The sequence below is a fragment of the Sporichthya brevicatena genome (genome assembly GCF_039525035.1).
GTDB classification, from domain to species: domain Bacteria; phylum Actinomycetota; class Actinomycetes; order Sporichthyales; family Sporichthyaceae; genus Sporichthya; species Sporichthya brevicatena.
The window spans coordinates 56,921-152,146 of the sequence record NZ_BAAAHE010000026.1 but is presented as its reverse complement, the minus strand read 5'-3'; the positions used below and the strand labels follow the sequence as shown (position 1 = coordinate 152,146).

The window sequence follows — 95,226 nt, the reverse complement described above, 5'->3', positions numbered from 1 at the left end:
CGCTCGGCGGCCTCGGTCTCGCTGAGGTCGACGGCGGCGCGGGGCCAGGTGAACACGAGCAGACGCCACGGATCGGTGCCGTGGCCGAGGTCCCAGGTGAAGGGCCGGTCGGTCTCGTACAGGGCGAAGTCCCCGGGGTGCAGCTCGCACTCCCGGCCGTCCTGGGTCAGGCGCGCGGCTCCCCCGGTGAGCAGGCCGATCTGGAACCAGCGCTCCGCGTCGGCCCGGGCGAGGGCGGCGGTGCGGTGCGCGGACTGCGGGATCGAGGCGACCTCGGCGACCCGCAGGTCGCCCAGTTCGACGGTCCGCACCTGCCCGCGGAAGCCGTCCGCCCGGGGCGCCTCGACGTCGAGCGAGACGAAGTGGTCCCGGATCAGGTCGCGCCACACCCCGAGGCGTCCCGTGCTGGCGGGCGCCAGGTCGACGGTTGGGGCCACCGGGGTCTCCTCGCGGGGGATCTCCATCGAGGTGGTGCGACGTGGCGCCGAGATTACGACGGATGTCGCTCCACGTCATGGTCTGACGATGACCCCGGAGTGACGATGCCCGCACGAGGTGGTGCACCGCCTGGCGCCACCGCGCCGCGTGGAGGTACGTCGATGACCGCTGTCCTGCCCGACGCCGGGCCCACTGCCGCCGCCCGGACCCGGACCGTGCGAGCCGCCTGTCCGCACGACTGCCCCGACACCTGCGCGATGCGCGTGACGGTGGTCGACGGCGTCGCCACCGAGGTCCGCGGCGACCCGGACCACCCGTTCACCCAGGGTGGTCTGTGCGTCAAGCTCAACAACTTCGTCGACACGGTGTACTCCCCCGGCCGCGTGCTCTACCCGATGCGTCGCACCGGCCCGAAGGGCAGCGGCCAGTTCGCCCGGATCAGCTGGGACGAGGCCCTCGACGAGATCGCGACGCGGTTCCGCGAGATCGCGGACACCTACGGGCCCGAGGCGATTCTGCCCGCGAGCTACCTCGGCACCCAGGGCATCCTCAACGGCCTCAACGTCGGCGACCCGTTCTTCAACAAGCTCGGGGCGACGATCACCGAGCGGACCTACTGCGACTCCGGGGCCTCGACCGCGTACGTCATGACGCTCGGGCCGGCCGCCGGGGTCGACCCCGAGAGCTTCGTCCACTCGAAGTTCATCCTGATCTGGGCCTGCAACCCGATCAGCACGAACCTGCACCTGTGGCCGTTCATCGCCGAGGCGCAGCGGCGCGGGGCGAAGGTCGTGGTCGTCGACCCGTTGCGCACGAGGACGGCCAAGCACGCGGACTGGCACATCCCGATCCGGCCTGGCACCGACACCGCGCTGGCGCTCGCGATGATGCATGTGATCATCGGCGAGGGCCTGCACGACGCCGACTACGTCGCGAACCACACCGTCGGGTTCGACGAGCTCGCCGAGCGCGTCCGGCAGTACACGCCGGAGTGGGCGGCGGAGCAGACCGGCGTCCCCGCCGACGACATCCGGACGCTCGCGCGCGAGTACGCGACCACCCAGCCGTCGATGATCCGCATCGGCGTCGCGATCGAGCGGCACGCGGGCGGCGGTCAGACGGTGCGCGCGCTGTCCTGCCTGCCGGGCCTGGTCGGCGCGTGGCGGCGGCCCGGCGGCGGAATCCTTGCCCTCCCGCTGTGGGCGTTCCCAGTGAACTGGCCGGCGCTGCTCGGGGCGGAACTGATCCGGCCCGGCACGCGCATCGTCAACCAGTTCCTGCTCGGTCGCGCGCTCACCGGTGAGCTCGAGCTCGACCCGCCGATCCAGGCCCTGATGGTCTACAACACCAACCCGCTCGTGGTCTGCCCGGAGCAGGACAAGCTGCTGGCCGGTTTGGCCCGGGAGGACCTGTTCACGGTCGTCTCCGAGCACTTCCAGACCGACACCGCCGACTACGCGGACATCGTTCTGCCGGCGACGACCCAGCTCGAGCAGGACGACGTCATGTTCAGCTGGGGGCACTTCTACATCACGCGGAACAACCGGGCGATCGAGCCGCTGGGCGAGGCCATCCCGAACACGGAGCTGTTCCGTCGGCTCGGGCAACGCATGGGCTTCACCGAGCCCTACTTCACCCGTACCGACGACGAGATGATCGCCGCCGCGTTCGACTGGTCCGCCCCGCAGATGGACGGCATCACGCCGGCGTCCCTCGCCGCCGACGGCTGGGCCCGGCTGCGGCTGCCCGACGCGGACTCCTACGCGCCCTACGCCGAGGGCGGTTTCCCGACCCCGTCGGGGAAGGTCGAGTTCTCCGCAGCCGCCGCGGCCATGGGCAACTTCGTTCTCGGGCTGTTCCGGCAGGGCTCGGAGGAGCACCAGCCGGGGCAGCCGGTCGACCCGCTGCCGCACTGGATCCCCCCGCGTGAGTCGGCGTTCGGCCCGGACGCCGGGAACCGGCTCAACCTCGTCTCGCCGAAGTCCCACGCGTACCTGAACTCGAGCTTCGCGGACCAGCCGCAGCAGCGGCGGATCCAGGGCGAGCCCGCCCTGCTGATGCACCCGGCCGACGCCGCGGCGCGCAACATCGCCGACGGAGACGCGGTGCGGGTCCACAACGAGCGGGGCTCGTTCGTCGTCGTCGCCAAGGTGACGGACGAGACCGCCCCCGGCGTCGTCGCCGCCCACATGGGTGGGTGGCGCAAGCACGCGAAGGAACTCGCGACCGTGGCCGCGGTGACCCCGTTCGAGTTCGCGGACCTCGGCAACGCCCCGACGTTCTCCGACACCTGGGTCGAGGTCGACCTCGCCTGACGGGGTCCCGCCGGTGGCCTGCTTGCCGGTGCCCTACTCGTCGGCCTTCTTCGCGGGCTCGCCGAGCAGGGTGCCGGCGTGGGCCTTCGCGGTCGGGTCCTGGCGGGTCTTGATCAGGCTCGCGACGGTCACGATCGTCAGCACGACGACGATGACGCCGAGGCTGACCGGGGTGCTGATCTGCGGGGCGTCGTGCCAGATGTCCTCGTGCAGCCAGTGCAGGACGAGCTTGACGCCGATGAACCCGAGGATGATCGCGAGCCCGGTGGAGAGGTAGACCAGCCGGTCGAGCAGACCCTTGACGAGGAAGAACAGCGCCCGCAGGCCCATCAGCGCGAAGGCGTTGGCCACGAAGACGATGTAGGCCTCCTCGGTCACGCCGAAGACCGCCGGGATCGAGTCCAACGCGAAGAGCAGGTCGATCGACCCGATCGCGATCAGGACGACGAGCAGCGGCGTGACCATCGTGCGCCCGTCGATCTTCGTGAGGAGCTTGCCGCCGACGTACTCGTTCGTCACCGGCAGCAGGCGGCGCGCGGCCTTGACCACACCGTTGTTCTCGATGTCCGGGTCCTCGTCACGGTGCCGGAAGAGCTGGAACGCCGTGAAGAGGAGCAACAGCCCGAACAGCAGGAACATGAACGAGAACGCCGCGAGCAGGGCGGCGCCGGCCATGATGAAGACCGCGCGCATCGCGAGGGCCAGGACGATGCCGAAGGTCAGCACCTTCTGCTGGTAGGCCTCGGGCACCGCGAACGTCGTCATGATGATGACGAAGACGAACAGGTTGTCGACGCTCAGGCTGTACTCGACGATGTAGCCGGCGAAGAACTCGGTCCCGTAGTCGCCGCCGTGCGCCATCGTGAACCAGACGCCGAAGGCCACCGCGACGCCGACGTAGAAGATCGTCCAGGCGATCGCCTCGCCGAACCCGACCTTGTGGGGTCGCAGGACCCCCAGGATCAGGTCGAACGCCAGCAGGCCGACCACCAGCGCGATCGTCAGCGTCCAGGTGAGTCCGCTGATCTCCAGGTCCATCCGCGCCCATTTCCCTCGGAGGGCGCGAGTCGCCCTGCCTAGGAACCTACGACCCGGACCGCCGCAAGGTTCCGCTTGCCGCGACGGAGCACGAGCCACTCGCCGTGAAGCAGGTCACTCGGGGCCGGGCTGGCCGCCTCCTCGGTGACCTTGACGTTGTTCACGTAGGCCCCGCCCTCGCCGATGGTGCGGCGGGCGCTGTTGTTGCTCTTCTCCAGTCCGGTGGCGACCAGGAGCTCCGCCACGCTCGGCAGCGGGCCGCTGACGGTCGTGCTGGGCAGCTCGCCGAGCGCGGCGGCCAGGGTGGGCGCGTCCAGGTCCCGGAGCTCACCGCGGCCGAACAGGGCCGAGCTGGCGTTCTGGATTGCGGCCGTCTGCTCGGCGCCGTGGACGAGGGTGGTCAGCTCCTGCGCGAGGGTGCGCTGCGCCTCGCGGGCCCCCGGCCGCTCGGCGGTCGCCTTCTCCAGCTCCTCGATCCGCTCCTGGGGCAGGAACGTCAGGCACTTGAGGTAGCCGATCACGTCGCGGTCGTCGGTGTTCACCCAGAACTGGAAGAACGCGTACGGGCTCGTCAGGGCCGGGTCGAGCCAGACGGTGCCGGACTCGGTCTTGCCGAACTTGGTGCCGTCGGCCTTGGTCAGCAGCTTGGTCGTCAGCGCGTGGGCCTTGCCGGCCTCGACCCGGCGGATCAGCTCGGCGCCGGCCGTGATGTTGCCCCACTGGTCCGAGCCGCCGATCTGCAGCGAGCACCCGTGCCGGCGGTAGAGCTCGAGGTAGTCCATCGACTGCAGCAGGACGTAGCTGAACTCGGTGTAGGAGATGCCCACCTCGGAGTTCAGGCGCTTGTCGACGGCGTCGCGCGCCAGCATCCGGTTGACCGGGAAGTGCTTGCCGATGTCGCGCAGGAAGTCGATCGTCGACAGCGGCGCGGTCCAGTCGAGGTTGTTGACCATGAGCGCGGGGTTGTCGCCCTCGAAGTCGAGGAACGGCTCGATCTGGGCGCGGATCCTCCCCACCCACTCCCCGACGACGTCCTTGGTGTTCAGGCTCCGTTCGGAGGTCTCCTTCGGGTCACCGATCAGACCCGTCGCGCCGCCGACGAGCGCGATCACCCGGTGGCCGGCCTGCTGGAACCGTCGGAGCGTCAGAACCTGTACCAGGTGGCCGACGTGGAGGCTCGGAGCCGTCGGGTCGAAGCCGCAGTACAGCGTGACCGGACCGGCCGCGAGCGCAGCCGCCAGAGCGTCGGGATCGGTGGTCTGCGCGACCAGGTCGCGCCAGCGGAGGTCGTCCAAGATGGTCACGGGGCGGAATTCTCTCATCGCGCGTTCCCCCGCTGCTTCCGAGTTCCGGCGCGGTAGGCGCTGACGGTCGGGTCGTCGGCGAGCCAGAAGCGCCAGGGGCGGGTCGCGCCGGCGCTGACGCCGACCCGGGGGCCGGTGCGGATCTCCGTCGTCGAGGGGTCTCCCCGCCGGACCCGGACCTCCGGCCCGGCGACGACGTCGGCCCCGTTGTGCTCCGGGCCGAGTCCCAGTGCGCGGACGAGGTTGGCCGGGCCGCGGGCGAGCGCGGCGTCCCGTGTCACCGCCGGGCGGTGGGAGCGGGCGACGTCGAGACCGGCGACGACCTCCCCGGCACGGAGCAGGACGGCGGCGGCCGTGCCGTCCGGGCCGCAGACCAGGTTGGCGCAGTGGTGCATGCCGTAGGTGAAGTAGACGTAGAGGTGCCCCGGGGGGCCGAACATCACCCGGGTGCGCGGGGTGAGGCCCCGATAGGCGTGGGAGGCGGGGTCGTTGGCCCCGTCGTAGGCCTCCACCTCGGTCAGTCGCACGGCGACCGGGCCGTGGACGACCACCGCCCCGAGCAGGTCGGCGGCGACCTGGAGGACCGGGCGGTCGAAGAACGACCGGCGCAGAGTGTCGGAAGGGGCCATCGGGGCACGTTATGGCAGTGCGGATACTCGTGACCGGGACGACCGGCTACATCGGCGGGCGCCTGGTCCCCCGCCTCCTCGACGCGGGCCACGAGGTCCGCGCGCTCGCCCGTGACCCCGAGAAGCTCCGGGGCGTGCCCTGGCGCGACCGGGTCGAGGTCGTCCGGGGCGACGTGACCGACGCCGAGGCGATGGCGAAGGCGTGCGACGACATCGATGTCCTCTACTACCTCGTGCACTCCCTCCAGCGGAGCAGCTTCGAGTCGGTGGACCGCAAGGGCGCGCTGATCACCGCCGACGCGGCCCGGGCGGCCGGGGTGGGCCGGATCGTCTACCTCGGGGGCCTGCGCCCCAGCGACGGGGAAGACCTCTCGCCGCACCTGGCGTCGCGGAGCGAGGTCGGCGAGATCTTCCTGCGCTCGGGCGTCCCCGCGGCCGTGTTCGGGGCCGCGGTGATCCTCGGCGCCGGGTCGGCGAGCTTCGAGATGCTCCGGTACCTGACCGAGCGGCTGCCGGTGATGGTGACCCCGCAGTGGGTGGATCGGCGCGTCCAGTCGATCGCGGTGCGGGACGTCCTGCACTACCTGGTCGGTGCCGCGGACCTGCCGTCCGAGCTGAACCGCACGTTCGACATCGGCGGCCCCGATGTCCTGACGTACCGCCAGATGATGCAGCGTTACGCCGCGGTGGCCGAGCTGCCCCATCGCCGGGTCCTGCCGGTCCCGTTCCTGACCCCGAAGCTGAGCTCGCACTGGGTCAATGTCGTCACCCCGGTCCCCCGCAAGCTCGCGGCGCCGCTGATCGAGTCGCTGGTGCACGAGATGGTCTGCACCGAGCACGACATCGCGCGCTACGTCCCGGACCCCGACGGTGGCCTGACGCCGTACGACCGGGCGGTGGAACTGGCGCTGGCCCGGGTCCGCGCCGGCGAGGTCGAGACCCGGTGGTCCGACGCGGCCGTCGGCGACACCCCCGCCGACCCGCTGCCCAGCGACCCGGACTGGTCCGGCGGCAGCGCGTTCGTCGACGAGCGTCGCGTGGAGGCCGCGGCCGACCCGGACCGGCTCTGGGCGGTCGTCACCGGGATCGGCGGCGACAACGGGTGGTACTCGTTCCCCCTGGCGTGGTCGGTGCGGGGCTGGCTCGACCGTCTCGTCGGCGGCGTGGGGCTGCGTCGCGGCCGGCGCAACCCGGCCCGACTCCAGGTCGGCGAGGCGCTCGACTGGTGGCGTGTCGAGGCCCTCGACGACACCGGTCCCGAGCGGCTGCTCCGGCTACGCGCGGAGATGCGCGTCCCCGGCCGTGCGTGGCTCGAACTCGGTGTGAGCGCGGGATCTGACGGAGGATCGGTCTACCGCCAGCGGGCCGTCTTCGTCCCCCACGGCCTCGCCGGCCAGCTCTACTGGTGGGCCGTCTGGCCGTTCCACGGCATCGTCTTCGGCGGCATGACCCGCAACATCGTCACCGCCGCCGAGCGCCCCGCGCCCTGACCGAAGTGCACTGGAGATGACATCTCTAGTGCATGCCGGACGTGCGCGGCCGCGCCCCTGCACTAAAGATGACATCTCCAGTGCAGGGCTTGCGTCCGAGGATGTGGTCGCAATAGCAGCCACATCGTCGGACGCTACGGCTGGTCGGCCTCGCCGAAGGTCTCGCGGAGGAGGGTCTCGGCGGCCCAGGCGCTGACCTTGCGAGCGGTGCGTTCGTCGACGCCGCAGACGTCGCGGAGGGTGATCATCGCCTCCGGGCCGGAGAGCAGGCACAGGGCGGTGATCAGGCGGTCCCACTCGGTCTTGGAGACCTGGTCGCGGAGCGGGCCGAGGGTCTGGGCGTACCAGCGGCGACGGCGCCCCTCGCGGATCGTCGGGGACGACTCCCCCGCGGCGACGGCGGCGAGCCACTGGTCCTGGTAGAGCCGCGCCGCCTGGCGGTACTGATTCTCGGACTCGAAGGTGTTCCGGAGGAACGCCTCCATCACGGCGAGGGTCCGTGCGCGGGCGTCGGACGCGTCCACCGGGCGCGCGACGAGTTCCTCGATCGACTCGACGCCGGCGGTCACGGTCAGCTCGGTGAGCAGTGACTCCTGGGTCGGGAAGTAGCGGTACGCCGTCGTACGCGAGACCAGCGCGGCTTCTGCGGCCTGCGCGACGGTCGGCGTCGTCCCGGCGTCGAAGAGCTCCTGCGCGGCCGCGACGATCGCCGCACGGGTACGAAGTTTCTGATTTACCCGCCCGCGACTGGGCGTCAGATCTTGACGTGGCACTGGCATTCCTTCATGGTACTCCAGTACCACGACGGCATCCTGATTCTGTGAGGTTTCCCATGATCCCCTCCGTCCTGCCGAAGACCCGTCTCACCCCCACCCGCATCGCCCCCGAGACGTTCCTCATTCACGACCACCAGGGCGAAGGGTCCGCGCCGGTGTGCGTTGCCCTGAACTCGATGGTCATCCGCGGTCGCGAGCCCGTCGTCGTCGACACGGGTGAGGCCGCCAACCGCGAGCGTTGGTTCGAGGACGTCTTCTCCCTCGTCGAGCCGGAAGACGTGCGCTGGCTCTTCATCAGTCACGACGACGCCGATCACACCGGCAACATGCACGAACTCATGGAGCGTTGTCCCAACGCCACGCTGGTCATCAACTGGTTCATGGTCGAGCGCATGGGCGGAGGACTCAGCACGATCCCGCCGTCCCGTTGGCGCTGGGTGTCGGACGGCGAGTCCCTGGATGTCGGCGACCGCGTGCTGCAGGCCGTCCGGCCGCCGGTGTTCGACGCGCCGACCACGCGCGGACTCTTCGACCCCACCACCGGCGTCTACTGGGGCTCGGACACCTTTCGCCACCCCCATGCTCGCGCCCGTACCGGTCGTCGACGAGTTCGACCAGGACTTCTGGTTCGAGGGCATTGCGACCTTCGGCCAGTACGTCAGCCCCTGGCTGCTGCTCGCCGACGAGCGTCGGTGGCAGGCGACCGTCGACCGCGTCGCCGCACTCGACCCGACTGTCGTCGTCGGCTGCCACACCCCGGCGGTCCTCGGCCGCGAGCGCGTCGCGCAGGCGATCGAGGCAACCCGGCGCGCGCCCGCGACGGTCGTCGCGGCCCAGCCGGACCAGGCCGTTCTCGACGAGATCAACCGCGTCCTCGGCGCCGCGGCCTAGTGGTATCTGGGTTGATACCATTCGTTCGTGGACATCGCATCGCAGTTGAAGCGGGCGAGGGCGAGGGCCGGCCTGAGTCTCCGTGAACTGGCGGAGCGGGCCGGCACCTCGCACTCGACGCTCGCCGCCTACGAACAGGGCCGGGTCACACCGAACGTGGAGACGGCGGATCGCATCCTGCGGGCCGCCGGGTTCGAGTTGGACTCCCGGCTCATCGTTCACATCGACGAAGCGAAGCGCGAACGCCAGATCCGCGACGTCCTGCTGTTGGCCGGCGCCTTCCCTGCCCGTCACTCCCCGACCCTGCAGGCCCCTCGCTTTCCGGGCCGCCGGTGAACATCCTCGAGCGGGTGCTCGCGCTGCACGACGCGCTCGACGAGGTCCCGCACGCTTTCGGTGGGGCGCTGGCGCTGGCCTGGTGCACGGCGGATCCGCGAGGTACCAGCGACATCGACCTCAACGTCTTCGTCCCCACCAACGAGGCCGGCCGCATCCTCGATGCCCTGCCCGCGGGAGTCCTGGTGTCGCGGAAGCACCGCACGCAACTCCGCCGCGACGGTCAGGTCCGGGTTCTGTGGGACGAGACGCCGGTGGACCTGTTCCTGAACACCACGGCCTTCCACGAACAGGCGGCGGCCCGGGTGGTCACGCGGCCGTTCGAGGGACGCCCCCTGCCGTTCCTCGCCTGCGCCGACCTCGCGGTCTTCAAGGCGTTCTTCAGCCGGTCCAAGGACTGGGTCGACCTGGAGGAGATGGCCGGCGCCGGGCGCCTCGACGTCGCCGATGTGGTGGCCGTGCTCAGCGAGTACCTCGGCGGCGACGACCCGCGGGTCGCCAGGGTGCTCGCTCTGCGCAACGTGCGTTGAAGTCAGGGGCGCGCCCAGGCGCGCTGCGCGGCGATCTCGCTCTGCAGCGCGGCAAGTTGCTCGTCGACCCGGGCCTGCGCGGTCCCACCCCGCGCGTCGCGCGACGCGATGGAGCCCTCGACGGTCAGCACCTCACGCACGGCCGGCGTGAGGTGCTCCGAGATCGCCGCGAGGTCGGCGTCGGAGAGGTCCGCGAGCTCGATGCCCTTGCCCTCGCAGACCCGCACGCACTCCCCCGCCACCTCGTGGGCGACGCGGAACGGCACGCCCTGCCGGACGAGCCACTCCGCGATGTCGGTCGCGAGCGAGAACCCGGCGGGCGCCAGCTCGGCGAGCCGGTCGGTGTGGAAGCGCAGGGTCGCCATCATCCCGGTGAACGCGGGCAGCAGGACCTCGAGCGTGTCGACGGAGTCGAAGACCGGCTCCTTGTCCTCCTGCAGGTCCCGGTTGTACGCGAGCGGCAGGCCCTTGAGCGTCGCCAGCAGCCCCGTCAGATTCCCGACGAGGCGGCCGGCCTTGCCGCGGGCCAGTTCGGCGATGTCGGGGTTCTTCTTCTGCGGCATGATCGACGACCCGGTCGAGAAGGCGTCGTCGAGCGTGACGAAGGAGAACTCCTTGGTCGCCCAGAGGATGACCTCCTCGGCGAGGCGGGAGAGGTCGACACCGATCATCGCGAGCACGAACGCCGCCTCGGCGGCGAAGTCCCGTGACGCGGTGCCGTCGATCGAGTTCGGCGCGGAGCTGTCGAACCCGAGTTCGGCCGCGACCTGCTCCGGGTCCAGCCCGAGGGACGACCCGGCGAGCGCGCCGGAGCCGTAGGGCGACACGGCCGCGCGCTTGTCCCAGTCCTGCAACCGCTCGACGTCCCGCGCGAACGCGTGGACGTGCGCGAGCAGGTGGTGGGCGAGCAGGACCGGCTGCGCGTGCTGCAGGTGCGTGCGCCCGGGCATCGCCGCGCCGGGGTGCGCGGCGGCCTGGGCGACGAGCACCTCCTGCAGGTCCGCGAGCAGCCGCGTGATGCGACGGACGGCATCACGCAGGTACATCCGGAACAGCGTCGCGACCTGGTCGTTGCGGGACCGGCCGGCGCGCAGGCGGCCACCCAGTTCCGGCCCGACCCGCTCGATCAGGCCGCGCTCGAGCGCGGTGTGCACGTCCTCGTCCGCGACCGTCGGTGTGAACGCCCCGGACTCGACGTCGGTCAGCAGCCGGTCGAGCCCGGCGAGCATGCCGGCGAGGTCGTCGTCGGAGAGCAGCCCCGCGCGGTGGAGCACCCGGGCGTGCGCCTTCGACCCCGCGATGTCGTACGGGGCGAGCCGCCAGTCGAAGTGGACCGACACCGACAGCGCCGCCAGTGCGTCCGCCGGCCCCGAGGCGAACCGTCCACCCCAGAGCCGCAGCGCGTCTGACTGCTGGTCCCCGCTCAATCGAACCCCTCAAATCCTGCGGGATGACGTCCCGTACGGCGGCCCTGTCAGCCCGTGGGCGGGCTGACAAGGGTGCCGCAGGGACGTCATCCCGGCGAAAAAACCGGACCTACTTGTTACGGGCGTCGCGGCCCATGGCGATGCGGGAGGACATGCCGAACAGCTCGATGAAGCCCTTGGCCATCGACTGGTCGAAGGTGTCCTCGGCGTCGTAGGTCGCGAGGTTGTAGTCGTAGAGCGACTGGTCCGAGCGGCGACCGGTGACGACGGCGCGGCCGGCGTGCAGGGTCATGCGGATGTCGCCGGAGACGGGGGCGTTGGCCTCCTCCAGGAACGCGTCGAGCGCGTTCTTCAGCGGGGAGAACCACAGGCCGTCGTAGACCAGCTCGGACCAGCGCTGCGACACACCGCGCTTGTACCGGGCGAGCTCACGCTCGACGGTGACGTTCTCGAGCTCCTGCTTGGCCGTGATCAGTGCGATCGCGCCGGGGGCCTCGTAGACCTCGCGGCTCTTGATGCCGACGAGGCGGTCCTCGACCATGTCCAGACGGCCGACGCCCTGGGCGCCCGCGCGCTTGTTCAGCTCGACGATCGCCTCGAGCATCGTCACGGGGCGGCCGTCGATCGCGACCGGGACGCCGGAGGCGAAGGTGATGACGACCTCGTCCGGGTCGCGCGGGGTGGCCGGGTTCTGGGTGTAGCTGTAGATGTCCTCGATCGGACCGTTCCAGACGTCCTCGAGGAAGCCGGTCTCGACGGCGCGGCCCCAGACGTTCTGGTCGATCGAGTACGGCGACTTCTTGTTGACGTCGATGGGGAGGTTGCGCTCCTCGGCGAAGGCGATCGCCTTGTCGCGGGTCATGCCCGAGTCGCGGACCGGGGCCAGCACCTTGAGGTCCGGCGCGAGCGCGCCGATGCCGACCTCGAAGCGGACCTGGTCGTTGCCCTTGCCGGTGCAGCCGTGGCCGACCATCGAGGCGCCGTGCTCGCGGGCGGCGTCGACGAGGGCCTTGACGATCGTCGGGCGCGAGAGCGCGGAGACCAGCGGGTACCGCTCCATGTAGAGCGCGTTGGCCTTCAGCGCCGGCAGGCAGTAGTTGTTCGCGAACTCGTCCTTGAGGTCGAGGACGATCGACTCGACCGCGCCGCAGTCGAGCGCGCGCTGACGGATGACGTCCATGTCCTCACCGCCCTGGCCGACGTCGGCCGCGACGGCGACGATCTCCGCCCCGGTCTGGGCCGCGATCCAGCCGATGCAGACGGAGGTGTCGAGACCTCCGGAGTACGCGAGAACGACGCGCTCGGTCATGTCTTTGCTCCTTGACGCTTTGAATCGGCTGGTGCTGTGGCGAGCGAGAGGAAATACGCGGCGACCGCGGCCCCTCCGTTGGGGTCACGGGTGATGACGAGGACGGTGTCGTCCCCGGCGATCGTGCCGAGCAGGTCCGGCAACGCGGCCTGGTCGACCGCGGAGGCGAAGAACTGCGCCGCGCCGGGGGGCGTGCGCAGGACGACGAGGTTGGCCGAGGCCTCGGCCGAGACGAGCAGTTCCTCGGCGATGCGGGCGAGCTTGGCCTGCGGGGCACCGGGCTCCGGTACCCGCGGGGTGCGATCGCCCCCCTCGCCGGGGACGGCGTAGACGAGCGAGCCGTCGGCGTCCCGGATGCGGACGGCACCGAGCTCCTCGAGGTCGCGCGAGAGCGTGGCCTGGGTGACGGCGAGCCCGTCGTCGCCGAGCAGCCGGGCGAGCTCGCTCTGCGACCGCACGGGGGCGCGGCCGAGCAGCTCGACGATCCGCCGGTGCCGGGCCGCCTTGGTGGCGGGGATGCTGACGGTCATGTCGATCGCCCGGTCGGCGGGGTCGACTTCGCCAGCAACCAGACCAGCAGCGCCTTCTGGGCGTGCATGCGGTTCTCGGCCTCGTCCCAGATCGCCGACTGCGGCCCGTCGAGCACCTCGGCGGTGACCTCCTTGCCGCGGTACGCCGGCAGGCAGTGCAGCACGATCGCGGTCGGGTCGGCGAGACCGAGCAGGGCGGAGTCGAGCTGGAAGGGCGCGAACGCCGCCTCCCGGGCCTCGGCGTCGGACTGCCCCATCGACACCCACGTGTCGGTCGCCAGGACGTGCGACCCGCGGCAGGCCTCCTTGGCGTCGTCGGTGACGGTGACCGATCCGCCGGTCGTCGCGGCGATCGCCTCGGCGCGCACGACGATCTCCGGGTCCGGCGAGAACCCGCCCGGGCAGGCGATGCGGACGTGCAGGCCCGCGGTCGCGCCGCCGACGAGGTACGAGTGCGCCATGTTGTTGGCGCCGTCGCCGAGGTAGGTCAGCGTCAGCCCGGCGAGCCGGCCGTGCCGCTCCCGGACCGTCTGCAGGTCGGCGAGGATCTGGCACGGGTGGAACTCGTCGGTGAGCGCGTTGACGACGGGCACGCGGCTGATCGACGCCATCTCGTCGAGGCGCTCCTGGCCGAACGTCCGCCACACGATCGCCGCACACTGGCGGTCGAAGACGCGGACGGTGTCGGCGATCGGCTCGCCCCGGCCCAGCTGGGACGAGGCGGCCTCGATGACCAGCGGGAAGCCCCCGAGCTCGGCGACTGCGACGCAGAACGAGACGCGGGTCCGGGTCGAGTGCTTGTCGAACATGACCGCGACCGTTCGCGGGCCGGCCAGCGCCTGCGACGCGAACCGGTCGGCCTTGAGCCGGTCGGCGAGGTCGAGGACCTCGAGCTGCTCGGCCGGGGTCAGGTCGTCGTCGCGCCGGAAGTGACGGATGGTCATGCGATGCCTCTCGACTGCGTGTTCGCGGCATCGAGGATCGCGGGCAGGGCCGAGACGAACTCCTGAACCTGCTCAGCGGTCAGGACGAGCGGCGGGGCGAGGCGGATCCGGCCCGGCTGCACGGCGTTGATGAGGAAGCCGGCCTCCCGGGCCGCGACCTCCACCTTCGCCGAGACGTCGGCGGTGAGGACGATGCCGAGCCACAGCCCACGGCCCTCGACCTTGGCGAGCAGCGGGTGGTCGATCGCCGCGATGCCGTCGGCGAGCTGGCCGCCGACCTTCACGACGTGGTCGAGCAACCCGTCCGTCTCGATGACCTGCAGCACCGTCAGCGCCGCCGCACAGGCGACGGGGTTTCCGCCGAACGTGGAGCCGTGGTCGCCGCGCTGGAAGGTGCCGCCGAACGATCCGAGACCCACGCAGGCCCCGATCGGCAGCCCACCGCCGAGGCCCTTCGCCAGGGTCAGGACGTCGGGCCGCACGCCCTCGTGCTGGTGGGCGAACCACGCGCCGGTGCGCCCGATCGCGGACTGGATCTCGTCGAGCACGAAGACGGCGCCGGTCGCGTCGCAGACCTCGCGCGCGACGGCGAGGTAACCGGCCGGCGGCGGAACGACACCGCCCTCGCCGAGGGTGGGCTCGAGGAACACGGCCGCGGTGTCGGAGTCGACGGCGGCGCGCAGAGCGTCCGCGTCGCCGTAGGGCACGAACACCGTGTGCCAGCCGTACGGCGCGAACGGCTCGCGGATCGACGCCTTGCCGGTGATGGAGAGCGCGCCGAGCGACCGGCCGTGGAACGAGTTCTCGGCGGCGACGATCTTGGTCCGTGTCGGGGCGTGCCGGCGCACCAGCTTCAGCGCCGCCTCGTTGGCCTCGGTGCCGCTGTTGCAGAGAAAGACGCGGGAGTCCGTGCCTGCGACCCCGAGCAGGTCGAGCAACCGCTCGGCCAGCGCGATCGCCGGCTCGTGCAGGTACAGGTTGGAGGTGTGGGCCAGGGCCGCCACCTGGCGGCTGACGGCCTTCACCAGCTCAGGGTGGCCGTGGCCGAGCGAGGTCACGGCGATGCCGCCGAGCAGGTCGAGGTAGCGCTTGTCGTCGACGTCCCAGACCTCGGCGCCGCGGCCGACCTTGAGGGCGACCGGCGGGGTGCCGTAGTTCGGCATCAGCGCGGCGTCCCACCGCGACTGCAGGGCGCTCGTGTGAGGACCCGTCATGACTCGCCTCCCGCCTTCGCCCCCGGCACGACCATCGTGCCGATGCCCTCGTCGGTGACGAGCTCGAGCAGCACCGAGTGCTCCACCCGCCCGTCGAGGACGTGCGCCGCGGGCACGCCCCCGCGCACGGCGTGCAGGCACGCCTCCATCTTCGGGATCATCCCCGAGCTCAGCGACGGCAGCATCGCGGCGAGCTCGTCGGCGGTCAGTGAGGAGATCACCTCGTCGTCGTCCGGCCAGGTCGCGTACAGGCCCTCGACGTCGGTGAGCATGACGAGCTTCTCGGCACCGAGCGCGACCGCGAGCGCGGCGGCCGCGGTGTCGGCGTTGACGTTGTAGAGCTCGCCGTCGTGCCCCCGGGCGACGCTGGAGACGACCGGGATCCGGCCGTCGGCCAGCAGGCCCTCGACGACGCCGGGGTCGACCTCGGTGACCTCGCCGACCTGACCCAGGTCGACCTCCTCGCCGTCGACCAGCGCACCGCGGCGGGTGGCGGTGAACAGCCGGGCGTCCTCGCCGGAGAGCCCGACGGCGTAGGAGCCGTGCGAGTTGAGCCGGCCCACGATGTCGCGCTGGACCTGGCCGACCAGCACCATCCGCACGACCTGCATCGCCTCGGGCGTGGTGACCCGGAGCCCACCGGCGAAGTGGGACTCGATGCCGAACCGGTCGAGCGCCGCGGAGATCTGCGGACCGCCGCCGTGCACGATGACCGGCTCGATCCCGGCCAGGCGCAGGAAGACGACGTCCTCGGCGAAGGCGTCCATCAGGGCCGCATCGGTCATCGCGTTGCCGCCGAACTTGATGACGACGGTGCGGCCGCGGAAGCGGCCCAGCCACGGGAGGGCCTGGACGAGGACGGCGGCGCGCTCCTGCGCGGTGTCGAGTCTGCTCATGTCGGTTCAGGCCTCAGGTCGAGTAGGCGCTGTTCTCATGCACGTAGTCGTGCGTGAGGTCGTTGGTCCAGACGGTGGCGGTGGCGTCGCCGGCCTTCAGGTCGATCACCACGTTGACCTGACGCCCGGTCAGGTCGACCTTGTCCCGGGACTCCCCCACCCCGCCGTTGCGGCAGACCGGGACGCCGTTGAAGGAGACGTCGAGGGCGTTCGGGTCGAACGCGGCCGAGGTCGTGCCGACGGCGGCGAGGATGCGGCCCCAGTTCGGGTCGTTGCCGAACACCGCGCACTTGAACAGGTTGCTGCGCGCCACCGAGCGCCCCACCTCCACGGCCTCGTCCTCGGTGGCGGCGTTCACGACCTCGATCGCGATGTCGTGCGCCGCGCCCTCGGCGTCGTGCAGCAGCTGGAGCGCCAGGTCCAGGCAGACCGTCCGCACGGCGGCGGCGAACTCGGCCGGGTCCGGCCGGACGCCGGAGGCGCCCGAGGCCAGCAGGAGCACGGTGTCGTTGGTCGACATGCAGCCGTCGGAGTCGACGCGGTCGAAGCTGACGCGTGTCGCGTCCCGCAGGGCCGCGTCGAGGTCGGCCGGGTCGACGTCGGCGTCGGTGGTCAGGACGACGAGCATCGTCGCGAGCCCCGGCGCGAGCATGCCCGCGCCCTTCGCCATGCCGCCGACCGTCCAGCCGGCGCCGGTCGCGACCGCGTTCTTCGGGACCGAGTCGGTAGTCATGATCGCGACCGCCGCCTCGGGCCCGCCGTCGGCGCTGAGCGCGCCCGCAGCAGCGTCGACGCCCGCGAGCAGCTTGTCCATCGGCAGTCGCTCGCCGATCAGGCCCGTCGAGCACACGGCGACATCCCCCGCCGAGATGCCCAGCACCTCGGCGACGTGCTCCGCGGTCCGGTGCGTGTCGCCGAAGCCCTCGGGCCCGGTGCAGGCGTTGGCTCCCCCGGAGTTGAGGATCACGGCGTCGACCCGGCCGTCGGTCACGACCTGCCGGCTCCACACCACCGGTGCGGCCTGCACCCGGTTGGAGGTGAACACCGCGGCGACGGCGTGCGAGGGACCGTCGTTGACGACCAGCGCGACGTCGGGCTTGCCGGAGGCCTTGAGACCGGCGGTGACGCCCGCGGCCCGGAACCCCTGCGGGGCGGTGACGCTCACGGGGCGACTCCGATCGCCGACAGACCGAGCGTCTCCGGCAGCCCGAGCGCGATGTTCGCGTTCTGCAGGGCCTGGCCGGCGGCACCCTTGCCGAGGTTGTCGATCGCGGAGACCACGACGGCCCGGCCGGAGTCGGGGTCGGCGGCCGCCTGCACGTGGACCGAGTTCGCGCCGAAGGTTGCGGCCGTGTGCGGCATCTGACCCTCGTCGAGCAGGTGGACGAACGGCTCGTCGGTGTAGGCCTTCCCGAGCGCGGCCCGCAGGGCGGCCGTGTCGACGCCCGGCTTCAGCTTCGCGGTGCAGGTGGCGAGGATCCCGCGGGGCATCGGGGCGAGCAGCGGGGTGAACCCGACCGACACCCGGGTCCCGGCGGCCAGCGACAGGCCCTGCGTGATCTCCGGCGTGTGCTGGTGCGCGCCGCCGATCTTGTACGGGGACAGGTCGCCCATGACCTCGGAACCGAGAAGGTTGGTTGCGGCTTTCCGGCCCGCGCCCGACGTCCCGGACGCGGCGACGACGACGATGTCGTCGGTCTCCACGAGCCCGGCGGCGAGCAGCGGCGCGAGCGCGAGGGTGACCGAGGTCGGATAGCAACCGGGGTTCGCGATCCGCCTGGCGCCGGCGATCAGGTCCCGCTGCCCCGCGAGCTCGGGCATGCCGTACACCCAGGTTCCGGCGTGCGGCAGCCGGTAGAAGCGCTCCCAGGCGGCGGCGTCCTGAAGGCGGAAGTCCGCGCCGAGGTCGACGACGAGCTGGTCGGGCCGCAGCGTGGCGGCGATCGCCGCCGACGCCCCGTGCGGGAGCGCGAGAAAGACGACGTCCGCGTCCTCGAGCAGGGCCGGGTCGCTGGGGGCGAGCGTCTGGCCCGCGTACGTCACCAGGTTGGGGTGCACGGCGGTCACCGGCTCCCCTGCGCGCGAGTCGGCCTGGGCGACGACGACGTCCAGCTCGGGGTGGGCCGCGAGCAGGCGCAACAGCTCGCCGCCCGCGTAGCCGCTGGCTCCGGCGACGGCCGTCCGCATACCCACGGGGCTCTCCTCAGGTCGGTCCTACATAGAAATACGTTCGCCGGAAGAATTATACGGCCCGCTCACCCGACCGGCGCAAACGGGATCTGGGGCGCGTGGGGCCGAAGGTACCGTCGCGAACCATGACCACCATCGGCCTGTGCATGATCGTCCAGGACGAAGCGCCCGTCATCGAGCGGTGCCTGACGTCCGTCCGCGACCGGATCGACCACTGGCTGATCGTCGACACCGGCTCCACCGACGGTACGCCCGACCTGATCGCCAAGATCCTCGGCGACATCCCCGGCCGGCTCTACCAGCGGCCCTTCGTCGACTTCGGCTACAACCGCACCGAGGCGGTTCAGGCTGCCCGGGTCGGCGCGGATTACACCTTGCTGATCGACGCCGACGAGGTTTTGATCAGCGCCGACGAGTTCACCTGGCCCGTGCTCGAGTCCGACATCGTCGAACTCGCCCACATGGCCGGCAACCAGACCCGGCGGCAACCGGTGCTGCTGTCCAACCGGCGGTCCTGGCACTTCGCCGGTCCCCTGTTCGAGCGCCTGGTGACCGATGCCGGGGACTCGCGCGCCTTCCTGCCCAACCTCGTCGTCCGCGAGTTCAAGGACGGCAACCGCCACACCGCGGTCACGCCGATCGAGCGGAACACGCTGGACGCCCGGGTGCTCGAGGCCGCGCTCAAGGACCTGACGCCCGCCGCCGGGGCGCCGGAGGCCGAGGACGGGGCGCCGGTCGCGGCCGACCCGCTCGCGCTGCACCTGCGCTACCGCCTCGCCGGCTGCTACCGCGACAGCAACCGGGCCGCGAAGGCGCTCGAGGCGTACGCCCAGCGCGCCGCCCTCGGGGGCGACCAGGGCGAGGTCGCGGACTCCCTGCTCCAGATCGCGCACCTGCTGCAGCGCTCCGGCGCCGAGGCGGATCGCGTCGTCGCCTCCTACCTGAACGCCTGGGAGGCGATGCCGACCCGCGCGGAGCCGCTGACCGACCTCGCCGGGTACGCCCGCGAGCAGGGCCGCTACTCCCTCGCCCGCATGATGGCGGCGCGCGCGTTGGAGATCCCGCCGCCGGCGGACGCTCCCTACATCGACGAGACCGTCTACCGCTGGCGCAGCCAGGACGAGTACGCCGTCGCCTCCTACTGGACCGGCAACGTGCTCGAGTCCGCCGTCGCCAGCCACGACCTGATCGCCCGGGGTGTGCTCCCGGACGCCGAGCTCGCCCGCGTCGAGCAGAACCTCGCGTTCGCCCGCGCCCGCTGCGAGGAGGCCGGCCTGACCGTCACCCCGGAGGCCGCCGCCGCCGCGATCGCCGCCGCCCGCGCCGCCGTCACCGTGCCGGCCGCGGCCGCCCAGTCGGCCCAGCCGAGTGTCCAGCCGAGTGCCCAGCCGCCGGCTCCCGCGGTGGAGACGACCGAGGACCGTAGGGACCAGGACGCCGCGGACGTCGAGGAGGAACTCGACGACGTCGAGGCCCCGGTCGTGGCTGCGGGCTCCCCGCCTCCGGCCGGGTTCCTCGGCCGCGCGGGCCAGGCGACCGGCCAGGCGGCGGGCCAGGCGGCGGGCCAGCCGACGGGTCAGCCGGCCGGGCCCTCCGGCGCCGAGGCCGAGGCCCGGATCCCGGTCCCGATGGCCGCGCTCGACGACAAGGCCCACCAGTTCCGCGGGCTGATCCCGGCCCCCGAGCCGGAGCGCGCCCGGGACTGACCCGGGCGGCGGAGTTCACGGTCGGGACCCCGCGGGACACACCCGCGGGGTCCGACGACGTGGCGGAGTGCTCAGGCGCCGCGGTCGTCGGCCGCGGTGATGCGGTCGCGCTGGGCGGGGATCAGGGCGACCGGAAACGCCCCCGCGTTCCCGTCGGCCGTCCGCTGCCGCTGGGCGGCTCGCTTGCCCGCTCGATCGCGTCCCTGTGCCAGCCACGCTTCGGCTCGCTCCCGACCTGTCATGACGACCCCCCTCGTCCCGGTCGAACAGACCGGACATGAAGTCCGGTACCACTCTTAGCGGACCACTAGTGACACCCGGGGCGCATGTGCCGTACGGGTGAAGAGGGAATCGACGGAGCGTCACCTACGCTTCCGCCATGACCGCGAACGGACCGAAGACCGGCTCGGGTTCGGGGCACGAACGCCCCGCCGACCGTCTGATCCTGCGCGGGTACGCGCCCCTCGCAGCCCTCGTGGTCCTCCTGCTGCTGGTGACGATGCTCGTCCCGAGCCGACCGCAGAAGGACGAGGAGCTCACCCAGTTCGGCGGTGAGACGACGGCGGGACTCGCCCCGGCTCCGGGGGCCGACCCGGTCGCCGGCTCCGGCCCGGTGGGCACGGCACCGACCGTGCCGGGGCCGCCGGGCACCGCCGGGAACCCGAACGCCCCCGCCGTCGCCGCCGGGGCGAAGGGTGACCGCGCCGGCACCGCGGCCGTGGCCGGACGGACGGCGAAGACCTGCTCGGGCGGGGCGAAGCAGGACGCCAACTCCGCCTACTCGCCGCCGTGCATGGTCTGGGACGGGAAGGACAACGGGGGCGCCACCGCGCGCGGCGTCACCAAGGACACGATCACGATCGCGTACCGGGACATCGGCAACCCCCTCGGCGACTCGGACTCCGAGCTGGCCAAGACCGCGGAGCAGAAGGGCATCGTCGCGAGCCCGGAGGCGTCCGAGCGCACGCGCGCGGCCCTGCTCGAGTACTTCAACCGCACGTACGAGCTGTACGGCCGCAAGGTGAAGATCGTGACCTACAAAGGCCGCGGCGACGCCATCAAGGAACTCGGCGGAACCGGCCAGGAGGGCGCGAACGCCGACGCTCTGAAGGTGGCTCAGGAGATCGGCGCCTTCGCGGACATGACCGCGATCAGCCAGCCGTACCTGGACGCGCTCGTCCGCCAGAAGGTCATCGCGTTCGGCGGTCTGCACCTGCCGTCGACCTACTACCGGCAGCGCGCGCCGTACGCCTGGGGCCAGCTCGTCGACTGCACCGCCCTGCTCTCCAGCGCGGTGGACCTGATCAGCAAGCGTCTGCCGCCGTCCGGCAACGCGACCCGGGCCGGCAGCACCGCCCTGCGGCAGAAGCCGCGCAAGTTCGGCCTCGTGGTCCCCGACGACGCGGTGTACGCGCAGTGCATCAACGAGGCCCGCCCGAAGCTGAAGGCCGCCGGGGTCAACTTCGCCAAGGAGATCCGGTACTCGCTCGAGATCGCGAAGCTGCAGCAGGAGGCGCCGAACATGGCGGCGCAACTCAAGGCCGCGGGCGTGACCACCGTGGTTCTCGTGACCGACCCGATCCTGCCGTTCTTCCTGTCCGGGTCGGCGACGCAGCAGGACTTCTGGCCGGAGTGGTTCCTCACCGGCACGGTGCTCACCGACGCCGACGTGGCCGGCCAGTTCTACGACCAGGACCAGTGGCAGTTCACCTACGGGCAGAGCTATCTCGCCGACATCAGGCAGGGTCAGGCGTCGGAGTCCTACCGCGCCTACAAGAAGATCCGCGACGACGAGCCCACGATGGCGCGCGACATCGACTACTACTCCCTGCTGATGCTGTTCATCGGGTTGCAGATGGCCGGCCCGAACCTGACGCCGCAGAGCTTCCAGCGGGGTCTGTTCTCCTACCCCGGCGCCGACGGCCCGCTGGGCCACTGGAGCTGGGGTCCGAACGACTACACCGCGATCGACGACGCCCGCGAGATCTACTACGACCGGCGGGCGCTGTCGGCGTTCAACAACCAGCCCGGGCGGTACGTCTCCCCCAGCGGCACGAAGCGCTACCGGGGCAGCTGGCCAACCCAGGCCCCGCCGGTCCCGACGCCGCCGGCCGCCGCGCCGTGACCATTGGCGCCAAAGCCGTTCACGCCGTTCGTTGATCCGTCGGGTCCGGGGACACCCTCCCGGGCGAGCACCGCGTGCCGGCGCGTGGGTCCGACGACACCGCGCGCCTCGGTGACCCCCGTGCGGTGGCCGGGAGCCGAGGTGATGACGACGACCGTGCTGCCGTCGGCGCCGGGCTCGAGGCGGCACAGGTAGGACCCGTCCGCTCCGACCTGACCGGCACCGATCTGACGGCCCCGCAGATCCGTGAGCGTGACGATCGCGCCCGGCAGCGGAGTGCCGTCGCTCGACCGGACCGTGCCGTAGACCACCGGCCAGTCTGAGACCGGCACCATCCCGACGGGGGCGCGCCCGTCGAGCTGCTCGCGCAGCCGCTCCCCCTCGACGTCGACGTCGGGCAGGACCCGGTCGAGCCAGCGCGGGATCCACCATGCCGAGCGGCCGAGCAGCGAGAGCACGGCCGGCACGAGCGTCATGCGGACGACGAACGCGTCGACGAGCACACCGAACCCGAGGGCGAAGCCGAACGACTGCAGGATCGGGTCCGGCGCGAGCATGAAGCCGAAGAAGACACTCATCATGATCACGGCCGCGGCCGTGACCACCCGGGCACCCTGCTCGAACCCGACCGCGACGGCCTGGGTCGGCGCCGCGCCGTGGACGAACTCCTCCCGCATGCGGGTGACGAGGAAGACCTCGTAGTCCATGGCGAGACCGAAGACCAGACCGATCATGAAGATCGGCAGGAAGCTGATGACCGGGCCCTCGCCCCCGATCCCGATCGCGTCGAACCAGCCCCACTGGAAGATCGCGACCACGGCGCCGAAGGTCGCCGCGACGCTGAGCAGGAAGCCCAGCACGGCCTTGATCGGCACGAGGACGGAGCGGAAGACCAGGAGCAGCAGGATGAACGCCAGCCCGCCCACCACCATCAGGAACGGCGCGAGCGCGGAGTCGAGCTTGTCCGAGACGTCGATGAGGATCGCCGTCGACCCGGTGACCGCCAGCTCGACGTTGGCCTCGTCGCTGATCGCGTCGCCGGTGGCGCCGCGGATCCGGTTGACCAGGTCGGTGGTCTCGGCCGCGGTCGGACCGGTGGCCGGGACGACCGTGACGATGGCGGCGTCGGTCGCCTCGTTCAGGTTCGGGCCGGTGACGGCGACAACTCCCTCGAGCTCGCCGAGACGGTCCCGCACGGTGTTCGCGGCGATCGTCAGGTCGGTGCCCGGCCGCGGTTCGACGGCGATCATCAGCGGGCCGTTGAAGCCGGGGCCGAAGCCCGCGGCCAGCTGGTCGTAGGCCTGGCGCTGGGTGGTGTCCGTCGAGCGCGTGTCGTCGCCGGGCATCCCGAGGCGCAGGTCGAGCAGCGGGAGCGCGAGCACGAGCAGGCCGACGACCGAGGCGACGACCGCCACGACCCGGTGACGCAGCGTCAGACCGACCCAGCGGGCACCGAGGGTCGGCCGGTCGGCGCGCGGGACGCCGAGGCGGCGCAGCCGGCCGGGCAGACGGCCCGCCTTGACCCGCTCACCCGCGAAGCCGAGGACCGCCGGCAGCAGCGTCAGCGCGACGATGACCGCCACGACCACGGTCGCGGCGGCGCCGAGGCCCATCGCGGTGAGGAACGGGATGTTGACGACCGACAGCGCGGCGAGCGCGATGACGACCGTGAGACCGGCGAACACGACCGCGGACCCGGCGGTGCCGACGGCACGGCCCACCGCCTCCTCCGGGTCGCGACCGTTCGAGAGCTCGAACCGGTACCGGGACAGGATGAACAGGGCGTAGTCGATCGAGACGGCGAGACCGAGCATCAGCGCCAGGGACGACGCGCTCGAGGACAGTTCGACGAACCCGGTGGCGGTGGTGATCGCCATCATCGACAGCGCGACGCTGACGATCGCGTTGAGCAGCGGGAGGCCCGACGCCACGAGGGACCCGAGCGTCAGCACCAGCACGAAGCCGGCGATCACGATGCCGACGACCTCGGCGAGGCTCTCCTCCTGTTCCGCCTCGGAGGCATCACCGCCGAAGGCCACTCCGAGCCCGGCGGTGCGCGCCGGCTCCGCGGCCTCGGTCAGCGCCTCGCGCGCCTCCTCGGTGAGCTCCATGCTCTGCACGAGGTACTGGACCTGCGCGTACGCGGTCCGGCCGTCCGGCGAGATCGCGTCGGCCTCGTAGGGGTCGACGACCACGCCGACCTGCGGAGCCGAGCGCAGCTCCTCGACGACGCGGCCGATCGCCTCGCGGCGGGAGTCGGCGCGCAGGTCGTCCCCGTCCGGCGCCGTGAAGACCACCCGGGCGGTCGCCCCGTCGACACCGGACGAGGGGAACTTCTCCGCCAGCAGGTCGATCGCCTTCTGGCTCTCGGTGCCGGGGATCGTGAACTCGTCCGAGGTCTCGCCCGCGAGCGTGCCGGCGGCGACGCCGCCGCCGAGCAGGGCGACGAGCCAGAGCGCGGCGACCCAGCGTCGCCGGCGAAAGCACCACCGGCCGAGCCGGTACAACAGCAGCGCCACGGGTCCCCGATCTTCACAAGTTTCAGAGAATTGTGAATGGCGACGACCGTCGCGCACAACTCGATTCCCGAGAACGCCTCGGGTGATCGGTCACAACGTCAGGACCGGCGCCGTTCCTTCCAACGTTCGCCGATCTCCTTGAGTTCTCCGTCCATGAACCGGACGAACTCGGCCAGCTCACCGAGGCGCTCGGCCCCCGGGGAGGCCGCACCGAGGACCCCGACGCCCTCGTCCGCGAGTTCGGCCAGGTGGGGGTACGCCTCCTGCTTGCGCAGGACCGCGTCGAGGATCCCGCCCGGGGAGAGCCGATAGTGCTCCTGCCGGGAACCGGGGACCGCGTCCCGCTCGACCAGGCCGGAGTCGATGAGCTGATTGACCGCGGAGGAGATCGCCGCGGCGCTCACCCCGAGGATCTCGGTGAGCTGGCGCGCGGTGAGCTGGTCGCGCTGGTCGCACAGCAGGGCGACGTAGACGCGGGCCGGCATCCGGCCCCACCCGCGCTCGTGGAGCGCGAGCGACATCCGCTCGACGAAGGTGCGCAGGGTGTCCGTCCCGGAGGTCGTGCCGTCCGGCCGGGCCGCCTCGGCGCTGGAGCTCACCCGCGTCCTCCCATTGACTCGCCCACCGATCCAGATGCCCGGGGGCCTGGCGACTTTATCGCCGGTTCCAAGGCCAGGTATGGGATTGCCCCCGATCCGGTGGATCCCGTGCGCCCCCTGCCCGAAGACAGCGATCGGACGCACAATGACCGGAACCGGTAAAGACTTCGCGTCTCCCGGTACCTCGTTCACGAATTTCCGAATAGTGTGAAAGTGGCGGATCGACGGTCCCACTTCGGCCGCCGCACCGTCAATGAGCACCGTCAATCCACACCCCTTGAACCTGGGGAGGCGCCCATGAGGGCGAGCCGTCGCATCCGGCTCGGACTGCCCCTGGCCGCGGCCGCGCTGATCGCCGCGTCCGCCTCCGGCTACGCAGGCCCCGAGAAAAAGTCGGGGTCGGCGAAGGACGCACCGGCCACCGACGCGCAGGGTCAGTCGCAGGCCGTGCTGGCCCGGGTCGTCCCGTACGTCGGGCTCCCCGGCGTCACGACCAGCGTCGGTCTGGTGACCGCGCAGGTCGCGAACGGCACGTCCCAGGCCTCCGCGGCGGCCGCCGACTTCGGTCTGCTCGGCACCCTCGCCGGGGGCGCGGCCGCCGGCCAGGCCCCCGACGGTCTCCCCTCGCTGGAGATTCCGGCGCCGATCAGCGCGGACAGCGAGGGCGGCGAGGCCGGCACCGGCGAGACCGTCGAGCGCGACCCGTTCGCCGCCGCGGGGGCCCCGGCGCTGCCGGCCGCCGCCGGCGCCAACGACCCGCAGGCCTTCCTCGGCAAGGAGTCGGCGAGCGCCACCAAGAACCCGCTCGCCGCGACCGGCACCGTCCAGGGCCCGACGCTGAAGCTGCCAGGCCTGTTCGAGCTCGCCGGCGGCCGCTCGATCGCCAACGCGACGAAGAACGGGGCCGGGTCCGAGGTCGTCCTCGACAAGCTCGACCTCGGCGCCGGGCAGGTCGTCCTCACCGGACTGCGGTGGGTCGCCGACCAGAAGAACAAGGCGAGCGCCACCTCGGGCTTCTCGATCGGCTCCCTGACCGTCGCGGGTCAGAGCCTGCCGGTCGACAGTCCCGCCGAGCTCGCCGCGAGCCTCGCCCAGGCCAACCAGCAGCTGGCCCCGCTCGGCCTCGTGCTCGACGCCCCGACCAACCTCGCCGACGCCGGCGGCGGCTCCGTCGCCCCGCTCGTCCTGCAGATCCGCAACCCCGAGGCCCTCGTCGAGCCGACGAACCAGGCCTCGGCCGCCCTCGCGCCGGTGGTCACCCAGCTGATGGAGGCGGTCATCGCCGCCAACCCGGACGCCGCGGCCGCCCAGATCGTCGCCAACGCCCTCGTGGGCGGGGCCGGCGGTCGCAGCGGCGGTCGCCTCGAGATCGGCGGCGTGAGCGCCCGCTCCGCGCTGGTCGAGCTCGAGGACGGCCTCGACGCCGCGACGAACGCGATCGCCCCGCTGCTGCCGTCCACGAACTCGGTCGTCCCCAGCTCGACCGGGTCCGCCCCGGCCGTCGACTCCGTCTCCGCCGGCATCGGTGACGTCCCCGCCAGTGACGTCCCGGCCGACACCAACCTGGTCCCCGCACAGTCGCCCGCCACCCAGAACGCCGCCCTCGGATCCTCCGGGGACACGAACAACGGCCTCGCCGTCCTCGCCCTCGCGCTGGGACTCGCCGCCGTCGTCGTGCTGGCGCTCGGCGATCGGCTGCGGATGGCCGCGAGCGCGCGATGAAGCCCCGGCCGAACCGGCTGATCCTGTCGGGCTACGGCCCGCTGGCCGGCGTCATCGCGGTCCTGCTCATCGTCACGGTCACCGTGCCCAGCAAGGCCCCGGGCGACACGAACGAGCTCGCCGTGGCGGGCCCGGACCCGTACGCCGCGACCAGCCCGGAGCTCGGGGGGATGGGCGTCGACGCGGCCGGTGCGCCCGTCGTCGCCGGTGCCCCGGGGACGACGGCCGCCGCGACGGGCACCACGGCCGCCGCGCCGGGTGCGAAGCCCGGCAAGGGCGGCAAGGTCGTGACCAGCGCGCAGGCCGGCAGTGCACCGCGCGCCCAGGGCGTCGTGCCCGCCGCCGACTGTGCGGGCGGCGCCCTGCAGGTCGCCGGGAGCGCCTACTCCCCCGCCTGCGTGCACTTCACCGGTGACAACGGTGGGGCGACCTACCGCGGCGTCACCGCGGACACGATCACGATCGCCATCCGCGAGAGCAGTGCGTCCGACCAGCGTGAGCAGGAGGACGACAAGGACAGCGAGCTGGAGAAGAAGGCCGAGGAGGCCGGCATCTCCGCCAGCCCCGCCGACCGCAAGCGCGAGCTGGATACCCTCGTCGACTACTTCAACAAGAACTACGAGCTCTACGGCCGCAAGGTGAAGCTGGTCCGGTACACCGGGCGCGGCGACGGCCAGGCCGAGATCGCCGGCGGCGGCCAGGAGGGTGCGAACGCCGACGCGGTCAAGGTGGCGCAGGAGATCAAGGCCTTCGCCGACATCTCCGCACTGACGCAGCCGTACATGGACGCGCTCGTGCGGCAGAAGGTCCTCGCCATCGGCGGCCTGCACATGCCGCAGAGCTACTACCGCCAGCGCGCGCCGTTCGCCTGGGGCCAGCTGGTCGACTGCACGACGCTGATGAACTCCGCCGTCGACCTGATCGCCAAGCGCCTGCCGGCGAACGAGAACGCGACCCGCGCGGGCAGCGCGAGCCTGCGGCAGAAGCCGCGCAAGTACGGCCTGATCTTCCCGGACGACGCCGTCTACTCCCAGTGCATCAACGAGGCGCGCCCGAAGCTGAAGGCGGCGGGCATCTCCTTCGCGAAGGAGATCCGCTACGCGCTGCAGTTCGCCAAGCTGCAGCAGGAGGCGCCGAACATGGCCGCGCAGCTCAAGGCGGCCGGGGTCACGACGCTGGTGCTCGTCACCGACCCGCTGCTGCCGTTCTTCCTCACGGGTTCGGCGACGCAGCAGGACTTCTACCCGGAGTGGTTCGTCTCCGGGACCATCGGCACCGACGCCGACGTCGCCGGTCAGTTCTACGACAGTGACCAGTGGCAGTTCGCGCTCGGGCAGAGCTACCTCACCGGCTTCGGCGGTGGCAAGAACACCGAGGCGTACAAGGCCTTCGCCACGATGAAGAACGGCAAGCCGACCTCGCTGGTCGACCTGACCTACCAGACGCTGATGATGCTGTTCATCGGTCTGCAGCAGGCCGGGCCGAACCTGACCCCCGCGACGTTCGCCCAGGGCATGTTCAGCTACGGCAAACGGACCGGCGACTACGGCCAGTGGAGCTTCGGCCCGAACGACTTCACCAGTACCGACGACGCCCGGGAGTTCTACTACGACCCGAAGGCACTCTCGCCGTTCAACAACCGGCCCGGCCGGTGCGTGCCCCTCAACGGCGGCAGGCGCTACGTCGGGGCGAGTTGGCCGGCGCGGGTGACCATGCCGACACCGCCGGCCGTGGCGCCGTAGCGGCCCGGTCGGATCCCGGAAGCCGAGTCGAAGGGTGAGCCCGCTGCCCGCCGTTCCTGCCGCCGTGCCCGCCGCACTGGCCGACAAGCGCAAGCGCGCGGTCGCGATGGTGGCCGCCGCCCCGCTGGTCTGGGTGGTGCTGAACGCCGTCCTCCCGTCCGGCCTCCCTCTGGGCGTCGTGCTGCAGGGCGTGGTCCTCGGGTCGCTGACCGGCCTGTCCGCCCTCGGGCTGGTGCTGGTCTACCGGTCGTCGCGGATCATCAACTTCGCGCAGGCCGCGCTGGGGTCGGCGGCGTCGTTCCTCGCCGTCCAGCTCTTCCTCGTCAAGGGGTGGAACTACTACGTGGCCCTCGGCGTGGGCCTCGTGGTCGCGGCGGTGATCGGCGCGCTGTGCGACCGGCTCGTGGTGCAGCGCCTGTTCTGGGCCCCGCGCCTGATCCTGACCGTCGCCACCATCGGTCTCGCACAGATCCTGGCGGCGCTGCAGTTCGCGGTGCCGAGCATCGTCGGGTCCGGGGGCGGCTTCGGCGGCCTGCAGGGGTCGTTCCGTACGCCGCTCGACATCAAGTTCACCTTCGAGGGCCTGGTCTTCACCGGCGCGCACGTGATGATCCTCGTGACGGTGCCGATCGTCCTGGCCCTGTTCGCGTTCTTCCTGCGCAACTCCGCGGTCGGTGTCGGCATCCGCGCCACCTCGTCGAACGCCGAGCGCGCGATGCTGCTCGGCATTCCGGTGCGCCGCCTCTCGACGCTGGTCTGGGCGCTGGCCGGCGCGCTCTCCGCCCTCGCGGCAATGCTCTCGGCCCCGCTCGTCGGTCAAGGTGGTGAGATCGCCGGCGGCCCGGCGCTCCTGCTGCCCGCCCTCGCGGCCGCGGTCATCGCGCGCATGGAGAGCCTCCCGGGTGCCGTGTTCGCCGGCATCGGCGTCGGTGTCTTCCAACAGGCGGTGTTCTGGAACACGTCACGCTCGAGCTACGTCGACGTCTTCCTGCTCGTCGCGGTCCTCATCGCGCTGCTGCTGCAGCGTCACCAGCTCACCCGCGCCGCGGACGCGAACACCGCGGGCTGGAACACCGCCGACGAGATGCCGCCGGTGCCGAAGGAGATCCGGCACCTGCCGGAGATCATCTGGGGGCGGCGTCTGCTGCTCGCCGGTGTCATCGCGGCCGCCATCGCGCTTCCGTACCAGCTGAGCCCCAGTCAGATCAGTCTGCTCGGCACCGTGACGGTGATCTACGGTCTGGTCGCGGTCTCGCTCGTCGTCCTCACCGGCTGGGCCGGGCAGATCAGCCTCGGCCAGTTCGCGATCGCCGGTGTCGGTGCCGTGGTCGCCGGTGACCTCGTCGCGAAGACCGGGGCGGACCTGCTGATCGCCATGCTCGCGGGCATGGGCGCCGGCATGCTGACGGCCGTCGCGATCGGCATCCCCGCCCTGCGGATCCGGGGTCTGTTCCTCGGCGTCACCACGCTCGCGTTCGCGGTGCCGCTCTCGACGTTCTTCCTGAACCCGGCGAACTTCCCCGAGGCCATCCCGACGCAGGTCGACCGGCCGCTGGTCCTCGAGCGCTTCGACCTCTACAACGAGAAGACGCTCTACTGGTTCTGCCTGACGGTGCTGGCCCTGGCGCTCGTGCTCGTGCACGGCATCCGGCACAGCCGCACCGGCCGGGCGATGATCGCGGTGCGCGACAACGAGCGTGCGGCGGCCGCCCGTGGCCTGAGCCCGACGAAGATCAAGCTCGCGGCCTTCGCCGTCAGCGGCGCGCTCGCCGGGCTGGCCGGCTCGATGCACGTCATCGCGCTCGACGGCGTCCGGGCGGGTACGTACTCCCCCGCGATCTCCTTCGAGGCGTTCACGATGGTCGTGCTCGGCGGCGCGACGTCGGTGACCGGCGCCCTGCTCGGCGCGATCTTCCTCGCCGTCGCGAAGTACAACCTCTCCGGCGGCATGCAGCTGTTCGTCACCGGCGCGGGCGTGCTGTTCGTCCTGCTCGTCCTGCCCGGCGGTCTGGCCCGCGTGGTCATCTCCGCGCGCGGGTTCTGGTTCCGCACCGTCGCGCGGATGCGCGGCATCACTCTCGCCGGTCCCGGAGGGGAGACCGGCGCGACCGACGTCGACCTGGCGTCCATCGGCGGGCGCCTGTCCGCCGCCGGCCCCGACCCGCTGGCCGTGCCCGAGGAGGGGCCCGGCCCGCGGCCGACCCAGCGACCGGCAGGTGCGGGATGAGCCTTCTCGAGTGCACGGGCCTGCAGGTCTCGTACGGCCGCAACAAGGTGCTCCACGGGGTCGACGTCCGCGTGGACGCCGGCGAGGTCCTCGGCCTGCTCGGGACCAACGGCGCCGGCAAGTCCACGCTGCTGCGGGCGATCTCCGGCCTGACCCCGCCCCGCCACGGCAAGGTCCGCTTCGACGGCAAGGACACCACCGGCTGGTCGCCGATGAAGATGGCGCGGCTCGGCCTCGCCTACATGCCCGGCGGCCGGGGCATCTTCCCGGACCTGTCGGTCGCGGAGAACCTGCGCATGGCCACCTGGGTCACGCGCAAGGACAAGGACTACTGCGCCGCCGCCGTCGGCCGCGCGATCGAGCTGTTCCCTGCACTGACGACCCGCATGGAGGACCGCGCCGGTCTGCTCTCCGGCGGCCAGCAGCAGATGCTCGCGCTCGCGCAGGCGCTCGTGCAGGGGCCGGCGGGCACGGACGGCAAGCCCGGCGCGCGGGTGCTGCTGATCGACGAGCTCTCCCTCGGCCTCGCCCCGGCGATCGTCAGCGAGCTCCTCGACGTCGTCCGCCACCTGCGCGACGAGGGCCTGGGCATCCTGCTCGTCGAGCAGTCCGCCGAGCTCGTGCTCAAGGTCTCCGACCGCGCGATGTTCCTGGAGAAGGGCGAGGTCCGCTTCTCCGGCCCGGCCCAGGAGATCCTCGACCGCGGCGACCTGATCCGCTCGGTGTTCCTCGCCGGTGCTCTCGAGCAGGCCGACGAGAAGCTCCCGCACATCGACGGGCTCGAGGTTCCCGAGATCGACCCCGAGGCGGTCCACGAGGCCCGCCGCCACCTCGACGACTCCCCCGCCGACCCCAGCACTGAAGATGACATCTCCAGTGCGGACGGCGGGGCCCGGCCGGTGAACGTCACCGGCGCCCGGACCGACGCGGACGAGGTCGACGACGAGACCGGGGAACTGCCGCGGATCGTGCGGGACCGGCCCGAGCGGCCGGTGTCCACCGGCGAGGACGAGGACGAGGACCTCGCCGACATCGTGGAGGCGCTCGACGCGGCCGCGGACGCGGCCCCGACGCCGAAGGTGGCGATCGCGACCCGGAACCTGCGGAAGACCTTCGGCGGCGTCGCGGCGATCGCCGGGGTGGACATCGACATCTGCGCCGGCGAGATCGTCGGCCTGATGGGCCCGAACGGCGCGGGCAAGACCACGATCCTCGACGCGATGTCGGGGTTCCTGGTCCCGGACACGGGTCGGGTGTACTTCAACGGCAGCGACGTCACGGACCTGACCCCGCAGGCGCGGGCGCACCTGGGCCTGGGCCGCTCGTTCCAGGACGCGAAGCTCTTCCCGGGCCTCACGGTCACCGAGACCATCGCGGTGTCCTGCGAACGCTGGGTGACCTCCCGGGAGCCCCTGGCGGCCGCGCTGCGCCTGCCGGCCTCGCTGCTCTCGGAGATCGACGTCGCCGAGCGGGTCGACCGCATCATCACGCTGCTCGGGCTCGGGGTCTTCCAGGACCGGTTCGCCAGTGAGCTCTCGACCGGTTCCCGCCGCCTCGTGGAGTTCGGTTGTCTGCTCGCCCAGGAGCCCGACGTGCTCCTGCTGGACGAGCCGGCGGCCGGCCTGGCGCGGGCCGAGGCCGAGCTGATGGGGCCCCTGATGAAGCGCATCCGGGAGGCCACCGGCGGGGCCCTGGTGATCGTCGAGCACGACGTCGGGCTGCTGCGGCGGACCTGCGACCGGATCATCGCCCTGGAGTCCGGGCGCGTGGTCGCGCAGGGTCCGCCGGACGAGGTGCTGTCCGACCCCACGGTCATCGCCACGTACCTTGGAGCGGAGGCTGCCGCGGCGTCGTGAGGCAGCCGGCCGACTCCACGACGACGTCGGGTCGGCCCCGGGGTGGGAACGGAAGAACGGAGCAAGGCGGGCACGAGAGCAGCCGGTGGGGATTCCCCGCCGCGGCCGACTTCAAACCGGGGTGCTCGGGGGCGCCGAGGTGGCGTGGACCACCTCGTCCGGTTTTGTACGGTTTCTCGTCGCCTGATCGGACCAACGATTTCTCAGCGTGCGGACACGGCGACCGGTTACACCGCACTCTGTACCTGTCAGTGCGCCGAACCTGGCGCAGTACGTCGAGGAGAACGCGATGGCGGCACGAGAGCGGAGCCCACGGGCGGGCTCACGCCTGTCGCTGCGCGGCGGGCCCGTCGTGCCCCTGGTGGGCGTCTGCGTCGGCGTGGCGGCCCTGACCGCCGTGGTGACCCTCGGGGGTGGGAATTCCTCCTCCACCACCGACGGCCCGGACAAGGGCGTCGTGCAGGCGATGTCGGCGTCCGACCCGATCAGCACGCCGCCGGTGAACACGTGCTTCCTCCGCGTCGACGGCAAGCCGCTGGCGACCACGCTCGCGGACGCCCGCACGCTGACCCAGATCGCCGCCGTCGGCTGGCAGGTCAAGGCGCCGGAGGAGATGGTCGCCCGGGTCCTCGACGTCGCCGCCGGCAAGCCGGGCAAGTCGCCGTCGGTCACGGAGGCCCTCGACCTGTTCACCCGTGAGGACTCCGCGGCGCCGACCGCGGCGTCGGTCGCCAAGCTGCGGGCCCTGGCCGAGCCGGGCGGCCTCACGTGCGCGTTCGCCGCGCCCGTGGCGTCGGAGGAGAGTCGCGGCAGGTCGGGGCTCACCCCGCGGGCCGACGTCATGCGCCAGGGGATCGTCGACGCCTTCGGCAAGCTGACCATGAGCACCTTCGGGCCCAAGGCCAAGGACAACCCGGCCGGCGCGGCGGGACGCGCGCTCAGCGTGACGGTCCCCGACACGATTTCCCCGGTCGCCTCCCCCGTCTCGTCGCCGGTGACGTCGCCCGAGGCCAACGCGGGCTGGGTCGTGGCGCACTGGCTGACCGCCCGGGGCGCCGACTACAAGCTCGACACCATCGCCTACGGCGATTTGATCTGGGCCCCGACCGCCGGCTGGCGGACGCCGGACCCCGCCACCGCCGCCTCGCCGGCGCGGCCGGGTCGCCTGTTCGTCTCGGTCGTGGCCGGCTCGTCCGCCAAGGACGCCAAGAAGTCCGATTCGACCAAGAAGTCGAGCAAGAGCAAGAAGTCCTGACCGTCTGTCAGGTCCTCCCGGAGTACCGCGCGAAACGCGCGGGCCCCGACAGTTTCCGGGAAATCTGAGAGAATGGTGGGGATGAGCAAGCACCGCCCGCCCGGCCAGGCCGCAAACCGGTTCCTCGGCGTCGGCCTCGCCGCGATCCTGCTGGCGGCCGGCGCTGTCACCGTGCAGGCCACGCGCAGTGACGGGTCCGCCACGCAGGCGGCTCCCGCGGCGCCCGCCGGGTCGAACAGCCTGCTCGACATGTCCGGCCGCGACCGCCCGATCGCGACCCGCTCGGCGGTGCGGACCAAGGGCCCGCGGGTCGTCCCCGCCCCGACCACCAAGGACGCGGAGTGCCGCCTGGACCTCGGCTACGGGGTCTGGGAGATCGACATGACCGCGGCGCGGACGCTCACCATGCTGACCGCCGTGGCCTACCGCGACGGACGCAACTACGTCCGGGCCGCGCGCGCCTTCGACCGCTCGCTGCAGAAGGAGGGCCGGGTCCCGCTCCGGCCCGACCAGGCCGTCGAGGAGATCAAGCGCAAGCGCAAGGACCCGGCGCCGCGCACGACCTCCCTCGACGCCGTCTACGCGTTGTTCCGCCCGCACGCCCTGACCTGCGTGACGCCGCAGCGCTACATGCCCGCGCAGCCGATGACGACGACCGGCCTCACGATGCGTTCGCTCGCGCTGATCCGCGGCTGGGCCGAGGCGTACGGCGGCCGGCCCATCGGGGGCTTCGCGCCGGGCGGGGTGTCCAGCGGCCACATCGAGAACTCGGCGCACTACGACGGCCGTGCGGTCGACATCTTCTTCAGCCTCGACGACCCGGACAACAAGGCCCGGGGCTGGCTGCTCGCGCACTGGCTCGTCGCGAACGCGGACTACTACCAGATCGCCACGCTGATCTTCGACGACCAGGTGTGGTCGAACACCAATTCACACCTCGGCTGGCACCCCTACGTGCACCCGTCGGGCAACACGACCAATGTGACGTTGCGTCACCTCGACCACATCCACGTGGACGTGGTGCGGGGTTCCTGACCCAGGGCTGACGGTGCGTCAGGTCAGGTGCTTGTCGAACCAGGCGAGCAGCTGCTTCTGGGCGGCGGTGGCCGCGGTCTCGTCGTACCGCTCCCCCGTGTCGTTGAAGAACGCGTGCTGGGCGCCGTCCCAGACCTTGATCTCGTAGGTGAGCTTCGCGGCCTTCAGAGCTGCTTCGGCGGCGGCCCTCGTGCCGTTGACCCGCTCGTCCTCGCCGGCGTACATGCCGAGGACGGCCGCCTTGGAACCGGTGAAGTCCGGGTTGGCCGGGGCCGGTCCGTAGAACGGGATCGCGGCGCGCAGCCGCCGCTCCTGGCCGGGGCCCTTCTGCAGCAGGTTCCAGGTCATCCCGCCGCCGAAGCAGAAGCCCATCGCGCCGAGCTTCAGGTCGTCGCCCGCGCGTTCGAGCAGCTCGTCGACCCCCGACTTGAGGTCGCCGAGCAACTGCTCGGCCGGCATCGCGGACAGCGCGGCGGTCGCGGCCGCCTGGTCGTCGAAGCCGGCGAGGCCGTCCTTGCCCTCGCGCGAGAGGAGGTCGACGCACAGCGCGCTGTACCCGTTGGCCGCCATACGCCCGACGAGCTCGAAGAAGTGGGTCGTGAGGCCCTTGTTCTCGTGGATGACGAGCACCGCGGCCTTGGGCTTCGCCGCGGCCTTGTACGCCGCGCGGAAGCGCTGGCCGTTCGCGGTGTAGGTGATGAGCTTGCCGACGTCCTTGCCCGGCGGAGGCGTCGCCGCGGGGGCCACCGGGCCGGTCGGGGTCGCCGGCGGGGCCTGCGTCGCGTCGTCGTCATCGTCCCCGCCGCACGCCGCCAGCAGCGCCGTCGCGCCGGGCAGCCCGACGCCGAGCAGGCCGAGTCGCCGCACCGCCTCCCGGCGGCTCAGCAGCCCCTCCGCGTACTCCTCGGCAACCTCGCCCACCAGGTACTCGCGCATCGCCATGGCGCGCAACCTAGATCACGACGCTGAGAATCCCAAGGGGGTGACACCCTTTCCGGCGCCAGAAAGGGTGTCACCCCTACTGGTAGGGGTGGGACGAGAGAGGCGGCGGTCAGGACGGCGGTCAGGACGGCGGTCAGGACGGCGGTCAGGACGGCGGTCAGGACGGCGGTCAGGACGGCGGTCAGGACGGCGGTCAGGACGGCGGTCAGTACGGCTGGGCGCGGTCGGCGAAGTCCGGGTTCAGTCGGTCGGCGCGGTCGGCGGGGAAGGTGATCCGTTCCGGGTCCCCGTCGGAGGTGTAGCGCAGGGTCGGGTCCGCGGCGAGGCGCTCGAGGGCGTCCTGGGCGTCGCGCACGCCGAGGCCGGTGTCGAGGCGCGGGATGTCGAAGAGGTCGAAGCGGAGCGAGTACGGCGACGGCGACGCGATCTCCGAGACCCCGAACACCGCCTCGAGCCGGTAGGGCACGCCCTCGAAAGTGCCGGCGCGGAGCAGCTCGCGGTTGCGGGGGTGCACGCCGAAGGGCACCGCGAGCGTCCGGACCGTCAGGCCGGGCACGGCCTCCTCCAGCCACGCGACGTCGCGGCCGATCTCGGCCTGCACGCCGGCGTCGTCGAGCTTGCCGAGGTCCGCGTGCGACCACGTGTGGGCGGCGATCTCGTAGCCGTTCTCGGCGAGCCAGGTCAGCACCCGGCGGTCCGTGAACGGTTCCGGGGTGGAGTTGACGAAGAACGTGGCAGTGGCGCGGAAGTCGGGGTGCTCCCGCTCGAAGGCCTCGAGGATGCCCGCCGCGGACTTCGGGTCGATCGTGCCGTCGGGCAGCAGCCGGGCCTGGTCCCAGGTGGAGTCGTCGAAGGTGAGCACCACCGGGTGCCGACCCGCGGGCAGGTCGATCTCCCCCGCTGCGAGGGCAGCTGCGGTGATCGGGCGGTAGCCCGCGTCGTACAGCGTCTGCAGCTGTTCCCGGAACGCGGCCGGGCTCATGTCGTAGATGCGGCGGGGCTTCTCGACGAGCTGGTGGTACATGAAGACCGGGATCGCGCCGAGCTCGTTGACCCCGAGGGTCGCGAGCTGCGCGGCGTCGGGGGTCGGGCGCGCGCTCGCCGTCGGAGCGGCCGACGCGGTCGTCGAGCCGGCCGGGGTGCGGGCGTCGGAATCGGAGTCGGCGTCGTCGGCGCAGGCGGTCAGCACCAGGCCGGCCGTCAGCAGGGCCGCGAGGGCAGAGGCTTTCGTTCGCACCCGGTCATGGTCCCGCACGGGCCGTCAGAACAGGGTCTGCGGCTCGGCGTGCTCGAGCGGAGCGATCAGCTCCGGGCCGTTGTTGCGGTGGTTGTTGACCGCGGTCGAGACCGGGTACGCCTCGAGCCCGTCGGCCGGGCTGGGGACGAGCAGCCCGCGGAGGGCGTCCGGGTCCGAGTGCTCGGGGTTCAGCCAGTCCGCCCAGGCGGCGGGTTCGACGAACATCGGCTGCCGGTCGTGGATCTCACCGATCGCGTCGCCGGCCGTGGTCGTGATGACGGTGCAGGTCCGCCACCACGCGTCGGGGTCGTCCCGGTCCTTGTTGGGGTCGCGCCAGAACTCGTAGAGGCCGGCCATCGCGAGCACGCCCCCGCCGCGGCGGCGGATGAAGAACGGCTGCTTGCGCGCCGCTCCGTCCTTCGGGGTGTACCACTCGTAGTACCCGTCGGCCGGGAGCACGCAGCGCCGCTTCGCGAAGGCCTCCCGGAACGCCGGCTTCTCGGCCGCCGTCTCGACCCGGGCGTTGATCATGCGGGCGCCGCCCTTCGGGTCCTTGGCCCAGAACGGCACCAGGCCCCAGCGCAACGTCACCAGCCGCCGCGTGGCCTCCGCCTCGGCCGGCTCGTCGCGCCCGCGGCGCGTCACCACGGCGTACACCGGCTTCGTCGGCGCGACGTTCCAGTCGGACTCCAGGCGCTCTTCCACCGGCACGTCGACCGAGTCCAGGTCGAACTCGGCGACGAGGTCGTCGACCCCCCAGCTCGCTCCGTACCTTCCGCACACGCCTGCCACGGTAGCCGCCGCCACCGACCGTTCCGGGCCCCAGCGCGGGATACTGCCGTCATGCCGCAGAAGCCCCGCAGCATCCACCCGGACGACGCGCAGGACGAGCGACTCGCGGCGCTCGACCTGGAGACCGCGTACACCTACGCCTACCTCCCGACGGTGCTGGACGACGAGGGACGGGCGAAGGACTCCCCCGCCGTGCTCAACGGGTTCCTCTGGCCGTTGCGCGCGGACGCGCACCCGACGGCGGCGATGGACCGCGACCTGGCCGCACTGGCCGAGTCCGGGCTGATCTGCCGTTACGAGGTCGGGGGCCGCCCGTACCTCCACGACCCGCGCTGGAAGACCCGCCACAAGCTCGTGCGCCCGACGCCGTCGACGCTGCCCCCGTGCCCGGAGCACGAGAAGTCGTTCGACGAGGTCGTGACCGAGACGGTCGGCCGTATTGCCGAGGGTGTGACCAGCGTCGTCGAGGTCGCCGGCAGCCGGATCGACCAGAAGCGGATCTCGGACTCGCTCGCCCGGCTGGTCGAGGACGTCACGTACCTCGTCGACCCGGAGAAGGCCGTCGTCAACGGCCAGAAGGTGCGGAAGATGTTCCAGCGCAACAAGAACGGCGACGCCGACGACACCGGCACCGACCCGGGTGCGATCTCGGGCGAGACGGAGTGAGAGAGCCGGCGAACGTCCTGCACTGCGGCGGCTCCTCGCCGGCGGTGGCCTGGTCGACGATCAACGCCGGGGAAGCGATTCCCGGTGTCGTGACGACCCTGACGTGGAGCGTGTTCGGCGAGCGCACCGAGCGTGGTCTGCGCGGCGCCTTCGCCGACCTCGGAGTTCTGACGGAGGCTCAGGTCGCGCGTCCGGCCCGTCCGGACGACCGCGTCTGGGACATCTTCTACGGTCGGGCCGCCGCGAACCTGGAGACGTTCCGCTCCCTCGCCGACCGCATGCCGGGGACCAGCGGCGACGCGATGGAGTCGCAGTTGTTCGGCACGGTGCGCCCCGGGGTGTCGAGTCGGCCCCGCTACCAGCGCTACCCCGTCGTCGCGGCCAAGGCGCCGATGGCGATGTGGGGCGTGGCCGGGCGGCTCGAGCGCGCCGCCGAGCACATCGCCCCGTGGTGGCGGAACACCGTCGCGGCCGCGCCCGGGATGACGGCCGATCAGGCCCGAGGCTCCCTCGACGCGGCGATGCGCAAGTTCGCCGGCGTCATGCGGCCGCACATCGTGGCCTCGATGCTGTGCCAGGGCGTCTACGAGCAGGTGCGCGCCGCGGCGGAGCGGGCGAACCGGCCGGGGCTGGAGATCGCCGTCCTCACCGGGTACGGCGAGATGGCCGAGACCGCGTTCGTCGGTGACCTGTGGGACGTCTCGCGCGGCCGCCTCGAGCTGGTGGAGTTCCTGGCCCGGCACGGGTACCACGGCCCCAACGAGGGTGAACTGGCCGCGCGCGTCTGGCGGCTGGACCCGACGCCGCTGGAGAAGCTGCTGGGCCACTACGCGGCCATGGCGGAGAGCGCGGGCCCGCGGGCGCTGGAGACGGCCCGCGCCGCCGAGCGCGAGGCCGCCGAGCAGGAATTGCTCGCCGCCTCCCCGCGGGGAGCGCGCACACCGGCGGGCATCGTGCTCAAGGTCGCGCGGCGCTTCTTCCCGCTGCGCGGGATCGGCAAGGGTGCGTTCCTGCAGTGCGTGGACGCCGCCCGCGCCTCGGCGCTGCGGTTGGGTGTCCTGCACACCGAGGCGGGCGCGCTCTCCGCCCCCGAGGAAGTCTTCCACCTGACCGTCGAGGAGCTGGCGGCGCCGCAACTGCCCGCCGGGGTCGGCGACCTGGTCGCCTCGCGCCGGGAGCTCCACGAGCGGTACCGGGCGATCGAACTCCCGGAGTTCTGGCTCGGTTCCCCCGAGCCGGTGACGACACCGCCGGCCGCGGTCGAGGGCCCGGTGGTCGTCACCGGCATCCCCGTCACCCCCGGCGTCGCTCGCGGCGTGGCCCGCGTCGTGCGCGACCCCGAGGTCGACGAAGGTCCCGCCCCCGGCGAGGTCCTGGTCTGCCGGACGACCGACCCGAGTTGGGCGGCCGTGCTCATCGTGTCGGCCGCGCTGGTGATCGACATCGGCGGACCGATCAGCCACGGGGCGATCGTCGCCCGCGAGCTCGGGATCCCGTGCGTCATCGGCACCCGCGACGGCACGGCCCGGATCGCCGACGGCGACCTTATCGAGGTGGACGGCTCCGCGGGGACCGTGACGGTGCTTCAGGCCGGTGACGCCGTCCGCGACGGAGGGTCCGCATGAGCGAACCGTGGCGGTTGCTCTCGCTCCTGCCGCTCCCGAACGACGCGACGCTCGCTGCACTCGGCGACGTCGCGGAGCGGATGAAGCTGACGCTGCTCCCCGCGTCCTCGGTGGAGGACCTGCACGCGGCCCTCGCCGACGCGGAGATCGTGCTCGGGGCCTGGCAGAGTGCCGGCGCCCAACACGTCGACACCGCCGCGGTCGCGGCCACCGGCCCCGACCTGGTGTTCGTGCAGCAGCCGAGCGCCGGTGTCGACGTCCTCGACGTGCCCGGCCTGACGGCCCGCGGGATCCCGGTGGCGAACGCGGCCGGGGCGAACGCGCGCGGCGTCGCGGAGTGGACGGTCGGGGCTGCGCTGGCGCTGTCGCGCTCGATCCCGTTCGCGGACGGCGGGGTGCGCGCCGGCGGCTGGCCGCAGATGGACGTGGTCCGGCGCGGGCACGGCGAGATCGGCGGACTGCGCGTCGGCATCCTCGGCTTCGGCCCGGTCGGCGCGATCGCCGCGGACCTGTTCGCGGCGTTCGGCTGCGACGTCGCCTACTGGTCGCGGACGCCGCGCGAGGTGCCCTACGCCTGGCTGGAACCCGCGGCGTTGTGCGCGCGTTCGGACATCCTCGTGCTCGCCCTCCCCCTCACCCCGGACACGCACCACCTGATCTCAGCCGACCTCCTCGCTGCCCTGCCCGCCGGGGCGTACGTGATCAACGTCGGCCGCGGGAACCTGCTCGACAGCGACGCCCTGGTCGCGGCGCTCGACTCCGGCCACCTCGGCGGCGCCGCGCTCGACGTCTTCCCCGTCGAGCCGCTCCCGGCCGACGACCCCCTGCGCCGGCACGACCGGATCCTGCTCTCCCCGCACGCCGCGGGCGCGACGCGGCAGTCGGTCGCGCGCATCGTCGAGAAATCGGTCGCGAATCTGCGCCGCGTCCTGGCCGGCGAGCCGGTGATCGACGTCGTCAACGGCCTCGACCCCGTGATCCGGCGGCGCCGATGAAGTACGCGCTGCTGTTCCGCGGGGTGAACGTCGGCGGGAAGACCCGGTTCCCGATGGCCGACCTCCGCACCGCCCTCGAGGGCGCGGGCTTCTCCGACGTCAGCACCTACCTGCAGAGCGGCAATGCGGTCGTGGCTGCGCCGGGGCGAGCCAACGCCGGCAAGGTCGCCCAGCGGGCCCGCGCGGCCATCGCCGAGCATCTGCCCTGGACGCCGGAGTTCGTCGTGCGTACCGGCGCGGAGCTCGCCGCCGTCGTCGCGGCCAACCCCTGGCCCGAGGCGGTCGCGGAGCCGAAGCTCCTCAATGTCGCCTACGCCTCCGCCGCCCCGGACCCGAAGGCCGACCTCGACCCGGCGGCCTGGGCACCGGACGAGTGGTCGCTCGGCGACCGGTGCGTGTACCTGCGCTACGTCGCGACCTCTCCGGGTCGCAGCCGGCTGGCGGACGTGGTGTGCCGGGAGGCATTCCGGTCGAGTCCCGGCGCCGTCGTGACGGTCCGGAACTGGAACACCGTCGTCGCGCTCGCCGAGCTCACGGCAGGCTGACGGTCTCCTCCGGTCGGACCGGGGCCGGAGCGCTGCGTGCGGTCCGGGACAGCCGGCGGCCCCCGGTGCCCGCGAGGACGAGGAGGAACACCGCCGCGCCCGTGAGGACGATCGTCGTGCCGGACGGGACGTCGAGGTGGTAGCTCAGGTTCATGCCGACGAACCCGCACGTCGCGCCGATCGCCGTCGACAGCACGAGCATGTGCGCGAACGAGTTGGTGAGCATCCGAGCCACGACGGCCGGGATCACCAGCGTCGCGGCCACCAGCGTCACGCCGATGACGTTGAGGGTGGTGAGGATCGACAACGACAGCACGAGCATGAGCAGGGCGTCGGTCCGCGCGACCTTCACGCCGCTGGCCCCCGCGACCTCGGGGTCGAACGTGGTGAACAGCAGGGCGCGGTACCGCAGGACGACGACGCCGACGGTGAAGACCGTGACGCCGGTCAGCACCCACAGGTCGGTCGGCGAGATGCCGAGGATGCTGCCGAACAGCGCGGCGTCGAAGCTCGCCCCTCGCGACCCCCAGATCGAGATCATCGCGACCCCGAGGGCGAAGGACGCCGTGGTGACGACGCCGATCGCGGCGTCGGCCCCGATCCGCCGGCTGCGGGAGATTGCGTTGATCGCCAGGGCCGAGCCCAGCCCCCACGCTCCCGCGCCGACGTAGTAGTTCGCGCCGACCACCGAGCACGCCGCGAAGCCGCCGAAGATGGCGTGGGAGAGACCGTGGCCGATGTAGCTCATCCCGCGCAGGACGATGAAGACGCCGACCAGCCCGCACAACGCGCCGGCGAGCGTCGCGGCGACGACCCCCTTGACGAAGAACTCGTAGGAGTAGGGGTCCAGCAGGTCCCACACGGCGCGCCTCCGTCAGCCCGCGCGGTGCCCGCGCGCGACAGCCAGGTGCGGCCCGGGATCGAGGACGACCGGCAGACCGAGGTGCTGGAGGACCTCCATCGGCGCGCCGAAGGTGCGTTCGAGCACCGGCCCCGAGATGACCTCGACCGGCGAGCCCGCCGCGATCACCGTGCCGTTGAGGGCGACCAGCTTCGGCAGGTGCGCCGCCACACCGTTCAGGTCGTGGGTGGTGAGCAGGATCGTCGTGCCGTCGGCGTTGAGGTCGCCGAGCAGGTGGAGCACCTCGTGGCGGCTGGTGAAGTCGACGCCGGTGGTGGGCTCGTCCATGAGCAGCAGGTCCGGCTCGCCCAGCAGGGCGCGGGCGAGGAACATCCGCTGCTGCTGGCCGCCCGAGAGCGCACGGATGTGACGATGCGCCAGATGACCGATACCGAGTCGGTCCAGTACCCGGGCCACGTCCCGGCGCTCGGCTCGCGTCGGCCACGGGAGACCGCGGCCCCGGCGCGCCATCAGGACGCACTCCGCCACCGTCACCGGGAAGTTCCAGTCGACGGTCTCGAGCTGCGGGACGTATCCGATCCGCACGTCGGGCGCCCGGTCGACCACCCCGCCGATCGGCCGGATCGTCCCGAGCAGGATCTTCAGCAGCGTCGTCTTCCCCGAGCCGGAGGGCCCGACGACGCCGACGAAGTCACCCCGGCCTACCGTCAGGTCCACGCCCGACAGGACGCGGTCGTCGCCGTAGGAGTGGACGACGTCGGAGAGCCGGAGCAGGGCGCTCATTGGGGATAGCTCGCCGTGTCGGGCACCGCCGGCGTCGTGTCGAGCGCCTTCAGCGCGTCGGCCGTGCCCCCGAGCCGGGTGAGGATCGTGACGTAGTTGCTGCGCATCAGCCCGAGCCAGGAGTGCTCGGGCTCGCCGGGCGCGCCCGGCAGGTCGTCGTCGCGCAGGGTGTCCTCCCAGTGCACGCCGGTCGCCTTCCCGATCTCGGCGAGCGCGTCGGAGGGGAACACCTCGGAGCCGAAGATCGCCTTCACCTTCTCGGCCTGAATCTGGTCGATCAGCCGCGCGATGTCCTTCGGGGTCGGCTCGGCGAAGTCGCTCGGCTGGATCGCGCCGACGACCTTCCAGCCGTACGTCTTCGCGAAGTAGGCGTAGGCGTCGTGGTAGGTCAGCAGCTCGCGCTCGTCCGGGGCGAGGCTCTCCTGATCCTTCTTCAGGGCGTCCGAGAGGGCCGTCGCCTGCTCGGAGAACGCGGTGTAGTTCGCCTCGTACGTCGAGCGGCCGTCGGCGTCGACGTCGACGAGGGTGTCGCGGACGACCTCGGCGTACTTGATCGCGTAGGTCGGGTCGGTCCACAGGTGCGGATTCGGCTTGCCGTCCTTCTCCGGGAACGAGAAGTCGAAGATCCAGTCCGACTCGGGCAGAACCTCGTCGCCGAGCTCGACCAGGCGCGCGTCGTCCGCCAGGTTCCGCTCGGCCAGCTTCTTCGTCGGCTCCTCGAGCTTGAGGCCGTTGATGAAGACGACGTCGGCCTCCGACAGCACCTTGGCGGCGCTGGGCGGGGGCTCGAACGTGTGCGAGTTGGTGCCCTCGGGCACCAGGCCGTCGATCCGGGCCCGGTCCCCCGCGACGGCGGCGACGATCGAGGTGATCGGGGCGACGGTGGTCACGAGCCGCAGAACCGGCTCCGCGGCGGAGGTGCCGGCCGGGGCCGCGGTGGCGTCGTCGTCCCCGCACGCGGCGAGCGGGAGGACGAGCAGGGCGGACACGAGCAGGGCGGAGAGGCGGCGCATGTCGCCACCTTAATCCCCATCGCGTTGTTGTTGCGAACTGGTCGCAACAAGGCGGACGGTCAGGCGTCGAAGCGCAGCGGGCGGCGGCCGGCGAACCCCGCGTCGGCGCGGTGGTACCAGGCGAGCCCGAGGTCGCCCTCCAGCCAGCAGAGCAGGACGTGCTCGCCGTCGAGGTCGGCCGGGAAGTCCAGCAGCACCGGGGCCCAGCCCTTCACCTGCACACCGGTCTCCTGGATGGTGCGCATGAGCTCCTCGAGCTGGGCGTTGAGGTCGCGCAGCTCCATCGCGCCGCCGATCGAGTGCCCGCGGATCGACGCACCCAGCTCGGCGGCGTCCGCGCGGAGCGCGATGAACCGCTGGATCGTCGGGTGCAGCTCGAGGAGGACCTCACGGGCCTCGGTGACCGAGAAGAGGGGCAGCGACGCCATGGGGGCAGCGTGCCATCTTGCGGGCCGCCGGACCTAGCGGTTGTTGACGATTCGCGGGTTCGCCTCGGGCTTCAGCCAGCGGACGACCCACTCCATGTCCGCGGGGTTGCCGAGCTGGACGCACCCGGCGGTCGGGACCCAGGGGGCGCCGGCGTTCGAGGTGTGCATGAAGATGCCGCTCCCGCGGCCGGGCACCGGTGCCAGACCCTCGCCGACCGACAGGCGCGGGTTGTTCCAGTCGATCCAGAGGCCCCAGCTCATCATCCGCCGGTCGCCGCCGCGGGCGCCCTTGACCTCGATCCAGGTGTTGTACGTCCTGCCCCGGGCGTCGCTGACCACCGACGTCGGCAGCCGGCGGCGCCACGGCATCGCGGTCGGGCTCTCCTTGGTCGTGGAGAACGTGGTGACGATGCCGTAGATCCCGCTCGGGGTGCGCATGTCTCCCTGGCGCCGCACCCCGGGCGAGGCGAAGCCGTTCTGGCCGATCTGGGAGCGCACGACCATCGGACGGGCGTTCTCCCTGCTGCCGCGGGTGGCGATCCGCCAGATGCCGTCGACCCGCTCCCAGGCCTCGGTCCGCGCGCACCAGACCTGCTTGCACCAGCGGTCGGTCCGGACGGTCCGCAGAACCTGGGTGGTGTCCTCCGGGAGGCCCTTCGCCCAGGCCGGAGCTGCTGCCGCGGCGTCCCGGGCACCCTTGGCCACGGAGGCCTTGAGGGGGCCCGGTTGAACACCGAACGTCGTCGGCGTGATCGCGGTGGCCTCGGTGACGTGCGTGGACGGGTCCAGCGCCCCGGTGACCCCCAGCGCACAGACGATCGCGGCGCCCCCGGTCAGCACCATCCGCCCGACCCGCGCGCCGAACCGGCGTCGGCGGGGGGCGGCGTGCCGGGTGGGTGGGCGTCCGTCCATCCCGTCCAGGTTCCGTGGTCGATCGTGGAAAGGTGCGCAGGATCCGTGCGATGAGACTCACACTTGACCGGGTCCTGACGGCCTTTTCCGCGAATCGGGCAACCCGACGGGCGTGTCGCGTGGGCTCGCGAGCCTCAGCCGCGGAGCGTGGCTCCGGTCGCGGCGGTGGCGGCCGCGACGGCGGCGTCACGCGCTGCAGTCGCCTCCTCCACGGTGAGTGTCCGGTCCGGTGCCCGGAAGCGCAGGGCGAACGCGAGCGACTTGCGGCCCTCGCCGATCCGCTCCCCCGCGTACACGTCGAACAGCCGGATCGACTCCAGCAGATCGCCGGCGCCGGCCCGCAGCGCGGCCTCCACCTCGGCGGCCGGGACGGCCGCGTCGACGACGAGCGCCACGTCCTGGCTCGCGAGCGGGAAGGAGGAGATCGCGGGGGCCTCGACGACCCCGCCCCCGGCGTCCAGCAGCGCGTCGAGGTCGAGTTCGAGGGCGACGGTCCGGGCCGGGAGCTCGAGCGCACCGATCACGCGGGGGTGCAGCTCTCCGGCGTGGCCGACGACCTGCTCCCCGCCCGGGGTGCGCACGGCCAGGGCGGCGCACCGCCCCGGGTGCCACGGCGCCAGCGCGCCCTGCCGGACGATCAGATCCGCTCCGGCGGCCGCGGCGGCGATGCGGGCGGTCTCGATCGCGTCCTCCCACCCCGCGGCCCGGCCCGGGCCCCACCAGCCGGCGGGCTCACGCAGACCGGTGAGCACCGCCGCGAGGTGCCGCGGCTGCGCCGGCAGCGCCGCCTCGGTGGCGGCGAGCTCGTCGGGCGTCGCCCGGCGGGTGACGGGCGGCCGGGGAGCCGGGGGCGCACCGCGCGTGGGCAGGTAGACGCGCCCGATCTCGTACACGGCGAGGTCGGCCGAGCCGCGGCCCAGGTTGCGCCGGGTGACGGCGAACAGGCCGGGCAACAGCGAGGTGCGCATGTCCGGCTCGGCGTCGGAGAGCGGGTTCGCGAGACGCACCGCGAAGCGACGCGGGTCGTCGGCCTCCAGACCCAGCTGGTCCCACACCCCGGGCGCCACGAACGGGTAGCAGAGCACCTCGACCAGACCGGCGCCCGCGAGGGCGCGGCCGACGCGGCGCCGCTGCTGCTGAGCCACCGTCAGACCGCGGCCGGCCGGGGCGGCGGGCAGGGCGGCGGGGATCGAGTCGTAGCCCTCGAGCCGGAGGACCTCCTCGGCCACGTCGGCCGGGTCGGTGAGGTCCGGCCGCCAGGTCGGGGCGGTCACGGTGAGCGTGGTCCCGTCGACGGCGGTCTCGGCGCCGACCTGCGCCAGGCGGCGCAACACCGTGGCCTCGTCGAGGTTCCGGCCGGCGACGCGCGTCGGGTAGTCGACGGCGAGCGTGATCGTGGTGGGCGCGGGAAGGCCGCCCGCGTCCGTGCCGGTCGCCGCCGCGGTGCCGCCGCCGAGCTCGGCGAGCAGCTGGGCGAACCGCAGCGCCGCGACCGGGCCGAGGGCCGGGTCCACCCCGCGCTCGAACCGCCGCGACGCCTCGGACGGCAGCTTGTGCCGACGGGCCGCGCGGGCGATCGCGACCGGGTCGAAGTGCGCCGCCTCGAGCAGGACGTCGGTGGTCGTGCCGGAGATCTCGGTGGAGGCGCCACCCATCACGCCGGCGAGCCCGATCGGGCCGGAGTCGTCGGTGATGAGCAGGTCCTCGGGGTCGAGGTCCCGGGTCGCGCCGTCGAGGGTCTCGAGCTTCTCCCCCGCGCGCGCCCGGCGCACCACGATCGGGCCGCGCAGCTTCGCGAGGTCGTAGGCGTGGGTGGGCTGCCCGAGCTCGAGCATCACGTAGTTCGAGATGTCGACGGCGAGCGAGATCGGCCGCATGCCGCACTGCTGCAGCCGCTGCCGCAACCAGTCCGGGGACGGCGCCGCGGGGTCGACGCCGGTGATCGCGAGCGCGGCGAACCGGTCGCAGGCCGGGTCCTCGAGGCGGATCTCGTAGCCCTCGCCCGCCGTCATCGCGCCTCGCGCCGCGGGGTCGACGAACTCGACGTCGTAAGCGGTCGCGACCTCGCGGGCGACGCCGCGGATCGAGAGGGCGTACCCGCGGTCCGGGGTGACGGCGATGTCGAGCACCTCGTCGTCGAGACCGAGGACGCCCTTCGCGTCCGCGCCGATCGGCGTGCTCTCGGGCAGCACGATGATGCCGCTCGCGTCGCCGGCGATGCCGAGCTCGGCCTCGGAGCAGATCATCCCGTCGGAGATGTGGTCGTAGGTCTTACGCGCCGCGATCGCGAAGCCTCCGGGGAGGACGGCGCCGGGCAGCGCGACGACGACCACGTCGCCCTCGGCAAAGTTGCGCGCACCGCAGACGATGCCGCGCGAACCCGCGCCGTCGCCCTCGGTCTCGTTGTGCTCCGGCCCGACGTCGACCCGGCAGTAGCGGATCGGCTTTTTGAGCTTCAGCTTCTCCTGGAGCTCGACGATCGAGAGCACACGACCGACCACCAGTGGGCCGGTGACGGCCTCGCCGGGCGCGTCGACGGTCTCGACCTCGAGGCCGGCCGCGATGATGCGCTCCGCGACCTGACGACCCGTCACGTCAGCGGGCAGGGCCGGCACGAACTCCCGGATCCAGGACAGGGGTGCGCGCATCAGACGTCCGCCCCGAACGGCAGGCTGAAGCGCACGTCACCCTCCACCATGTCTCTCATGTCCTCGGCGTTGTTTCGGAACATGACGGTCCGTTCGATGCCCATGCCGAACGCGAACCCGCTGTAGCGCTCGGGGTCGACCCCGCAGGCGACCAGCACGCGGGGGTTGACCATTCCGCAGCCGCCCCATTCGATCCAGCCTTCGGAACGGCACGTCCGGCACGGGCCGGAGTAGTCCGGTGCCGCCGGGCTGACGGACCGCCCGCGGCACACGAAGCACTGCAGGTCGAACTCCGCGCTCGGCTCGGTGAACGGGAAGTAGGACGGCCGCCAGCGGGTCTGGGTGCCCGCGCCGAACAGCGTCGACGCGAGGTGGTCCAACGTCCCCTTGAGGTGGGCCATCGTGATGCCCTCGTCGACCGCGAGGCCCTCGATCTGGTGGAAGACCGGGGTGTGGGTCGCGTCGAGCTCGTCGGTACGGAACACCCGGCCCGGGTGGACGACGTAGACCGGCAGGTCGCGCTCCATCAGGGCGCGGATCTGCGTCGGCGACGTGTGCGTGCGCAGCACGAGTCCCTTCTCCGGCGGGTCGACGAAGAAGGTGTCCATCATCGAGCGCGCCGGGTGGTCCGGCCCGATGTTCAGGGCGTCGAAGTTGAACCACTCGGTCTCGATCTCCGGGCCCTCGGCGATCTCGTAGCCCATCGAGACGAAGACGTCCGCCAGGTACTCCTGAGTGGTCGTCAGGGGGTGCCGGGCGCCCCGCGGGCGCCGCGTCGTCGGCAGCGTCACGTCGACGGCCTCGGTGACCAGGACGCGGGCGTCGCGCTCGGCCTCGAGCTCGGCGGTGCGGGCGGCCAGGGCGTCGGCGACGGTCTTGCGCGCCGTCCCGACTCGCTTGCCGGCCTCGGCCTTCGCAGCCGGCGGCAGCGCGCCGATCTCCCGGTTCGCGAGCGCGAGCGGCGACCGGTCGCCGGCCACGTCGAGGCGTACCTGCTTGAGGTCGGCGAGGTCGGAGGCGCCCGCGATGGCGGCCAGGGCAGCGTCCACCGCAGCCTCGATCGCCTCGGGCTTCAGCGCGCTGACCTCGACGGGGTCGAAGTTCGAGTTCGGTGCGGACACTCGCGGGAGTCTAGGCGGCGCCCCGCCGCGCGCTGAAACCGATAACGCCCCTCCTGCGGGATGACGTCCCGCAGCAGTGCCCTGTCAGCCCGCGTGCGGGCCGACACGTGTCCGTGCGGGACGTCATCCCGGGGAGGGTCAGGCGCCCTCGGGGACGAACTCGGGGAGGGTGAAGCGGAACGCCGCGCCGCCGCCGGGGGCCCGGCCGACGCCGATGGTGCCGCCGTGCGCCTCGACCAAGCCCTTGGCGATGTAGAGGCCGAGGCCCGTGCCGCCGTGACGGCGGTCGCGCCAGAACCGGTCGAAGATCTGGCCGACGAGTTCGGTCGGGACGCCGGGTCCCTGATCGCTGACGGTGATGGCGACGCCGTTCGCGGTCGGCTCCAGGCGCAGCGTCGTGACGCCGTCCCCGTGCCGCTGCGCGTTCTCCAGCAGGTTGCCGATGACCTGGTCGACCTTGTCGGCGTCGACCCACATCTCCGGCACCGGCGCCGGCAGCTCGATCCGGAAGTCCTGGGGCGCGGCGCCGGCGGCCACCCGGGTCGCCACATGGCGCCGGAGCGCGGCAGCGAGGTCGGTGGGGCGGCGGTAGAGCTCGAGCCGGCCGGAGTCGATGCGGGCGATGTCGAGCAGTTCGGTGATCAGGCGCGCGAGCTTGTCCGCGTCCGCGTCGACGGTCGCGAGCATCTCCTTGCGCTGGGCGTCGGTGAACCGGTCCCAGCGGTTGAGCAGCGTCGAGGTGAAGCCTTTGACGCCGGTGAGCGGGCTGCGCAGCTCGTGGGCGACCATCGCGACGAGCTCGGCGCGGTCGCGGTCCCAGCGCTCGCGGGCAGCGCCGCTGCGCAGCGTCACGACGACACGGACGACCCGGCCGAGCCGCGCGGCGCGCAGGTAGCGGGCGGAGACGAGCACCTCGCGGCCCCCGAGCAGCGTGAGGGCGCGCTCGGGGTGGCCGGTGCGGATGGCGAGGCCCCCGTAGGGGTCGCAGAGCTCCCACCAGTCGCAGTTGTTGCGGTCGACCAGCGGCAGGACGCTGCCGAGGTCCTTGCCGATGAGCTCGTCCGCGGGCAGGCCCAGGAGGCGCTCGGCGGCGACGTTGACGATCACGACGGCACCGGTGTCATCCGCGACGACGACCCCGTCCGGGAGGTCGTCGTACGGGATCCGGCCGTCTTGTGCGTCCCCCGGCGCGCTCAACATCACCTCGTCAGGATCTCGGAGCGATCTACATCGCGAGAGCTTTTTGCGTTACCGCAACTCGGTTCTGCCCAGGAAAGCCGGTTTCTGACAGTCAGTTGTGACCGCATTCTGCTCATGCATGAGCAGGTAGTCGATTGATGTCCGATTTGCCCCGATTCGTATCGCCACCCGCTCATGCATGAGCAGCGGGCGCGGCCGGCAGCCCCCCGACCGGCAGCCGCGACCCGGCAGCCCCACGGACCGGCAGGCGCGACCGTCAGCGTGACGGGGGGCGACGGTGGGCGCGGGCGGAGGCGTACAGGCAGACCGCGGCGGCGGTGGCGAGGTTGAGGCTCTCGGCCCGGCCGTGGATGGGGACGCGGACGACGCGGTCGGCGAGGGCGCGCAGGGCGGGTGGGAGGCCCCAGGCCTCGTTGCCGAACAGCCAGGCCGTCGGGGCGGCGAGGGTGCCGGCGTCCTCGAGGGTGTCGAGGTCGTCCGGACCGGCACCGTCGGCGGCGAGGATCTGCACCCCGGCGGCGCGGAGCGCGTCGACGGTCGCGGGCAGGTCCGCCTCGACGGTCACCGGCAGGTGGAACACGCTGCCGGCGGACGCGCGGGCGCACTTGGGGTTGTAGACGTCGACCGAACTGCGCGTCAGGACGACAGCGTCGGCCCCGGCCGCGTCGGCGACGCGGATGACCGTGCCGGCGTTGCCGGGGTCGCGGACCTCGGCCAGCAGCGCCACCAGTCGGGGCGCGGGGTCGAGCGCGAGCGGGACGTCGAGGAACCGGCAGACGGCCACCAGACCCTGCGGGGTGACGGTCTGCGCGATCGACGCCATCACCGAGCCGGAGACCCGGTGGATGGGCAGGTCGGCCGCGGCGGCGCCCTTCAGCAGGTCGGGATGCCGCTCCCCCGCCTCGGCGGTGGCGAACAGCTCGACGACGCTGCCGGGCCGGCCGAGCGCCTCCCGGACGGCCTGCGGTCCCTCGGCGAGGAACCGTCGGTCGGAGTTCCGGAAGCTGCGCTTGGCCAGCCGGCGCGCGGCATTGACGGGCGCCGCGCGGACGTTCGTGATCTCGGACAGCGGGATCGGCCGTCGATCAGGCGGCCGGGGCGTTCCGGTCCTCGGGCAGGGCGTTCTTCGCGACCTCGACGAGCGCCGCGAACGCGGGCGGGTCGTTGACGGCGAGCTCGGCGAGCATGCGGCGGTCGACCTCGACGCCGGCGAGCTTGAGGCCCTGGATGAGGCGGTTGTAGGTCAGGCCGTTGGCGCGGGAGGCCGCGTTGATCCGCTGGATCCACAGCTGACGGAAGTCGCCCTTGCGCTTCTTGCGGTCGCGGTAGGCGTAGACGAGCGAGTGGGTGACCTGCTCCTTGGCCTTGCGGTACAGGCGCGAGCGCTGGCCGCGGTAACCGCTGGCCTGCTCGAGAACCTCGCGACGCTTCTTCTGGGCGTTGACCGCCCGCTTCACGCGTGCCACGTCGAATTACTCCTCATGCGAGGGACTGCCTGCGGGGCGCAGTCCCGGGTCGGTGGGGTCGAGGGTGCGAGTACGTCTCGCGGGGATGCCGAAGTGCGCGGGGCGCTACTTCTTGAGCATCTTCTTGATGCGCTTGGCGTCGCCGGAGACCATCTCGGCCTCCATCGCGAGGCGACGGGTGCGCCGCGAGGACTTGTACTCGAACAGGTGACGGCGGTTCGCACGCTCGCGCATGACCTTGCCGGTCCCGGTGATCTTGAAGCGCTTGCTCGCGCCGCTGTGCGTCTTGACCTTCGGCATGGTGCCGTCTCTCCTCGATCTCAGCCGTACTCAGCCAGGCAGGATGCCCGGCCGGGCGGGTCGTGCGGGACGCGGGTCGGAACGGGTCCGACCCGCGTGCTGCCGGTGGCGTCTCACTCCGCCGGAGCGGTGTCCACCTCGGTCTCGGTCGCCTCCGGCGCATCGGACTCGCCGTCGCGGTCCTTCTTCGCCGCGCGCTCGGCACGAGCCTCGGCCATCGCCTCGGACTTCTTCTTCGTCGGGGCCAGAACCATGATCATGTTGCGGCCGTCCTGCCGCGGCGCGAACTCGACGAAGCCGAGCTCCGTCACGTCCTCCGCCAGGCGCTGCAGGAGGCGGTAACCGAGCTCCGGCCGCGACTGCTCGCGTCCGCGGAACATGATCGTGATCTTGACCTTGTCGCCGGCCTTGAGGAACCGGACGACATGGCCCTTCTTGGTCTCGTAGTCGTGGGGGTCGATCTTCGGGCGCAGCTTCATCTCCTTGACGATGGTCTGCGCCTGGTTGCGCCGGGCCTCGCGTGCCTTCATGGCGGACTCGTACTTGAACTTGCCGTAGTCCATGAGCTTGGCGACGGGCGGTCGGGCCATCGGGGCGACCTCGACCAGGTCGAGATCAGCCTCGCGGGCCAGCTCCATGGCCTTCTGGATCGGCACAATGCCGACCTGCTCGCCGTTGGGGCCGACCAGCCGGACCTCCGGCACGCGGATCCGGTCGTTGATGCGCGGCTCTGCGCTGATAGTGCCTCCTCGGAAAAACTTCTCGTCTGCGACCCGGGGCGAAAGGCACAAAAAAGGCTTCCGCGCACTCGCGGAAGCCGACGACCCGGCACACGTCCCCGTTGGAGCGGGATCGTGCGCAAACAGCCCCGAAGGGCTGTTCTGACCGGGACCCGACGACCTGAGGCGGTCGATGCGGGTGGGAGTCGGGCTCCACTTGTGCTCCGGACCTGCCGAAACAGGACCGGTGGGTCGAGGTCAGCCTAGCACTGCGCGATCACTGGTCCCGTCCTGGCGCCGCGAGGGCGAGTTCCAGGCCGAGGTCGAGCCGCTCGCGCAGGATCGGGTGCTCGGCGAGGGCACCGGCCAGACCCTGGGCGACGGTGACCGGGTCGGTACCCGCGGTCACCGCGAAGACGAGCACGGCGTCGGCGCTCGCGGACGGGGCGAGGCGGAACCGCGTCACCGCGGGTTCGGCGCCGACGACGGCCGCCACGGCGGCTGTGACCTCGGGGTCCTCCAGCGGCGGGACGGGCACGCGGCCCTGGGCGATCGCGCGCAGGGCGGGACCCTCGACCGGGAACGTCACCGGGCCGCCGGGGTCGAGCACCAGCAGGTCGCCCTGCTCGGCGACGGTCGACAGGCAGGCCGTGGTGGCGGCGACGGGGACCGGGCGCGCCTCGGGGTTCCAGTCCACGAGGGCGGCGAGGCTGGTGAACGCCGGGAGCGCGGTGCGCCCGTCCTCCCCCTGGATGGTGACCAGCATCATGTCGGTCTCCTTGTCCGCCCCGGTGATCACGTCGACGTTTACCGCGCGGGCGACGACGGGGACCATCACGCGACCGCCGACGAGCGCCGCGTAGACGGGGCCGGGCGGACCCCCGGCCGCCCAGGCGGAGAGGGCCACGGCCAGCGTCGGGTCGGCGGAGCCGTCGTCGCCGGCGAATCCGGGGTCAGGGATGGAGCGCTGCACCGCGCGAGATTAGCGCGGCGGGGACGACGCCCCGGTCTCGCCGGAGCGTTCGTGCACCAGTTCCGCGAGGGCCCGCGCGGCCGCGGGGGCGGCGGGGCCGTCGGAGTTCTGGATGCCCATCGCGGCGATCGTCTCGCCGTTCGCGAGGTCGAGGTACACCCACGGGTCGCCGCGGTGCAGCCGGACGCCGAGCACCTCGCCCCAGGCGAGCTGGTGCCGGCGGAAGAGGTTGACGACCTCCAGGCCCGCGTCGGTGGCGAGGATGCGCACGTTCGCGTGCCGGTGCAGGAACGCAGCCAGCCCCACCCCGACCGCGAAGACTCCGATGCGGGACGGCAGGTTCCAGGCGCGGGCCCCGTCGTCGGGCAGGATCACCGCGATGACGGCGAGGACGACGAGCATGAACGCCGCGATCGCGTAGCACCAGACGCGTGTCTTGCGGGGCCGCCAGGTGTGCGGCAACGGTGTGCTCATCGACAGGAACCCGAAAAGATCTGACGCGAAGTCAGAGTCGGCAGGCGTGGATGTCCGTCACGAGGATGGCGCGCGCGCCGACCTCCCAGAGGTCGTCCATCAGCCGCTGGGCGTCGCGCTTGGGAACCATGGCGCGCACCGCGACCCAGGCCTTGTCGCGCAGCGGCGACACGGTGGGCGACTCGAAGCCGGGGGTGATCGCGACCGCGGCCTCGACCGCCTCCACCGGGCAGTCGTAGTCCATCAGCACGTAGCGGCGGGCGACGAGGACGCCCTGCAGGCGGCGCACCAGCTGCTCGTAGCCCGCCTCGGCGCCGGCGCCGATCCGGCGGACGAGCACCGCCTCCGAGCGCAGGATCGGGTCCCCGACGACGACCAGGCCCGCCTGGCGCAGCGTGGTGCCGGTCTCGACGACGTCGGCGATGACGTCCGCGACCCCGAGCTGGATCGAGGTCTCGACGGCGCCGTCGAGGCGGATCACTTCGGCGCTGACGCCGGCCTCGGCGAGGTGCTTGGCCACCAGGCCCGGGAACGAGGTCGCCACGCGCAGGCCGCCGAGGGCGCTGACGCCGGCGTCGGCGGTGCCGGGCAGCGCCGCGAAGCGGAAGGTCGACCCGCCGAAGCCGAGCTCGAGGACCTCCTCGGCGGGGGCGCCGGAGTCGAGCAGCAGGTCACGGCCGGTGATCCCGACGTCCAGGCGGCCGGAACCGACGTAGACCGCGATGTCCCGCGGACGGAGGAAGAAGAACTCGACGCCGTTGTCCGGGTCCTGGAGGACCAGCTCACGGCCGTCGCCGCGCTGCCGGTAACCGGCCTCGCGCAGCATGGCGGCCGCGGGCTCGGACAGCGAGCCCTTGTTCGGCACGGCGACGCGGAGCATGGGAAACGGCCCCTTTCCGGGGATCGAACGACGGGGGCGATGTAAGAAAAGGGTGACACCCTTTTCTTACGGCGCTCACAGATGAGCGTATACGTCGTCCAGCGACAGGCCCGTGGCCAACATCAGCACCTGGACGTGGTAGAGCAGCTGCGAGATCTCCTCGGCGGCGCGGTCGGCACCCTCGTGCTCGGCGGCCATCCAGGACTCGGCGGCCTCCTCGACGACCTTCTTGCCGATGAAGTGCACGCCACGCTCCAGGGCCTGCACCGTCCCTGACGCGGGGTCACCCTGGGCGGCCTTCGCGGTGAGCTCTGCGAACAGCCCCTCGAACGTCTTCACGGGGGAACAGGCTACGGGAGCGGGTGGGCGCGCAGCGCCGCCGCGGTCTGCACGGCCGCCTGGGCGGCCTCGTAACCCTTGTCCTCGGACGAGCCCGGCAGACCGCTGCGGGCGAAGGCCTGCTCGTCGTTGTCCGTGGTCAGGAGCCCGAAACCGATCGGCACGCCGGTCTCGACGGCGACCTGGGTGAGGCCCAGAGTCGCCGCCTGGCAGACGTACTCGAAGTGCGGGGTGCCACCGCGAACCACGACCCCGAGGGCCACGACCGCGTCGTGAGTGGCCGCGAGGCGGCGCGCCGCCACCGGCAGCTCGAAGGCGCCCGGGACGCGCAGCAGCGTCGTTGCCTCCAGACCGGCCTCCTTGAGGGCACGGTGGGTGCCGTCGAGCAGGCCGTCGATCACCTCGGCGTGCCACTGCGCGGCCACGATCGCGACCCGCAGGCCGGCGACGTCGCCGAGCTCGGTCGGGTCGAGCTTGGGTGCTCCTGCTCCGCTCATGCCGACTCGCTCACGTGAACGGCGTCCAGGGTCCGGCGCTGTCGTCGTGCTCGCCGCAGATGTCGGCCTCCGGGATGTCGTGACCCATGCGCTCCCGCTTCGTCCGCAGGTAGTGCACGTTCTCGGGGGTCGGTTCGATGATCGAGGGGACGCGGGAGAGCACGGGCACGCCGTAGTACTCCAGGCCGCGGCACTTCGCGGGGTTGTTCGTGATCAGACGCACCGAGCGGACCCCGAGGTCGAGCAGGATCTGCGCGCCGACGCCGTAGTCGCGGGCGTCGACGGGAAGGCCCAGGTCGAGGTTGGCGTCGACCGTGTCGCGGCCGGCGTCCTGCAGCTCGTAGGCGCGCAGCTTGTGGGCCAGGCCGATACCCCGGCCCTCCTGGCCGCGCAGGTAGACCACGACGCCGCGGCCCTCCTTGTTGATCCGCGCGAGCGCGGAGCGCAGCTGGGGGCCGCAGTCGCAGCGCAGCGAGCCGAACGCGTCGCCGGTCAGGCACTCGGAGTGCACGCGCACCAGGACGCCCTCGCCGCCGGTCACGTCCCCGCGGACCAGCGCGACGTGCTCGTCCTCGGAGTGGGCGGCGCCGGAGTCGGCGTAGGCGTAGGCCTGGAACTCCCCCAGCACCGTCGGGAGCCGGGTCTTGGCCAGGCGGCTGACCTGCGACTCCACGCGGCGGCGGTAGGAGACCAGGTCGGCGATGGAGATCAGCGCGAGGTCGTGCTCGGTGGCGAACGTCGCGAGCTCGGGCAGGCGGGCCATCGACCCGTCCTCGTTGACGATCTCGCAGATCACGCCGGCCGGTGTGAGGCCGGCCATGCGGGCCAGGTCGACCGAGGCCTCGGTGTGGCCCGGCCGGCGCAGCACGCCGCCCTCGACGGCGCGGAGCGGGAAGACGTGGCCCGGGCGGGTCAGCTCCCAGGGTTCGGTGGCCGAGTCGCAGAGCACCTTGATCGTGCGGGCGCGGTCCTTGGCGGAGATGCCGGTGGAGATGCCGTCCCGGGCGTCGACGGAGACCGCGTAGGCCGTCTGCTTGCGGTCCTCGTTGACCATCGTCATCGGCGGCAGACCGAGGCGGTCGAGCTCCGGGCCGGGCATCGCGACGCAGATGACGCCGGAGGTGTAGCGGACCATGAAGGCCACGAGCTCCGGGGTCGCCTTGGAGGCGGCGAAGATCAGGTCGCCCTCGTTCTCGCGGTCCTCGTCGTCCACCACGACGATCGCCTTGCCGGCGCGCAGATCGGCGACAGCGCGCTCGATCGAGTCGAACGTGAATCCGGGGTTGGCGGGAGGCGGCCCGGCCTGTTCGGCCGTCATCGGTCACCTCCGCGTCCAGAAACCGTGCCGTCGACCCGGTCCTCGACCGCCTGGTCGAGGTGGAGCAACCGCTCGACGTGCTTGGCGAGCACGTCGACCTCGAGATTGACCTGGTCGCCGGGCGCTCGTCGGCCCAGCGTAGTCGCCCCCAGGGTGGTGGGGATCAGGCTGACGGTGAACGAGCCCGGGCCGAGGGCGGCCACGGTCAGCGAGACCCCGTCGACCGCGATCGAGCCCTTCTCCACGACGTAGCGCTCCAGCGCGGCCGGAAGGCTGATCTCGACCAGCTCCCAGTGCTCGGCCGGCGTACGGGACAGGACCTGACCGACGCCGTCCACGTGGCCCTGGACGAGGTGGCCGCCGAGCCGGGTCGCCATCGTGACCGCCCGCTCCAGGTTCACCGGCGAGCCCGGGCCCAGGCCGCCCAGCGCGGACCGGTCGAGGGTCTCCTTCATGACGTCGGCGGTGAACGCGCCGTCGACGACGTCGACGACCGTCAGGCAGACGCCGTTGACCGCGATGGAGTCCCCGTGCCGGGCGTCGCCGCAGACCAGCGGGCCGCGCAGCGTCAGCCGCGCCGCGTCCTCGCTCAAGTTTTCGAGGCCGAGAACCTCACCGAGTTCCTCGACGATGCCCGTGAACATCGCTCAATTCTCCACTGCCGGTTCGCGGGGCGCGCTCGGGACCACCGGTCGGGCCACGAGGCGAACGTCCGGGCCGACCGGGGTGATCTCGTCGAGTCGGAATCGGCGGGCGGCCTCGATCGTCGGGGCGCCGGGACCGGCGAGGGCGGGGAGCCCGTCGCCGCCGATCAGCACCGGGGCGACGTAGCCGACCACCCGGTCGACCAGACCGGCCGCCAGGAACGACCCGGCGAGGCGCGGGCCGCCCTCGAGCAGCACGGAGACCACCTGGCGGGAGTGCAGCTCGGCCAGGACGGCGTGCAGGTCGACACCGGTGCCGTCCGCGGCCTGAGGGACCGTCACGATCTTGGCGCCCTCGTAGAGGCGCGGGTCGCCGTCCACCGCCCCCGGGGCCTTGAAGATCAGGGTCGGGGCCGTGTCGTCGAGGACGCGTGCGGTCGGCGGGGTGCGCAGGCCGGAGTCGAGGACCACCCGCAGCGGTTGGCCGTGGCGGACCGGGGCGTCGCGGACGGTGAGGGCGGGGTCGTCGGCGAGGACGGTCCCGGAGCCGACGATCACGGCGTCGCACTCGGCGCGGAGCCGGTGGACGTCGGCACGGGCCGCGGGGCCGGTGATCCACTGGCTGGTGCCGTCGACGGCGGCGGAGCGACCGTCGAGGCTCGCGGCGTACTTCCAGGTGACGAACGGCCGGCCGGTGCGGACCGAGGTCAGCCAGGCCTCGTTGACCCGCTCGGCCTCGGCCGCGAGGACACCGACCTCGACCTCGAGCCCGGCCGCGCGCAGGGCCTCGACTCCCCCGGCCGCCGGTCCGAACGGGTCCCGCACGGCGACGACGACGCGGGCGATGCCGGCGTCGAGCAGGGCCTGGACGCACGGCGGCGTCCGGCCGGTGTGGTTGCAGGGCTCGAGCGTGACGACGCAGGTGCCGTTCTGGGCCCGCGGCCCGGCGGCGGCCAGCGCGAGGACCTCGGCGTGCGGACCGCCGGCCTTCACGTGGAAGCCCTCGCCGACCACGGTGCCGACGATGTCGAGCACCACGGCTCCGACGACCGGATTGGGACTGGTCGTGCCGAGCCCGCGACCGGCGAGGGCCAGGGCACGGCGCATCGCCGCGTACTCGGCCTGGGACGCCATCGGTCCTACTTCGCCCAGGGCGCGGCCGCGGTGGCCGCCTCGGCCTGGGCCCGCAGGCGGCGCACGGCCTCGGCCGGGTCGTCCGCGCCGTACACGGCGGACCCGGCGACGAAGACGTCCGCGCCGGCCTCGGCGCACCGTTCGATCGTGCCGGCCGAGACGCCGCCGTCGACCTGCAGCCACAGGTCGAGGGCGCGGCCCGCGATGAGCTCGCGGGCCCGGCGGATCTTCGGCAGGACGACGTCGAGGAACGCCTGGCCGCCGAAGCCGGGCTCGACGGTCATGATCAGGAGCATGTCGATCTCGGGCAGCAGGTCCGCGTACCCCTCGACGTCGGTGGCGGGCTTGAGCGCCATCCCGGCCCGGGCGCCCGCGGCCCGGATCGCGCGAGCCAGGCGGATGGGGGCGTGGGCGGCCTCGACGTGGAAGGTCACCGAGCCGGCGCCGGCCTCGGCGTACCCGGGGGCCCACCGGTCCGGGTCGGCGATCATCAGATGACAGTCGACCGGCGTGCTGACGCGTTTCAGCAACGACTCGACGATCGGCAGCCCGAGCGTCAGGTTCGGCACGAAGTGGTTGTCCATGACGTCGACGTGGAGCCAGTCCGCGGCTCCCGCGACGCGGTCGCACTCCTCGGCCAGCCGGGAGAAGTCGGCCGAGAGGATGCTCGGCGAGATCTGCACACCCATGAGACCGGGAGCGTATCGGCAGCCCTCGCACCGCCGACGCATCGCCGACACCGCGACCACGGACGCGATCTCACTTCCCCGCTGGATCGCCGTGCGGACTTCTTAACCGGAAATGCCTTTTCCTGGTGGCGAATCGCTCGTGTGGACCCTGATCCCACGGGCACGTCTCGACTAATTTGAACGCCCGGACCGGGGAGGATCGCCATGGCACAGCGGGTGATGCGGGGAAGGGTCGTCGGCCCACGCCGGCCGTGGATTCTCGGTCCGCTGCTGGCACCGCTCCTCGTGACCACCACCGCTCCCCCGGCCGGTGCCGTACCCGGCGCGCCGTTGCCCGCCGAGTGCTCGACGAGCGGCCGGGCCGTCCAGTGCCTGTTCACCCAACCCTCGGCGATCGCGACGGTCTTCACCGTCCCCGCCGGCGTGGTCAACCTCGTCGTCAGTGCCCGCGGTGGTTCCGGCGGACCCGGGGACGCGGACCAGCAGAGCGACTGCACCGACGGCACCCTGTCCCTCCCCCGCGCCCGCTCCGTGACCGGTGCCCTCGGCGGTCTCGGCGGCACGGCGCGGGCGGTCCTCAACGTCGAGCCCGGTCAGGTGCTCGACCTCTACGTCGGCGGGATGGGGTCGTCCGCGAACGGCATCACCGGCGGGGCCGGCGGGGTGAACGGCGGCGCGCCCGGCGGCACCGTGCAGCTCGACCCGAGCACCGACGTCTGCGACCCGTTCAACCAGTTCGGCGGCGGTGGCGGCGGTGGCGGCGGCGGGACGTTCGTCATGGCACACAACACGCTCCCGCAGGTCGCGGTGCCGCTGCTCGCGGCGGGCGGCGGCGGTGGTGGCGGCGGGACGTACAGCGGGACGCCCGGTGGTGCCGGCGGGGCCGGCGGCGGGCCCGAGGGCGACCCGGGCTCCGGCGGGCCCAACCGCGGTCTCGGCGGCCTGGTGACCAACGGTGGCGCCGGCGGTCCCGGCGCGGGCGACGGAGAGCAGGGCGTCGGTGGTCTCGGTGCGGCGTCGCTCAGTGCCCCCGGCGGCGGGGGCGGTGGCGGGGGCGGCTTCTTCGGCGGTGGCGGGGGCGGGACGAGCGTCCCGACCGACGCGATCGCCCCGGCCACGGACCTCCACATGGTCAGCGGCGGCGGGGGCGGCGGCAGCGGATTCGTCGCCAGCGCGGGCCCCGGCGTCCGGCTGAGCAAGGCCGAGATCGGGCCCGGCTCGGTCTCCGGACCGGGCGAGATCGCGATCTCCTTCACTCTTCCGGCAACGAAGACCCGGGACAGCGCGACGACGAGCGGAGCGAAGAGCCGTGTCAGCGCGGGTCGGCGGGCACGAAGTGGTACCCCATCCCCGGGTCGGTGATGAGGTAGCGCGGCCGGGCCGGGTCCGGCTCGAGCTTGCGGCGTAGCTGCGCGACGTACACGCGCAGGTAGTTGGTCTCGGTCCCGTACGCCGGACCCCAGACCTCCTGCAGCAGCGTCCGGGACGGGACGTGCCGGCCGGCGTGCCGGACCAGGACCTCCAGCAGGGCCCATTCGGTCGGGGTCAGGCGGACCTCGCCGCTCGCGGTGGTCACCCGCCGGGCGGCGAGGTCGACGGTGAAGTCCGGGGTGGTGACGACCGGTGTGCTCTCCTCCGTCGGCACGACGGCGCGGCGCAGAGCGACCCGGATGCGGGCGAGCAGCTCGTCCATGCCGAACGGCTTGGTGACGTAGTCGTCCGCCCCGGCGTCGAGGGCTGCGACCTTCTGCGCCTGGTCCTCCCGGGCGGACAGCACGACGATCGGCGCGGAGCACCAGCCGCGGAGGCCGTGGATCACCTCGACGCCGTCGAGGTCCGGGAGGCCGAGGTCGAGGATCACCACGTCCGGCGACCGCCGGGCCGCGACGGCGAGGGCGGTCGCGCCGTCGGCCGCGTCGAGCACCTCGTACCCCCGGGTGCGCAGGTTGATGCCGAGCGCCCGGCGCAGCGTCGCGTCGTCGTCGACCACGAGCACACACGCGCGACCGTCGAAATTCTGACGCTGCGTCATGTGCGGCCCGCCGAATCCGGCTCGAGCGGGAGCGTCAGCGTCATCGTCAGACCGCCACCCTCGGTCGCGGACGGAGTCAGGGTGCCGCCGACCGCGGTCGTGAAGCCCCGCGCGATCGCGAGACCGAGGCCGACCCCGGGCCCGCTGCGATCGTCGAGCCGCTGAAACGGGGTGAACATCTCCTCCCACTGCTCCGGCGGAACGCCGGGGCCGCGGTCGGTCACCGCCAGGCGCAGGGCCCGCCCGTCGGCCGTCGCGCGTCCGACGATGCGCACGACGGTCCCCGCCGGGGCGAACCGGCACGCGTTGTCGACCACGTTCGCCACCACACGCTCGAGCAGTCCGCCGTCGGTGCGGGCATGGGGCAGGTCGTCGGGGACGTCGACCTCGACGGGGGTGTCGCGGGACCCTTCGAGGAGCACACGCGCGACGACCTCGTCGAGCGCGACCGGGGCGATCTGCACCGAGAGCACACCGGCCTGGAGCCGGCTCATCGCGAGCAGGTTCGCCACCAGTTCGTCGAGTCGGTCGGCGGAGTTCTCGATCTGGGCCAGCAGTTCCGCGCGGTCCGCCTCCGCGAAGGCGACGTCGGGTGCCCGCAGGCTGGACACCGCGGCCTTGATCCCGGCCAGCGGCGTGCGCAGGTCGTGTCCGACCGCGGCGAGCAGAGCCGATCGCAGCCGGTCGACCTCGGCGAGGTCCGCCGCCCGCGCCGCCTCCTGCGCGGCCGCCTCGGCCAGGCGCTGCGCGTCCCAGGCCCGGGCGGCCGCTCCGGCGAGGCGACCGAAGAGCCGCCGGTCGGCCGCGAGGTGCTCGGGGCCCACGGCCACGAGCCGCAGCCCGTCCCCGGCATCGGCCGAGATTACCGGCGCCTCGGTGAGCGGCGGGCCGACCCGGCCCACGGTGCGGGGCGACCCGGTCGAAGCATCCGCGAGCAAAGCGACCGAGGTCATGCCGAAGGCGTCCCGGACCTGCGTGAGCACGTCGGCCAGCGAGGTCTCGCGCACGGGGCCGGAGGTGACCCGCGAGAGCAGGTCCGCCTCGACCCGTTCGCGCGCGGCCGCCACCCGCGCCCGTGCCGCGAGCTCGACGGTGACGCTGACCCCGACCGCGACGAGCCCGAAGGTGACGAGGGCGATGGCGTCCAGCCGGTGGGTGACGTCCCAGTCGCCGTAGGGTTCGGTGAACCAGTGCGTCGCGAGCAGCAGAGCGGCGGCCGCAGCGACCACCGCGGGCAGCACGCCTCCGAGCAGTGAGATCAGCACGACGGCGAGGACGTAGAGCAGGAGCACGCTTTCGAGGTCCAGGTTCTCGCGCACCCCGACCATGACCACCGTCATCGCCGGGAGCACCGCGGCCGCGGTGCCGAGGGCCGCCCAGCGCCGCGTTCGGGGCAGTCCCGCGCCCGCGCTCGAGGGTTCGTCGTCCGGCACGGGTATCAGTCTCACACCCCGTCAGGCGACCGGCGTACGGCGTGACTCGCGGCCCGCCGCGGACCCGATCTGCCAGGGGACGCTGGTGACCATCACCCCCGGTTGGAACAGCAGCCGCGCCTTGAGCCGCAGCGCCGTCTGGTTGTGCAGCAACTGCTCCCACCAGTGTCCGACGACGTACTCCGGGATGAACACGCACACGACGTCACGCGGACTCTCCCGGCGCTGCGTGCGCACGTACTCCACGATGGACCCGATGACGTCCCGGTACGGCGAGTCGACCACCGTGAGCGGGACCGGGATGTCCCGGCGCGCCCAGTCCTCGAGCAGCGCCCGCGTGGCGGTCGGAGAGATCTGCACGGTCAGCGCCGTCAGCGTGTCCGGCCGGGTGGCGCGGGCGAAGGCGAGAGCGCGCAGCGCGGGTGTGTGGAGCCGCGAGATCAGCACGATGCTGTGGATCCGGCTGGGGAGCGTCACGCCGGCGGGCGGGGGCGTGAGCTCGTCGACCAGTCGGTCGTAGTGGCGCCGGATGCCCTTCATCCCGGCGAACAGGATCGGCATCGCGATCAGCACCAGGTACGCCCCGTGGGTGAACTTCGTGACGAGCACGATGACGAGCACCGCCCCGGTGAAGAACAGACCGACGGAGTTGATCACCCGCGCCCGGATCATCCGTGACCGGCGGGCCGGCTTGGTCTCGGTGCGGAGCAGCCGCGTCCAGTGCCGCACCATCCCGGTCTGGCCGAGGGTGAACGAGACGAAGACCCCGATGATGTACAGCTGGATCAGGCGCGTGACCTCGGCGTCGAACGCGTAGACCAGGGCCCCGGCGGCCACCGCGAGCAGGACGATGCCGTTGCTGTACGCGAGGCGGTCCCCGCGCTGGCGGAGCTGGCGCGGCAGGTAGTGATCGTGTGCCAGGACCGACGCGAGCAGCGGGAAGCCGTTGTAGGCCGTGTTCGCGGCGAAGAACAGGATCAGCGCCGTCACGGCCGCGAGGTAGACGAAGGCGAACGAGCCGTCGCCGAAGACGGCCGCCGCGACCTGGGCGATGATCGGGTCCTGGTGGTAGTCCGGCCCGGCGGGCACGCCGTCGATGAGGATCTCGGTCGCCGGGCGCTCGGCGACCCGCAGGTCCGACTGCTGCCCGAGCAGGATCAGCCCCCCGAACATCGAGACCGCGAGCGCGCCCATCACCAGCAGGGTGGTCGCCGCGTTCCGGCTCTTCGGCTCCCGGAACGCGGGCACGCCGTTGGCGATGGCCTCCACGCCGGTCAGGGCCGCGCAGCCGGAGGCGAAGGTGCGCATGAGGAGGAACACGAGCGCCAGGCCGGTCAGGTCGCTGTGCTCGGCGACGATCTCGTACCCCGCCGTCGGCGCCCGCAGATCGTCGCCGAGGACGAAGACCTTCGTCAGCCCGACCGCGATCAGCGTCAGGACCCCGACGACGAAGGCGTAGGTCGGGAGCGCGAACGCGACGCCGGCCTCCTTGACGCCGCGCAGGTTCACCAGGGTCAGCAGGGTGATCACACTGAGCGCCACAGCGACCTTGTGCGCGCCCACGACCCCGACGGCGGAGGCCAGGTTGTCGACGCCGGCCGCGACCGACACCGCCACGGTGAGGACGTAGTCGACGAGCAGTGCACTCGCGACGGTCAGTCCGCCGGCCTCCCCGAGGTTGCGGGTCGCCACCTCGTAGTCGCCCCCGCCGCCGGGATAAGCGTGGACGTTCTGGCGGTAGGAGGCGACGACGGTACCCATCAGGACCGCCACCGCGACCGCGAACCAGAAGCTGTACGAGTAGTAGGTCACGCCCGCGACCGAGAGCACGAGGAAGATCTCCTGCGGCGCGTACGCGACCGACGACAGAGGGTCCGAGGCGAAGATCGGCAACGCGATGCGTTTGCGCAGCAGCGTCTCCCCGAGGCGGTCCGATCGCAGAGGCGACCCGAGCAGGAGCCGCTTCGGGGAATGGAGAATGGTCACGTCCTCAACCAACATCCGGTGCTCGCCCCGGATGGTCGGCCTTGACGGCTCCCTGGCGGGTGGGCCGCGGATCCTGACGGGTTCTTGACACCGGCCGGTCGCGGGAGCCCGCTCAGCGCGGCTTGTAGGTCCGCCGGGCCTCGAGCTGCTCGGCCGAGCCGAGCTGCCACGGGACGCTGGTGACCATCACCCCGGGCTGGAAGAGCAGCCTCGCCTTCAGGCGTAGCGGGGTCTGGTTGTGGAGCAGCTGCTCCCACCACTTGCCGACGACGTACTCCGGGACGAAGACGCAGATGACGTCGCGCGGGCTCGCGACGCGCACGTTGCGGACGTACTCGAGCACCGGCCGCGTCACCTCGCGGTACGGGGAGTCGAGCACCGTGAGCGGCACCTCGATGTCGTGCTCGGCCCACTCGCGCAGCAGCTCGGCGGTGCTCTCCGGCGAGGTCTGCACCGTGAGCGCGACGAGGGTGTCCGGCCGGGTCGCCCGGGCGAAGGCGAGCGCGCGCAGGGTCGGGGTGTGCAGCTTGGAGACGAGCACGATCCCGTGGATCCGGCTGGGCAGGGTGACCCCGCCCTTGGTCGGGGTCAGCTCGGCGTTGAGCTGGTCGTAGTGCTTCGCGATCTTGTGCATCATCGCGAAGAAGACCGGGACCGCGGCGACGACGACCCAGGCGCCGTCGAGGAAGTCGGAGACCAGGACGACTCCGAGGACCGCTCCGGTGCACACCGCTCCGACGACGTTGACCGCCCGGTCGCGGTGGAGCCGGCGCCGCGGGACGGACTCGGCGCCGGACCGCAGCAACGTCGTCCAATGCTTCGCGAGCCCGACCTGACCCAGCGTCAGGGAGATGAAGACCGCGACGATGTACATGCCGACCAGGCTCGACACGTTCACGTCCACGAGGTAGACGAGCACGCCCGCGGCGATCGCCAGGGCGACGATGCTGTTGCTGTAGCTGAGCCGGTCCCCGCGCTGGCGCAGCTGCCCCGGCAGCCAGCGGTCCCGCGCCAGGATCGACCCGAGTTGCGGGAAACCGTTGAACGAGGTGTTCGCGGCGAAGAACAGGATCAGCGTCGTGGTGACGGCGAGGGCCAGGAACGGCCAGGACCCGTCCCCGAAGACCGCCTCGGCCATCTGGGCGATGATCGGGTCCTGCTCGTAGTCGGGTCCGGCCGGCTGCCCGTCGATGAGGATCTCGGTGGCCGGGTCGTCCGCGACCTTGAAGTCCGTCAGGGCGGCCAGCGTCACGAGGCCGGCGAACATCGTGATCGCCATGCCGCCCATGAACAGCAGGACGGTCGCGGCGTTGCGGCCCTTGGGCTCGCGGAACGCGGGGACGCCGTTGGCCGACTGCTCGACGCCGGCGAGGGCGACGCTGCCGGCGCAGAACGCGCGGACGAGCAGGAACGCGAGCGCGAGACCCGTGACGCCGCTGGAGCTCGCCACCACCTCGTAGTCGGCGGTGGGTGCCTTGACGTCGTCGTCGAGGACGAGGATGCGGAACAGGCCGACGCCGATCAGGGCCAGGACGCCGACCACGAAGGTGTAGGCGGGGATCGCGAACCAGAAACCCGACTCGGCCATACCCCGCAGGTTGAGCAGCATCAGGACGGCGATGACCGCCAGCGCCGTCGGCACGCGGTGCTCGGCCACGAAGGGGACGGCGGCGCCGAGGTTGTCGACGCCGGCGGAGACCGAGACCGCGACGGTGACGACGTAGTCGACGATCAGGGCGCTGGCGACCGTGAGACCGCCGGTGCGGCCGAGGTTGTCCATCGCGACGTCGTAGTCACCGCCGCCGCCGGGGTACTCCCGCACGCTCTGCCGGTAGGAGGAGATGACGACGACCATCAGGACGCCGATCGCGAGCCCGAACCAGGCCGCCTCCTGGAAGTACGCCGCCCCGGCGACCGAGAGCACCAGGAAGATCTCCTGCGGCGCGTAGGCGACCGACGACAGCGGGCCGGAGGCGAAGATCGCCAGGCCGACCCGCTTCCGCAGCAGGGTGTCCCCGAGCCTGTCGCTGCGCATCGGGGTCCCCAGCAGGATCCGCTTGGGGACCCGGGCGAAACTCACGGGGAGAATGGAACACGACCGCTCACCCGCGGCGCAGGCGACCCCACGGCTTGACCACCGACAGGGTGATCGCGAACGACAGAGCGATCGTCGAGACGATCGGCGGGAAGACCAGGTCGCCGGGGCCGCGCTCGCTCGCCGTCCCCGCGGCCAGGGCCCGGCCCGTCTCCGCGACCTCGGCCGCCCCGGGGCGCAGCGCCACGAGGACGAGCACCAGCAGGACCACGTTGAGCACCAGCTTCACCGCGACCCAGCGGTAGCGCAGCAGGCCCCACTTCGTCCCGAGGCCGAGCACGATCCCGGAGACCAGCGTCAGCGCCCCGGCGGCGATCATCGGCCCGACGGCGACGACCTCGATCGCCTGCAGCACCGCCGCCTCCCGCATCGGGTCGTCCGTCGCGAGTGCGGCGAGGACCAGCGCCCCGAGCGCGATCTCGAGCCCGAGCCACGCCCCCGACGCGACGATGTGCACGACCAGCGCCACCCGCCGCGCGGGGCGCGACAGGGCCACGCGGGCCGGGGGGGAGGTCTGGGTACTCATGATCACCAGAGTCCCTACCCCGCCGCTCTCCCGCGTCCTCCCCTGAGCGGCTCCGCCCCTACGAAATCCTGCGTACCCCCCCGCCCCTCTCCTGCGGGATGACGTCCCGCAGGGTGGGGGTGTCAGCCCTAGCCCGGGCTGACAGGGCATCTCTGCGGGATGAGGTCCCGGAGGGTGGGGGTGTCAGCCTTAGCCCGGGCTGACAGGGCATCACTGCGGGACGTCATCCCGCAGGGGTCGGCGCGGCGGGGTCAGGAGCGGCGGGGTCAGGAGCGGCGGAGCAGCGCGAGGAACATCGCGTCGGTGCCGTGGCGGTGGGGCCAGAGCTGGACGTGGGGGCCGTCGCCGAGGTCGGGGACACGGGGGAACAGGGACCGGGCGTCGACGGGCTCGACGGGGCGGCCGGACCGGGCCGAGTCGGCGGTCGCGGCGGCGACGACCCCGCGGGTCTCCCCCGGGTGCGGCGAGCAGGTGACGTAGGCGACGAGTCCCCCGGGCCGGGCGGAGCCGATGGCCGAGAGCAGCAGTTCGCGCTGCAGGTCGAACAACCGGCCGACGTCGCCGGGTTCGCGGCGCCACCGGCTCTCCGGACGCCGGCGCAGCGCGCCGAGGCCGGTGCACGGGGCGTCGACGAGGACGCGGTCGAACGTGTCGGCGGGCCACGCCGGCGCGCGGCCGTCGGCCACCACCGGTGCCGCCGCGCGTTCGGACCCGAGCGCGGCGGCGACCAGACGCGCGCGGTGCGGGGCGACCTCGGCCGCCACGAGCCAGGCACCGCGTTCGCCGGCCAGCCCGGCCAGCAGCGCGGCCTTGCCGCCGGGACCGGCGCACATGTCGAGCCAGCGGGCGTCGGGTCCGTCGAGGGGCGCGTCGGCGAGCGCGAGGGTGACGAGTTGGCTGCCCTCGTCCTGCACACCGGCCGCGCCGGAGCGCACGAGCGACAGCCCGCCCGGGTCGCCGCCGGGCAGGATCGCACCGACCCGCGAGTACGGGGCCGCCTGCGCGCCGGCCGCGACCAGGTCGTCGACGGCGGCTCGCCCCGGGCGGGCGACGAGCGTGACGCGCGGCGGGGCGTTGTTCGCGGCGAGGGCGGCCTCGACCTCGTCCCAGTCGGCCCGTCCCCCGGCGCCGAGGGCGTCCGCGACGGCGGAGACGACCCAACGCGGGTGGGCGTGCCGCAGGGCGAGGTGTCCGGCGGGGTCGGCGTCCCGGGCCGGGCCGAGCTCGGCGGCCCAGGCGTCCAGGTCGTGGGCGGAGACCTTGCGGAGCACGGCGTTCACCAGACCGGCCGGTCCGGGGCCGACGGCGGCCCGGCACAGCGCGACGGTCGCCGAGACGGCGGCGTGGGGCGGCGTCCGCAGGCCGAGCAACTGGTGCGCACCCAGGCGCAGCACCTCGACGACCCCGGGGTCGAGCTTCTCCAGCGGACGGTCGACGCAGGCGGCCAGGATCGCGTCGTAGGTGCCCTGGGCGCGCAGGGTGCCGTAGCCGAGCTCGGTGGCGAAGGCGGCGTCGCGCCCGGTCAGGCCACGCTCGCGCAGCAGGCCGGGCAGGACGAGGTTGGCGTACGCGTCCCGGTCCGCCACCGCCCGCAGCAGGTCGAACGCCGCCCGGCGCGCGGGGTCGGCCGGCTCGCTGCGGGGGTTGCGCTGACGGGCTCGGTCACCGGACCGCGATGCCGGTCGGCCACCCCGCCGCGAGCGTCCGCGGGGGTCGTCGTTCACGACGCCTCGCCGCCGAGCAGCTCCCCGGAGGACGGGCGGGCACCGCGGGCCCAGTCGGCGGCGCGCATCGGCTTCTTGCCCGGCGCCGTCACATCGCCGAGGGCCACGCCGTGCGTCCCGGTCCCGACCAGAACCGCGTTCTTCTCGACGAGCAGCTCCCCCGGCGCGAGGCCGCGACTGTCCTGACGGAGCGTCACGGGACCGAGGCGCACGCGCTCGCCGCGGAAGAGCGTCCACGCCGCCGGGGCTGGGGTGCACGCCCGGATCAGGCGGTCGACGTGCATCGCGGGTGCCCGCCAGTCGACCTCGGCGTCGGCGGGGTTGAGCTTCGGGGCGAGCGAGACGCCGTCGGCCGGCTGCGGCACGGCCTCGACCGACCCCGCCTCGATGCCGTCGAGGGTGGCGAGCAGCAGGCCCGCGCCGGCCTCGGCGAGCCGGCCGAGCAGATCGCCGCTGGTGTCGGTCGGGCGGATCGTCTCGGTGAGGACGCCGAAGACCGGCCCGGCGTCGAGCTCACGGACGATCCGGAACGTCGTCGCGCCGGTGATCTCGTCACCGGCGAGGACGGCGCGCTGCACCGGGGCGGCGCCGCGCCACGCGGGCAGCAGGGAGAAGTGCAGGTTCACCCAGCCGTGCGGCGGGATCGCGAGCGCGTCGTCCGGCAGCAGACCGCCGTAGGCCACGACCGGCGCGCAGTCCGGCGCGATCTGCGTGAGCCGGTCGAGGAACTCGGGGTCCTTCGGCGACGGCGGCCGCAGGATCTCGAGTCCCGCCTCCGCCGCGACCTCAGCTACCGGGCTGGGGCGCAGGGTGCGGCCACGCCCGGTCGGGGCGTCGGGACGGGTCACGACGGCGACGACGTCGTGGTGGGAGTCGAGCAGGGCGCGCAGGCTGGGGAGCGCGACCTCCGGAGTACCGGCGAAGACCAGACGCATGAGGAGCCGTCAGATCGCGCGGCCGGCGGTGGCGTGCGGCGAGATCTTGATCTGGGGCGGGGTGCCGTCGGCCCACGCGGACTCCCGGATCGCGCGCAGGGCGGCACGGCGGGTCTCGTCGTCCAGGCGGTCGACGAACAGGATCCCGTCGAGGTGATCGGTCTCGTGCTGCACGCAGCGGGCCAGCAGGTGGGAGCCGACGAGCTCCACCGGCTCCCCGTACATGTTCTGGCCCTTGGCGACGACCCGCAGCGCCCGCGTGGTCGGGAAGCTGAGGCCCGGGAGCGAGAGGCACCCCTCCTCGCCGTCCTGCTCCTCGTCGGAGAGGTCGAGGACCGGGTTCACCAGGTGGCCGAGCTCGTTGTCCACCCAGTACGTGAACACGCGGAGGCTGACGCCGATCTGGGGGGCCGCCAGGCCGGCCCCGGGCGCGTCCCGCATGGTCTCGGTCAGGTCTGCGACCAGCTGCCGGAGCTCGCGATCGAACTCGGTGACCGGCGCCGCCGGGGTACGGAGGACGGGGTCGCCGAACAGGCGGATGGGCTGGATCGCCACGCGGTGAAGCTCCCGGTTCTGTTGGTGCGGAGGGCCGCCGTCAGTCTAGGTGCCACGCGGCGGGCTCAGCCGAGGGCGGCGGGGTCGATCTGGATCCGGACGGACCCGGCGGCCTTGCGGGCGCTCCGGACGCCGGCGCCGGCCCGGAGCGCGGCGGCGAGATCACTCCCCTGCGCCCGCGGGACGCGGACGACGGCCCGGGCGGTCTCGTCGCTCCCGTCGCGACCGGTCGGCACCGGGCCGAGGCGTGAGGCCGCGGCCGGCAGTCGCGCCGCCTCGAGCAGCTCCTCGATCGCCGCCGCCGGACCGGTCAGGACCGCCAGCCGGACGGCGGGCGGGAAACCCAGCTCCTGACGATCCGTCAGTTCGCGTTCGGCGAAGCCGAACGGGTCCCAACGCACCAGCGCCTGCACGGCCGGCGCGGCGGGGTCGGCCATCAGCACCACGGATCCGCCGGGCCGGACGAGTGCCGCGGCGTTCGCCCACCGGCGCACGGTCTCCTCCGCGGCCCGGAGGTCGGCGCGGGCGAGCAGGGCGTCGCCGTCGAGCAGCAGGGCCGCGGCGTAGCCGTGCGCAGCCTCGGGCTCCGCACCCGGTGTCGCGAGGATCAGGGCAGGGGTGTCGTCCACGACGGCCAGCACGGTGCCGTCCGCGCTGGAGTGCCGTACGGGCACGTTGGGGAACGCGCGGCCGATCTCCTCGGCCGTCCGCGCGACCCCGACGACGACGGAGCGGAACGCCGTCGCACCACAGGCCGGGCAGGCCCAGTCGCCGGCGGCCTGGGCGCAGAGCCGGCACGTGGCGGTGCGCTCCCCCGCCGCGAGCCCCAGCGGACCCGAGCAGGCCCGGCAGCGCGCGACGTCGCGGCAGCGGACGCAGGCGAGGATCGGCAGGTACCCGCGCCGCGGCACCTGCAGCAGGACGGGCCCGGACGCCAGCGCCGCCCGGGCCGTCTGCCAGGCGACGCTCGGCAGACGCGCGGCCCGGGCGGCGGGATCCCGTTCGAGATCGGTGTCGGTCCCGGCCGGCGCGACCCGGGGGCCGCGGGCGCGCACCGTCTCCCGGGGCGCGGCCAGGGCCCGGGCCCAGCCGCTCTCCACGAGGGCGGCACCCTCCGCCGTCACCGCGTACCCGCCGATCAGCGCCGCGGCGCCGGCGAGGTGCGCGCGCAGGCAGAGCACCTCCCGCACGTGCGGGTACGGGGCGCGGGGCTCGGCATGCAGGTCGTCCCCGTCGTCCCAGACGACGACGAGGCCGAGATCGGCGACGGGGGCGAACATCGCGGCGCGGGTCCCGATCACCGCGCGGGCGGCACCCCGGCGCACGGCCAGCCAGCGGCGGTACCGCTCGGCCGGGCCGAGGTCGGCGGTCAGTTCGACGTGGCCGCCGGGGCCGAGGGCGGCGTCCAGGGCCGCGCCGAGCCGCTGCAGGTCGCGGGCGTCCGGCACGACGACCAGCGCCCCGCGGCCGCCGGCGAGGGTGGCCGCGACCGCCGCGGCGACGGCCGGAGCCCACGGCGCCCCCGGCAGGGCCGCCCAGACGGCACGAGCGGGGCGTCCGTCCGCCAGGGCGGCCAGGAACGTCGGCCCGTCGGGGTAGACCTCCCAGGACCTGGGATCGACGCCCCCGGTGGGGCGGGGCGGTTCCGGGGGCGGCTCGGCCTCGACGCGGGCGTGTCGGGGCGGGACGGCCAGGCGCAGCACGTCCGCCACCGTCCCCGCGTAGCGGTTCGCGACGGCCCGGGCGAGGTCTGCGATCTCGGGGGCGAGCACCGGTTCCGGGGACACGACCTTCGGCAGCCGGGCCAGCGAACCGGTGTGCTCGCTGCGGTCCTCCCGCGCGAGGACGAACCCGTCGACGAGCTGGCCGGCGAACCGGACGCGCACGCGCGCCCCGGGCGCGGCGTCCGCGTCGAGCTCGGCCGGGACGAGGTAGTCGAACGGCCGGTCCAGGTGCGGGAACGGGACGTCGACGGCGACGCGGGCGACCGGCCGCTCCGCGGCGACCGGGGCCGGCTCGCGTTCCTTCTTCCGGACCGCCTTCGTCGTGCGCCGCGCGGTCTCGCGCACGAGCTCCAGCTGCTCGACCGCCGCCTCGGGCGGTCCCCCTGCGGAGCTCACCCGCCTGTCCTACCAGAGACGCCCCACCGCCCCGGCGGCCGCTGTGGACAGGCCGGCCTTCCCGAACGGTCAGCGCCGATCGGGCGGAATCCGGCCCGCGCACCCGTGATCGCTGCTAGAAACGGCGGCGGTCGGTGATCTCGGGGGGGATCTGGTGCCGCTGTCGGTCTCGCGCGCCGCGCACATGCTCACGGTGGGGTTGGTCCTGGCCGTGGCCGGGCCGGTCGTCACTCCGGGCGCCGCCGCCCCGACCGCCCCGGCCGCGCCCGCGACGTCGGAGGTCGAACCGCAGCACCCGGTCGAGGACCGCTACCGCGGCGCCGGGCCGTGGGCGGTCGCGACCCGGACGGTCGACATCCCGGACGGGCTCACGTTCACTGTCGCCTCTCCCCGCGCCCTCGGTCGTGACGGGACGCGGCACCCGATCCTCATCTGGGGCAACGGGACCAACGCCAGGCCCGACCAGTACGCCGGGGTGTTCCGCCACCTCGCGTCGTGGGGCTTCGTCGTCATCGGTTCCTCGGACACCCAGCAGGCCGACGGCCGTTCGATGTTGGCCGCGCTGCGCCACCTGCTCGGGGCGAACCTTGACGCCGCGAGTCCGTTCTTCGGCGTCCTCGACCCGACGCGCGTCGGGGCCCTCGGCCACTCCCAGGGCGCCGGCGGGGCGATCAACGCCGCGAACGGTTCCGGCGGACTCGTCGACACCGTCGTGCCGATCAACCTGCCCGACGCCCGCTACGTCGAGCAGCGGGGCCGGTTCTCCGTCACGGAACTGACGACGCCGACGTTCTTCCTCGGCGGCGGTACCGACGGCCTGATCTCCACCCCGGGCGGCCTGCGCGGGTACTACCAACGCGTCCCGCACGGCGCGCTCGGCGTCCTGCGCGGGGCCGACCACCTCGCGATCCAGCGGAACAAGAGCGGCTACCTCGGCTACCTCACCGCCTGGCTGCGCTGGCACCTGCTCGACGACGCCTACGCCGCGTCCGCGTTCGTCGGCGTCGACCCGAAGCAGACCGAGTTCCGCCGGAACCCCCGCTGGCAGAACCAGCAGGCGAAGGGCCTCACGCCCTGACCCGCCGTGTCAAGAAAGGGTGACACCCCTTACTGCGCAGTAAGGGGTGTCACCCTTTTTTGACAAGGCGGGACGCGGCGCCGCTGGGGTCGCGTCAGATGCCGCAGGCGCTGCGGAGGGCGTCGACGCGGTCGGTGCGCTCCCAGGTGAAGTCCGGGAGGTCGCGGCCGAAGTGCCCGTACGCCGCGGTCGGCGTGTAGATCGGGCGGAGCAGGTCGAGGTCACGGATGATCGCGGCCGGGCGCAGGTCGAACACCGTCGTCACGGCCGACTGGATCTTGGCCGGGTCGACGTTCTCGGTGCCGAAGGTCTCGACGAAGACGCCGACCGGGTGCGCCTTGCCGATGGCGTAGGCGACCTGGACCTCGCAGCGGCGGGCGAGTCCGGCGGCGACGACGTTCTTGGCGACCCAGCGCATCGCGTACGCGGCCGAGCGGTCGACCTTGGACGGGTCCTTGCCGGAGAAGGCGCCACCGCCGTGGCGGGCCATGCCGCCGTAGGTGTCGACGATGATCTTGCGACCGGTCAGACCGGCGTCGCCCATCGGGCCACCGACGACGAACTTGCCGGTCGGATTCACCAGCAGTCGGTAGCCGGCGGTGTCGATGTCGATGTTCGCGAGCTCGGGCGCGACGACGTGGTCGGCGACGTCCGGCGCCAGCAGGGTCTTGAGGTCGATGTCGTCGGCGTGCTGCGAGGACACGACGACGGTGTCGAGACGCACCGGCCGGTCGCCGTCGTACTCGATGGTGACCTGGGTCTTGCCGTCCGGACGGAGGTAGGGAACCGTGCCCGACTTGCGGACGGCGGTGAGGCGCTGCGCGAGCCGGTGCGCCAGCTGGATTGGCAGCGGCATGAACTCGGGGGTGTCGTCGCAGGCGTAGCCGAACATCAGGCCCTGGTCGCCGGCGCCCTGCTTGTCGAGCTCGTCGGTGCCCTCGCCCTCGCGGGCCTCGTAGGCGGCATCGACGCCCTGCGCGATGTCGGGCGACTGCGAGCCGATCGAGACCGAGACGCCGCAGGACGCGCCGTCGAAGCCCTTCTTCGACGAGTCGTACCCGATCTCCAGGACGCGGTCGCGGACGATCGTCGGGATGTCGGCGTAGCCCTGGGTGGTGACCTCGCCTGCCACGTGGACCTGGCCGGTGGTGATGAGGGTCTCGACGGCGACCCGGCTGCGCGGGTCCTCCTTGAGGAGCGCGTCGAGGATGGAGTCACTGATCTGGTCCGCGATCTTGTCCGGGTGGCCCTCGGTGACGGATTCCGAGGTGAACAGACGACGCGACACGGCACACTCCAGACTGGCGGGGCTGGCCCGATCCGCGGGCCGACAACCCGGAGATCTTATCGGTCAGGGCGGGTCGAACAGGTTCACCAGCCGAAACGCGAGCCACGGCTTCGTGCCCCACGCCACCATCTGCCCCCGCGCGATCGGGTTCCACAGGCTGATCCGGCGATGGATGACGAGGATCATCGACGCGGGCGCACCGACGATCGTGCAGTCCACACGGCCCTGCGGCTCCCCCTCGACGGTCAGCTGCCCGTCCCGGAACGCGAAGACCGCTCGGGCCTCGGGGAACTTCCGGACGCGGACGTCGAACCGCGCGTTCACCCCTGTGGCGTTCTCGGGGTGGACGAACAACGGCAGGAACGGCAGGAAGGACCGGAAGATCAGCGCCGCGTCGGACGGCTCGATCCACCACATCCGCTGGGCCGCGGTGGCCATGTCCCAGCCGTGGACGACCGCCTCGCCGAGGATCCGCGCCACCGCCGTCGAGCGCAGCAGGGGGACCCCCTCGTGACCGGGGCGGTAGCCGTCGGGCTCCTCGCCGATCGCCGCGGCCAGCGCCGGGCGGAGGGCCTGGATCTGCTCGGCGAGCAGGAACGGCGTCCGGTCGGTGACGCGGGCGAGCATCTCGTCGTTCGTCCGCGCCGCGGCCCGGATGTCCGTGTACGGCGAGCCCCGGCCCGCGGCGACGTCGATGTAGGCGCCGACGACGCCCACCAGGTGCGCGGCGGTCTGCGCGATCGTCCACTCCGGCAGCGCCTGGCCGCTCTGCTCAGGGATGCTGCGGACGAGCTCGGCGACCCGGTCCAGGGCGCGGTCGGCGGCCTCGACGACGGTCGGCAGGTCGATGGGCGGCGGGGCGTGCTCGGGGGCGCTCACGCCGCCGATGATTCCGGACCCGATCGGCCCGGGTCACGCCGCCCGGGCGTCGACCGGGAAGCGGGCCGCGAGCAGCCGCGCCACCGGCCCGGAGCGGGCCGCCAGCGCGACTGCGCCGACCGCGATCCCGGCGAGGACGGCGGCGCCGACGATGTCGGCCGGGTAGTGCACGCCGACGTAGATGCGGGAGAACCCGACGAGCGCCGCCACGGGGAGGAGAGCGAGGCCCCAGCGCATCGAGACGAACGCCGCGATCGCGAACGCGATCCCGAACGCGGCCAGCGAGTGGTCGCTCGGGAACGACTGGCCGGGCTCGTGGTGGACGAGTTGGTGAACCTCGGGGTGCTCGATGAAGGGCCGCTCGTTCGGGAACAGCGCGGCGGCGCCGCGACCGAGCGCGAGCGCCAGCACCAGCGAGGTCCCGACCAGGATCAGACGGTCCAGGCGACGGGCCATCACCTGCAGGACGCACAACACGGCGAGCACGGCGAAGACGCCGTAGATCATCGTCCCGGCGGCGAACTTCATGATCGCGTCGACGACCGAGTTGCCCGACCACCCGTTGATCTCGAGCAGCAGATCCGTGTTCATGCCGCGTCCACCCTCAGCCCCCTCGGCGTCCCGTCCCAGCATGGCGCGCGCCCACGCCCCGTGGTGGGTAATTGGATCACCGACTCTGCGACGCTGCCCGACATGACCGGATTACGCCCGCCGCTGGCCGCGTTGCTCGACCTCGCCCCGCACCCGGAAGGCGGCTGGTACCGGGAGACCTGGCGCTCGCCGCTGGAACTGACCGGGCTGCCCGGGTACGCCGGGCCGCGGAGCGCCGGCACCGCGATCCACTACCTGCTCGGCCCCGGCGAGTCCTCGGCCTGGCACCAGGTCCGCTCCGCCGAGCTCTGGTTCTGGCACCGGGGCGGCCCGCTCGTCCTCACCCTCGGTGGGGACGGGGACGTTCCGACCGACCCCGTCGAGCACCTCCTCGGCGCGGACGTCGAGACCGGCCAACTCCCCGCGCTCCTCGTTCCGCCCGGGGTCTGGCAGTCCGCCCGACCGGCCGGCGACGCCGAGGTGCTCGTGTCGTGCGTCGTCGTCCCGGGTTTCGACTTCGCCGACTTCCGCCTCACGGAGTCGATCCGGTCGCGGTGACCACGCGCCGGGCTGTTTCCCTCGGTTCTGCGGGCTGAATCCCGACCTAGCGGCAGCGCCCACTTGTTCGCAGTGATTCATCGTCAGAACCCCGTAATTCTAGGGGTTTCTGGGGTCACCGGTGCTGGTGAGGACTGTCGGTGGCGGGTGCTGGGATACCGGTGTGGGAGAGGACCTGCTGGACTCGCTCGCCGCCGTCGAGGCGGCGCTGGCCGACCTGGCCAAGCGGGTCGAGGACGGGGTCTGGCAGCTGTCCGACACCGAGGCCGTCGAACTCACCCGGCGCCTGCACGCGGTCACCTCCAAGGCCCAAGGGCTCGGGGTGCGGACGATCCAGGAGCTCGACACCCGCGGCGTCGCCGCGACCATGGGCGCCCCGTCGCTGCGTGCGTTCGTCTCCGGCGCCCTGCGCCTCTCACCCCGAGAAGCCGGTCGGCTGACCCGCCTGGCGGGAACACTCGGCCAAGACTGCTCGGCGACCGCCACCGCGCTGGCCGACGGGACGGTGAACTTCGAACAAGCCGGCGTGATCGCCAAGGTCGTGCGCGGCCTGCCCTCGATCGCGACCGCCGAGCAGCGCACCTGGGCCGAGGAGTTCCTGCTCGAGCAGGCCAAGGTGTTCAACGCCGAGGACCTGGGCCTGCTCTCCAAGCGCATCGACGACGCCATCAACCCCGACGGCAACCTCCCCCGGGAGGAGGTCGCCGCCGAACGCCGCGCCGCCAACATCCGCAACCACCACGACGGCACCCAGACCCTGACCTGGCGCGACACCGACGAGGTCATCGCCGAACTCAAGGCCGCGATGACCGCCCTGGACGCACCCCGCCCCGGCGAGAACGGCGACCCCGACCCGCGCACCCCGCAGATCCGCCGGGCCGACGCCATGCGCGAGATCGTCCACCAGGCCATCAGCCACGGCGCCATGCCCACCGCCCACGGCGAACGCCCCCGGCTGATCATCACCGCCACCGCCGAGACCCTGCGCACCGGACTCGGCCGCACCAGCACCGGCGAGGACCTCTCCGGCGAAGCCGTCCGCCGGATCGGCTGCGACGCCGACGTCTACGCCCTGCTGATGACCGAGCACGGCGCCCCGCTCAAGCTCGGCCGTCGCCGCCGCACCATCTCCCCCGCCCAATGGATCGCGATCTGCGTCCGCGACACCGGCTGCGTCTTCCCCGGCTGCACCCGCCCGGTCACCTACTGCGAAGGCCACCACCTCAAGCACTGGGGCGATGTCGGCTTCACCGACGACGACAACCTCGCCCTGCTCTGCCGCCGGCACCACGACCTCATCCACCACGGCGCCTGGGAGATCTTCCTCGCCCCCGACCGCCGCCCCTGGCTCCGCCCGCCCGACTGGACGACCCGAACCGCACCCCCGTCCGCAACACCTACTGGGACGTCCTGCGGTGCTAGGGGCCGTGAGCGCACTCAGTGGCGTGGCTCTCCACGCGCACCTGGTCCGGGGCGACGGGGTCAGTACGGCCGGCGAATCGGCGACGCCATCGGCCGGTTCAACGCAGGCGGGCGAGGGCCTGATCCCAGATCGCGTCGGAGAGGACGGTCTTGGGGCCGCGGGCGACGGGGGTCTCGGTGCCGTCGGAGCCGAGGATCACGGCGGCGTTGTCCGGTGACCCGAACGCCTTGCTGCGGCCGTCGGCGTCGGCACCGACGTCGTTGACCACGAGCAGGTCGCAGCGCTTGCGGGCGAGCTTGGCGCGGCCGTGGTCGAGGACCGTGCCGTCGGCGTCGCCGGTCTCGGCGGCGAACCCGACGACGACCTGACCCGGGCGCGGCCGGTCGGCGCACAGTTCCGCGAGCACGTCGGGGTTACGGACGAGCGCGAGCGGCTCGGGTTCGGAGTCGCTCTTCTTGATCTTGGCCTCGACCCGCTGCGCCGGACGGAAGTCGGCGACCGCGGCGGCCATCACGACGACGTCGGCGTCGGACGCCGCCTCGAAGACCGCGGTGCGCAGTTCCTCCGCGGTGCCGACGCGCACGACCTTCGCCCCGGCGGGGTCGGGCAGTTCGACGTTCGCCGACACGAGGACGACCTCGGCCCCGCGGGCGAGGGCGGTCTCGGCGAGGGCGTAGCCCTGAAGCCCCGTCGAGCGGTTCCCGAGGAACCGAACGGGGTCGAGCGGTTCGCGCGTCCCGCCGGCGGAGATCACGACGCGACGGCCGGCGAGGTCGGGCACGGCCGGGCCGCGCTCGAGCAGTCGGAGCGCGGCGGCGTGGATCTGGGCCGGCTCGGGCAGCCGGCCGGGGCCGGTGTCCGCGCCGGTGAGCCGGCCGGAGGCCGGGTCGAGCACGATCGCCCCGCGCCGGCGCAGCGTCGCCACGTTCTCGACGGTGGCGGGGTGCTCCCACATCTCGGTGTGCATCGCGGGTGCGTAGAGCACCGGGCACCGGGCGGTGAGCAGCGTCCCGGTCAGCAGGTCGTCGGCCTGCCCGTGGGCGGCCTTCGCGAGCAGGTCCGCCGTCGCCGGCGCGACCACGACGAGATCGGCCTGCTGGCCGATGCGCACGTGCGGAACCTCGTGGACGTCGTCGAACACCGACGTCGAGACGGGCTGCCCGGACAGGGCGGCCCAGGTGGCGGCCCCGACGAACTTCAGGGCCGCCTCGGTCGGCACGACGCGCACCGACGCGCCCCCCTCGGTGAGGCGACGCAGCAGTTCGCAGGCCTTGTACGCGGCGATGCCGCCGCTGACCCCGAGGACGACCCGGGGACGACCCTGCGCGTCGGGCATGGCCGGCGGGTGCGTCAGACCGCGGTCGGGGCCGGCTCGAGCGGCTCGGAGGTCAGCAGGCCGGCGTTGATCTCGCGCAGCGCGATCGACAGCGGCTTCTCGTGGACGTGGGTCTCGACCAGCGGACCGACGTACTCGAGCAGACCCTCGCCGAGCTGCGAGTAGTAGGCGTTGATCTGCCGGGCCCGCTTGGCGGCGTACGACACCAGGCTGTACTTGGAGTCGGTGGCCTCGAGCAGCTCGTCGATCGGCGGGTTGGTGATGCCCTCGCCGGTGGCGGAAGCGGACACGTGGTGCCTTTCAGCAGGGGTCTGTGGCGATCATCGGACCCACAACGATGCAGGTCAGGGGGCGGGTCGTGGACTCGGCGCCCGGGTCAAGGCTACCAGTTCGGCGGCAACCTCCTCGACCGACGTGTTGACCAGCGACACGTCGAACTCGGACTCGGCCGCGAGTTCCTCGCGCGCACGGGCCAGGCGGGCGTCGATGACGTCCTGCGGCTCGGTGCCCCGGTGGGTGAGCCGGCGCACCAGTTCCTCCCAGCTCGGCGGCTTGAGGAAGACCAGCAGGGCCTCCGGCATCGCCTGGCGGACCTGACGCGCGCCCTCGAGCTCCAGCTCCAGGAGGACCGACCGGCCGGCGGCCAACTGATCCTCGACCGGCAGCCGCGGCGTGCCGTAGAGGTTGCCCGCGAACTCCGCCCACTCCAGCAGGTCGCCGGCGGCCGCCATCGCCTCGAACTCGGCGCGGCTGACGAAGTAGTACTCGACGCCGTGCCGCTCCCCCGGACGCGGGAAACGCGTCGTCGCGGAGACCGACAGCCACCACTCCGGGTTGTGTGTGCGCAGGTAGGCCAGGAGCGTGGACTTCCCCACACCCGAGGGCCCGGAGAGCACGATCAAGCGCGGCGCCGAAACCGACGCCCCGTCAGATGCGGACAACCTCAGCTCGAGCCGAAGTCGCGCTCGAGCGCCGCGATCTGGTTCGTCCCGAGGCCACGGACGCGGCGCGTCTCGGAGATGCCCAGGCGCTCCATGATCTGCTTCGCGCGCACCTTGCCGACACCCGGCATGGACTCGAGCAGGGCCGAGACCTTCATCTTGCCGATGATCTCGTTCTCCTGCCCCTCCTTGATCACCTGAGCGAGGGAGGCCCCGGAGTGCTTGAGCCGGTTCTTCACCTCAGCGCGCTCCCGCCGGGCAATGGCGGCCTTCTCAAGTGCTGCGGCGCGCTGCTCGGGAGTCAGCGGGGGAAGGGCCACGGCAGGGTCACCTCGACTTACTCGTTCGGACTCGACTTCGTGATGGCATCCGCCGTGCCACCAGCGGCGACGCTACCGCAAAACGGCTGCGTACAGGTCACCGGCCCGGGCGGCGGCATCCGCCAGCGCGGCCGGGTCCGGGCCTGCCCCGAGGATCTCCCGCGAGACGCTCGGCAGGACGTGCGGCGCGACGGGACCGAAGAGCCGGCGCAGGTCGTCCGCGCCGCCGCCCTGGGCGCCGAGGCCGGGCACGAGCAGCGGTCCGTTGATCGCCAGGTCCTCCGCGGTGTCACCGATCGTGGCGCCCACGACGACGCCGATCGAGCCCTGGGGGCTCTGGCCGGCGTTCACCGCCGCGACTGCGGAGAGCATGCTGCCGGCCACGGTGCGTCCCTCGGCGGTCCGCGCGTGCTGGACCTGCGGGCCCTCCGGGTTCGAGGTCAGGGCGAGCACGAAGACACCGCCCCCGTGGGCCGTCGCGGCGTCCAGGAAGGGCTGCAGCGAACCGAAGCCCAGGTAGGGCGAGACGGTCAGCGCGTCGGCGCACAGCGGGCTGGTGGGGTCAAGATAGGCCTGCGCGTAGGCGGCGGCGGTGGTCCCGATGTCGCCGCGCTTGACGTCGAGCAGGACCAGCAGCCCGGCCGCCCGGGCGTCCGCGACGGTGCGCTCCAGGGCGGCGACCCCGGCCGCCCCGAACCGCTCGAAGAACGCCGACTGCGGTTTCACCACGGCGACGCGACCGGCCAGTGCCTCGACGACGGTACGGCCGAACCGCTCCGCCCCCGCGGCGTCGTCCGGGAGCCCCCAGGACTCCAGGAGCGAGGCGTGGGGGTCGATGCCGACGCACAGCGGACCGTGCGCCGCGACCGCGTTCCAGAGCCGCTGGCCGAAGGGTTCCGTCATGCCCTCGACCCTACGCCTCGGCTGTGACAGGCAGATTGACAGCGATACCGGGGCTCACCGCGAGCCCGGCGATCACCGCGCCGCGATCGGGTCCACCGCTCCGGCGCCGGGCCGTCGCGGCGAGGACTCGGCGGTGATGTGCACCTCGTCCCCCGCCTCGATCCCGAGGTGCCACGCCTCGCCGCGGGTCAGCTGGGCGGTCACGAGCTCGTCGTCGTGGGTCCGCACCTCGACGCGCACCTCGAACCCGAGGTGCGTGACGCGGTTGACCTTGCCCGCGACGGACCCCGGCGCCGGCAGGCGGGACAGGACGAGGTCGTGCGGCCGGACGAGGCGGCCGCGCAGGGTCGCCACCGGCCCGAGGAAGCGCAGGACGAACTCGGTCTGCGGGTTCTCGTAGACCTCGCGGGGCGTGCCGACCTGCTCGATGCGGCCGGCGTTCATCACCACGATGTGCCCGGCGACGTCCATCGCCTCCTCCTGGTCGTGGGTGACCAGGACGGTGGTGACGTGCACCTCGTCGTGGAGGCGACGCAGCCACGCCCGCAGCTCCTCGCGCACCTTCGCGTCGAGGGCCCCGAACGGTTCGTCGAGCAGCAGCACCTTCGGGTCGACCGCCAGCGCCCGGGCGAGCGCCATGCGCTGGCGCTGGCCGCCGGAGAGCTGGTTCGGGTACCGGTCGTGGTAGCCGGCGAGGCCGACGATGCCGAGCAGTTCGTCGACCCGGGCGTCGATCTGCGCCTTCGGCTTCTTGCGGATCGTCAGACCGAACGCGACGTTGTCCCGCACCGTCATGTGCTTGAACGCCGCGTAGTGCTGGAAGACGAAGCCGATGTTGCGGCCCTGCGGGCGGACGTGGGTGACGTCCTGGCCGGAGATCACGACCGTCCCCGCGTCCGGCTCCTCGAGCCCGGCGATGACGCGCAGCAGCGACGTCTTGCCCGAGCCCGACGGGCCGAGCAGCGCCGTCAGCGACCCGTCCGGGATGACGAGGGAGACGTCGTCGAGAGCCTTGAAGTCCGAGTAGAACTTGGTGACGTTGGAGACGGTGATCACTGCTTCGCCCTCCGGCGGTTGACGAGGGTCATCAGGAGCAGGGTGAGCAGGGCCAGGGCCATCAGCACGGTCGCGGCCGAGTACGCCCCGAACGTGTTGCGGTCGTCGGTGTAGCGGGCGTGCACGAGCAGCGTCAGGGTCTGCGACTCCCCGGGGACACCACCCGCGACGACCGTCAGCGCGCCGAACTCCCCCAGCGAGCGCGCGACCGTGAGCACGACGCCGTAGACCAGACCCCAACGGATCGCCGGCAGCGTGATGCGCCAGAACGTCTGCCACCGCGAGGCACCGAGGGTCGCGGCGGCCTGCTCCTGCTCGTCGCCGATCTCGTGGAGGACGGGCTCGACCTCGCGCACGACGAACGGCAACGTCACGAAGATCGTCGCCAGGATCATGCCGGGCAGCGAGAAGATGATCCGGAAGCCGTTCTCGGCGAGTGCGCCGAACCAGCCGTTGACGCCCCACAGCAGGATCAACGAGACGCCGACGACCACCGGCGACACGGCGAACGGCAGGTCGACGATCGCTTGGACGACGCCGCGGCCGGGGAACTTCCCCCGGGCCAGGGCCAACGCCGTGATCACGCCGAACACGACGTTGATCGGGACGACAATCGCCACGATCAGCAGTGAGAGCTGGACCGCGGACTGGGCCGCGGGCGTCGTGACCGAGTCCCAGAACGGGCCGAAGCCGTTCTCGAACGTGCGCCAGAAGATCATGCCCAGCGGCACCGCGAGCAGGACCCCGAGGTAGCCCAGCGCGAGCAGACGCAGCGTCAGCTTCGTGGAGGTCTTGGTCTGCACGGCGTCAGTGCCTCCGCGCCGCGCGGGCGCCGACGACCCGCAGGACCAGCAGGACCAGGAACGAGATCGCGAGGAGCGCGACGGACACCGCCGCGGCGTTCACCGGGCGGTCGACCTCGATCTGCGTGGCGATGTACTGCGACGCGACCTCGGTGTCGCGCGGGATGCCGCCACCGATGAGCACCACCGAGCCGAACTCGCCGATCGCGCGGGCGAAGGCGAGACCCGCGCCCGAGAGCAGCGCGGGGGCCAGCGCCGGGAGGAGAACCCGGCGGAAGATGACGACGTTGCTCGCCCCCAGCGAGGCCGCGGCCTCCTCGGCCTCGGCGTCGAGCTCCATCAGGACCGGCTGCACCGTGCGCACCACGAACGGCAGCGTGACGAACAGCAGCGCGAGCACGACGGCCGGTTTGGTCGCGACCAGGTTGACGTTGATCGGGCTGCGCGGGCCGTAGAGGCTGAGCAGGACGATGCTCGCGACGATCGTCGGCAGCGCGAACGGCAGGTCGATGAGGGCGTTGACCACGCCCTTGCCGGGGAACTCGTCCCGGACGAGCACCCACGCGATCAGGGTGCCGACGACGACGTTGATCAGAGCGACCAGCACCGAGACGCCGAGGGTGAACGTCAGCGCCGACTTGGCCGACGGCGCGGTGACCGCGTCCCAGAACCCGTCCGGACCCTTCTCGAACGACTTCGTCGCGACGGCGGCGAGCGGCAGCAGGACGATGAGGGAGAGCCACAGCGTGGCGACGCCGAGCCCCACCGGACCGACGCCGCCGACCGGCGGCGAGAACGCGCGCCGCCAGGAACGCCGAGGCGCCGGCGCCGAGGAGGGCGCCGGCGTTCCCGGAGAGTCGACGGTCAGGCTCACGCGTTGATCTCGGTGTAGATCTTGGTGATCAGGCCGTTGTCGGCGTCGAAGAGTTCGGCGTTGATCTTGTCCCAGCCACCCTGCTCGTCGATCTTCCAGAGCTTCTCCGGGCTCGGGTACTTGTCCTGAAACTCGGAGAAGATGTTCGCCTTGACCGGGCGGAAGCCGGCCTGGCCCCACAGGCGCTGACCCTCGTCGGAGTAGAGGAAGTCGCGGAACGCCTCGGCGGCGGCCCGGTTCTTGGTCTTGTTGATGATCGCGAACGGGTTCTCGATCAGCAGCGTCGACGGCGGCGTGACGTACTCGACGTCCTCGCCGTCGTTCTCGAGCAGGATCGCCTCGTTCTCGTAGCTGATCAGCACGTCGCCGGTGCCGCCGGTGAACAGCTCGGAGGCCTCGCGGCCGGACTTCGGCTGACCCTTGAGGTTCTTGACGAGCCCCTTCACCAGGTCCAGGCCGGCCTGCTGGTCCGTGCCCCCGTTGCTCTTCCAGAGGTACGGCGCGAGCAGGTTCCACTTCGCGGAGCCGGACGAGAGCGGGTTCGGGCTCACGATCGTGATGTCGTCGCGGAGCAGGTCGTCCCAGTTCTTGATGTTCTTCGGGTTGCCCTTGCGGACCACGAGCGTGACGACGGAGCTGGCCGGGACGCCGTGGTACTCGTCCTCCTTCCAGTTCGCGTCGATCAGGCCGGCCTTGACCAGGCGGGTGATGTCGGGCTCGAGGGAGAACAGGACGATGTCGGTCGGCAGCCCCGACTCGACCTTGCGGGACTGGTCGCCGGAGGCGCCGTAGGACTGGGAGAAGAAGACACCGGAGCCGGCCTCGGTCGCGTTGAACGCGGGGATCACCTTGTCGAAGCCGACCTTCGGCACGGCGAAGGCGACCAGCGAGAGCGTGGCCTTGCTGCCCCCGCTCTGGGGTGCCGAGGACCCCTCGGTGCCGGCGGAGCCGCCGACGGTGTCGTCGGAGCCACCCCCGCACGCGGAGAGGAGGACGGCTCCCGCGGTGCCGGTGAAGAGGGCCGTGAACTGACGGCGGGACATGACGGAGCCACGCGGGCGGGCGGTAAACATGACATGAAGTATCGAGTTACTGGTCTTCAATGTCCAGCAACTCGCTAGAGATTGTCATCTCACTCGGGTTCCTGTCCAGACTCGGAGTGCAAAATGTCTGGACATGTCCAGCGCCGTCCGCCGGCGTGCCCGCTCCCGCGTCGGCGCGACCGGTCCGGACCTAGGGTGTGACCGCGAAAGGGCGCCGGCCGGCGCCGTGCCGGTCTGACGCCCTGGGGGGTTTGGTGGAGATCTCGATCCCGGTCGAGAAGTACGTCCTCGACAACGGTCTCGAAGTGATCCTCTCCCCCGAGCCGGCGGCGGCGACGGTGGCGACGAACCTCTGGTACCACGTCGGCGCGGTCGACGAACGCCCCGGCCGGACCGGGTTCGCCCACCTCTTCGAGCACATGATGTTCGAGGGTTCCGGACACGTGCCGGGCGAGCTGATCGACATCCTCACCGAGTCGGTCGGGGCGTACACGAACGCCTCGACGCACAACGACTACACGAACTACGTCATCCCGAACCTGCCGCCCGAGCAGCTCGAGCTCGCACTCTGGATCGAGAGCGACCGCATGGGCTACCTCCTCGACTGCCTGGACGCCCGCAACCTCGCCAACCAGATCGCCGTCGTCCGCAACGAACGGCGGCAGAACTGGGAGCAGGCTCCGTACGCCCTGACCTACCAGGCCGTCAACGAGATCCTCTTCCCGGCGCCCCACCCGTACCACGCGTCGATCATCGGCTCGCACACCGACATTGCCTCCACGCAGCTCGACGACGTCCGCGACTTCTTCCGGACCTACTACGTCCCCAACAACGCGACGCTGGCCATCACGGGCAACTTCGACCCGGCGCGCGCCCGCGAGCTGGTCGAGAAGTACTTCGCGACGATCCCGCGCGGCGCGGACGTCCCGCGCCAGGTGCACCGCGCCCCGGAGCTGACCGAGGAGCGCCGGCTCACCCTCACCGACGACGTCGTGCTGCCGAAGCTGACGCTCGCCTGGCCGTCCGCCCTTGCCTTCGCGGACGGTGACGCCGACGCCGACGTGCTCGCCCACGTCCTCGCCGGCGACGCGCACAGCCTGCTGCGGACGCGCCTGATCCGCGAGCTCAAGCTGGCGACGTCGGTCTACGCCTACCAGGACTCGCACGGGCAGGGGTCGGCGTTCCAGATCGAGGCGGTCGCCGCGTCCGGGCACACGACCGCCGAACTGCTGGCGGAGATCGACGACGTCCTCGCGCGGGTGCGCGCCGCGGACCTCGACCCCGACCGGGTCGAGGCGGCGCGGACGAACGCGCTGGTGTCGACGGTCCGCTCCGTCGAGGCGATCGGCGGGTTCGGCGACCGTGCCGACAAGCTCAACCTCTACAACCACTACACGGGCACGCCGGACTACCTGGCTCAGGACCTGGCGGCCTACCGGGCCGTGACGGCCGAGAGTCTGCGGGAGTTCGCGAACCGCTATCTGACGGACCGTCGGCTCGTGATCGAGACTCAGCCGGGCCCGCGGCACCTCCCGCCGGACCCGCCCGAGCCGACCGACCTCCCGGCGGAGTCCGAACCGGTCGTCTCGGCCGAACCCTGGCGCGACGCGGTGCCCGGCCCCGGACCGCAGGTGCCCACCACGCTCCCCCGCATCGGCGAGTTCACCCTGCCGAACGGGCTGCGGGTCCTCACCGTCCCGATGGGGCGGCTCCCCCTCGTGACGGCCTCGGTCGTCGCCCTGGGCGGCAGTGCGGCCGACCCGACCGACCGGGCCGGCGCCACCGAGTTGCTCGGGCGCGTCCTCCGCGAGGGCGACGTGAGCCGCACCTCCGACCGGACCGCCGCGGAGGTGTCCGCCCTCGGGGCCAGCTTGCGCTCGATCGCCGAGATGGACGCCCTCACCCTGAGCATCAACCTGCTCTCGGACAAGGCGTCGGAGGGCCTGCACCTGCTCGCCGACCTCGTCCAGCGCCCCGGCCTGCGCGAGGACGACGTCGCCCGGCTGCGCAAGCAGCAGCAGGACGAGATCCGCGGCGCCCGCGCGGACGTGGGCGAGGTGGCGCGGTCGGCCATCCTCCCGCTGATCTACGGGCCGGCGCACCCGTACGACCACCGGTCGGTCGGCAACCCCGACGGCGTGGGCCGGGTGACCGTCGAGGACCTGACGGAGCTTCACCGGCGGACCTTCACCCCGGCGACGTGCGCGCTGATCCTCACCGGCGACGTGGAGCAGGCGCGGGCGCACGAGCTCGCGCAGTCCGCGTTCGGCTCCTGGGCCGGGGACGGCGAGACGCCTCCGACGCCGGGGCCGGCACAGCGTTCCGGGCCGCGCCTCGCCTTCGTCGAGATGCCGGGCGCGACGCAGACCGCGCTCCGGCTCGGTCTGCCCGGACTCCCCCGCGGCGACGCGCGGTTCGACCGGCTGGCGGTCGGAAACCTCGTGCTCGGCGGTCTGTTCACGAGCCGGCTCAACGGCAACCTGCGTGAGGACAAGGGCTACACCTACGGCGCCTTCTCGTTCTTCACCGGCGGCCGCGGCCCGACCCCGTTCCTCATCGACACCGCGGTCGACGCCCGCCAGACCGGGCCGGCGATCCGGGAGATCTTCGTCGAGCTCGAGCGCATCTGCGCCGAGCCGGTCACCGACGAGGAGCTGACCAAGGCGCGGCAGTCGCTGGTCGCCTCGATCGCGCAGCTGTTCCCGACCACGTCCGCGGCCGCGCGCACGACGGCCGGGCTCTTCCAGTGCGGCCTGTCGACGGACTTCTACGACGGCCTGCCCGGCCGGGTCGCCGACCTGACGCCGGAATCCCTGCGGCAGCTCCTGGCCGACTTCCTCACCCTGGACGAGATGGTGCTGGTCGTGGTCGGGGACCGCGCGACGGTCACGCCGCAGCTCGACGAACTCGCGCTCGGCGAGTTCGTCGAGGTGGACGCGGACGGCCGGGCGCTCGTCAGCGAGCGCGCTTGACGATCCCGCGGATCAGCCCGGGGCCCCGGTAGACGAAGCCGGTGTAGAGCTGGACCAGCTTGGCCCCGGCGTCGAACATGCGGCTCGCGTCGTCGGGGTCGAGGATGCCGCCCACCCCGACGACCGGCAGCGACTCGCCGGCCTCCTTCACGACGAACGCCACCGTGCGGACCGACATCGCGTGGACCGGCCGACCCGACAGGCCGCCGGCCTCCTCGGCGAGGTGCCGGTCGGCGGGGGCGAGCCCGTCCCGGGAGATCGTGGTGTTCGTGGCGATGATCCCGGCGACGCCGCGGGCGGTGCAGACCTCGAGCACCTCGGCGATCGCGGAGTCGGTGAGATCCGGTGCGATCTTCACCAGCAGCGGCACCGGCCCGGCCGGGCCCGCGACCGACACGGTGTAGCCGCGCAGCGCGGCGAGCAGCTCGTCGAGCGCGCCCTTGTCCTGCAGCGAGCGCAGGCCGGGCGTGTTCGGCGAGGAGACGTTGACCGCGACGTAGTCCGCGTAGGGCAACAGCACCTTGAGCGAGTTCAGGTAGTCCTCGGTCGCGTCCTCGACCGGGGTCACCTTCGACTTGCCGAGGCTGATGCCGATCGGGATCGGCGCCGGGCCCAGCGCACCGAGACGGGCGGCCATCGCCTCCGCGCCCCGGTTGTTGAAGCCCATCCGGTTGACGATGCCCTCCGACGCGACCGCCCGGAACAGGCGCGGTTGCGGGTTGCCCGGCTGCGCGTGCCAGGTCACCGTGCCGACCTCGGCGAAGCCGAACCCGAGCGCGCCCCAGGCCGGAATCGCCACCGCGTCCTTGTCCATCCCGGCGGCCAGACCGACGGGGTTCGGGAAGCGGATGCCGAACACGGTCGTCGGCGCGGTCGGTCGCGGCACCCGGGCCAGCGCGGTCCGCCGCCGCGGCGTGCTCCCCGCCTCCTCGAGCAGACGGATGGTCCGGTGGTGCGCCGCCTCCGGATCCCCGCCGCCGGAGGCGAACAGGGCCTTGCGGGTCAGTGCGGTGTAGAGCTTCATGCGTGTGCGTCCCTCACCGGCGCGACTCCCACAACCGGTCGGCGTACTCCTGCAGCGGACAGACGCCGATGTCGCCGCGCAGCAGTGACTCGATCCCCTGCACCGCGGCCGCCAGACCCGGCACGGTCGTCACGCACAGCGTGTTCGAGCCGACGGCGGCGGTGCGGATGTCCCAGCCGTCGACACGCGACCCGACGCCGAAGGGCGTGTTCACGATGAGGGCGACCTCGCCGTTCGAAATGCGCGTCACGATCGTCGGCTCGCCCTCGGGCCACTGCGCGGTCGCCGGCCCCGGCCCGTGGTGGCCCTTGCGCACGACCGTCGCCGGGACGCCGTTGCGCCGCAGGACGTCCGCGGTGCCGGCGGTCGCGAGGATCTCGAAACCGAGGTCGTGGAGCCGCTTGACCGGGAAGATCATCGAGCGCTTGTCCCGGTTCGCGACCGAGACGAACGCCGCACCCTTGGTCGGGAGCGCGCCGTAGGCGCCGGCCTGCGACTTCGCGAAGGCCGTCCCGAACGTGGTGTCGATGCCCATGACCTCGCCGGTGGAACGCATCTCCGGGCCGAGAATCGTGTCGACGTGCGTGCCGTCGGCGGTGCGGAACCGGTTGAACGGCATCACCGCCTCCTTCACCGCGACGGGGGCGTCGTAGGGCAGGTCGGCGCAGTCGCCGGTCGGCGGGAGGATCCCCTCGGCGCGCAGTTCGGCGATCGTCGCCCCGAGCATGACGCGCGCCGCGGCCTTGGCGAGCGGCACGGCCGTCGCCTTCGACACGAACGGCACGGTGCGCGAGGCCCGCGGATTCGCCTCGAGGACGTAGAGCACGTCCGCGGCGATCGCGTACTGGACGTTGAGCAGACCCCGCACGCCGACCCCGCGGGCGATCGACTCGGTGGCCTCGCGGATCCGCTCGATGTCGGTGTTGCCGAGCGTGATCGGCGGGAGCACGCAGGCCGAGTCGCCGGAGTGGATGCCGGCCTCCTCGATGTGCTCCATGACGCCACCGAGGTAGAGCTCGTTGCCGTCGTAGAGCGCGTCGACGTCAATCTCGACCGCGTCGTCGAGGAAGCGGTCGACCAGGACCGGGCGGTCCGCAGAGATCTCGGTGGCGCGGGAGATGTAGTCGGCCAGCATCTCCTCGCTGTAGACGATCTCCATGCCGCGGCCGCCGAGCACGTAGGACGGCCGCACGAGGACCGGGTAGCCGACCTCGTCCGCGATCGCCTTGGACTCCTCGAAGGAGAAGGCGGTGCCGTGCTTCGGGGCGGTCAGGCCCTCCTGCGCGAGGACACGACCGAAGGCGCCGCGGTCCTCGGCGAGGTGGATCGCCTCCGGCGAGGTCCCGACGATCGGGACGCCCTCCTCCTTGAGCGCACGGGCCAGACCGAGCGGGGTCTGTCCGCCGAGCTGCACGACGACGCCGACGACCTCACCGGTCGCCTGCTCGGCGTGCACCACCTCGAGGACGTCCTCGAGCGTCAAGGGCTCGAAGTAGAGCCGGTCCGAGGTGTCGTAGTCGGTCGAGACCGTCTCGGGGTTGCAGTTGATCATCACGGTCTCGTAGCCCGCGTCGCGCAGCGCGAACGACGCGTGGACGCACGAGTAGTCGAACTCGATGCCCTGGCCGATGCGGTTCGGCCCGGAACCGAGGATGACCACCTTCGGCTTCGACCCCGGCCGCACCTCGGTCTCGGTGTCGTAGGACGAGTAGTGGTACGGCGTGTGGGCCTCGAACTCTCCGGCGCAGGTGTCGACGGTCTTGTAGACCGGCCGGATACCGAGCGCGTGGCGGACGCCGCGGACGACCGGTTCGGGGATGCGGCGGATCTCCGCGATCTGCCCGTCGGAGAAACCGTGCCGCTTCGCCCGGCGCAGCAGCTCGGGGTCGAGCTGCTCGGCCGCGGCCACGTCGGTCGCGACCTCGTGCAGCAGCAGGAGCTGGTCGAGGAACCACGGGTCGATCTTCGTGACCTCGAAGAGCTCCGCGGGCGTCGCGCCGGCGCGCATGGCCGCGACGACGTCACGCAGCCGCCCGTCGTACGGGACGGTGATCCGCGCCAGCAACTCGTCCTTGTCGCCGGGTTCGCCGGCCCAGGACAGCGTCGCGTCGCGCTTCTCCAGCGACCGCAGCGCCTTCTGCAGCGCCTCGGTGAAGTTGCGCCCGATCGCCATCGCCTCGCCGACGCTCTTCATGTGCGTCGTCAGCCGCGCGTCGGCCTGCGGGAACTTCTCGAACGCGAAGCGCGGCACCTTGACCACGACGTAGTCGAGCGTGGGTTCGAAGCTCGCCGGCGTGACCTGGGTGATGTCGTTGCGGATCTCGTCGAGCGTGTAGCCGATCGCGAGACGGGCGGCGATCTTCGCGATCGGGAAGCCCGTCGCCTTCGACGCCAGCGCCGACGAGCGCGAGACGCGCGGATTCATCTCGATGACGATCAGGCGACCGTCGTTCGGGTTCACCGCGAACTGGATGTTGCAGCCGCCGGTGTCGACGCCCACCGCGCGGATGACGGCGATCGCGACGTCCCGCATCCGCTGGTACTCACGGTCCGTCAGGGTCAACGCGGGAGCCACGGTGATCGAGTCACCGGTGTGGACGCCCATCGGGTCGAGGTTCTCGATCGAGCAGATGACCACGACGTTGTCGTTGCGGTCGCGCATCAGCTCGAGCTCGTACTCCTTCCAGCCGAGGATCGACTCCTCGAGGAGGACCTCGGTGGTCGGCGAGGCCTGCAGACCCGAGCCGGCGATGCGGTACAGGTCGGCCTCGTCGTACGCCATGCCGGAGCCGGCGCCGCCCATGGTGAAGCTCGGCCGCACCACGACCGGGTAGCCGAGGTCCTCGACGGCCTTGAGGCAGTCGTCCATCGAGTGACAGATCGCGGACCGCGCGGACTCCGCGCCGATGTCGTCGACGATCTGCTTGAACTTCTCCCGGTTCTCGCCGGCCTCGATCGCGTCGACGTTCGCGCCGATCAGCTCGACGCCGAACTCCTCCAGCGTCCCGTCCGCGTGCAGCGCCATCGCAGCGTTGAGCGCGGTCTGGCCGCCGAGCGTCGCGAGCAGCGCCTGCGGACGCTCCCGCTCGATCACCTTCCGGACCATCTCCGGCGTGATCGGCTCGACGTAGGTCGCGTCGGCGATCCCGGGGTCGGTCATGATCGTCGCCGGGTTCGAGTTGATCAGCGCGACGCGCAGACCCTCGGCCTTGAGCACCCGGCAGGCCTGGGTCCCCGAGTAGTCGAACTCGGCCGCCTGGCCGATGACGATCGGTCCCGAGCCGATGACGAGGACCGACTGAATGTCCTCACGACGTGGCATGAACGCTCCTGGTGCTCATCAGCTCGGTGAACCGGTCGAACAGGTAGCCGGCGTCGTGCGGGCCGGCCGCCGCCTCCGGGTGGTACTGGACGGAGAAGGCCGGCGTGTCCAGGCAGCGCACGCCCTCGACGACGTCGTCGTTGAGGCAGACGTGGCTCACCTCGGCGCGGCCGTAGGGGGTGTCGGCGATCCCGTCGCGCGGCGCGTCCACGGCGAAGCCGTGGTTGTGCGCGGTGATCTCGACCTTGCCGGTGGTGCGGTCCATCACCGGCTGGTTGATGCCGCGGTGGCCGAAGCGCAGCTTGTACGTGCCGAATCCGAGGGCCCGGCCGAGGATCTGGTTGCCGAAGCAGATGCCGAACAGCGGCACCCGCTCGACGAGCACGCCCTGCGCGATCTCGACGGCGTAGTCGGCGACCCCGGGGTCGCCCGGGCCGTTCGAGAGGAAGACGCCGTCGGGGTCGCGGGCGAGCACCTCGGCCGCGGTGCTGGTGGCGGGGACCACGTGCACCTCGATGCCGCGCTGCGCCATGCGGTGCGGCGTCATCGACTTGATGCCGAGGTCGACGGCGACGACCGTGAACTTCTTCTCGCCGATGGCCGGGACCACGTAGGGCTCCGGGGTCGAGACCTCCTTCGCCAGGTCGGCGCCGAGCATGCTCGGGCTGGCCAGGACGCGGGCGCGCAGCGCCTCCGGGTCGGTCTCGACGCTGGAGACGCCGACGCGCATGGCGCCGGAGTCGCGCAGGTGCCGGGTCAGCGCACGGGTGTCGATGCCCGAGATGCCGACGACGCCGTCCTCGTCGAGCTGGTCCTCCAGCGGCTTGCGGGAGCGCCAGTTGCTCGGGATCCGGGCGGGGTCGCGGACGACGTAGCCGGCGACCCAGATCTTCCGGGACTCCGGGTCCTCGTCGTTCACCCCGGTGTTTCCGATGTGCGGGGCCGTCATGACGACGACCTGCTTGTGGTAGCTCGGGTCGGTCAGGGTCTCCTGATACCCCGTCATGCCGGTGGAGAACACGGCCTCGCCGAAGGTCTCCCCGACGTGGCCGTAGGCCTCACCGCGGAAGGTGCGGCCGTCCTCCAGGACGAGCAGCGCGGGACCGCGCCGGCGGCTCACGCCAGCTTCCCGTCGAGCACGGTGGCGTTGCCACGCAGGAACGT

The 95,226-nt window shown here is 72.5% G+C and carries 86 protein-coding genes and 2 pseudogenes (1 of these 88 running past the window's edge); 23 read left to right on the top strand and 65 right to left on the bottom strand.

Going from position 1 to position 95,226, the window contains the following annotated elements; translation table 11 throughout:
- Window positions 1–437, bottom strand: a 437-nt coding sequence (locus ABD401_RS16325; RefSeq protein WP_344606602.1) for a cupin domain-containing protein, incomplete at its 3' end; no start/stop codon positions are given.
- 162 nt (window positions 438–599) lie between these two features.
- Between ABD401_RS16325 and ABD401_RS16320 the strand changes: the two genes are divergently transcribed.
- Window positions 600–2,753: a molybdopterin-containing oxidoreductase family protein gene (locus ABD401_RS16320; protein WP_344606600.1), complete on the top strand. Its 2,154-nt coding sequence runs from the start codon at window positions 600–602 to the stop codon at window positions 2,751–2,753.
- Between the two features lie 33 nt (window positions 2,754–2,786).
- Here the strand turns inward: ABD401_RS16320 and ABD401_RS16315 are convergent, their stop codons facing one another.
- The 3 genes from ABD401_RS16315 to ABD401_RS16305 are packed head-to-tail and all read right to left on the bottom strand — an operon-like array spanning window position 2,787 to window position 5,724.
- Entirely contained in the window at window positions 2,787–3,791 is a 1,005-nt protein-coding gene (locus tag ABD401_RS16315) for a TerC/Alx family metal homeostasis membrane protein (RefSeq protein ID WP_344606598.1), read from the bottom strand.
- A 38-nt stretch (window positions 3,792–3,829) separates the two neighbouring features.
- The gene (gene tyrS, locus ABD401_RS16310; RefSeq protein ID WP_344606597.1) at window positions 3,830–5,113 is read right to left on the bottom strand and encodes a tyrosine--tRNA ligase; all 1,284 of its coding nucleotides are present in this window, start codon (window positions 5,111–5,113) and stop codon (window positions 3,830–3,832) included.
- On the bottom strand, window positions 5,110–5,724 hold the full coding sequence (locus ABD401_RS16305; RefSeq protein ID WP_344606595.1) for a DNA-3-methyladenine glycosylase: 615 nt from the start codon (window positions 5,722–5,724) through the stop codon (window positions 5,110–5,112). Before ABD401_RS16305 ends, tyrS begins: the two co-directional genes overlap by 4 nt.
- Window positions 5,725–5,735: 11 nt before the next feature.
- Here ABD401_RS16305 and ABD401_RS16300 point away from each other — a divergent pair, with 11 nt between their 5' ends.
- Window positions 5,736–7,214 carry an SDR family oxidoreductase gene (locus tag ABD401_RS16300; RefSeq protein WP_344606593.1) on the top strand — a complete coding sequence of 493 codons (1,479 nt, stop codon included), beginning with the start codon at window positions 5,736–5,738 and terminating at the stop codon, window positions 7,212–7,214.
- A gap of 134 nt (window positions 7,215–7,348) precedes the next feature.
- On the opposite strand, the gene ABD401_RS16295 is transcribed toward ABD401_RS16300, so the two are convergent.
- Window positions 7,349–7,993: a TetR/AcrR family transcriptional regulator gene (locus tag ABD401_RS16295; RefSeq protein WP_344606591.1), complete on the bottom strand. Its 645-nt coding sequence runs from the start codon at window positions 7,991–7,993 to the stop codon at window positions 7,349–7,351.
- 53 nt (window positions 7,994–8,046) lie between these two features.
- Here ABD401_RS16295 and ABD401_RS25115 point away from each other — a divergent pair.
- The 4 genes and pseudogenes from ABD401_RS25115 to ABD401_RS16275 form a co-directional block, all read left to right on the top strand.
- Window positions 8,047–8,499: pseudogene (locus ABD401_RS25115) on the top strand (MBL fold metallo-hydrolase); the annotation flags it as partial.
- Between the two features lie 70 nt (window positions 8,500–8,569).
- On the top strand, window positions 8,570–8,881 hold the full coding sequence (locus ABD401_RS16285) for a hypothetical protein (protein WP_344606587.1): 312 nt from the start codon (window positions 8,570–8,572) through the stop codon (window positions 8,879–8,881).
- Window positions 8,882–8,908: 27 nt separating this feature from the next.
- The gene (locus ABD401_RS16280) at window positions 8,909–9,217 is read left to right on the top strand and encodes a helix-turn-helix domain-containing protein (RefSeq protein ID WP_344606585.1); all 309 of its coding nucleotides are present in this window, start codon (window positions 8,909–8,911) and stop codon (window positions 9,215–9,217) included.
- Window positions 9,214–9,747 carry a hypothetical protein gene (locus ABD401_RS16275; RefSeq protein WP_344606583.1) on the top strand — a complete coding sequence of 178 codons (534 nt, stop codon included), beginning with the start codon at window positions 9,214–9,216 and terminating at the stop codon, window positions 9,745–9,747. The genes ABD401_RS16280 and ABD401_RS16275 overlap by 4 nt, the downstream gene beginning before the upstream one ends.
- 2 nt (window positions 9,748–9,749) lie before the next feature.
- Here ABD401_RS16275 and argH read toward each other — a convergent pair whose 3' ends face one another.
- The 8 genes from argH to argC all read right to left on the bottom strand — a co-directional run bounded on the left by argH (window position 9,750) and on the right by argC (window position 18,260).
- Window positions 9,750–11,174 (bottom strand): argininosuccinate lyase, encoded by a 1,425-nt coding sequence (gene argH / locus ABD401_RS16270; protein WP_344606581.1) that lies wholly within the window; start codon window positions 11,172–11,174, stop codon window positions 9,750–9,752.
- Between the two features lie 109 nt (window positions 11,175–11,283).
- Window positions 11,284–12,483, bottom strand: coding sequence for an argininosuccinate synthase (locus ABD401_RS16265; protein ID WP_344606579.1), 1,200 nt, complete (start codon window positions 12,481–12,483; stop codon window positions 11,284–11,286).
- Window positions 12,480–13,013, bottom strand: a complete 534-nt coding sequence (locus ABD401_RS16260) for an arginine repressor (RefSeq protein ID WP_344606577.1) — start codon at window positions 13,011–13,013, stop codon at window positions 12,480–12,482. The genes ABD401_RS16265 and ABD401_RS16260 overlap by 4 nt, the downstream gene beginning before the upstream one ends.
- Window positions 13,010–13,957 carry an ornithine carbamoyltransferase gene (gene argF, locus ABD401_RS16255; protein ID WP_344606575.1) on the bottom strand — a complete coding sequence of 316 codons (948 nt, stop codon included), beginning with the start codon at window positions 13,955–13,957 and terminating at the stop codon, window positions 13,010–13,012. The genes ABD401_RS16260 and argF overlap by 4 nt, the downstream gene beginning before the upstream one ends.
- A complete protein-coding gene (locus tag ABD401_RS16250) occupies window positions 13,954–15,171 on the bottom strand; it encodes an acetylornithine transaminase (protein ID WP_344606574.1) in 1,218 nt (405 codons plus the stop codon). The genes argF and ABD401_RS16250 overlap by 4 nt, the downstream gene beginning before the upstream one ends.
- Entirely contained in the window at window positions 15,168–16,067 is a 900-nt protein-coding gene (gene argB, locus ABD401_RS16245; RefSeq protein WP_344606573.1) for an acetylglutamate kinase, read from the bottom strand. Before argB ends, ABD401_RS16250 begins: the two co-directional genes overlap by 4 nt.
- A 13-nt stretch (window positions 16,068–16,080) precedes the next feature.
- Complete coding sequence (gene argJ / locus ABD401_RS16240) at window positions 16,081–17,232, bottom strand: bifunctional glutamate N-acetyltransferase/amino-acid acetyltransferase ArgJ (RefSeq protein WP_344606571.1); 1,152 nt, start codon at window positions 17,230–17,232, stop codon at window positions 16,081–16,083.
- Window positions 17,229–18,260: an N-acetyl-gamma-glutamyl-phosphate reductase gene (gene argC, locus ABD401_RS16235; protein ID WP_344606569.1), complete on the bottom strand. Its 1,032-nt coding sequence runs from the start codon at window positions 18,258–18,260 to the stop codon at window positions 17,229–17,231. The genes argJ and argC overlap by 4 nt, the downstream gene beginning before the upstream one ends.
- Window positions 18,261–18,382: 122 nt before the next feature.
- Here argC and ABD401_RS16230 point away from each other — a divergent pair, with 122 nt between their 5' ends.
- A complete protein-coding gene (locus ABD401_RS16230; protein ID WP_344606567.1) occupies window positions 18,383–19,963 on the top strand; it encodes a glycosyltransferase in 1,581 nt (526 codons plus the stop codon).
- Between the two features lie 71 nt (window positions 19,964–20,034).
- Here ABD401_RS16230 and ABD401_RS16225 read toward each other — a convergent pair whose 3' ends face one another.
- Entirely contained in the window at window positions 20,035–20,205 is a 171-nt protein-coding gene (locus tag ABD401_RS16225) for a hypothetical protein (protein ID WP_344606565.1), read from the bottom strand.
- 137 nt (window positions 20,206–20,342) lie between these two features.
- Here ABD401_RS16225 and ABD401_RS16220 point away from each other — a divergent pair, with 137 nt between their 5' ends.
- A complete protein-coding gene (locus tag ABD401_RS16220; protein ID WP_344606563.1) occupies window positions 20,343–22,088 on the top strand; it encodes a type 1 periplasmic-binding domain-containing protein in 1,746 nt (581 codons plus the stop codon).
- On the opposite strand, the gene ABD401_RS16215 is transcribed toward ABD401_RS16220, so the two are convergent.
- Together ABD401_RS16215 and ABD401_RS16210 are read right to left on the bottom strand one after the other, a co-directional pair.
- On the bottom strand, window positions 22,025–24,607 hold the full coding sequence (locus tag ABD401_RS16215; protein WP_344606561.1) for an MMPL family transporter: 2,583 nt from the start codon (window positions 24,605–24,607) through the stop codon (window positions 22,025–22,027). The genes ABD401_RS16220 and ABD401_RS16215 overlap by 64 nt on opposite strands.
- A gap of 98 nt (window positions 24,608–24,705) precedes the next feature.
- On the bottom strand, window positions 24,706–25,206 hold the full coding sequence (locus ABD401_RS16210) for a GbsR/MarR family transcriptional regulator (RefSeq protein WP_344606559.1): 501 nt from the start codon (window positions 25,204–25,206) through the stop codon (window positions 24,706–24,708).
- A 297-nt stretch (window positions 25,207–25,503) separates the two neighbouring features.
- Here ABD401_RS16210 and ABD401_RS16205 point away from each other — a divergent pair, with 297 nt between their 5' ends.
- From ABD401_RS16205 to ABD401_RS16180, 6 genes are all read left to right on the top strand, one after another.
- Complete coding sequence (locus tag ABD401_RS16205) at window positions 25,504–26,928, top strand: hypothetical protein (protein WP_344606557.1); 1,425 nt, start codon at window positions 25,504–25,506, stop codon at window positions 26,926–26,928.
- Window positions 26,925–28,670, top strand: a complete 1,746-nt coding sequence (locus ABD401_RS16200; protein ID WP_344606555.1) for a type 1 periplasmic-binding domain-containing protein — start codon at window positions 26,925–26,927, stop codon at window positions 28,668–28,670. Before ABD401_RS16205 ends, ABD401_RS16200 begins: the two co-directional genes overlap by 4 nt.
- 34 nt (window positions 28,671–28,704) lie before the next feature.
- Window positions 28,705–30,897 carry an ABC transporter permease gene (locus ABD401_RS16195; protein WP_344606553.1) on the top strand — a complete coding sequence of 731 codons (2,193 nt, stop codon included), beginning with the start codon at window positions 28,705–28,707 and terminating at the stop codon, window positions 30,895–30,897.
- Window positions 30,894–32,753: an ATP-binding cassette domain-containing protein gene (locus ABD401_RS16190; protein ID WP_344606551.1), complete on the top strand. Its 1,860-nt coding sequence runs from the start codon at window positions 30,894–30,896 to the stop codon at window positions 32,751–32,753. The genes ABD401_RS16195 and ABD401_RS16190 overlap by 4 nt, the downstream gene beginning before the upstream one ends.
- 289 nt (window positions 32,754–33,042) lie before the next feature.
- Entirely contained in the window at window positions 33,043–34,008 is a 966-nt protein-coding gene (locus ABD401_RS16185; RefSeq protein WP_344606549.1) for a hypothetical protein, read from the top strand.
- 81 nt (window positions 34,009–34,089) lie between these two features.
- On the top strand, window positions 34,090–35,043 hold the full coding sequence (locus tag ABD401_RS16180) for a VldE C-terminal domain-containing protein (protein ID WP_344606547.1): 954 nt from the start codon (window positions 34,090–34,092) through the stop codon (window positions 35,041–35,043).
- 18 nt (window positions 35,044–35,061) lie between these two features.
- On the opposite strand, the gene ABD401_RS16175 is transcribed toward ABD401_RS16180, so the two are convergent.
- The 3 genes from ABD401_RS16175 to ABD401_RS16165 form a co-directional block, all read right to left on the bottom strand.
- Window positions 35,062–35,985 carry a dienelactone hydrolase family protein gene (locus ABD401_RS16175; RefSeq protein WP_344606545.1) on the bottom strand — a complete coding sequence of 308 codons (924 nt, stop codon included), beginning with the start codon at window positions 35,983–35,985 and terminating at the stop codon, window positions 35,062–35,064.
- 205 nt (window positions 35,986–36,190) lie between these two features.
- On the bottom strand, window positions 36,191–37,222 hold the full coding sequence (locus ABD401_RS16170) for a polysaccharide deacetylase family protein (RefSeq protein WP_344606543.1): 1,032 nt from the start codon (window positions 37,220–37,222) through the stop codon (window positions 36,191–36,193).
- Window positions 37,223–37,246: 24 nt separating this feature from the next.
- Complete coding sequence (locus tag ABD401_RS16165; protein WP_344606541.1) at window positions 37,247–38,005, bottom strand: SOS response-associated peptidase; 759 nt, start codon at window positions 38,003–38,005, stop codon at window positions 37,247–37,249.
- Window positions 38,006–38,065: 60 nt separating this feature from the next.
- Between ABD401_RS16165 and ABD401_RS16160 the strand changes: the two genes are divergently transcribed.
- From ABD401_RS16160 to ABD401_RS16145, 4 genes are read left to right on the top strand one after another with little or no spacing between them, the layout of a single operon-like run.
- Window positions 38,066–38,680, top strand: a complete 615-nt coding sequence (locus ABD401_RS16160; RefSeq protein ID WP_344606539.1) for a hypothetical protein — start codon at window positions 38,066–38,068, stop codon at window positions 38,678–38,680.
- The gene (locus tag ABD401_RS16155) at window positions 38,677–40,305 is read left to right on the top strand and encodes a PEP-utilizing enzyme (protein WP_344606537.1); all 1,629 of its coding nucleotides are present in this window, start codon (window positions 38,677–38,679) and stop codon (window positions 40,303–40,305) included. The genes ABD401_RS16160 and ABD401_RS16155 overlap by 4 nt, the downstream gene beginning before the upstream one ends.
- A complete protein-coding gene (locus tag ABD401_RS16150) occupies window positions 40,302–41,300 on the top strand; it encodes an NAD(P)-dependent oxidoreductase (RefSeq protein ID WP_344606535.1) in 999 nt (332 codons plus the stop codon). Before ABD401_RS16155 ends, ABD401_RS16150 begins: the two co-directional genes overlap by 4 nt.
- Complete coding sequence (locus ABD401_RS16145) at window positions 41,297–41,845, top strand: DUF1697 domain-containing protein (RefSeq protein ID WP_344606534.1); 549 nt, start codon at window positions 41,297–41,299, stop codon at window positions 41,843–41,845. The genes ABD401_RS16150 and ABD401_RS16145 overlap by 4 nt, the downstream gene beginning before the upstream one ends.
- Here ABD401_RS16145 and ABD401_RS16140 read toward each other — a convergent pair.
- From ABD401_RS16140 to rpe, 21 genes are all read right to left on the bottom strand, one after another.
- On the bottom strand, window positions 41,832–42,707 hold the full coding sequence (locus ABD401_RS16140) for a metal ABC transporter permease (RefSeq protein ID WP_344606532.1): 876 nt from the start codon (window positions 42,705–42,707) through the stop codon (window positions 41,832–41,834). The two genes, ABD401_RS16145 and ABD401_RS16140, sit on opposite strands and share 14 nt — an antisense overlap.
- 12 nt (window positions 42,708–42,719) lie before the next feature.
- Window positions 42,720–43,490 carry a metal ABC transporter ATP-binding protein gene (locus ABD401_RS16135; protein ID WP_344606530.1) on the bottom strand — a complete coding sequence of 257 codons (771 nt, stop codon included), beginning with the start codon at window positions 43,488–43,490 and terminating at the stop codon, window positions 42,720–42,722.
- Complete coding sequence (locus ABD401_RS16130) at window positions 43,487–44,503, bottom strand: metal ABC transporter substrate-binding protein (protein ID WP_344606528.1); 1,017 nt, start codon at window positions 44,501–44,503, stop codon at window positions 43,487–43,489. The genes ABD401_RS16135 and ABD401_RS16130 overlap by 4 nt, the downstream gene beginning before the upstream one ends.
- Before the next feature lie 59 nt (window positions 44,504–44,562).
- Window positions 44,563–44,931 carry a DUF2203 domain-containing protein gene (locus ABD401_RS16125; protein WP_425566174.1) on the bottom strand — a complete coding sequence of 123 codons (369 nt, stop codon included), beginning with the start codon at window positions 44,929–44,931 and terminating at the stop codon, window positions 44,563–44,565.
- Between the two features lie 33 nt (window positions 44,932–44,964).
- Entirely contained in the window at window positions 44,965–45,843 is an 879-nt protein-coding gene (locus ABD401_RS16120; RefSeq protein ID WP_344606526.1) for a L,D-transpeptidase family protein, read from the bottom strand.
- Window positions 45,844–45,977: 134 nt separating this feature from the next.
- On the bottom strand, window positions 45,978–48,491 hold the full coding sequence (pheT, locus tag ABD401_RS16115) for a phenylalanine--tRNA ligase subunit beta (protein ID WP_344606524.1): 2,514 nt from the start codon (window positions 48,489–48,491) through the stop codon (window positions 45,978–45,980).
- Window positions 48,491–49,612 carry a phenylalanine--tRNA ligase subunit alpha gene (pheS, locus tag ABD401_RS16110; protein WP_344606522.1) on the bottom strand — a complete coding sequence of 374 codons (1,122 nt, stop codon included), beginning with the start codon at window positions 49,610–49,612 and terminating at the stop codon, window positions 48,491–48,493. Before pheS ends, pheT begins: the two co-directional genes overlap by 1 nt.
- Window positions 49,613–49,750: 138 nt before the next feature.
- Window positions 49,751–50,812: a sensor histidine kinase gene (locus ABD401_RS16105; protein WP_344606520.1), complete on the bottom strand. Its 1,062-nt coding sequence runs from the start codon at window positions 50,810–50,812 to the stop codon at window positions 49,751–49,753.
- Window positions 50,813–51,068: 256 nt separating this feature from the next.
- Complete coding sequence (locus tag ABD401_RS16100; protein WP_344606659.1) at window positions 51,069–51,887, bottom strand: TrmH family RNA methyltransferase; 819 nt, start codon at window positions 51,885–51,887, stop codon at window positions 51,069–51,071.
- Window positions 51,888–51,897: 10 nt separating this feature from the next.
- Window positions 51,898–52,278, bottom strand: a complete 381-nt coding sequence (gene rplT, locus ABD401_RS16095) for a 50S ribosomal protein L20 (protein ID WP_028984975.1) — start codon at window positions 52,276–52,278, stop codon at window positions 51,898–51,900.
- Between the two features lie 105 nt (window positions 52,279–52,383).
- Complete coding sequence (rpmI, locus tag ABD401_RS16090; RefSeq protein WP_344606518.1) at window positions 52,384–52,578, bottom strand: 50S ribosomal protein L35; 195 nt, start codon at window positions 52,576–52,578, stop codon at window positions 52,384–52,386.
- A 113-nt stretch (window positions 52,579–52,691) separates the two neighbouring features.
- Window positions 52,692–53,369: a translation initiation factor IF-3 gene (gene infC / locus ABD401_RS16085; protein WP_344606516.1), complete on the bottom strand. Its 678-nt coding sequence runs from the start codon at window positions 53,367–53,369 to the stop codon at window positions 52,692–52,694.
- A gap of 205 nt (window positions 53,370–53,574) precedes the next feature.
- Entirely contained in the window at window positions 53,575–54,270 is a 696-nt protein-coding gene (locus ABD401_RS16080; protein WP_344606514.1) for an SseB family protein, read from the bottom strand.
- 9 nt (window positions 54,271–54,279) lie between these two features.
- Window positions 54,280–54,744 carry a PH domain-containing protein gene (locus ABD401_RS16075; protein WP_344606512.1) on the bottom strand — a complete coding sequence of 155 codons (465 nt, stop codon included), beginning with the start codon at window positions 54,742–54,744 and terminating at the stop codon, window positions 54,280–54,282.
- A 31-nt stretch (window positions 54,745–54,775) separates the two neighbouring features.
- Complete coding sequence (hisG, locus tag ABD401_RS16070; protein WP_344606510.1) at window positions 54,776–55,624, bottom strand: ATP phosphoribosyltransferase; 849 nt, start codon at window positions 55,622–55,624, stop codon at window positions 54,776–54,778.
- 75 nt (window positions 55,625–55,699) lie between these two features.
- Window positions 55,700–55,963, bottom strand: a complete 264-nt coding sequence (locus ABD401_RS16065) for a phosphoribosyl-ATP diphosphatase (RefSeq protein WP_344606508.1) — start codon at window positions 55,961–55,963, stop codon at window positions 55,700–55,702.
- Between the two features lie 11 nt (window positions 55,964–55,974).
- The gene (gene ribH, locus ABD401_RS16060) at window positions 55,975–56,460 is read right to left on the bottom strand and encodes a 6,7-dimethyl-8-ribityllumazine synthase (protein ID WP_344606506.1); all 486 of its coding nucleotides are present in this window, start codon (window positions 56,458–56,460) and stop codon (window positions 55,975–55,977) included.
- Between the two features lie 10 nt (window positions 56,461–56,470).
- Window positions 56,471–57,778 (bottom strand): bifunctional 3,4-dihydroxy-2-butanone-4-phosphate synthase/GTP cyclohydrolase II, encoded by a 1,308-nt coding sequence (locus ABD401_RS16055; protein WP_344606504.1) that lies wholly within the window; start codon window positions 57,776–57,778, stop codon window positions 56,471–56,473.
- A complete protein-coding gene (locus tag ABD401_RS16050; protein WP_344606503.1) occupies window positions 57,775–58,422 on the bottom strand; it encodes a riboflavin synthase in 648 nt (215 codons plus the stop codon). Before ABD401_RS16050 ends, ABD401_RS16055 begins: the two co-directional genes overlap by 4 nt.
- Window positions 58,423–58,425: 3 nt before the next feature.
- On the bottom strand, window positions 58,426–59,556 hold the full coding sequence (ribD, locus tag ABD401_RS16045) for a bifunctional diaminohydroxyphosphoribosylaminopyrimidine deaminase/5-amino-6-(5-phosphoribosylamino)uracil reductase RibD (protein WP_344606501.1): 1,131 nt from the start codon (window positions 59,554–59,556) through the stop codon (window positions 58,426–58,428).
- A gap of 5 nt (window positions 59,557–59,561) precedes the next feature.
- On the bottom strand, window positions 59,562–60,245 hold the full coding sequence (rpe, locus tag ABD401_RS16040) for a ribulose-phosphate 3-epimerase (protein ID WP_344606499.1): 684 nt from the start codon (window positions 60,243–60,245) through the stop codon (window positions 59,562–59,564).
- Window positions 60,246–60,449: 204 nt separating this feature from the next.
- On the opposite strand from rpe, the gene ABD401_RS16035 reads away from it, so the two are divergent.
- On the top strand, window positions 60,450–61,607 hold the full coding sequence (locus ABD401_RS16035) for a glycine-rich protein (RefSeq protein WP_344606497.1): 1,158 nt from the start codon (window positions 60,450–60,452) through the stop codon (window positions 61,605–61,607).
- On the opposite strand, the gene ABD401_RS16030 is transcribed toward ABD401_RS16035, so the two are convergent.
- The 9 genes from ABD401_RS16030 to ABD401_RS15990 form a co-directional block, all read right to left on the bottom strand.
- Window positions 61,558–62,277 carry a response regulator gene (locus ABD401_RS16030; RefSeq protein ID WP_344606495.1) on the bottom strand — a complete coding sequence of 240 codons (720 nt, stop codon included), beginning with the start codon at window positions 62,275–62,277 and terminating at the stop codon, window positions 61,558–61,560. The two genes, ABD401_RS16035 and ABD401_RS16030, sit on opposite strands and share 50 nt — an antisense overlap.
- Entirely contained in the window at window positions 62,274–63,710 is a 1,437-nt protein-coding gene (locus ABD401_RS16025; protein ID WP_344606493.1) for a sensor histidine kinase, read from the bottom strand. The genes ABD401_RS16030 and ABD401_RS16025 overlap by 4 nt, the downstream gene beginning before the upstream one ends.
- A gap of 21 nt (window positions 63,711–63,731) precedes the next feature.
- Window positions 63,732–65,711 carry an APC family permease gene (locus tag ABD401_RS16020; RefSeq protein WP_344606491.1) on the bottom strand — a complete coding sequence of 660 codons (1,980 nt, stop codon included), beginning with the start codon at window positions 65,709–65,711 and terminating at the stop codon, window positions 63,732–63,734.
- Window positions 65,712–65,808: 97 nt separating this feature from the next.
- Window positions 65,809–67,776 (bottom strand): APC family permease, encoded by a 1,968-nt coding sequence (locus ABD401_RS16015; RefSeq protein WP_344606489.1) that lies wholly within the window; start codon window positions 67,774–67,776, stop codon window positions 65,809–65,811.
- 22 nt (window positions 67,777–67,798) lie between these two features.
- The gene (locus ABD401_RS16010; protein ID WP_344606487.1) at window positions 67,799–68,317 is read right to left on the bottom strand and encodes a hypothetical protein; all 519 of its coding nucleotides are present in this window, start codon (window positions 68,315–68,317) and stop codon (window positions 67,799–67,801) included.
- A gap of 266 nt (window positions 68,318–68,583) precedes the next feature.
- Window positions 68,584–70,041 carry an RsmB/NOP family class I SAM-dependent RNA methyltransferase gene (locus tag ABD401_RS16005; RefSeq protein ID WP_344606485.1) on the bottom strand — a complete coding sequence of 486 codons (1,458 nt, stop codon included), beginning with the start codon at window positions 70,039–70,041 and terminating at the stop codon, window positions 68,584–68,586.
- Complete coding sequence (gene fmt / locus ABD401_RS16000; RefSeq protein WP_344606483.1) at window positions 70,038–70,976, bottom strand: methionyl-tRNA formyltransferase; 939 nt, start codon at window positions 70,974–70,976, stop codon at window positions 70,038–70,040. Before fmt ends, ABD401_RS16005 begins: the two co-directional genes overlap by 4 nt.
- 9 nt (window positions 70,977–70,985) lie before the next feature.
- Window positions 70,986–71,531, bottom strand: coding sequence for a peptide deformylase (def, locus tag ABD401_RS15995; protein ID WP_344606481.1), 546 nt, complete (start codon window positions 71,529–71,531; stop codon window positions 70,986–70,988).
- Window positions 71,532–71,596: 65 nt separating this feature from the next.
- Window positions 71,597–73,651, bottom strand: coding sequence for a primosomal protein N' (locus ABD401_RS15990; RefSeq protein WP_344606479.1), 2,055 nt, complete (start codon window positions 73,649–73,651; stop codon window positions 71,597–71,599).
- A 154-nt stretch (window positions 73,652–73,805) separates the two neighbouring features.
- Here ABD401_RS15990 and ABD401_RS15985 point away from each other — a divergent pair, with 154 nt between their 5' ends.
- A complete protein-coding gene (locus ABD401_RS15985; RefSeq protein ID WP_344606477.1) occupies window positions 73,806–74,729 on the top strand; it encodes a poly(ethylene terephthalate) hydrolase family protein in 924 nt (307 codons plus the stop codon).
- 94 nt (window positions 74,730–74,823) lie between these two features.
- On the opposite strand, the gene metK is transcribed toward ABD401_RS15985, so the two are convergent.
- The 3 genes from metK to ABD401_RS15970 all read right to left on the bottom strand — a co-directional run bounded on the left by metK (window position 74,824) and on the right by ABD401_RS15970 (window position 77,487).
- The gene (gene metK, locus ABD401_RS15980; RefSeq protein ID WP_344606475.1) at window positions 74,824–76,017 is read right to left on the bottom strand and encodes a methionine adenosyltransferase; all 1,194 of its coding nucleotides are present in this window, start codon (window positions 76,015–76,017) and stop codon (window positions 74,824–74,826) included.
- A gap of 63 nt (window positions 76,018–76,080) precedes the next feature.
- Window positions 76,081–76,896: a maleylpyruvate isomerase N-terminal domain-containing protein gene (locus ABD401_RS15975; RefSeq protein ID WP_344606473.1), complete on the bottom strand. Its 816-nt coding sequence runs from the start codon at window positions 76,894–76,896 to the stop codon at window positions 76,081–76,083.
- 33 nt (window positions 76,897–76,929) lie between these two features.
- Complete coding sequence (locus ABD401_RS15970; protein WP_344606471.1) at window positions 76,930–77,487, bottom strand: phosphatase PAP2 family protein; 558 nt, start codon at window positions 77,485–77,487, stop codon at window positions 76,930–76,932.
- 102 nt (window positions 77,488–77,589) lie between these two features.
- On the opposite strand from ABD401_RS15970, the gene ABD401_RS15965 reads away from it, so the two are divergent.
- Window positions 77,590–78,045 carry a cupin domain-containing protein gene (locus ABD401_RS15965; RefSeq protein ID WP_344606469.1) on the top strand — a complete coding sequence of 152 codons (456 nt, stop codon included), beginning with the start codon at window positions 77,590–77,592 and terminating at the stop codon, window positions 78,043–78,045.
- Between the two features lie 121 nt (window positions 78,046–78,166).
- A pseudogene (locus ABD401_RS15960) lies at window positions 78,167–79,198 on the top strand (DUF222 domain-containing protein); the annotation flags it as partial.
- Window positions 79,199–79,565: 367 nt separating this feature from the next.
- Here ABD401_RS15960 and coaBC read toward each other — a convergent pair.
- The 9 genes from coaBC to ABD401_RS15915 all read right to left on the bottom strand — a co-directional run bounded on the left by coaBC (window position 79,566) and on the right by ABD401_RS15915 (window position 86,774).
- Window positions 79,566–80,804 carry a bifunctional phosphopantothenoylcysteine decarboxylase/phosphopantothenate--cysteine ligase CoaBC gene (coaBC, locus tag ABD401_RS15955; protein WP_344606467.1) on the bottom strand — a complete coding sequence of 413 codons (1,239 nt, stop codon included), beginning with the start codon at window positions 80,802–80,804 and terminating at the stop codon, window positions 79,566–79,568.
- A gap of 14 nt (window positions 80,805–80,818) precedes the next feature.
- Entirely contained in the window at window positions 80,819–81,094 is a 276-nt protein-coding gene (gene rpoZ / locus ABD401_RS15950; protein ID WP_344606465.1) for a DNA-directed RNA polymerase subunit omega, read from the bottom strand.
- Between the two features lie 54 nt (window positions 81,095–81,148).
- Window positions 81,149–81,751, bottom strand: a complete 603-nt coding sequence (gene gmk / locus ABD401_RS15945; protein WP_344606657.1) for a guanylate kinase — start codon at window positions 81,749–81,751, stop codon at window positions 81,149–81,151.
- Complete coding sequence (gene mihF / locus ABD401_RS15940; protein ID WP_028984968.1) at window positions 81,748–82,065, bottom strand: integration host factor, actinobacterial type; 318 nt, start codon at window positions 82,063–82,065, stop codon at window positions 81,748–81,750. The genes gmk and mihF overlap by 4 nt, the downstream gene beginning before the upstream one ends.
- A 72-nt stretch (window positions 82,066–82,137) precedes the next feature.
- Window positions 82,138–82,968, bottom strand: a complete 831-nt coding sequence (gene pyrF, locus ABD401_RS15935; protein ID WP_344606463.1) for an orotidine-5'-phosphate decarboxylase — start codon at window positions 82,966–82,968, stop codon at window positions 82,138–82,140.
- A gap of 72 nt (window positions 82,969–83,040) precedes the next feature.
- The gene (locus ABD401_RS15930) at window positions 83,041–84,024 is read right to left on the bottom strand and encodes a sulfate/molybdate ABC transporter ATP-binding protein (protein ID WP_344606461.1); all 984 of its coding nucleotides are present in this window, start codon (window positions 84,022–84,024) and stop codon (window positions 83,041–83,043) included.
- Window positions 84,021–84,827 (bottom strand): sulfate ABC transporter permease subunit CysW, encoded by an 807-nt coding sequence (gene cysW, locus ABD401_RS15925; RefSeq protein WP_344606459.1) that lies wholly within the window; start codon window positions 84,825–84,827, stop codon window positions 84,021–84,023. Before cysW ends, ABD401_RS15930 begins: the two co-directional genes overlap by 4 nt.
- 4 nt (window positions 84,828–84,831) lie before the next feature.
- Window positions 84,832–85,701, bottom strand: coding sequence for a sulfate ABC transporter permease subunit CysT (cysT, locus tag ABD401_RS15920; protein ID WP_425566171.1), 870 nt, complete (start codon window positions 85,699–85,701; stop codon window positions 84,832–84,834).
- Window positions 85,698–86,774: a sulfate ABC transporter substrate-binding protein gene (locus tag ABD401_RS15915; protein WP_425566170.1), complete on the bottom strand. Its 1,077-nt coding sequence runs from the start codon at window positions 86,772–86,774 to the stop codon at window positions 85,698–85,700. The genes cysT and ABD401_RS15915 overlap by 4 nt, the downstream gene beginning before the upstream one ends.
- A 224-nt stretch (window positions 86,775–86,998) precedes the next feature.
- On the opposite strand from ABD401_RS15915, the gene ABD401_RS15910 reads away from it, so the two are divergent.
- Window positions 86,999–89,716 carry a M16 family metallopeptidase gene (locus ABD401_RS15910; protein ID WP_344606457.1) on the top strand — a complete coding sequence of 906 codons (2,718 nt, stop codon included), beginning with the start codon at window positions 86,999–87,001 and terminating at the stop codon, window positions 89,714–89,716.
- On the opposite strand, the gene ABD401_RS15905 is transcribed toward ABD401_RS15910, so the two are convergent.
- The 4 genes in view from ABD401_RS15905 to ABD401_RS15890 are tightly spaced (at most 13 nt apart) and all read right to left on the bottom strand, a layout consistent with a single transcriptional unit that may run on beyond the window.
- The gene (locus ABD401_RS15905; protein WP_344606455.1) at window positions 89,700–90,740 is read right to left on the bottom strand and encodes a quinone-dependent dihydroorotate dehydrogenase; all 1,041 of its coding nucleotides are present in this window, start codon (window positions 90,738–90,740) and stop codon (window positions 89,700–89,702) included. The two genes, ABD401_RS15910 and ABD401_RS15905, sit on opposite strands and share 17 nt — an antisense overlap.
- A 13-nt stretch (window positions 90,741–90,753) precedes the next feature.
- Window positions 90,754–94,062: a carbamoyl-phosphate synthase large subunit gene (gene carB / locus ABD401_RS15900; RefSeq protein ID WP_344606453.1), complete on the bottom strand. Its 3,309-nt coding sequence runs from the start codon at window positions 94,060–94,062 to the stop codon at window positions 90,754–90,756.
- A complete protein-coding gene (gene carA, locus ABD401_RS15895; protein WP_344606451.1) occupies window positions 94,049–95,182 on the bottom strand; it encodes a glutamine-hydrolyzing carbamoyl-phosphate synthase small subunit in 1,134 nt (377 codons plus the stop codon). The genes carB and carA overlap by 14 nt, the downstream gene beginning before the upstream one ends.
- Window positions 95,179–95,226, bottom strand: the 3' portion of a protein-coding gene (locus ABD401_RS15890; protein WP_344606449.1) for a dihydroorotase. Its footprint extends 1,239 nt past the window's final position; the window shows 48 of its 1,287 coding nt (coding positions 1,240–1,287); its start codon lies off the right edge, out of view; it ends in the stop codon at window positions 95,179–95,181. The genes carA and ABD401_RS15890 overlap by 4 nt, the downstream gene beginning before the upstream one ends.

Bases quoted from the DNA above. Each gene is read 5' to 3' on its own strand.
- ABD401_RS16315 (WP_344606598.1), bottom strand. From the start codon at position 3,791: ATGGACCTGGAGATCAGCGGACTCACCTGGACGCTGACGATCGCGCTG.
- ABD401_RS15965 (WP_344606469.1), top strand. From the start codon at position 77,590: ATGACCGGATTACGCCCGCCGCTGGCCGCGTTGCTCGACCTCGCCCCG.
- ABD401_RS16145 (WP_344606534.1), top strand. From the start codon at position 41,297: ATGAAGTACGCGCTGCTGTTCCGCGGGGTGAACGTCGGCGGGAAGACC.
- argB (WP_344606573.1), bottom strand. From the start codon at position 16,067: ATGAGCAGACTCGACACCGCGCAGGAGCGCGCCGCCGTCCTCGTCCAG.
- ABD401_RS16300 (WP_344606593.1), top strand. From the start codon at position 5,736: ATGGCAGTGCGGATACTCGTGACCGGGACGACCGGCTACATCGGCGGG.
- hisG (WP_344606510.1), bottom strand. From the start codon at position 55,624: ATGCTCCGCGTCGCCGTGCCGAACAAGGGCTCGCTGTCCGAGCCCGCG.
- ABD401_RS16320 (WP_344606600.1), top strand. From the start codon at position 600: ATGACCGCTGTCCTGCCCGACGCCGGGCCCACTGCCGCCGCCCGGACC.
- ABD401_RS16220 (WP_344606563.1), top strand. From the start codon at position 20,343: ATGACCGCGAACGGACCGAAGACCGGCTCGGGTTCGGGGCACGAACGC.
- ABD401_RS15905 (WP_344606455.1), bottom strand. From the start codon at position 90,740: ATGAAGCTCTACACCGCACTGACCCGCAAGGCCCTGTTCGCCTCCGGC.
- ABD401_RS16265 (WP_344606579.1), bottom strand. From the start codon at position 12,483: ATGACCGAGCGCGTCGTTCTCGCGTACTCCGGAGGTCTCGACACCTCC.
- ABD401_RS16180 (WP_344606547.1), top strand. From the start codon at position 34,090: ATGAGCAAGCACCGCCCGCCCGGCCAGGCCGCAAACCGGTTCCTCGGC.
- ABD401_RS16175 (WP_344606545.1), bottom strand. From the start codon at position 35,985: ATGGCGATGCGCGAGTACCTGGTGGGCGAGGTTGCCGAGGAGTACGCG.
- ABD401_RS16305 (WP_344606595.1), bottom strand. From the start codon at position 5,724: ATGGCCCCTTCCGACACTCTGCGCCGGTCGTTCTTCGACCGCCCGGTC.
- ABD401_RS16125 (WP_425566174.1), bottom strand. From the start codon at position 44,931: ATGGCGTCGCTGCCCCTCTTCTCGGTCACCGAGGCCCGTGAGGTCCTC.
- ribD (WP_344606501.1), bottom strand. From the start codon at position 59,556: ATGGCGTCCCAGGCCGAGTACGCGGCGATGCGCCGTGCCCTGGCCCTC.
- ABD401_RS16105 (WP_344606520.1), bottom strand. From the start codon at position 50,812: ATGTTGAGCGCGCCGGGGGACGCACAAGACGGCCGGATCCCGTACGAC.
- tyrS (WP_344606597.1), bottom strand. From the start codon at position 5,113: ATGAGAGAATTCCGCCCCGTGACCATCTTGGACGACCTCCGCTGGCGC.
- ABD401_RS16285 (WP_344606587.1), top strand. From the start codon at position 8,570: ATGCTCGCGCCCGTACCGGTCGTCGACGAGTTCGACCAGGACTTCTGG.
- pyrF (WP_344606463.1), bottom strand. From the start codon at position 82,968: ATGACGGAACCCTTCGGCCAGCGGCTCTGGAACGCGGTCGCGGCGCAC.
- ABD401_RS15970 (WP_344606471.1), bottom strand. From the start codon at position 77,487: ATGAACACGGATCTGCTGCTCGAGATCAACGGGTGGTCGGGCAACTCG.
- ABD401_RS16260 (WP_344606577.1), bottom strand. From the start codon at position 13,013: ATGACCGTCAGCATCCCCGCCACCAAGGCGGCCCGGCACCGGCGGATC.
- coaBC (WP_344606467.1), bottom strand. From the start codon at position 80,804: ATGCCCGACGCGCAGGGTCGTCCCCGGGTCGTCCTCGGGGTCAGCGGC.
- ABD401_RS16225 (WP_344606565.1), bottom strand. From the start codon at position 20,205: ATGACAGGTCGGGAGCGAGCCGAAGCGTGGCTGGCACAGGGACGCGAT.
- pheT (WP_344606524.1), bottom strand. From the start codon at position 48,491: ATGCGCGCACCCCTGTCCTGGATCCGGGAGTTCGTGCCGGCCCTGCCC.
- ABD401_RS15915 (WP_425566170.1), bottom strand. From the start codon at position 86,774: ATGTTTACCGCCCGCCCGCGTGGCTCCGTCATGTCCCGCCGTCAGTTC.
- ABD401_RS16230 (WP_344606567.1), top strand. From the start codon at position 18,383: ATGACCACCATCGGCCTGTGCATGATCGTCCAGGACGAAGCGCCCGTC.
- rpmI (WP_344606518.1), bottom strand. From the start codon at position 52,578: ATGCCGAAGGTCAAGACGCACAGCGGCGCGAGCAAGCGCTTCAAGATC.
- ABD401_RS16150 (WP_344606535.1), top strand. From the start codon at position 40,302: ATGAGCGAACCGTGGCGGTTGCTCTCGCTCCTGCCGCTCCCGAACGAC.
- ABD401_RS16205 (WP_344606557.1), top strand. From the start codon at position 25,504: ATGAGGGCGAGCCGTCGCATCCGGCTCGGACTGCCCCTGGCCGCGGCC.
- ABD401_RS16135 (WP_344606530.1), bottom strand. From the start codon at position 43,490: ATGAGCGCCCTGCTCCGGCTCTCCGACGTCGTCCACTCCTACGGCGAC.
- carB (WP_344606453.1), bottom strand. From the start codon at position 94,062: ATGCCACGTCGTGAGGACATTCAGTCGGTCCTCGTCATCGGCTCGGGA.
- argF (WP_344606575.1), bottom strand. From the start codon at position 13,957: ATGACCATCCGTCACTTCCGGCGCGACGACGACCTGACCCCGGCCGAG.
- ABD401_RS16120 (WP_344606526.1), bottom strand. From the start codon at position 45,843: ATGGACGGACGCCCACCCACCCGGCACGCCGCCCCCCGCCGACGCCGG.
- ABD401_RS16200 (WP_344606555.1), top strand. From the start codon at position 26,925: ATGAAGCCCCGGCCGAACCGGCTGATCCTGTCGGGCTACGGCCCGCTG.
- ABD401_RS16130 (WP_344606528.1), bottom strand. From the start codon at position 44,503: ATGCGCCGCCTCTCCGCCCTGCTCGTGTCCGCCCTGCTCGTCCTCCCG.
- ABD401_RS16190 (WP_344606551.1), top strand. From the start codon at position 30,894: ATGAGCCTTCTCGAGTGCACGGGCCTGCAGGTCTCGTACGGCCGCAAC.
- rpe (WP_344606499.1), bottom strand. From the start codon at position 60,245: ATGGGTGTGCAGATCTCGCCGAGCATCCTCTCGGCCGACTTCTCCCGG.
- ABD401_RS16035 (WP_344606497.1), top strand. From the start codon at position 60,450: ATGGCACAGCGGGTGATGCGGGGAAGGGTCGTCGGCCCACGCCGGCCG.
- ABD401_RS16250 (WP_344606574.1), bottom strand. From the start codon at position 15,171: ATGACGGGTCCTCACACGAGCGCCCTGCAGTCGCGGTGGGACGCCGCG.
- ribH (WP_344606506.1), bottom strand. From the start codon at position 56,460: ATGAGCGGAGCAGGAGCACCCAAGCTCGACCCGACCGAGCTCGGCGAC.
- ABD401_RS16050 (WP_344606503.1), bottom strand. From the start codon at position 58,422: ATGTTCACGGGCATCGTCGAGGAACTCGGTGAGGTTCTCGGCCTCGAA.
- ABD401_RS16295 (WP_344606591.1), bottom strand. From the start codon at position 7,993: ATGCCAGTGCCACGTCAAGATCTGACGCCCAGTCGCGGGCGGGTAAAT.
- ABD401_RS16185 (WP_344606549.1), top strand. From the start codon at position 33,043: ATGGCGGCACGAGAGCGGAGCCCACGGGCGGGCTCACGCCTGTCGCTG.
- ABD401_RS16020 (WP_344606491.1), bottom strand. From the start codon at position 65,711: ATGTTGGTTGAGGACGTGACCATTCTCCATTCCCCGAAGCGGCTCCTG.
- ABD401_RS16010 (WP_344606487.1), bottom strand. From the start codon at position 68,317: ATGAGTACCCAGACCTCCCCCCCGGCCCGCGTGGCCCTGTCGCGCCCC.
- ABD401_RS16030 (WP_344606495.1), bottom strand. From the start codon at position 62,277: ATGACGCAGCGTCAGAATTTCGACGGTCGCGCGTGTGTGCTCGTGGTC.
- ABD401_RS16075 (WP_344606512.1), bottom strand. From the start codon at position 54,744: ATGAGCACACCGTTGCCGCACACCTGGCGGCCCCGCAAGACACGCGTC.
- ABD401_RS16055 (WP_344606504.1), bottom strand. From the start codon at position 57,778: ATGACGGCCGAACAGGCCGGGCCGCCTCCCGCCAACCCCGGATTCACG.
- ABD401_RS16160 (WP_344606539.1), top strand. From the start codon at position 38,066: ATGCCGCAGAAGCCCCGCAGCATCCACCCGGACGACGCGCAGGACGAG.
- fmt (WP_344606483.1), bottom strand. From the start codon at position 70,976: ATGCGTCTGGTCTTCGCCGGTACTCCGGAGGTCGCGCTCCCCAGCCTG.